Source organism: Curtobacterium caseinilyticum (assembly GCF_030363035.1).
Taxonomy (GTDB): Bacteria; Actinomycetota; Actinomycetes; order Actinomycetales; family Microbacteriaceae; genus Curtobacterium; species Curtobacterium caseinilyticum.
In genome coordinates this window covers 342200-457542 of sequence record NZ_JAUCMN010000001.1, presented here as the reverse complement: position 1 = coordinate 457542, position 115343 = coordinate 342200, and the positions used below count along the sequence as shown (strand labels likewise).

At 72.9% G+C, this 115343-nt stretch carries 102 protein-coding genes and 1 tRNA gene (2 of these 103 running past the window's edge); 60 read left to right on the top strand and 43 right to left on the bottom strand.

Features of this window, described 5'->3' with window-relative positions:
• The 5 genes from QUG93_RS02080 to aroA all read right to left on the bottom strand — a co-directional run.
• Positions 1-73, bottom strand: partial view of a helix-turn-helix transcriptional regulator gene (locus QUG93_RS02080; protein WP_289471948.1) — the 5' end (the start) only. It extends 2648 nt beyond the left edge of the window; the window shows 73 of its 2721 coding nt (coding positions 1-73); its start codon is at positions 71-73; its stop codon lies off the left edge, out of view.
• Between the two features lie 505 nt (positions 74-578).
• Positions 579-1361, bottom strand: a complete 783-nt coding sequence (locus QUG93_RS02075; protein WP_289471947.1) for an inositol monophosphatase family protein — start codon at positions 1359-1361, stop codon at positions 579-581.
• Between the two features lie 18 nt (positions 1362-1379).
• Complete coding sequence (locus tag QUG93_RS02070) at positions 1380-2519, bottom strand: ABC-2 transporter permease (RefSeq protein WP_289471946.1); 1140 nt, start codon at positions 2517-2519, stop codon at positions 1380-1382.
• A 39-nt stretch (positions 2520-2558) separates the two neighbouring features.
• On the bottom strand, positions 2559-3644 hold the full coding sequence (rsgA, locus tag QUG93_RS02065; protein ID WP_289471945.1) for a ribosome small subunit-dependent GTPase A: 1086 nt from the start codon (positions 3642-3644) through the stop codon (positions 2559-2561).
• A gap of 4 nt (positions 3645-3648) precedes the next feature.
• Positions 3649-5007 (bottom strand): 3-phosphoshikimate 1-carboxyvinyltransferase, encoded by a 1359-nt coding sequence (gene aroA, locus QUG93_RS02060; RefSeq protein WP_289471944.1) that lies wholly within the window; start codon positions 5005-5007, stop codon positions 3649-3651.
• 156 nt (positions 5008-5163) lie between these two features.
• Between aroA and QUG93_RS02055 the strand changes: the two genes are divergently transcribed.
• From QUG93_RS02055 to QUG93_RS02045, 3 genes are all read left to right on the top strand, one after another.
• Positions 5164-5940, top strand: coding sequence for a sigma-70 family RNA polymerase sigma factor (locus QUG93_RS02055; RefSeq protein WP_289471943.1), 777 nt, complete (start codon positions 5164-5166; stop codon positions 5938-5940).
• Positions 5937-6179: a zf-HC2 domain-containing protein gene (locus QUG93_RS02050; RefSeq protein ID WP_289471942.1), complete on the top strand. Its 243-nt coding sequence runs from the start codon at positions 5937-5939 to the stop codon at positions 6177-6179. Before QUG93_RS02055 ends, QUG93_RS02050 begins: the two co-directional genes overlap by 4 nt.
• A gap of 147 nt (positions 6180-6326) precedes the next feature.
• Positions 6327-6767, top strand: a complete 441-nt coding sequence (locus tag QUG93_RS02045) for a GNAT family N-acetyltransferase (protein WP_289471941.1) — start codon at positions 6327-6329, stop codon at positions 6765-6767.
• Between the two features lie 72 nt (positions 6768-6839).
• On the opposite strand, the gene QUG93_RS02040 is transcribed toward QUG93_RS02045, so the two are convergent.
• Positions 6840-10592 (bottom strand): multifunctional oxoglutarate decarboxylase/oxoglutarate dehydrogenase thiamine pyrophosphate-binding subunit/dihydrolipoyllysine-residue succinyltransferase subunit, encoded by a 3753-nt coding sequence (locus QUG93_RS02040; RefSeq protein WP_289471940.1) that lies wholly within the window; start codon positions 10590-10592, stop codon positions 6840-6842.
• A 255-nt stretch (positions 10593-10847) separates the two neighbouring features.
• Between QUG93_RS02040 and guaB1 the strand changes: the two genes are divergently transcribed.
• A complete protein-coding gene (gene guaB1, locus QUG93_RS02035; protein WP_289471939.1) occupies positions 10848-12287 on the top strand; it encodes a GMP reductase in 1440 nt (479 codons plus the stop codon).
• A 169-nt stretch (positions 12288-12456) separates the two neighbouring features.
• Here guaB1 and QUG93_RS02030 read toward each other — a convergent pair whose 3' ends face one another.
• The 4 genes from QUG93_RS02030 to QUG93_RS02015 form a co-directional block, all read right to left on the bottom strand.
• Complete coding sequence (locus tag QUG93_RS02030) at positions 12457-13551, bottom strand: hemolysin family protein (protein WP_289471938.1); 1095 nt, start codon at positions 13549-13551, stop codon at positions 12457-12459.
• A complete protein-coding gene (locus QUG93_RS02025) occupies positions 13548-14933 on the bottom strand; it encodes a hemolysin family protein (protein ID WP_289471937.1) in 1386 nt (461 codons plus the stop codon). Before QUG93_RS02025 ends, QUG93_RS02030 begins: the two co-directional genes overlap by 4 nt.
• 210 nt (positions 14934-15143) lie before the next feature.
• Complete coding sequence (locus tag QUG93_RS02020; protein WP_289471936.1) at positions 15144-16226, bottom strand: NADH:flavin oxidoreductase/NADH oxidase; 1083 nt, start codon at positions 16224-16226, stop codon at positions 15144-15146.
• Positions 16223-16861, bottom strand: a complete 639-nt coding sequence (locus tag QUG93_RS02015; protein WP_289471935.1) for an HAD-IA family hydrolase — start codon at positions 16859-16861, stop codon at positions 16223-16225. The genes QUG93_RS02020 and QUG93_RS02015 overlap by 4 nt, the downstream gene beginning before the upstream one ends.
• A gap of 24 nt (positions 16862-16885) precedes the next feature.
• Here QUG93_RS02015 and QUG93_RS02010 point away from each other — a divergent pair, with 24 nt between their 5' ends.
• The gene (locus QUG93_RS02010) at positions 16886-17746 is read left to right on the top strand and encodes an ADP-dependent NAD(P)H-hydrate dehydratase (RefSeq protein WP_289471934.1); all 861 of its coding nucleotides are present in this window, start codon (positions 16886-16888) and stop codon (positions 17744-17746) included.
• 86 nt (positions 17747-17832) lie between these two features.
• Here the strand turns inward: QUG93_RS02010 and QUG93_RS02005 are convergent, their stop codons facing one another.
• Positions 17833-18555, bottom strand: a complete 723-nt coding sequence (locus QUG93_RS02005) for a YceI family protein (protein WP_289471933.1) — start codon at positions 18553-18555, stop codon at positions 17833-17835.
• Positions 18556-18615: 60 nt separating this feature from the next.
• On the opposite strand from QUG93_RS02005, the gene QUG93_RS02000 reads away from it, so the two are divergent.
• Both QUG93_RS02000 and QUG93_RS01995 read left to right on the top strand, forming a co-directional pair.
• A complete protein-coding gene (locus tag QUG93_RS02000) occupies positions 18616-19908 on the top strand; it encodes a hypothetical protein (RefSeq protein WP_289471932.1) in 1293 nt (430 codons plus the stop codon).
• A complete protein-coding gene (locus QUG93_RS01995; protein ID WP_289471931.1) occupies positions 19905-20216 on the top strand; it encodes a thiamine-binding protein in 312 nt (103 codons plus the stop codon). The genes QUG93_RS02000 and QUG93_RS01995 overlap by 4 nt, the downstream gene beginning before the upstream one ends.
• Before the next feature lie 14 nt (positions 20217-20230).
• Here QUG93_RS01995 and QUG93_RS01990 read toward each other — a convergent pair whose 3' ends face one another.
• Together QUG93_RS01990 and QUG93_RS01985 are read right to left on the bottom strand one after the other, a co-directional pair.
• Positions 20231-20410 (bottom strand): hypothetical protein, encoded by a 180-nt coding sequence (locus QUG93_RS01990; protein ID WP_289471930.1) that lies wholly within the window; start codon positions 20408-20410, stop codon positions 20231-20233.
• 45 nt (positions 20411-20455) lie between these two features.
• Positions 20456-20629: a hypothetical protein gene (locus QUG93_RS01985; protein ID WP_289471929.1), complete on the bottom strand. Its 174-nt coding sequence runs from the start codon at positions 20627-20629 to the stop codon at positions 20456-20458.
• A 7-nt stretch (positions 20630-20636) separates the two neighbouring features.
• On the opposite strand from QUG93_RS01985, the gene QUG93_RS01980 reads away from it, so the two are divergent.
• Together QUG93_RS01980 and QUG93_RS01975 are read left to right on the top strand one after the other, a co-directional pair.
• The gene (locus QUG93_RS01980) at positions 20637-20945 is read left to right on the top strand and encodes a hypothetical protein (RefSeq protein ID WP_289471928.1); all 309 of its coding nucleotides are present in this window, start codon (positions 20637-20639) and stop codon (positions 20943-20945) included.
• A gap of 498 nt (positions 20946-21443) precedes the next feature.
• A complete protein-coding gene (locus tag QUG93_RS01975) occupies positions 21444-22709 on the top strand; it encodes an MFS transporter (RefSeq protein WP_289471927.1) in 1266 nt (421 codons plus the stop codon).
• A gap of 261 nt (positions 22710-22970) precedes the next feature.
• On the opposite strand, the gene QUG93_RS01970 is transcribed toward QUG93_RS01975, so the two are convergent.
• The 6 genes from QUG93_RS01970 to QUG93_RS01945 all read right to left on the bottom strand — a co-directional run bounded on the left by QUG93_RS01970 (position 22971) and on the right by QUG93_RS01945 (position 30586).
• Positions 22971-23642, bottom strand: coding sequence for a response regulator (locus QUG93_RS01970; RefSeq protein ID WP_069710716.1), 672 nt, complete (start codon positions 23640-23642; stop codon positions 22971-22973).
• 181 nt (positions 23643-23823) lie between these two features.
• On the bottom strand, positions 23824-25146 hold the full coding sequence (locus QUG93_RS01965) for a hypothetical protein (RefSeq protein WP_289471926.1): 1323 nt from the start codon (positions 25144-25146) through the stop codon (positions 23824-23826).
• Complete coding sequence (locus QUG93_RS01960) at positions 25143-26300, bottom strand: sensor histidine kinase (RefSeq protein WP_289471925.1); 1158 nt, start codon at positions 26298-26300, stop codon at positions 25143-25145. Before QUG93_RS01960 ends, QUG93_RS01965 begins: the two co-directional genes overlap by 4 nt.
• A 292-nt stretch (positions 26301-26592) precedes the next feature.
• Positions 26593-27792 (bottom strand): homoserine O-acetyltransferase MetX, encoded by a 1200-nt coding sequence (gene metX, locus QUG93_RS01955; RefSeq protein ID WP_289471924.1) that lies wholly within the window; start codon positions 27790-27792, stop codon positions 26593-26595.
• Positions 27793-27963: 171 nt separating this feature from the next.
• Positions 27964-29295 carry a bifunctional o-acetylhomoserine/o-acetylserine sulfhydrylase gene (locus QUG93_RS01950; RefSeq protein ID WP_289471923.1) on the bottom strand — a complete coding sequence of 444 codons (1332 nt, stop codon included), beginning with the start codon at positions 29293-29295 and terminating at the stop codon, positions 27964-27966.
• A gap of 211 nt (positions 29296-29506) precedes the next feature.
• Complete coding sequence (locus tag QUG93_RS01945; protein ID WP_289471922.1) at positions 29507-30586, bottom strand: acyltransferase family protein; 1080 nt, start codon at positions 30584-30586, stop codon at positions 29507-29509.
• A gap of 141 nt (positions 30587-30727) precedes the next feature.
• On the opposite strand from QUG93_RS01945, the gene QUG93_RS01940 reads away from it, so the two are divergent.
• The 5 genes from QUG93_RS01940 (at position 30728) to QUG93_RS01920 (ending at position 34402) form a co-directional block, all read left to right on the top strand.
• Positions 30728-31522, top strand: a complete 795-nt coding sequence (locus QUG93_RS01940) for an SDR family oxidoreductase (protein ID WP_289471921.1) — start codon at positions 30728-30730, stop codon at positions 31520-31522.
• A gap of 203 nt (positions 31523-31725) precedes the next feature.
• Positions 31726-32259 carry a phosphoribosyltransferase gene (locus tag QUG93_RS01935; RefSeq protein ID WP_289471920.1) on the top strand — a complete coding sequence of 178 codons (534 nt, stop codon included), beginning with the start codon at positions 31726-31728 and terminating at the stop codon, positions 32257-32259.
• Positions 32256-32975, top strand: coding sequence for a Type 1 glutamine amidotransferase-like domain-containing protein (locus QUG93_RS01930; RefSeq protein ID WP_289471919.1), 720 nt, complete (start codon positions 32256-32258; stop codon positions 32973-32975). Before QUG93_RS01935 ends, QUG93_RS01930 begins: the two co-directional genes overlap by 4 nt.
• 4 nt (positions 32976-32979) lie before the next feature.
• Positions 32980-33660, top strand: a complete 681-nt coding sequence (locus tag QUG93_RS01925; RefSeq protein WP_289471918.1) for a uracil-DNA glycosylase — start codon at positions 32980-32982, stop codon at positions 33658-33660.
• Between the two features lie 133 nt (positions 33661-33793).
• Entirely contained in the window at positions 33794-34402 is a 609-nt protein-coding gene (locus QUG93_RS01920) for a GNAT family N-acetyltransferase (protein WP_289471917.1), read from the top strand.
• Between the two features lie 149 nt (positions 34403-34551).
• On the opposite strand, the gene QUG93_RS01915 is transcribed toward QUG93_RS01920, so the two are convergent.
• A complete protein-coding gene (locus tag QUG93_RS01915; RefSeq protein WP_289471916.1) occupies positions 34552-35262 on the bottom strand; it encodes a FadR/GntR family transcriptional regulator in 711 nt (236 codons plus the stop codon).
• Positions 35263-35512: 250 nt separating this feature from the next.
• Here QUG93_RS01915 and QUG93_RS01910 point away from each other — a divergent pair, with 250 nt between their 5' ends.
• Positions 35513-37054, top strand: coding sequence for a GntP family permease (locus QUG93_RS01910; protein WP_289471915.1), 1542 nt, complete (start codon positions 35513-35515; stop codon positions 37052-37054).
• A complete protein-coding gene (locus tag QUG93_RS01905; RefSeq protein WP_289471914.1) occupies positions 37054-37572 on the top strand; it encodes a gluconokinase in 519 nt (172 codons plus the stop codon). Before QUG93_RS01910 ends, QUG93_RS01905 begins: the two co-directional genes overlap by 1 nt.
• Here the strand turns inward: QUG93_RS01905 and QUG93_RS01900 are convergent.
• Positions 37565-38470 carry a L,D-transpeptidase gene (locus QUG93_RS01900; protein WP_289471913.1) on the bottom strand — a complete coding sequence of 302 codons (906 nt, stop codon included), beginning with the start codon at positions 38468-38470 and terminating at the stop codon, positions 37565-37567. The genes QUG93_RS01905 and QUG93_RS01900 overlap by 8 nt on opposite strands.
• A gap of 123 nt (positions 38471-38593) precedes the next feature.
• On the opposite strand from QUG93_RS01900, the gene QUG93_RS01895 reads away from it, so the two are divergent.
• Positions 38594-39910: a cytochrome P450 gene (locus tag QUG93_RS01895; protein WP_289471912.1), complete on the top strand. Its 1317-nt coding sequence runs from the start codon at positions 38594-38596 to the stop codon at positions 39908-39910.
• Positions 39911-40046: 136 nt separating this feature from the next.
• On the opposite strand, the gene QUG93_RS01890 is transcribed toward QUG93_RS01895, so the two are convergent.
• Complete coding sequence (locus QUG93_RS01890) at positions 40047-41711, bottom strand: ABC-F family ATP-binding cassette domain-containing protein (RefSeq protein WP_289471911.1); 1665 nt, start codon at positions 41709-41711, stop codon at positions 40047-40049.
• Positions 41712-41831: 120 nt separating this feature from the next.
• Here QUG93_RS01890 and QUG93_RS01885 point away from each other — a divergent pair, with 120 nt between their 5' ends.
• The 3 genes from QUG93_RS01885 to QUG93_RS01875 are packed head-to-tail and all read left to right on the top strand — an operon-like array spanning position 41832 to position 43962.
• Complete coding sequence (locus QUG93_RS01885; RefSeq protein ID WP_289471910.1) at positions 41832-42428, top strand: NAD(P)H-dependent oxidoreductase; 597 nt, start codon at positions 41832-41834, stop codon at positions 42426-42428.
• Positions 42425-43126, top strand: a complete 702-nt coding sequence (locus tag QUG93_RS01880; protein WP_289471909.1) for an HAD family hydrolase — start codon at positions 42425-42427, stop codon at positions 43124-43126. Before QUG93_RS01885 ends, QUG93_RS01880 begins: the two co-directional genes overlap by 4 nt.
• A 20-nt stretch (positions 43127-43146) precedes the next feature.
• The gene (locus QUG93_RS01875) at positions 43147-43962 is read left to right on the top strand and encodes an ornithine carbamoyltransferase (protein WP_289471908.1); all 816 of its coding nucleotides are present in this window, start codon (positions 43147-43149) and stop codon (positions 43960-43962) included.
• 224 nt (positions 43963-44186) lie between these two features.
• Here QUG93_RS01875 and QUG93_RS01870 read toward each other — a convergent pair whose 3' ends face one another.
• The 3 genes from QUG93_RS01870 to QUG93_RS01860 are packed head-to-tail and all read right to left on the bottom strand — an operon-like array spanning position 44187 to position 47165.
• Positions 44187-44855 carry a response regulator gene (locus tag QUG93_RS01870; protein WP_289471907.1) on the bottom strand — a complete coding sequence of 223 codons (669 nt, stop codon included), beginning with the start codon at positions 44853-44855 and terminating at the stop codon, positions 44187-44189.
• Positions 44852-46207 carry a sensor histidine kinase gene (locus tag QUG93_RS01865; protein ID WP_289471906.1) on the bottom strand — a complete coding sequence of 452 codons (1356 nt, stop codon included), beginning with the start codon at positions 46205-46207 and terminating at the stop codon, positions 44852-44854. The genes QUG93_RS01870 and QUG93_RS01865 overlap by 4 nt, the downstream gene beginning before the upstream one ends.
• On the bottom strand, positions 46194-47165 hold the full coding sequence (locus tag QUG93_RS01860) for a CPBP family intramembrane glutamic endopeptidase (protein WP_289471905.1): 972 nt from the start codon (positions 47163-47165) through the stop codon (positions 46194-46196). Before QUG93_RS01860 ends, QUG93_RS01865 begins: the two co-directional genes overlap by 14 nt.
• 120 nt (positions 47166-47285) lie before the next feature.
• Between QUG93_RS01860 and QUG93_RS01855 the strand changes: the two genes are divergently transcribed.
• Positions 47286-48206, top strand: coding sequence for an NmrA family NAD(P)-binding protein (locus QUG93_RS01855; protein ID WP_289471904.1), 921 nt, complete (start codon positions 47286-47288; stop codon positions 48204-48206).
• Between the two features lie 11 nt (positions 48207-48217).
• Positions 48218-49657, top strand: a complete 1440-nt coding sequence (locus QUG93_RS01850) for an amidase (protein WP_289471903.1) — start codon at positions 48218-48220, stop codon at positions 49655-49657.
• 203 nt (positions 49658-49860) lie between these two features.
• Here the strand turns inward: QUG93_RS01850 and QUG93_RS01845 are convergent, their stop codons facing one another.
• From QUG93_RS01845 to QUG93_RS01820, 6 genes are read right to left on the bottom strand one after another with little or no spacing between them, the layout of a single operon-like run.
• Complete coding sequence (locus QUG93_RS01845; RefSeq protein ID WP_289471902.1) at positions 49861-50643, bottom strand: ABC transporter ATP-binding protein; 783 nt, start codon at positions 50641-50643, stop codon at positions 49861-49863.
• The gene (locus QUG93_RS01840) at positions 50640-51494 is read right to left on the bottom strand and encodes an ABC transporter ATP-binding protein (RefSeq protein ID WP_289471901.1); all 855 of its coding nucleotides are present in this window, start codon (positions 51492-51494) and stop codon (positions 50640-50642) included. The genes QUG93_RS01845 and QUG93_RS01840 overlap by 4 nt, the downstream gene beginning before the upstream one ends.
• Positions 51491-52414, bottom strand: coding sequence for an ABC transporter permease (locus tag QUG93_RS01835; protein WP_289471900.1), 924 nt, complete (start codon positions 52412-52414; stop codon positions 51491-51493). The genes QUG93_RS01840 and QUG93_RS01835 overlap by 4 nt, the downstream gene beginning before the upstream one ends.
• The gene (locus QUG93_RS01830; protein ID WP_289471899.1) at positions 52411-53364 is read right to left on the bottom strand and encodes an ABC transporter permease; all 954 of its coding nucleotides are present in this window, start codon (positions 53362-53364) and stop codon (positions 52411-52413) included. The genes QUG93_RS01835 and QUG93_RS01830 overlap by 4 nt, the downstream gene beginning before the upstream one ends.
• 46 nt (positions 53365-53410) lie before the next feature.
• Complete coding sequence (locus QUG93_RS01825; RefSeq protein ID WP_289471898.1) at positions 53411-54961, bottom strand: ABC transporter substrate-binding protein; 1551 nt, start codon at positions 54959-54961, stop codon at positions 53411-53413.
• Between the two features lie 60 nt (positions 54962-55021).
• The gene (locus QUG93_RS01820) at positions 55022-55987 is read right to left on the bottom strand and encodes an alpha/beta fold hydrolase (protein ID WP_289471897.1); all 966 of its coding nucleotides are present in this window, start codon (positions 55985-55987) and stop codon (positions 55022-55024) included.
• Between the two features lie 57 nt (positions 55988-56044).
• Between QUG93_RS01820 and QUG93_RS01815 the strand changes: the two genes are divergently transcribed.
• Positions 56045-56971, top strand: coding sequence for a siderophore-interacting protein (locus QUG93_RS01815; protein ID WP_289471896.1), 927 nt, complete (start codon positions 56045-56047; stop codon positions 56969-56971).
• Entirely contained in the window at positions 56968-57780 is an 813-nt protein-coding gene (locus QUG93_RS01810) for an ABC transporter ATP-binding protein (RefSeq protein WP_289472061.1), read from the top strand. Before QUG93_RS01815 ends, QUG93_RS01810 begins: the two co-directional genes overlap by 4 nt.
• 354 nt (positions 57781-58134) lie before the next feature.
• Here QUG93_RS01810 and QUG93_RS01805 read toward each other — a convergent pair whose 3' ends face one another.
• From QUG93_RS01805 to QUG93_RS01785, 5 genes are all read right to left on the bottom strand, one after another.
• Entirely contained in the window at positions 58135-58491 is a 357-nt protein-coding gene (locus QUG93_RS01805) for a Fe-S oxidoreductase (RefSeq protein WP_289471895.1), read from the bottom strand.
• 2 nt (positions 58492-58493) lie between these two features.
• Complete coding sequence (locus QUG93_RS01800) at positions 58494-59897, bottom strand: dihydrolipoyl dehydrogenase family protein (protein WP_289471894.1); 1404 nt, start codon at positions 59895-59897, stop codon at positions 58494-58496.
• A gap of 203 nt (positions 59898-60100) precedes the next feature.
• Positions 60101-60922: an arginase family protein gene (locus tag QUG93_RS01795; RefSeq protein WP_289471893.1), complete on the bottom strand. Its 822-nt coding sequence runs from the start codon at positions 60920-60922 to the stop codon at positions 60101-60103.
• A gap of 45 nt (positions 60923-60967) precedes the next feature.
• Complete coding sequence (locus QUG93_RS01790) at positions 60968-61693, bottom strand: PspA/IM30 family protein (RefSeq protein ID WP_289471892.1); 726 nt, start codon at positions 61691-61693, stop codon at positions 60968-60970.
• Between the two features lie 126 nt (positions 61694-61819).
• Positions 61820-63874 (bottom strand): TPM domain-containing protein, encoded by a 2055-nt coding sequence (locus QUG93_RS01785; RefSeq protein WP_289471891.1) that lies wholly within the window; start codon positions 63872-63874, stop codon positions 61820-61822.
• 206 nt (positions 63875-64080) lie between these two features.
• Here QUG93_RS01785 and QUG93_RS01780 point away from each other — a divergent pair, with 206 nt between their 5' ends.
• Both QUG93_RS01780 and QUG93_RS01775 read left to right on the top strand, forming a co-directional pair.
• On the top strand, positions 64081-64284 hold the full coding sequence (locus QUG93_RS01780) for a hypothetical protein (RefSeq protein ID WP_289471890.1): 204 nt from the start codon (positions 64081-64083) through the stop codon (positions 64282-64284).
• Positions 64285-64324: 40 nt separating this feature from the next.
• The gene (locus tag QUG93_RS01775; protein ID WP_289471889.1) at positions 64325-64912 is read left to right on the top strand and encodes a 4'-phosphopantetheinyl transferase superfamily protein; all 588 of its coding nucleotides are present in this window, start codon (positions 64325-64327) and stop codon (positions 64910-64912) included.
• On the opposite strand, the gene map is transcribed toward QUG93_RS01775, so the two are convergent.
• Complete coding sequence (map, locus tag QUG93_RS01770) at positions 64893-65663, bottom strand: type I methionyl aminopeptidase (RefSeq protein WP_289471888.1); 771 nt, start codon at positions 65661-65663, stop codon at positions 64893-64895. The genes QUG93_RS01775 and map overlap by 20 nt on opposite strands.
• Before the next feature lie 47 nt (positions 65664-65710).
• Here map and QUG93_RS01765 point away from each other — a divergent pair, with 47 nt between their 5' ends.
• Positions 65711-65992, top strand: a complete 282-nt coding sequence (locus QUG93_RS01765) for a helix-turn-helix domain-containing protein (RefSeq protein WP_289471887.1) — start codon at positions 65711-65713, stop codon at positions 65990-65992.
• Here QUG93_RS01765 and QUG93_RS01760 read toward each other — a convergent pair.
• From QUG93_RS01760 to QUG93_RS01745, 4 genes are all read right to left on the bottom strand, one after another.
• On the bottom strand, positions 65989-67314 hold the full coding sequence (locus tag QUG93_RS01760; RefSeq protein ID WP_289471886.1) for a M1 family metallopeptidase: 1326 nt from the start codon (positions 67312-67314) through the stop codon (positions 65989-65991). The two genes, QUG93_RS01765 and QUG93_RS01760, sit on opposite strands and share 4 nt — an antisense overlap.
• On the bottom strand, positions 67311-71258 hold the full coding sequence (locus tag QUG93_RS01755; RefSeq protein ID WP_289471885.1) for a Pls/PosA family non-ribosomal peptide synthetase: 3948 nt from the start codon (positions 71256-71258) through the stop codon (positions 67311-67313). The genes QUG93_RS01760 and QUG93_RS01755 overlap by 4 nt, the downstream gene beginning before the upstream one ends.
• Positions 71259-71499: 241 nt before the next feature.
• Positions 71500-71571: transfer RNA gene (locus tag QUG93_RS01750), tRNA-Arg, on the bottom strand.
• Positions 71572-71705: 134 nt separating this feature from the next.
• Positions 71706-72275, bottom strand: coding sequence for a hypothetical protein (locus QUG93_RS01745; RefSeq protein ID WP_289471884.1), 570 nt, complete (start codon positions 72273-72275; stop codon positions 71706-71708).
• 71 nt (positions 72276-72346) lie between these two features.
• On the opposite strand from QUG93_RS01745, the gene argS reads away from it, so the two are divergent.
• The 9 genes from argS (at position 72347) to prmC (ending at position 84298) form a co-directional block, all read left to right on the top strand.
• A complete protein-coding gene (gene argS / locus QUG93_RS01740) occupies positions 72347-74017 on the top strand; it encodes an arginine--tRNA ligase (RefSeq protein ID WP_289471883.1) in 1671 nt (556 codons plus the stop codon).
• Between the two features lie 204 nt (positions 74018-74221).
• Positions 74222-74977 carry an LmeA family phospholipid-binding protein gene (locus QUG93_RS01735; RefSeq protein WP_289471882.1) on the top strand — a complete coding sequence of 252 codons (756 nt, stop codon included), beginning with the start codon at positions 74222-74224 and terminating at the stop codon, positions 74975-74977.
• 68 nt (positions 74978-75045) lie between these two features.
• Positions 75046-76482 (top strand): diaminopimelate decarboxylase, encoded by a 1437-nt coding sequence (lysA, locus tag QUG93_RS01730; RefSeq protein ID WP_289471881.1) that lies wholly within the window; start codon positions 75046-75048, stop codon positions 76480-76482.
• 47 nt (positions 76483-76529) lie between these two features.
• Entirely contained in the window at positions 76530-77849 is a 1320-nt protein-coding gene (locus tag QUG93_RS01725) for a homoserine dehydrogenase (protein WP_289471880.1), read from the top strand.
• A 46-nt stretch (positions 77850-77895) separates the two neighbouring features.
• A complete protein-coding gene (thrC, locus tag QUG93_RS01720; protein ID WP_289471879.1) occupies positions 77896-78975 on the top strand; it encodes a threonine synthase in 1080 nt (359 codons plus the stop codon).
• Between the two features lie 44 nt (positions 78976-79019).
• Entirely contained in the window at positions 79020-79964 is a 945-nt protein-coding gene (gene thrB / locus QUG93_RS01715; protein ID WP_289472060.1) for a homoserine kinase, read from the top strand.
• 178 nt (positions 79965-80142) lie between these two features.
• Positions 80143-82317, top strand: a complete 2175-nt coding sequence (rho, locus tag QUG93_RS01710; RefSeq protein WP_289471878.1) for a transcription termination factor Rho — start codon at positions 80143-80145, stop codon at positions 82315-82317.
• Positions 82318-82320: 3 nt separating this feature from the next.
• Positions 82321-83403: a peptide chain release factor 1 gene (gene prfA, locus QUG93_RS01705; protein ID WP_289471877.1), complete on the top strand. Its 1083-nt coding sequence runs from the start codon at positions 82321-82323 to the stop codon at positions 83401-83403.
• A gap of 19 nt (positions 83404-83422) precedes the next feature.
• Positions 83423-84298 carry a peptide chain release factor N(5)-glutamine methyltransferase gene (gene prmC, locus QUG93_RS01700; protein ID WP_434533072.1) on the top strand — a complete coding sequence of 292 codons (876 nt, stop codon included), beginning with the start codon at positions 83423-83425 and terminating at the stop codon, positions 84296-84298.
• 117 nt (positions 84299-84415) lie between these two features.
• On the opposite strand, the gene QUG93_RS01695 is transcribed toward prmC, so the two are convergent.
• Positions 84416-85063 (bottom strand): HAD family hydrolase, encoded by a 648-nt coding sequence (locus QUG93_RS01695; RefSeq protein WP_289471876.1) that lies wholly within the window; start codon positions 85061-85063, stop codon positions 84416-84418.
• A gap of 36 nt (positions 85064-85099) precedes the next feature.
• On the opposite strand from QUG93_RS01695, the gene QUG93_RS01690 reads away from it, so the two are divergent.
• The 22 genes from QUG93_RS01690 (at position 85100) to QUG93_RS01585 (ending at position 113073) form a co-directional block, all read left to right on the top strand.
• Positions 85100-85774 (top strand): L-threonylcarbamoyladenylate synthase, encoded by a 675-nt coding sequence (locus QUG93_RS01690; protein ID WP_289471875.1) that lies wholly within the window; start codon positions 85100-85102, stop codon positions 85772-85774.
• Positions 85771-86997, top strand: a complete 1227-nt coding sequence (locus QUG93_RS01685) for an MraY family glycosyltransferase (RefSeq protein WP_289471874.1) — start codon at positions 85771-85773, stop codon at positions 86995-86997. The genes QUG93_RS01690 and QUG93_RS01685 overlap by 4 nt, the downstream gene beginning before the upstream one ends.
• Positions 86994-87485, top strand: a complete 492-nt coding sequence (locus QUG93_RS01680; RefSeq protein ID WP_289471873.1) for a Cg1360 family ATP-synthase-associated protein — start codon at positions 86994-86996, stop codon at positions 87483-87485. The genes QUG93_RS01685 and QUG93_RS01680 overlap by 4 nt, the downstream gene beginning before the upstream one ends.
• Positions 87486-87663: 178 nt before the next feature.
• Positions 87664-88449 (top strand): F0F1 ATP synthase subunit A, encoded by a 786-nt coding sequence (gene atpB / locus QUG93_RS01675; RefSeq protein WP_289471872.1) that lies wholly within the window; start codon positions 87664-87666, stop codon positions 88447-88449.
• 62 nt (positions 88450-88511) lie between these two features.
• On the top strand, positions 88512-88748 hold the full coding sequence (gene atpE / locus QUG93_RS01670; RefSeq protein WP_027465781.1) for an ATP synthase F0 subunit C: 237 nt from the start codon (positions 88512-88514) through the stop codon (positions 88746-88748).
• 9 nt (positions 88749-88757) lie between these two features.
• Positions 88758-89312: a F0F1 ATP synthase subunit B gene (locus QUG93_RS01665; protein WP_289471871.1), complete on the top strand. Its 555-nt coding sequence runs from the start codon at positions 88758-88760 to the stop codon at positions 89310-89312.
• A gap of 2 nt (positions 89313-89314) precedes the next feature.
• Positions 89315-90109: a F0F1 ATP synthase subunit delta gene (locus tag QUG93_RS01660; protein WP_289471870.1), complete on the top strand. Its 795-nt coding sequence runs from the start codon at positions 89315-89317 to the stop codon at positions 90107-90109.
• A gap of 110 nt (positions 90110-90219) precedes the next feature.
• Positions 90220-91848: a F0F1 ATP synthase subunit alpha gene (gene atpA / locus QUG93_RS01655; RefSeq protein ID WP_289471869.1), complete on the top strand. Its 1629-nt coding sequence runs from the start codon at positions 90220-90222 to the stop codon at positions 91846-91848.
• On the top strand, positions 91849-92751 hold the full coding sequence (locus QUG93_RS01650; RefSeq protein WP_289471868.1) for a F0F1 ATP synthase subunit gamma: 903 nt from the start codon (positions 91849-91851) through the stop codon (positions 92749-92751).
• A gap of 48 nt (positions 92752-92799) precedes the next feature.
• Positions 92800-94254 (top strand): F0F1 ATP synthase subunit beta, encoded by a 1455-nt coding sequence (gene atpD, locus QUG93_RS01645; RefSeq protein WP_289471867.1) that lies wholly within the window; start codon positions 92800-92802, stop codon positions 94252-94254.
• 1 nt (position 94255) lies between these two features.
• Positions 94256-94519 (top strand): F0F1 ATP synthase subunit epsilon, encoded by a 264-nt coding sequence (locus tag QUG93_RS01640; RefSeq protein WP_058729238.1) that lies wholly within the window; start codon positions 94256-94258, stop codon positions 94517-94519.
• Positions 94516-95286, top strand: a complete 771-nt coding sequence (locus QUG93_RS01635) for a YaaA family protein (protein ID WP_353067756.1) — start codon at positions 94516-94518, stop codon at positions 95284-95286. The genes QUG93_RS01640 and QUG93_RS01635 overlap by 4 nt, the downstream gene beginning before the upstream one ends.
• A gap of 133 nt (positions 95287-95419) precedes the next feature.
• Positions 95420-96028, top strand: a complete 609-nt coding sequence (locus tag QUG93_RS01630; RefSeq protein WP_289471866.1) for a hypothetical protein — start codon at positions 95420-95422, stop codon at positions 96026-96028.
• 506 nt (positions 96029-96534) lie between these two features.
• Positions 96535-96903 (top strand): FHA domain-containing protein, encoded by a 369-nt coding sequence (locus tag QUG93_RS01625; protein WP_289471865.1) that lies wholly within the window; start codon positions 96535-96537, stop codon positions 96901-96903.
• 51 nt (positions 96904-96954) lie between these two features.
• Positions 96955-97779, top strand: a complete 825-nt coding sequence (locus tag QUG93_RS01620) for a PP2C family protein-serine/threonine phosphatase (RefSeq protein ID WP_289471864.1) — start codon at positions 96955-96957, stop codon at positions 97777-97779.
• Positions 97780-97918: 139 nt separating this feature from the next.
• Positions 97919-99328, top strand: coding sequence for a serine/threonine-protein kinase (locus tag QUG93_RS01615; protein WP_289471863.1), 1410 nt, complete (start codon positions 97919-97921; stop codon positions 99326-99328).
• Positions 99325-105159, top strand: coding sequence for an Ig-like domain-containing protein (locus QUG93_RS01610; protein WP_289471862.1), 5835 nt, complete (start codon positions 99325-99327; stop codon positions 105157-105159). The genes QUG93_RS01615 and QUG93_RS01610 overlap by 4 nt, the downstream gene beginning before the upstream one ends.
• 75 nt (positions 105160-105234) lie before the next feature.
• Positions 105235-106206: an AAA family ATPase gene (locus QUG93_RS01605; RefSeq protein ID WP_289471861.1), complete on the top strand. Its 972-nt coding sequence runs from the start codon at positions 105235-105237 to the stop codon at positions 106204-106206.
• The gene (locus QUG93_RS01600) at positions 106203-107615 is read left to right on the top strand and encodes a DUF58 domain-containing protein (RefSeq protein ID WP_289471860.1); all 1413 of its coding nucleotides are present in this window, start codon (positions 106203-106205) and stop codon (positions 107613-107615) included. Before QUG93_RS01605 ends, QUG93_RS01600 begins: the two co-directional genes overlap by 4 nt.
• The gene (locus QUG93_RS01595; RefSeq protein ID WP_289471859.1) at positions 107612-110116 is read left to right on the top strand and encodes a transglutaminaseTgpA domain-containing protein; all 2505 of its coding nucleotides are present in this window, start codon (positions 107612-107614) and stop codon (positions 110114-110116) included. The genes QUG93_RS01600 and QUG93_RS01595 overlap by 4 nt, the downstream gene beginning before the upstream one ends.
• Positions 110113-112005 (top strand): zinc-ribbon domain-containing protein, encoded by a 1893-nt coding sequence (locus tag QUG93_RS01590; protein WP_289471858.1) that lies wholly within the window; start codon positions 110113-110115, stop codon positions 112003-112005. Before QUG93_RS01595 ends, QUG93_RS01590 begins: the two co-directional genes overlap by 4 nt.
• Positions 112006-112572: 567 nt before the next feature.
• Positions 112573-113073, top strand: a complete 501-nt coding sequence (locus QUG93_RS01585) for a hypothetical protein (RefSeq protein ID WP_289471857.1) — start codon at positions 112573-112575, stop codon at positions 113071-113073.
• 26 nt (positions 113074-113099) lie between these two features.
• On the opposite strand, the gene QUG93_RS01580 is transcribed toward QUG93_RS01585, so the two are convergent.
• Positions 113100-114092 (bottom strand): asparaginase, encoded by a 993-nt coding sequence (locus QUG93_RS01580; RefSeq protein WP_289471856.1) that lies wholly within the window; start codon positions 114090-114092, stop codon positions 113100-113102.
• Positions 114093-114190: 98 nt separating this feature from the next.
• Here QUG93_RS01580 and QUG93_RS01575 point away from each other — a divergent pair, with 98 nt between their 5' ends.
• Together QUG93_RS01575 and QUG93_RS01570 are read left to right on the top strand one after the other, a co-directional pair.
• Positions 114191-114667, top strand: coding sequence for an OsmC family protein (locus QUG93_RS01575; protein ID WP_289471855.1), 477 nt, complete (start codon positions 114191-114193; stop codon positions 114665-114667).
• Positions 114668-114673: 6 nt separating this feature from the next.
• Positions 114674-115343: the 5' portion of an FKBP-type peptidyl-prolyl cis-trans isomerase gene (locus QUG93_RS01570; RefSeq protein WP_289471854.1), read on the top strand. It continues 302 nt past the right edge of the window; the window shows 670 of its 972 coding nt (coding positions 1-670); it begins with the start codon at positions 114674-114676; its stop codon lies beyond the right edge, outside the window.

Here is a 115343-nt window from a genome sequence, read left to right as displayed (position 1 = left end):
TCGCTGACTCACGAGGGAGTGCAGCGAGGGTCGCGATCCGGTCGACCTCGAGACGGCGACCGGTGAGTCCCATGACTCACCGGCCTCCGGGTCCGGGGACGGATGCGGCGGAGGGTGTCCGGTCGAGCGCACGGCGGGTGACCGTGGCGACGGACGGGATCCGCTCGGCGGCACGGCGGGTGACCGTGGCGACGGACGGACGCGAGCTGGCGACGGAGCGCACACCAGGACTGTCGGTGAGATAGCGCGGACGACGAGTGAGGGTGCACTCGGTTCCGCCTGGGAACGATGAAGTCATCGTCTGGACCACCCCTCGGGTTAGGGTTTTTCGGACGAAATGCACGACCGACCGGACGCTGCCCGGGTCTAGGGAACCCGGGCGACCGCTGGTCTGTCGCACTCACGACGATAACCGGTCCATCGGTCGGTACCGATGGGTCGTCAGTCGTGTGTCCACCCCCGCTGTCCCCAGTCCGGGGGGTCCGCGCCCCCGTCCGGGGGGCGTGGCGGTCCGACCCCCGTCCGGGGTAGGGGACAACCGGGGTACACCCCTGGCCGAGGGGGCCGCCGGCGGTGACCTAGCGGCGGACGACCTCGACCACGGCGTCGTGCACCAGGCCGTTCGTGGCGAGTGCGCTGCCGTGCCAGGGGCCGGGGTCGCCGTCGAGCGAGGTGAAGCGTCCGCCGGCCTCCTCGACGATCGGCACCAGGGCGGCGATGTCCCACGGCTTGAGGTCCGGTTCGCCGGCGACGTCGAGGACGCCCTCCGCCACGAGCATGTACGACCACATGTCCCCGTAGGCGCGGGTGCGCCACACCCTGCGGGACAGGGCGACGAGGGCGTCGAGGCGGTCGTCCTCGTCCCACTGCTGGATGCTGTTGTAGCTGAGGCTCGCGTCGGCGAGCTCGGCGACGCCCGAGACGTGCAGGGGGCCGTCCGTGGAGTGCGCCCCGAGGCCCTCGGCCGCCCACCAGCGCTTGCCGAGCGCCGGTGCGCTCACGACGCCGAGCACCGGTCGGCCGTCCACGGCCAGCGCGATGAGCGTCGCCCAGACCGGCACGCCGCGCAGGTAGTTGGCCGTCCCGTCGATCGGGTCGACCACCCACTGCCGGTGCCCCTCGCTCAGGGCGTCCGCGCCCGTGTCCGCCGTCGTCTCCTCGCCGAGGAAGGCGTCGTCGGGCCGTTCGGCCCCGAGCCGCTCGCGCAGTGCCCGCTCGACCGCCTGGTCGGCGTCGGTCACGTGCGTGCTGTCGGCCTTCCTCGACACGTGCAGGTCGGCCGCACGGAAACGCTCGAGGCTGATCGCGTCGGCGGTGTCGGCGAGGGAGCGGGCGAAGTCGAGGTCGGCGCTGAGGTCCACGGACGCCAGGGTAGCGCCCTAGGCAGCCACGACCTCCTCCTCCTCGAGCCGGGTGACGGCCCGTTGCCGGGCGAGCCGGGTGCGCCGAGCGGCGAGACCGTGCACGAGGATCCCGACCAGCACGGCGACGGCCAGCCAGAGCACGAGGACGAGCGCGGCCCGACCGAGCGACGCGTCCGGGAAGTACACGATGTCCTGCGCTGCCTCGAGCCACGCCGCACCGCTCCAGAACGTGTTGAGCGCGGCGAAGAACCCGGGCTGGAACGACGGCTGGAAGATGCCACCCGAGCTCGTGAAGTTGAGCATGACGAACAGCATCGTGAGGATCGGCGTGGTCCAGCGTCCGAGCAGCGGGTGCAGGCCGACGCCGAGGGCGATGATCACCGCGTCGTAGAGCCAGGCGAACAGGAACACCTCCCACCGGTGCGCCGGGACCACGCCGTACAGCGGGCCCGCGACGAGGACGCCGATGCCTGCGACGACCGCGGCCGTGGCAGCACCGACGACGACCGTCCAGGGTGCCCGGAGCTTCGCAGCCGACGCGGCGACCGCGATCGCCGAGGCGTAGCCGCCGACGCTCAGGCCGACGAGCAGGAAGAACAGGCCCTGGCCGGTCGGGTCCTCGCTGCCGGTCGGGACGACGTCCTCGACGGTGAACGGCAGGTGCTGGTCGAAGGCGATCGGCAGGAACACCTCCTGCGCGGCGGTGGCGGTCGTCTCGCTCGCGGCCGTCGAGACGTACAGGGTGGCCCCGGACGTGCCGGGCGCGTACACCGCGGCGAGGTCCCGGTCGCGCACCCGGCGCTCGGCCTCGGACGACGACGCCACCACGTGTGCGACGAGCCGACCGTCGGACTCGTCCGTCACCGTCTGGGCGAACACCTGTGCGGTCGGGCCCGTGCCGACGATCCCGACGGGGAGCTCGTGCGGGGTCGGGGCGTGGAAGGCGCCGAGGTACGCCAGGGCCATGCCGACCGCCAGGAACAGGGGCACGAGGACGTGCGAGCCGAACGACCGGAGCGTCCGGCCGAGGTGCTCGGGCAGCAGTTCCGCCGTCACCGCCGCCGCGCGGGCGGCGCGCGGTGGCTGGACCGCCGCGTGCTCCCCGTGGTGGGCCTGTTCGGGTCGGACTGTGTTGTGTTCTGCAACTTCGGGCACGAGTGGCAACGGTACACCCGCGCCGTCCGGGGTCGCGGCCTAGTCGGTGCCGGGGTCGTCCCCACCCATGCCCGTGAGCAGGGCGCGGAACGAGTCGAGCCGCTCGACCCCGGTGGGACCGAGCTCGCCGTCCTGCACCCGGTCGACGATCTCCCAGTCGTGGGCCTGCGAGAGCGGGATGCCGTCAACGGGCTCCCGCACCGGGACCGCGTGCGCGGCGAACGCCCGGAACACGTTCTCGGGCTGCACGTGTCCGAGGCCGAACGAGCGGACCCCCGGGGTGTCGATGATCCACCCGCCGTCGCGCACCCGCAGCGCGATCGACGACGACGAGGTGTGGCGCCCGCGGCCGGTCACGGCGTTCACGACACCGGTCGCCCGCGTCGACCCGGTCAGGGCGTTCACGAGCGTCGACTTGCCGACACCCGAGTGCCCGACGGTCACGGTGACCTGGCCGTCGAGGACCTCGTGCAGTGCCTCGTGGGGCACGTCGTCGGACCTGCTCGTGACGATCCGCAGGTCGAGGCAGGCGAAGTGCGCCAGGAACGGCGCCGGGTCGGCGAGGTCGGTCTTCGTGACGCAGAGCACGGGGTCGAGTCCGGCGTCGAAGGCGGCGACGAGGTAGCGGTCGATGAGTCGTGGGCGCGGCTCGGGGTCGGCGGCTGCGACGACGATCAGCATCTGGTCGGCGTTCGCGACGATGACCCGCTCGACCTCGTCGGTGTCGTCCGCACTCCGTCGCAGCAGGGTCGACCGCTCGGCGACCTTCACGATCCGCGCGAGCGACCCGGGATCACCCGAGACGTCACCGACGAGCGACACGTGGTCACCGGTGACGACGGACTTCTTCCCGAGCTCCCGGGCCTTCGTCGCCGTGATGACGCGCCCCTCGCCGGCGCCGTCCGGGTCCGCGGCCGTGCCCGGGGACGCGCTGACGAGCACACCGAAGCGCCCGCGGTCGACGTTCGTCACCCAGCCCGTCGGGGCGTCGTCGTAGGTCGGCCGCACCTTCGTGCGCGGCCGGTTGCCCTTCGGGTTCGGACGGATCCGCACCTTCGACTCGTACTGCCCGTACGGCTCGTCCTCGTCGGTGTCGTCCCCGTCGACGTCATCCCACCAGCTCACGGCGTCAGGCCCCCTTCGTGCCGGTCGCCACGAGGTCCGCCCAGAGCCCGGGGAACTGCGGCAGCGTCTTCGCGGTGCATCCGATGTCGTCGACGGCGACGCCGTCGACGACGAGGCCGACCAGGGCGCCCGCGGTCGCCATCCGGTGGTCGTCGTACGCGGCCCAGCCACCGCCGTGCAGCGGAGCCGGCGTGATCCGCAGGCCGTCGTCGAGTTCCTGCACCGAGCCTCCCGACCGGTTCACGTCCGCCGCGAGCGCCGCGAGGCGGTCCGTCTCGTGGCCACGCAGGTGGCCGATCCCGGTGATCTCGCTCGGCTCGTCGGCCAGGGCCGCCAGCGCGACGAGCGCCGGGGCGAGTTCGCCGCCGCGGGACAGGTCGAGCGTCACACCCGGCAGAGAGGCTCCACCCACCACCCCGACGCCGCCGTCGAAGACGAGGTCCTCGCCGTCGCGCGTGACGGTCGCGCCCCACAGGGGGAGGAGCGTCTCGAGGTCGGCGCCGACCTGCGTCGTCGCGGTCGGCCAGGTGCGGATGCGGACGGTGCCGCCGGCGACGAGCGCGGCCGCCGCGAACGGTGCGGCGTTCGACAGGTCGGGCTCGATCGTGACGTCGCGGGCGGCGATCGGCCCGGGGTGCACGACCCACTCGCCGACGGCCGGCTGGTCGACCCGGACGCCGCGGGCGCGGAGGGCCGCGACCGTCATGTCGATGTGGGGCAGGCTCGGCAGCCGGTCGCCGACGTGGACGAGGTGCAGGCCCTCGTCGAACCGCGGCGCTGAGAGGAGCAGGCCGGAGACGAACTGCGACGACGCCGACGCGTCGATCGACAGGGCGCCGCCCCGCACCGCCCCGGTGCCCGTGAACGAGAACGGCATTGCGCCGTCACCGTCGTCGGTCACGTCGACGCCGAGGTCGACGAGCGCCTGGATGACCGCGCCCATCGGGCGCTTCCGCGCGTAGGGGTCGCCGTCGATCGTGACCGGGCCGGTGGCCAGTGCGGCGAGCGGCGGAAGGAAGCGCATCACGGTGCCGGCGAGGCCGCAGTCGACGGCGCCGCCGCCGTGCATCGGGGCCGGCGTGACCCGGAGGTCCGGGCCGTACGGGTTCGGCGCCGCGCCGGGTGCCGGGTCGACCTCGTCGATGCCCACGCCGAGCTGCCGGAGCGCCGCGACCATGAGCGCGGAGTCGCGGGAGTGCAGGGGGAGCCGGATGGTCGAGGGGCCGTCGGCGAGGGCGGCGAGCACGAGCTCCCGGTTCGTCAACGACTTCGAGCCGGGCAGGGCGACGTCGCCGCGCAGGGGCCCGCGGGCGAGGGGTGCGATCCAGGGATCGGGGCGGTGGGAATGCGTCGACTCGGCCATCGGTTCACCAGGGTACTGAACACTGCGGGAGGACCATTGGCGACAGCGACACTCGAACGGTCGCGCACGGCATCGTCGGCCGTGCGGTCCGCGGAGGCACGGACGGCGCTGCCGACCGTGCGGACGACGATCGGGCTCGGCCTAGACTCGTCCGTGATGACGACCGACGAACCGCAGGCAGCACCGCACGACCTGGTCGAGGAGACCGAGGCCCAGCTCGACGCGGTCTCCGAGGAAGCGGACGCCCTCGAGCCCGAGGCGGAGCCGGCTGACGAGAAGACGGTGTCCGAGGGTGAGCTGCGGTCGCTGTTCGAGGAGCAGGCGCTCCCGTTCATGGACCAGCTCTACGGCGCCGCGATGCGCATGACCCGCAACCCGGCGGACGCGTCCGACCTGGTGCAGGAGACCTTCGTCAAGGCGTACGCGGCGTTCCGGCAGTTCCGGCAGGGCACGAACCTCAAGGCCTGGCTGTACCGGATCCTCACGAACACGTTCATCAACACCTACCGCAAGAACCAGCGGAACCCCTACCAGGGGACGATCGACGAGCTCGAGGACTGGCAGCTGGGCGGCGCCGAGAGCGTCACGCAGTCGGTGTCCGCCCGTTCCGCCGAGGCCGACGCCATCGACCACCTGCCGTCCTCCGCCGTGAAGGACGCCCTCCAGTCGATCCCGGAGGACTTCCGGATGGCGGTCTACTTCGCCGACGTCGAGGGCTTCTCCTACCAGGAGATCGCCGACATCATGAAGACCCCCGTGGGGACGGTCATGAGCCGCCTCCACCGTGGCCGCCGGCTCCTCCGCGGGCTCCTGGCGGACCACGCACGCGAGACCGGCATCGTCCCGGACGCAGCGTCGACGGCGACGATGCGGGGACGTGGCCGGAAGACACCTGCGACCGCTGGTCGCACCGACGGGAAGGACGCACGATGAGCGGCTGCGACTGCTCGAAGGCGAAGGCCGAGCTCGAGGAGTTCCTCCACGACGAGCTCTGCCGCGAGGACGCCGCGGACATCCGCGAGCACATGGAGACCTGCGAGGACTGCACGAGCGAGCACCGCGTCGGTGTCGTGCTCATGGAGACGGTGAAGCGCGCCTGCGCCGAGACCGCCCCGGAGCAGCTCCGCTCCGAGGTCCTGGCGCGCATCCGCGTGGAGCAGGCGACCCACTAGTCGGCGGCGCGGGCGACCCACCGGTCGGCCGCGCGGGCGACCCACTCGTCGGCGGCGCGGGCGACCCACCGGTCGGCAGCGCAGGCGATCCGTGACGGGGCCGACGGCGTGTCGTCACACGGGGCACCGGCTCGGTAGGGTCGCCCCATGACCCTCACCGCCGAGTCGATCACCACCTGGTCCGACACGGACGTCGCCGACGTCACCGCCCTCGTCCGCCTGCTCGGACACGTCGTGGACGAGTCCGCCATGCGTGCACGGCTGGAACGGCTCGTGCCCGAGGCCGGGCACCGGACCTGGTTGGTCCGGGGCGAGGAGGGCCGTGCCGTGGCGGTCGCGGGCGCGCAGGTGACGTGGTCCTACGCGAGCGACGAGCCGACCGCGCAGCTCCTGCTGCTCGTCGTCGACCCGTCGGCCAGGAGGAGCGGCACCGGCTCCGCGCTCATCGACGTCTTCGAGCAGTGGGCCGTCGAGCAGGGTGCGCACCGCCTCAGCGCGGTGTCCGCTGCTGCGACCGACAGCGCCCACCGCTTCTACCAGAAGCGCGGGTACCACGAGGCCGGCGTCCGCTACACGAAGCTCAAGTAGCGCGCCGCACCCCGGAACGCACGATGCGCCCCGTCTCGACGGGGCGCATCGTGCGTGCGGGGGTGCGATCGGTCAGCCGAGCGCCTTGCGGATGACGTCGGCCGCCTCCTGTGCGGACCGCTTCGACGATCCGGTCGCCGGAGCGGCACTCGCCGGGCGCGCGGCGACCGACAGCGGGCGTCCGTCGAGGTGCGGCGACAGGTTCATGCAGACGAACGGCCAGGCGCCCTGGTTCTCCGGTTCCTCCTGGGCCCAGACGACCTCGGCCTGCGGGTAGCCCGCGAGCACCTGGAGCAGCCGGTCGAGGGGGAGCGGCGCGAGCTGCTCGAGCCGGACGAGCGCGACGTCGGTCGCACCGGACTTGTCGAGCTCGGCGCGCAGGTCGTGGTGCACCTTGCCGGAGTGGAGCACGACGCGACGCACGGCGCCCTTGTCGGTGACGCGGTCGTCGTCGAGCACCTCGTGGAAGGTCCCGCTCGTGAACGCCTCGACCGGGCTCGTCGCCTGGCGCAGACGGAGCATCGCCTTCGGGGTGAACACGACGAGCGGCTTCTGCGGACGTGCCCATGCCTGGCGACGGAGCAGGTGGAACCAGGACGCCGGCGTCGAGGGACGCGCGACGATCATGTTGTCCTCGGCGCAGAGCTGCAGGTAGCGCTCGATGCGCGCCGAGGAGTGGTCCGGTCCCTGGCCCTCGTAGCCGTGGGGGAGCAGGAGCACCAGTCCGGAACGCTGCCCCCACTTCTGCTCGGCGGACGAGATGAACTCGTCGATGACGGTCTGCGCACCGTTCGCGAAGTCGCCGAACTGCGCCTCCCAGAGCACGAGCGACTCGGGACGTTCGACCGAGTACCCGTACTCGAACGCCATCGCCGCGTACTCGCTGAGGAGCGAGTCGTAGATCATGAAGCGCGCCTGGTCCTCGGACAGGTTCGCGAGCGGCAGCCACTCCTGGCCGTTCACCCGGTCGTGGAAGACCGCCTGGCGCTGCACGAAGGTACCGCGACGGGCGTCCTGGCCGGCGAGCCGGACGGGCTTGCCCTCGACCAGCACCGAGCCGATCGCCATGAGTTCCGCCATCGCCCAGTCGATGCCCCCGGAGCGGGTCATCTCGGTGCGCTTCGTGAGCAGCTGCTGCAGCTTCGGGTGGATCGAGAAGCCGGCGGGCGGGTTGCTGTGCGCGTCGCCGATCGCCCGGACCAGGTCCTCCGAGATCGCCGTCTCGTGCACCTCGACCTCGGAGTCGTCCCGCTGCGCCGTGGGACGCTCGAGCCCGTCCACGGCACCGTCGTCGTCGCCGGTGACGACCGGCATCGTGCCGGTCTGTGCCTCGTGGGTCTCCGCGAACGCACGCTCCAGGCGGTCCTGGAAGTCGCGGTGCGCCTCGTCGTACTCCTCCTGCGTGATGTCACCGCGGCCGACCAGGGCCTCGGTGTACAGGGTGCGGACGGAGCGCTTCGCCTCGATGAGGTTGTACATGAGCGGCTGCGTCATCGACGGGTCGTCGCCCTCGTTGTGGCCGCGACGGCGGTAGCAGACGAGGTCGATCACGACGTCGCGGTGGAACTCCTCGCGGTACGCGAAGGCGAGCTCGGCCACGCGGGCCACGGCCTCGGGGTCGTCACCGTTGACGTGGAAGATCGGCGCCTGGATGGTCTTGGCGACGTCGGTCGAGTACACCGAGCTGCGCGCGGACTCGGGCAGCGTGGTGAAGCCGACCTGGTTGTTGATGACGAGGTGCACGGTCCCGCCGGTGCGGTAGCCGCGGAGCTGCGACATCTGCAGCGTCTCCACCACGACGCCCTGGCCGGCCATCGCCGCGTCGCCGTGGACGAGCACCGGCAGCACGCCGAAGGTGCCGGGCGGGGTGCGGTCCTGCTTGGCGCGCACGATGCCCTCGAGCACGCCGTCGACGGCCTCGAGGTGCGACGGGTTCGCCGCGATCGTCACCGGGATGCTCGACCCGTCCGACGCGCGGAACACGCCCTCGGTGCCGACGTGGTACTTCACGTCACCCGAGCCCTGACCGGAGACCGAGCCCGGCAGGGACGACCCCTCGAACTCGCGGAAGATCTGACCGTAGGTCTTGCCGGCGATGTTCGTCAGCACGTTGAGGCGACCCCGGTGGGCCATGCCGATCGCGACCTCGTCGAGGCCCGCGACGGACGCCTGCTGGATCAGCGTGTCGAGGAAGGCGATGGTGGACTCGCCGCCCTCGAGCGAGAAGCGCTTCTGGCCGACGTACTTCGTCTGCAGGAAGGTCTCGAACGCCTCGGCCTCGTTGAGCTTGCCGAGGACGCGGAGCTGCTCGTCCTTCGACGGCTTCGAGTACGGCACCTCGATGCGCTCCTGCACCCAGCGCCGCTGCTCCGGGTCCTGGATGTGCATGTACTCGATGCCGACCGTCCGGCAGTAGGCGTCGCGGAGGATGCCGAGCACGTCGCGCAGCGGAGCGTTCGTGGTGCCGGCCAGGCCGCCGGTGACGAACTCGCGGTCGAGGTCCCAGAACGTCAGCCCGTGGTTCTCGATCTCGAGGTCGGGGTGCGTGCGCTGGCGGTACTCGAGCGGGTCGATGTCCGCCATCAGGTGGCCGCGGACGCGGAAGCTGTTGATGAGCTCCTGCACGCGCGACGTCTTGTTGACCCGGTGGGCGAGGTCGACGTTGATGTCGTTCGCCCACTGGATCGGCTTGTAGGGGATGCGCAGCGCCGAGAAGATGCCCTCGTAGAAGCCGTGCTCGCCGATCAGGCGCTCGTGCACCTTCTTCAGGTACTCGCCCGAGCCCGCGCCCTGGATGACGCGGTGGTCGTACGTACTCGTCAGCGTGATGGTCTTGCCGACGCCGAGCTCGACGAGCGTCTTCGTCGCCGAGCCCTGGAACTGGGCCGGGTACTCGAGCGCACCGGCGCCGATGATCGACCCCTGGCCCTTCGTCAGGCGCGGCACCGAGTGCACGGTGCCGATGCCGCCCGGGTTGGTCAGCGAGATCGTCGTGCCCTGGAAGTCGGCCGGCGTGAGCTTGTTCTCGCGAGCGCGCTTGACCAGGTCCTCGTAGGCGGAGAGGAACTGGCCGAACGTCAAGGTCTCGGCGCGCTTGATGCTCGGGACGAGGAGCGAGCGGGTGCCGTCCTTCTTCGGGACGTCGATCGCGATGCCGAGGCCGACGTGGGCGGGCTCGACGACGAACGGCTTGCCGTCGCGCTCCTCGTAGGAGACGTTCTGGCTCGGGAAGTCCTTCAGCGCCTGCACCATCGCCCACCCGATCAGGTGCGTGAACGAGATCTTGCCGCCGCGGGCACGGCGCAGGTGGTTGTTGATGACGATGCGGTTGTCGATCATCAGCTTCGCCGGGATCGTCCGGACGCTCGTCGCGGTCGGCACCGTGAGCGATGCGTCCATGTTCGACGCGAGGGTCTTCGCCATGCCCCGGAGCGGGGTCGCCACGTCCTCGTGGGTCTCCTCGTGGTCGTCGGTCTGGTCGTTGGCCTCGGCCGGGATCGGCTGCGGGGTCGGCTGGCGCGACGTCGTCTTCGCCTGGATGGGCGCGCCGGGCTTCGCCTCGGCAGGAGCGTCACCGGTGGCCGGCTGCTGCGTGCTCGACTGCCCCTGCGGAGCCGGAGCCGGAGCCGGGGCCGCCGTCTGGTCCGCAGCGGCGCTCTCGCTGCCGGCGCCCTGCGTGCGGTGGTAGCTCTCGAGGACGGGCCACCACGACTTGTCGACGGAGTCCTTGTCGGCGACGAACTGCTCGTACAGCTCGTCGACGAGCCACTCGTTCGCCCCGAATTCCCCAGCGGTCTCGTCCGTACCCGTCAGATGGCTCGACACAGCCGATCGCCCACTCTCCGTCGATAGATGCTCGTGTGTGTCGTGCGGGGCAACCCTGCTCCGCACTGCCCGTCAGCCTAGCCGCTCCGCGCCGACCGTTCGGTGACCGTCGGAGGTGAGCCGTGCCTCCCGTCCGGTGCCACGCTCGTCGGGACCGGACGGCCGGCGGCTCGGCGACGCGTGTCGTGCAGCGGGTCGCTCGTGCGCGCACGAGCGCGGGCGTGCCGAGGGCCCGACCGCCGTACAGTTGCTCCCATGAGGTTCTACGAGACGCGGCCGACGCACGACCTGACCTACTCCGACGTCTTCCTCGTGCCGAGCCGGTCCGGGGTGACGAGCCGCTTCGACGTGGACCTCGCCACGAACGACGGCACCGGCGCCACGATCCCGATCGTCAGCGCCAACATGAACTCGGTGACGGGTCCGCGCCTCGCGGCGACCCTCGCCCGCCGGGGAGGCCTCGGCGTGCTGCCGCAGGACATGCACCTGCAGGACCTCGACGCCGCGATCCGCTGGGTCAAGGAGCAGCCCGTCGACTTCGACACGGCCTACGACATGGGCGCGGACACCACGGTGTCCGAGGCGCTGGAGCAGCTCCTGCCGGTCGCCGGCCGCGGGGTCGTGGTGCGCGATGCGTCGGGGGAGTACCTCGGCTGCGTGCCCGCTGGCCGACTCGGCACCGCCGGCGCGGACGCGACGCTCGGTGACCTGCTGCACGGACCGTCCACCGCGATCGACGCGGACGACGCCGGCACCCCACGGCACGTGTACGACGTGCTCTCGGCGGCCGAGGTCGACTTCGCCCCGGTCGTCCGGCACGGCCGGGTCGTCGGCACCACCAGCCAGACGAGCGCGATCCGCTCGGACATCTACACGCCCGCCGTCGACGGCGACGGTCGACTGCGCGTCGCCGCGGCCGTCGGCATCAACGGCGACGTCGCCGCGAAGGCGAAGGCCCTCGCCGCAGCCGGGGTCGACGTGCTCGTGCTCGACACCGCGCACGGCCACCAGGAGGGCATGCTCCGCGCACTCCGCACCGTGTCGGCGCTGGGCCTCGGCCTGCCGATCGTCGCGGGCAACGTCGTCACCGCGGACGCCGTCGCCCACCTGGTCGACGCCGGTGCCTCGATCATCAAGGTCGGGGTCGGCCCCGGCGCGATGTGCACCACCCGCATGATGACCGCCGTCGGTCGCCCGCAGTTCTCAGCCGTGCTCGAGACCGCCGCCGCGGCGCGCTCGCTCGGCGCGCACGTGTGGGCCGACGGCGGCGTCCGGTACCCGCGTGACGTCGCACTCGCGCTGGCCGCGGGGGCGTCCGCCGTGATGATCGGCTCGTGGTTCGCCGGGACGCTCGAGGCGCCGGGGGTGCTCCGCCGCGACGCCGCGGGCAAGGCGTACAAGGAGAGCTGGGGCATGGCGTCGGCCAAGGCCGTGCGCGAGCGCTTCGAGCGGCTCGACCCGTACGAGCGGGCCCGCAAGGCGCTCTTCGCCGAGGGGATCTCGTCGTCGACGATCTACCTCGACCCGGAGCGTCCGAGCGTCGAGGACCTGCTCGACATGATCACCACCGGCATCCGCAGCTCGGCGACCTACGCGGGGGCGTCCTCGCTCGCCGAGTTCTCGGAGCGGGCGCTCGTCGGCATCCAGTCGGCCGCCGGCTACGAGGAGGGCAAGCCGCTCCCCGTGAGCTGGTAGCGCCTGGCGGGGCGCCGGTGCCGGCGCGCGAGACTCGGCTCTGCGGACAGGTTCGCGGCTCCGCCGCCTCGAACGTGTCCGCCTGGCCGAGTCTCGGCCTGGACCGACGGACGGATGGGAGGCGCGGTGCCAGCTGGCACCGCGCCTTCCGTCCGTCACGTGGTCCGGTCTACCGCCGTCGGGTCGCGTCCTCGACGGTGCCGACGAGCTCCTCGAGGATGTCCTCGAGGAACAGCACGCCGATCGTGCGGCCGTCCGCGTCGAACGCCCGCGCCACGTGACGCCCGGCGGCCCGCATGGTCGCGAGGGCGTCCTCGAGGTCCATGTCCGTGTACAGCGAGATGAGCTGTCGGATGCGCTTCGGCGGGACCGGCGCGTCGAACTCGTCCGGGCGCAGGTCGATGACGTCCTTGACGTGGACGTAGCCCGTCGGGTCGCCGTCCTCGCCCACGAGCACGTACCGCGAGAACCCCCGCTGGGCCACGGCGCGCTCGACGTCCTCGGGTGTGGCGTCCTCGGGCAGGGTGACGAGGTCGGACATCGGCACGGCGACGTCCTTGACCTTCTTCTCCGTGAACTCGAACGCCATCGCGAGCTTGCCGTCGTCGGTGAGGGTCCCCTCGCGACGCGACTGCTCGACGATCGTCTGCACCTCTTCCACGGTGAACGCGCTGACGGCCTCGTCCTTCGGCTCGACCTTGAACAGGCGCAGCACGCCGTTCGCCGCCTCGTTGAGACCGACGATGACCCAGTGCAGCCCGTGGCCGATGTACCAGAGCGTCGGCACGAGCACGAGTGCAGCGCGGTCGGGCATCGAGAACGAGATGTTCTTCGGGACCATCTCGCCGAACACGACGTGCAGGAACGACACGAGCAGCAGCGTGAAGACGAACGCGACGGTGCCGATGACCTCGACGCTCCAGCCGGTCAGCCCGAGCGGGACCTCGAGCAGGTGGTGGATCGCCGGCTCGGACACGTTGAGGATGAGGAGCGAGCAGACCGTGATGCCGAGCTGCGTGGTCGCGAGCATGCGCGTGGCGTGCTCCATCGCCCACAGCGTCATCTGCGCTGCCTTCGACCCGGCCTCGGCGCGGGGCTCGATCTGCGAGCGGCGGGCCGAGATGACGGCGAACTCGGCGGCGACGAAGTAGGCGTTGCCGAGCAGCAGCACGACCAGCCAGAAGATGCCCCACCAGTCGGACCCGCTCGAGGCGGACTCGCCGGCGGCCAGGACGATGCCGTCGTGGACGGACGCGGCGCTCATCGGGAGCCTTCCTTCGTCGCGGGGATGATGATGCCGGTCGCCGGACGCTGCGCGGCGGCGGTGCTGCCGGTCGGCGTCGGATCGGGGTGCGACGGTGTCCAGCGGATCCGGTCGACGCGGCGGCCGTCCAGGCGCTCGACGCGGAAGACGCCGTCGTCGAGGACGACCTCGTCACCGACGACGGGCAGGCGGCCCAGGGTCGACATGATGAAGCCGCCGACGGTCTCGTAGGGGCCGTCCTCGGGGACCTTCACGCCGGCGCGGTCCTCGAGCTCGTCCGGACGGAGCAGGCCGGGGAACGTCAGCCAGCCGCGGGACCGCACGACGTCGATCCGGGCGCGGTCGTGCTCGTCGGACACCTCGCCGACGATCTCCTCGACGAGGTCCTCGAGCGTGACGACCCCGGCGGTGCCGCCGTACTCGTCGACGACGATGACCATCTGGTAGCCACGGCTGCGGACCTCGGCGAGCAGGGTGTCGCCGGGCATGGTCTCCGGGACGCGCTCGGCCTCGGTCATGAGCGCGCCGACCGGGACCTCGGGGCGCTTCTCGCGCGGGACCGCGACGGCCTGCTTGACGTGCACGATGCCGACGACGTCGTCCGCGTCCTCCTCGATGACGGGGAAGCGGCTGAAGCCCGTGCGGCGGGCGAGGGCGATGACGTCCTCCGCCGACTCCGACACGCGGATCGTCGACAGGCGCGGACGGGGGGTCATCACGTCGCTGGCGTTGAGCTCGGAGAACGCGATCGTGCGCTGGAGCAGCGTCGCGGTGTCCTGCTCGAGGGACCCCTCGGACGCCGAGCGACGCAGCAGCGAGCTCAACTCCTCGGCGCTCCGGGCACCGGACAGTTCCTCCTGGGGCTCGATGCCCATCGAGCGCAGGACGGCGTTCGCCGTGCCGTTGAGCACGGCGACCGCGGGCTTGAACACCGTCGTGAAGGCGATCTGCAGCGGTACGACGAGCCTGGCGGTCTGCAGCGGCAGCGCGAGCGCGAAGTTCTTCGGCACGAGCTCGCCGAGGATCATCGACAGCAGGGTCGCGATGACGAGCGCCACGATCGAGCCGACGGTCTCGACGACCGCTTCGGGGAGCTGCATCGCGAGGAACGGCGCCTCGAGCAGCGTCGCGATCGAAGGCTCGAGCAGGTAGCCGGTGAGCAGCGTCGTCAGCGTGATGCCGAGCTGCGCACTCGACAGGTGGGTCGAGGTGACCTTCAACGCACCGATGACGGGTGCCAGACCGGTCTCACCCCGGTCGCGACGGGCCTCGACGTCGGCGCGGTCGAGGTTCACGAGCGCGAACTCCGAGGCGACGAAGACACCGGTGCCGAGGGTCAGCAGGATGCCGCCGACCAGCATGACGATGTCGAGGGGACTCATTCTCCACCTCCCGACACACGGGAGGTGGGGCTGCTCACCGAGTGAGCGCCGGATGAGTGGGAAGGCGAAGAGGAATTCGGAGGATCGTCCACAGTGAGAGTCATCGTAGCGGTCGGCACGTGTCGGAGCCGAGAGGACGTACAGGGAGTGGGCCGCGCCTCCCGGCCGGTGGTGGCGGCCGACCGGGCGGGAGGCGCTGAGCGCGCCGGGCTAGGCCGTGACGCGGGCCCGGTGGTACTGCTGCGGCTCGTAGTCGATCGCGACACCGAGCTCGGCTGCGGCGCGCAGGGCGAAGGACGGGTCGCGGAGGAACTCGCGCCCGACCATGACGACGTCGGCCTGGCCGGTGGCGACGATCTGCTCGGCCTGGAAGGCGGTCGAGATCATGCCGACGGCGATCGTGCCGATGCCGGCCTCGCGACGGACGGTCTCGGCGAAGGGCACCTGGTAGCCCGGACCGACCGGGATCGACGCACGCGGGACGTTGCCGCCCGTCGACACGTCCGCCAGGTCGGCGCCGTGCTCGGCCGCCCAGCGAGCGACCTGCACGGTCTCCTCGGCCGTGAGCCCGCCGTCGACCCAGTCGGTCGCCGAGAACCGGACGACGACGGGGAAGCCCTCGCCGACCTCGGCACGGACGGCGTCGATCGTCTCGAGCAGGGCGCGGGCGCGGTTCTCCAGCGACCCGCCGTACGAGTCGCTGCGGTGGTTGCTCAGCGGCGAGAGGAACTGGTGGAGCAGGTACCCGTGCGCGGCGTGCAGCTCGACCAGGTCGAACCCGGCCTCGACGGCGCGACGTGCGGCGGCGGCGAAGGCGAGCGCGACGACCCGGATGTCCTCGGTCTCGAGCTCGCGCGGCGTCGCGTAGCCGTCGAAGGCCACGGCGGACGGCGCGACCGTCTGCCAGCCGCCCTCGGCCTCCGGGACCGTGCCCTGGACCTCGTTCCACGGGCGGTACGTCGACGCCTTGCGGCCGGCGTGCGCGAGCTGGATGCCGGCTGCGGCGCCCTGGGCGTGCAGGAAGTCGACGATCGGACGGAAGGCGTCGCGCTGCTCGTCGTTCCAGATGCCGACGTCCTGCGGCGTGATCCGCCCCTCGGGCACGACACCTGCGGCCTCGACGACCACCGCACCCGCGCCGCCCTTGGCGAACCCGCCGAGGTGCACGAGGTGCCACGGCGTCGGGACGCCGTCCTGCTGCTCGACCGAGTACTGGCACATCGGCGAGACCCAGAGTCGGTTGCGGACGGTCAGGTCGCGGATGGTGATCGGTTCGAACAGGGCGTGCGTCACGCGGGTGCTCCTTCGGCGGTCCGTGCCGCCAGGTCCTGCAGGAACGCCCGCAGTGCGGTCGGCGACGTGTAGTGGTGGCCGATCGCCCCGATCGCGTCCGCGCCGGCGGCGTTCTCGGCCCTGTTGTCGACGAACACCATCTGCTCGGGCGTGATTCCCAGTCGCGCGCACGTCGTGCGGTAGATGGATGCATCGGGCTTCAGGACGTGTTCCTCGGCACTCACGACGACGGTCTCGAACATCGACCCCATCGGCGACCACCGGTACGGGTCGCCGAAGTCGGAACCAGCGTTGGAGAGCAGCGCGAGGCGTGTCCCGGCGTCGTGCAGTTCCTCGACGATCGCCAGCGCCTCGGGGTCGACGTCGAACCAGCCGGTGAAGTCGACCGCCCAGAACCGGTGGATCTCCGTGACGCTCCAGCGCCGCCCGGTCCGCGCGGCGATCGCCCGCCAGTACTCGAGGACGGACAGGTCGCCCCGGTCGAGGTCGTGCCGGAGCTCCTGGTACACGGGCAACAGCTCGTCCGCCGGGATCCCGGTCATCGCGACGAGGGTGTCCCACGCGCCGTGCGGCGTCCTGCTGATCACCTCGCCGTAGTCGAGGACCACCACACGACCGGGCAGGAACAGGCTCATGCGGTCCACCGTAACGTGGCGCTCGTGAACGACTTCGTCCCCTTCGCCCCGACCGACGCCGCCGCCTGGACCACCGCTCCGCACGGCGAGTCGACCAAGTACCGCCGGGGTGTCCTCGGCGTCGCCACCGGGTCCGACCAGTACCCCGGTGCCGCGGTGATGGGCGTGGACGCGGCCGTGCACACGGGCGTCGGCATGGTGCGGTACGTCGGACCCGTGCGCGCGACCGACCACGTGCTGACGCGTCGTCCAGAGGTCGTGTCGGGTACGGGTCGCGTGCAGGCCTGGCTCGTCGGGTCGGGCATCTCCGCCGGGTCCCTGGGCGAGCTCGACCCGACGACCGCGGCCGCGTTCCACCACGCGTCCGACGACGGCGTGCCGGTCGTCGTCGACGCGGGTGCGATCCCGCTCGTCGACCTCGGGCCGCTCGCGGTGCTGACCCCGCACGCGGGGGAGCTCGCCGCGGTGCTCGACGTGTCGCGGGAGTCCGTCGAGCAGGACCCGGCCGCTGCGGCGCTGCGTGCGGCCGAGCGGACGGGCAGCGTCGTCCTGCTCAAGGGGTCGGCCACCCACGTCGCGACGCCGGACGGGTCCGTGCGGCTCGTGGCGTCGTCGGCGACGCCGTGGCTGGCGACCGCCGGGGCCGGTGACGTGCTCGGCGGGGTGCTCGGAGCCCTCGTCGCGACGCGGCAGGGGGCCGCGGAGACGTCCGGGACGTCGCTGTCGCCGTCCGACCTGGCGCACCTGGCCGCGTCGGCGGCGGTCGTGCACGGGGTCGCGGCACGGCGGGCGTCGCGTGGCGGGCCGTTCACCATGACGGCCCTGATCGAGCAGCTGCCGGGTGTCGTGCGCGACCTCGTCGTCGAGGGGGACGCGCGGGCGTAGGTGCGTGCGACGGACGGGAGGCGCGGGGCGGGTCCGCACCGTGCCTCCCGACCGTCGGCCGGTCGGATCAGGACGACGGGGTCGCGTCAGGAGGCGGGGGTGGCGTGGACGAGGAACTCGACCGCGCCCGCGTCGTCGACCTTGACGAAACCGAGGTCGGGGGCCTGCACGCCGAAGTCCGAGAACGTGATCGGGACCGAGCCGGAGACGGCGACGCCGTCGCCGTCCAGCCCGACCTGCAGCTGGGCGCGGACGGTCTTCGTCACGCCGTGCAGGGTCAGCTCGCCGGTGCCCTCGACCGTCGTGGTGCCGGAGCCGCTCGGCACGGCGTCCGCGATCGGCTCGGTCAGTGTGAAGGTGGCGCGGGGGAAGGCCGAGACGTCGAGGGCCGAGTCGCGGAAGTAGGAGTCGCGCTGCGGCGAGTCGGTGGCGACGTCGGCGACCTGGACGGTGATCGTCGCGGCGGTGATCGCGGTGCCCTGGACCGTCGCCGAGCCCGTGACGCTGTCGGTCCGGCCGGTGACCGTGACGTCCGACCCGTTCAGGACCTCGTGGACGCGGTAGCCCGCCTCGGAGTCACCGCCGACCGTCCAGTCGCCTGACAGGTCCGCGGTGTCGAGGCTCGACGGCGCTCGGCTGGCGGCGACCGACGGGGCCGCGGACGCCTTCGCGTTCTCGTTCGACGAGTAGACGTTCGTGCCGACCACCACACCGACGACGGCCAGCACGGCGACGAGCAGGACGATCGCGGCCCACACCAGGGGCTTGCGGGTGCGGGTGCGGTCGGGGTGCTGCGGTTCGGTGCTCACGCCGGAACGGTGACACGTCCTGCTCAGGAGTGCCTGTGCGTCGCCCGCTACGCTCGTCCGGTGCAGAAGCGGTACCGGTGGATCGAGGGCGTCGCGTTCGCCGTGGTGTTCGTGCTCGTGCACGCGATCGTCTGGTGGCTCACCGTGACCTCGTCGAACCTGCCGCTCGGGGACGTCACGATCACCTACCGGCGCTGGATCGAGATCGGCCGGGTCGACCACTCCTGGGTGGGCGTCGACACCGACTGGGTCTACCCGGTGTTCGCGATCGTGCCGATGGCGGCGGCCGCACTCGGCGGCACGGCCGCGATCGGGAGCGGGTGGCTCGCCCTGATGACCCTGCTGGACGCGGTCGCGTGCGCGTTCCTCTGGCGGTTCCGGGCGTTCCGCGTCCGGGTCGTGTGGTGGTGGTTGGTGTTCCTGCTCGCCCTCGGGCCGATCGCCCTCGGCCGGATCGACACCGTCGCCACCGCGCTCGCCCTGGTCGGGGTCGCGTTCGTGGTGACGCGACCCGCCGTGGCGTCCGCCCTCTTCACCGCGGCGGCGTGGACGAAGGTCTGGCCCGCTGCGCTCGTCGGCGTGCTGCTGCTGCTGCGTCGCGGCCACCGGAGCGCCGTCGTCGGCGGAGCCGCCGTGGTCACCGGGCTGATCGTCCTGGTCGACGTGCTCTACGGCGGCGCACCGCACCTGCTGTCCTTCGTGTCCGAGCAGAGCGACCGCGCCCTGCAGATCGAGGCACCGCTCGCGACGCCGTTCATGTGGGCGGCCGCGCTCGGGGTGCCCGGCGCCGCCGTCTACTACAACCGCGAGATCCTGACCTTCGAGGTGTCCGGCGCGGGGACGCACGCCGCCGCTGCGCTCTCGACGCCGCTGATGGCCGTCCTGGTCGTCGGCGGGGTGGTCCTCGCGCTGCTCGCCGTCCACCGCGGCGCCCGTCGCACCGAGGTCGCGCCGGTCCTCGCGCTGTTGTTCGTCGCCGCGCTGATCGCGGTGAACAAGGTCGGTTCGCCGCAGTACGTCGGGTGGTACGCGGTGCCCGTCGTCTGGGGGCTCGTCGCGGGCAGGGTGAGCGCCCGGCGGTTCCTGCCGGTCGCGATCGGGGTGCTGCCGATGGCGGTGCTGACCCAGGTGATCTACCCCGGGTTCTACGAGCGGCTGCTGTCGGTCGCGCCGTGGATCGTCACCGTGCTGACCGTCCGGAACACGCTCGAGCTGGCGGTGCTCGTCTGGGCCGTGGTCGTGCTGGTGCGACTGGTGCGGCGGCCCGGGCTGCCGGTGCGTGCCGACGCTGCTCCCGACGACTCGACCACCGGAGTGCGGCGCGGGCTCGCCGGGGGCAGGATGGACGCATGATCGTCGCGTTCTCCCTCGCTCCGTCCGGTGGCCCCTCCGCGAGCTCCGACGGCTCCGTGCACGACGCCGTCGCCGCGGCCGTCCGGGTGGTCCGCGAGTCGGGGTTGCCGAACCGCACCTCGTCGATGTTCACCGAGGTCGAGGGGGAGTGGGACGAGGTCATGGACGTCGTCAAGCGCGCCACCGAGGCCGTGGGTGCGTACGGCACACGGGTGTCGCTCGTACTGAAGGCCGACATCCGTCCCGGCCGCACGGGCGAGATCGACGGCAAGCTCGAGCGGCTCGAGGCAGCGCTCGACGCCGAGTGAGGGACCGGAGCGGGTCAGGGGTACATGCGGCCGTTGTTGCGGTCGCGTTCGGCTTGACGGAGGGCCTCGGCGATCTCCGGATCGCTGCCCTCGTACCGGCGTGAGCGTGCCCCGAGGTCCGTCAGGTGGTGCATCCACAGCCACAGCCCCACCGCCGCGAGCAGGACGACACCGGTCACGATCCACCACCCCATGACGGGCACGCTACCGCAGCACGTCGGCCGTCCGCGCGGCAGCCGTCAGCGGCGGCGCTGGCGACCGCGTCCGCCGGACACGAGCAGGGCGACGAGCACGGCGGCGACCACGACGACCGCGACGACGAGGATGACGACCGACGACGGGTCCACGGCGTTCTCGTCCGTGCACTCGGGGGACGGTCGAGCGCAGGAGGCGACGACGAGCGTGGCGTACACGCGCCAAGTGGACCATGCCCTCGAGGGCGGACGACACGCCGCGGGCCTCCCGGCGATGTCGGTGGCCGGGTGTCTCATGGTCGGCATCGACACGACGACGGCCCGGAGACGGACCACTGACGACGAGGAGCGCGTGATGATGCACGACGGCTGGTGCCCCGACTGCGACCTGCGGACGGTCGTCATCGACCTCGACGAGCAGAGCGGCAACGCCTGGGCGGACTGCACCGAGTGCGGCGCCGGGTGGGTCCACCGCGACGAGCTGCCGGAGCCGGCGTCTGCGCAGGCTGCGCCGTCGGAGCGTCAGGCGGCCTGATCCGCCGCGCCCGAGGCTCCCGCCGGACGATGCTGAACGCCGGCCGTCGAACGACCCGTCCGGCGGACGGCCGTCTCCGGCGAACGACCTGCCCTGCGGACGGTCTTGTCCGGCGGATGGCCGTGTCCGGCGAACGGGCCTGACCATCGAACGACCGTGTTCTGTAGCCGACCGTGTCCGCCGCTCGTTCCTGTCCGTCTGACGTCGCGGTCGAATCGATTCGGCACGGCGCCTTCCGTCCGCCCGTTGGAGCGGTCTACACTGCTCGGACCGGGCTGCTGCGGTGTGCCCGGACCGTTCGTTGCCGAACACGGACCGTCATCGTCCCTGCCGGTCACCGTGCCGCCGCTGCTCGCTCGTGCTCCTGCTCGTGCTCGTGAGCTGCGGCGTGGTCGCGTGGTGACCACGTAGCGGTACGGTCCTGCCGGCCTCCCGGGCCGACGTCCGGAACCCAGCCCGCTCCTCCAGTCGAGGACACCCAGCACGAGAACAGGTCGCATGACGCTCACCACGCCGACGCAGCGCGCGCTCGCCCTCATCGCACTCGCCCTCGGTGGCTTCGCCATCGGGTCGACCGAGTTCGTCGCGATGGGCCTGCTGCCGAACATCGCCGAGGCCCTGCTGCCCGCGCAGTACGCGGCCGATCCTGCCGCGGGCGTGGCGCACGCCGGGTGGCTCGTCAGCGCGTACGCACTCGGCGTCGTGGTGGGCGCGCCGACGATCGCGGCGATCTCGGCGACCTTCCCGCGCAAGGGCCTGATCCTCGTGCTGCTCGTCGGCTTCGTCGTCGCCACCGTCGCCAGTGCGGTCCTGCCGAGCTTCGGCCTCGTCCTCGTCGCCCGGTTCGTCGCCGGGCTGCCGCACGGTGCGTACTTCGGCATCGCGTCGATCGTCGCGGGCGAGATCATGGGACCGGGCAAGCGCGGCAAGGGCATCGCGATGGTGATGCTCGGCCTGTCGATCGCGAACGTCGTCGGCGTCCCGGCGATCACATGGGTCGGGCAGAACGCCGGGTGGCGCATCGCGTACGGCGTCGTCTCGGTCCTCTTCGCGCTGACGTTCCTCGCCGTGGCGGCCTTCGTGCCGCGCAGCCCCGCGGACGCGCACGCGACGATCGGCCGTGAGCTCCGCGCGTTCCGCTCGCCGCAGGTCTGGATCGTGATGGGCCTCGGCGCCGTCGGCTTCGGCGGGTTCTTCGCGGTGTACTCGTACATCTCGCCGCTCGTGCAGAACGTGACGGGGCTGCCCGAGTCCGCGGTGCCGCTCGTGCTCGTGGTCGTCGGCCTCGGCATGGTCGTCGGCGGGGTCCTCGGCGGCCACCTGGCCGACCACAGCGTCAAGCGCACGATCTACATCGGCATGCTCGCGCTCATCGGCGCACTGCTCGTGACCGTCTTCACCGCGCAGTGGGTGTGGGGCGTCTTCCTCGGGGCGTTCCTGCTCGGCGCGACGTCCTCGGCGATCCCGCCGGCGGTGCAGTCGCGGCTCATGGACGTCGCCGGTGACGCCCGGACCATCGCGGCGGCGCTGAACCACTCGGCGTTCAACATCGGCAACTCACTCGGTGCGGCCCTCGGCGGTGCGGTCATCGCTGCGGGCTTCGGCTTCCTCGCGCCGGCGTGGCTCGGCATCGTGCTCGCGCTGCTCGGCCTGCTCGTCACGATGGTGAGCTACGGCGTCGAGCGGCGGACGGACCGACGCGCGGCGCTGCGGTCCTCGTCGCCGTCGACCGGCCCGGTCACGGCGCCGGTGCCCACGGTCTGACCCGACGGTCCCCGCGTGCATCCGCCCGTGAGGGGGCACGTGCTCCCCGTCGATGGAGCAGCAACCGTCGCGTGGACGGACCCGACCCGACGTCTTCTGCTCCATCGACGGCGTCACGGGTCGCGGGGTGCTCCGGTGACGGCGCGACGACGGGCGTGACGGGTCCACGCGTCGTCACGCGAGGTCGCGTCGTGGCCACGTGGCGGACGGGAGGCCCGTGGCGACACCGCCACGGGCCTCCCGTCCGTCGTGTGGTCCGAACTACAACCCGACCGGGCTGCCGTCCTGCACGATGATGCCGTCGGTGATGGCGCGCTTCCGCAGCGCGACCTTCGTGCCCACGTCGAAGCCGGCGACGCGGTACTTCTCGCGGATCCGCTTGAGGTAGCTCTTCGCGGTCTCCTCGGAGATGCCGAGCTGGTACGCGACGCTCTTCACGGGCTCACCACCGCCGTAGAGTGCCATGACCCGGCGCTCCTGCGCGCTGAGCTTCGGCACGCCGCCGACGTCGCCGCTGTTGATGGCGAGGTCGAGCTCGGCGGAGACGTACTGCTCCCCGCGCTGTGCGGCACGGATCGCCTCGACGATCATGTCCGCGTCCTCGCTCTTCACGAGGTAGCCGAGGGCGCCGGAGGCCAGGGCCTCGCGGACGACGTTCGGCTCCGAGTACGTGCTCATCACCACGGTCTTGACACCCGCGGTCTTGAGCGTCGAGATCTTCAGCGAGACCGGGATCGAGTCCTTCAGGTCGAGGTCGAGCAGCACGACGTCGACCGGGAACGCGGGGCTCGTGAGGAGCTCCGGCCAGGTCGTCACGGCCGCGACGAGCGTGATGTCGTCCGCGGCGCTGCGGATCCACTCCGTCAGCGCGCCGAGCAGCATCCGGTGGTCGTCGACGAGCGCGAGTCGGATCGGTTCCTCTGGAGTCGCCATCAGGCGTCCTTTCTCGAAGGAGGTGCGTGGCCGATCCTAGGTGGAGGGGCCGTTCTGGTCGGGCAGGCGGTGCGGGTGTCCGGCAGTTCGGGCCCGGCCGGGCGGTGGTGCTGGTCGTGCTGGTCGTGCTGGTGCTGGTCGAGCGGCCCGTGGTGGTCGCTCGCTGCGTCAGGCGGCGGCGCTACATCGTCGGGTGCCGGTCGACGACGCAGTGCGAGACGACACGGAGCACGCCGTCGCGCATCGAGTCGGTGTACGGACCGATGCGCGCCAGTGCGCTCCACGCCGTGGGTCCGAGGCGACGGCGGGGGACCCCGCGCGACTCGAAGACGATCGGGACGTCCATCCGCTCGTCGGACACGGGGTGCCCGTCGGAGCCGATCGGACCGAGGGTGACCGAGACGACCGGGGTGCCCGGCTGCGTCGTGCGGCCGTCCCCGACCATCTGCCAGAGCGCCTGGAGCAGCCCGTCGCGCTGGGCGGGCGTCAGGTGCCCGGCCAGTGACTGCGGGTCGGCGACGCTCACCGAACGCCCGAGGTGGTCGGACTCGGTGATGGCGTGGTAGAGCCAGGTCTCACGGCGCCCCTCGATGAGGTGCAGGCGGAGTTCCGTGGCGAGCGAGGCGGCCACCGAGGCGGAGGCGTCCGACAGCGGCAGCGGGTCGGAGCCGTTGGCGACGGCGTCGAGGAGCTTCTCGGCGGCGAGGTCGAGGCGGGCGAGTTCGTCGGACGCGAGCATCCCGACGGCGAACTGCGGTGCCTGGACGTTGCTCTGCACGAGGACGCGGTCGAGCTCCCGCTGCACGAGCTGGCGGAACCGGTGCACGACGAACAGCGCGATCGACGGCGGTACCACGACGAGCGCGAGCAGGGAGACGATGGCCGGCAGCGTCTCCGGGCCGATCGGCGTCGACAGCCCCGCCATCACGACGAAGGCGAGTCCGAGGACGGCGATGGCGGCCGCCACCTCACGCGCCGGGCGGAGCGTGGCGACGGGCAGGAGCGCGAAGCCCGCGGCGACCGAGGCGCTGGCGGTGTGCGCGATGTCGTGCGCGGGGAAGACGCCGACGAAGTCGAGGACGACCACGCACGCCAGGACCACGCAGATGAGCGTGAAGGCCGTCCCGGTGAGCCGTTCGCCGTAGGTCATCAGGCTGAGCCCGACCCCGACGGCCGCGACCAGGTACAGGGCCCACGCCGCCGCGGGGAGCCACGGGTCGGCGTACTCGGGCGCGCGGACGAGGAAGAAGACGATGCCGGCGACGGCCTCGATGGCGGCGAGGACAGCGGCGCCCAGGCCGAGGTACCCGGCTCCGAGCGATGCTCCTGGCTTCGCGGCCTGGCGCAGCGAGCGCGCACCCGTCGAGGTCGAGGGAAGGCCCCGCGCCTGCCGTCGTTCGCTGCCGCGGTAGCGCTCACGGGCCTCGCGTCGGGTCCGAGGTGCCTGCTGGACGGTCTCGCCCGGGAGTCCGCGGCTGATGGTGTCCTCGGGGACGCGGGTCATCGGGGAGCCTCCAGGACGACGGTGGTGCCTGAGCCCGGGGCGGAGAACAGCTTGGCGTCGCCGCCGACCTCGCGCAGTCGGCTCACGACGGACTCCTTGAAGCCGAGACGCTCGGCGCTCACCGCCTCGAGGTCGAACCCGACCCCGGAGTCGGTGACCATCGCGCGGACGGTCTCCTGGTCGTGCACGATCGTGACGTGGGCCTCGCCGACCCCTGCGTGACGGCGGACGTTCTCGAGGCACTCGCCGAGCGCGAGGAGGAACGCGTCGAGCACGTTCGACGGCAGGAGCACCTGTCCGGTGCCGTGCCAGCTCACCTCGAGCCCCATGCGGCCGAAGCGCTGCTTGACCGACTCGAGGGTCTGGCCGAGGGGCGACTCCTCTTCGCGGGTGAGCGAGTAGTCACCGGACTGCTGCGGCTGCGGGGTCGCACCGAGGCGCAGGTGGCGGAGGAGCCGGGCGTCCTCGGCGGCCTGCTCGCGCATGGCCTGCTCGGAGACGCCGACGCCGGAGTGTGCGAGCAGCGTCAGCGTCGCGAGGACGGTGTCGTGCAGCAGGCGGGCACCCTGGCGGCGCTGCGCCTCGGTCTCGCTGGCCTGGCGTTCGGCGCGGTGCGCGGTGCCGATGCTCTGGATCCGGCGGGCGACGCGCGGGATGCTCCGGGCGATCCACCCCGACACGACGGCGACGAGGACCCAGCCGAGCAGGACCCCCGCGGCCGCGCCGGACAGCGGGTTGCCCGACGCCCAGACGACGACCCCGACCGCGGCGACACCGGCGACGATCGTCATCGCGAGGCCGACCGGCGCACCGCGTTGCGCCATCAGGGGCGCGGACAACGACCCGGCGGCGAGCGGGACCACGGCGCTCGCGACGACGTCGCGGACGTCGGGGTCGGCGCCGAACAGCAGCAGCGCCAGGGCACCGAGACCCGCGGCGAGCGCGAGGGCGGTCCACCAGACCGAGCCGTTCGTGCCGAACACCAGCAGGGCGGCGACGAGCACCGCGATGCAGGCGAGGCCGCCGAGCAGCGGGATCAGGGGCACGGCGAGCGAGCTGACGATGCCGACGACGGAGACCAGGGCGCACGTGACGCCGACGACACGGGTGGTCGACCGCAGCAAGCGGTCGCGTTCCTGTGCGATGAAGTCCATCGATGTCCTGGTCGGTGAGGTCAGTTCGTGTGCTGCGGGTGATCGGTGGGAAACCGAGCCCCGGTCAGGGCCCCGACGCCATCATTCCACGCAGGCCACCCGTTGGGGGGTGTTCGGCGCGCGGGGGTCTCCGGATGGCCCGAGAAATCCTCCGGGCGCGGCGGCGCGGCGGCGCGGCGGCGCGCCGCCCCGTGCCGGGCGCAGCTGCGCGGTCGCGCGGTCGCGCGGCTGCTCGACGTCGCGTCCGCCGGACGGATCGGCGATCCCGTGGGTGGACGACGGACGACGCCGTTCAGTCCAGCAACCGCCGCAGGTGCGCCCCCACGGCCTCGTGCTCGATGAGGAACCCGTCGTGCCCGAACTCGCTGTCCAGCACCGCCGCCCGGTCCCCGTCGAGCGTGTCCGGGATCCCGGCGGCGATCCGGTGCTGGTCCTCGAGCGGGAACAACCGGTCGCTCGTCACCCCGAGCACCAGCGTCCGTGCGGACACCGTCCCGAGCGCTGCGTCCACCCCGCCCCGGCCGGCCCCGACGTCGTGCGAGTCCATCGCGTGGGTGAGCGCCACGTACGACGAGGCGTCGAACCGCCGCGTGAACTTGTTCCCGTGGAAGTCCAGGTAGCTCTCCACCGAGAACCGGCCGTCGTCGCCGAGCGGGGAGACGTCGCTCTGCCACGACCGCGCGAACCGCCCGTTCAGCTCGTCGGGCGCACGGTAGGTCATGAGCGCCATCCGCCGCGCCAGTGACAGCCCGCGGTGCGGCCCCTCGCCGGCGTCGGCCTCGTAGTAGTCGCCGCCGTTGTACGCAGGGTCCGTCTGGATCGCCGCGCGCTGCAGGGAGTTCGCGGCGATCTGGTCCGCCGTGGTCTGCGCGGTCGTCGCGAGCACGGCGAGCCGCTGCACGCGCGCCGGGTACGACACGGCGAACTCGAGCGCGTGCATGCCGCCCATCGACCCGCCGACCACGGCAGCGAAGGCGTCGATGCCGAGCAGGTCGGCCAGCTGCGCCTGCACGGCGACCTGGTCGCGCACGGTGACGAAGGGGAAGCGCGAGCCCCACTCGACGCCGTCCGGGGCCACCGACGAGGGGCCGGTCGTGCCCTGACAGCCGCCGAGCATGTTCGGTGCGACGACGAACCACCGGTCGGTGTCGACGGCTCGCCCGGGCCCGACGACGTCGCCCCACCACCCGGCGGTCCGGTGTCCGGGCCCTGGTTCCCCGGTCACGTGCGAGTCGCCCGTCATCGCGTGGAGGACGAGGACCGCGTTGCTCCGCGTCGCGTCCAGCTCGCCCCACGTCTCGTACGCCACGCGCACCGAGGGGATCCGCCCGCCGCGCACCCACTGCTCGCCGAGCGACGCGAAGTGCCGCGCACCCGGGTGGTCACCAGGCCGCCAGGCGCCGGTGACCGGCGGCTTGCCGAGCGTGCCGAGCTCGGTGCCGGGCACGAGGGTGGACGGGACCGAGTCCTCGGGGGTCGTCTGCCAGTCCATCGCGTCCAGTCTGCCGGGAGGCGCGCCCCGCCTCCGCCGTGTTACGTCACGTCGGGCGCGTGGTCGGCGTCGGCACCCGAGCCCCGACGCCCGCAGAACGCAACGTCGGCGGCACCTCGCAGCGTGATGTCGCTGCGAGGAACCGCCGACGTTGCGTCTTGCGGGAGGGGCCTAGGCGCGCAGGCCCTCCTGGGAGACCGCCCGCGCGGCCGCGAGCCCGGCCTCGAGGTCCGCGCGCAGGTCCTCGACGTTCTCGATGCCGACCGACAGCCGCACGAGCCCCGGCGTGACCCCGGTCGTGAGCTGCTGCTCGGGCGTCAGCTGCGAGTGCGTCGTCGATGCCGGGTGGATGACGAGGGAGCGCACGTCCCCGATGTTCGCCAGGTGCGAGAAGAGCCGCAGCTCGTCGACGAACGCCCGACCGGCCGGTACGCCGCCCTTCAGCTCGAAGGACAGCACCGCCCCGACGCCACGGGGTGCGTACTTCGTCGCCGCCGCGTACCAGGGCGAGGTCGGCAGCCCCGCGTAGGACACCGAGGCGACGTCCGGGTGCCGGTCGAGCCACTCGGCGATCTCCTGGGCGTTCGACACGTGCCGCTCGATGCGCAGCGACAGCGTCTCGATGCCCTGCAGCAGGGCGAACGCGGTGTCCGCCGAGTTCGACGCGCCGAGGTCGCGGAGCAGCTGCACGCGGGCCTTGACCACGTAGGCGAGCTCGTTGCCGACCGCCTGCGCGAACACCGCGCCGTGGTACGAGGGGTCGGGGGAGTTGAACTCCGGGAAGCGGTCCGCGTGCTCGGACCAGGGGAACCGGCCGCCGTCGACGATGACGCCGCCGATGACGGTGCCGTGTCCGCCGAGGAACTTCGTCGCCGAGTGCACCACGACGTCGGCCCCGTGCTCGAACGGACGGATCAGGTAGGGCGTCGCGATCGTGTTGTCGACGATGAGCGGCAGCCCGGACTCGTGCGCGACGCTGCTCACGCCCGCGATGTCGAGCACGTTGATGCGCGGGTTGCCGATGGTCTCCGCGAAGAACAGCTTCGTGTTCGGGCGGACGGCGCGGCGCCACTCCTCGAGGTCGTCCTGGTCCTCGACGAAGGTCGTCTCGATGCCGAGCTTCGCGAGCGTGTACTTGAACAGGTTGTAGGTGCCGCCGTAGATCGACGACGAGGACACGATGTGGTCACCCGCACCGGCGATGTTGAGCACGGCGTACGTCTCCGCCGCCTGGCCGGAGGACACCAGGAGCGCGCCCGTGCCGCCCTCGAGCGCGGCGATCCGCTGCTCGACGACGTCGTTCGTCGGGTTCATGATCCGGGAGTAGATGTTGCCCGGCCTCGCCAGCGCGAACAGGTCGCGGGCGTGGTCCGAGTCCTCGAACACGTACGACGTCGTCTTGTAGATCGGTGTGGCCCGCGCACCCGTCGTCGGGTCGGGCTGCGCGCCGGCGTGGACCTGCGTGGTCTCGAACCGCCAGGCGGCGGCGTCGTTCGTGCTCATCGGTGCTCCTGTCGGGTTCGGTCCGTCGTCGGGTCGCGTGCGCCGACCGGGAGGCCCGGGGCGGCGCTGCGACGCCCGTCACGCTACGCAGGTGCCCGGCCGGGCACCAGCGCACCCGCCTCGCGGCGTAACGCGCGTGCCGAAGGCGAGCCGTGCCTCCAGGCCGGACGTGTCCTGGAGGTCCGACGGCGGTGACGGCCCGCGCGGGGTGTCACTTGAACAGCCAGTCCACCTTCGGCTCGAGCAGCCACCGCATGCCGCGCCGGACGAACGGCTGCGCGAGGAACAGGCTCACCGCGCAGGCGAGCAGCACCATGAGCAGCACGTAGGGCCAGGCGGAGTGCTCACCGGCCAGGACCCCGGACTCGCGGATCGGGTACAGGACGAACGTGTGCAGCAGGTAGACGTACATCGTCGCCGCGCCGAAACGCGTCAGCCAGACGGTCCGCCGCGGCACGAGCAGGAGGAACGCCGTCGTGAGCAGTGCCGCGAACAGCATCAGCCCGAAGCGCACGCCACCGGCCCACCACGCGTCCTCGCCGAGCCCGGAGTAGGAGTCGTCGTAGAAGAACCAGTGGTGCAGGTCGAACTGCTCGAACTGCGGGGTGAACAGCGCGCACGCCGCCGCCCAGACGGCGAACAGGAGCGCCGCCGCGATCCTGGTCCGGACGACGATCCGCCGGGGCGCCCGGTACCAGCGGTCGAAGACGCCCCACTGCTTCACCTGCCAGCCGAGCAGGAAGAACGGCAGGAGGCTGATCGCCCGGCTGAGCGACAGCGTCGAGTCGACGTTGTCGAAGTACCCGACGCCGATGCTCAGCACCACCGCCCAGACGAGCGGCCACCGCAGCTGCGCCATGTAGGGCAGGATCAGCCGGAAGATCCCGAGCGCGAGCAGGAACCACAGCGTCCACGTCGGCTTCGTCGGGTTGAACTCCTTGCCGCCCTCGACGATCGCCTGCACCACCGTCCAGATCGTCTGCATGACGATGTACGGCACCACGATGTCGGTGAAGGTGCGCCGCATGCGGGCCGCGGTCGGGGTCGCGGCCGACGAGAAGTACCCGCTGATCACGCCGAAGGCGGGCATGTGGAACGCGTAGATGAACGTGTACAGGGCGAGGGCGTGCTCGCTGCCGGCCGTCTGGCGCTGGATCGCGTGCCCGACGACGACGAGCGTGACCGCCACGAAGCGCGCGGTGTCCCACATCGGGATCCGGCGCGGCGCACGGCCCGGCTCGAGCGGCGCCCCGGGGGTCGAGGGCGCTGGGGGAGCGGCGTCCGTGGTCATGGCCGGTCACGTTACCGGATCGTGACCTGACCGGATCGGTACGCTCGGCTTCGGCTTCGGCTCCGGCTTCGGCTTCGGCTTCGGCTCAGGCATCCCGTCCCGTCTCGTCCCGTCCCGTCCCGTCCGCACCAGGAGGCACCCATGGCACCACGTCCCAACACCACCGAGCGGCTCGCCGTCGTCACGGGCGCGAGCTCGGGCATCGGCGCGGCCACCGTCCGGCTGTTCCGCGCACACGGGTGGCAGGTCCTCGCCGTCGCCCGTCGGCAGGAGAAGCTCGAGGCGCTCGCCGCGGAGACCGGCGCCTCGTTCCTGGTGGCCGACGTGACCGACGCCGACGCGGTGGCGGCGCTCGCCGCCCGCGTCGGGGACCTGGGCGGGGCGGACGTGCTCGTGAACAACGCCGGTGGCGCCCTCGGGTCGGCGAGCGTCGAGGAGTCCGACGTCGACGACTGGCGGGCGATGTTCGAGGTGAACGTGATCGGCACGAAGCGGGTCACCGCCGCGCTGCTCCCGCAGCTCCGCCGTCGTGCGGCCGCCGCCGGAGTCGCGGACGTCGTCACGGTGACGAGCACGGCGGGGCACGTGGCCTACGAGAACGGCGGCGGGTACAACGCCGCGAAGTTCGCCGAGCACGCCCTGGTCGCCGCGCTCCGGCTCGAGCTGAACGGTGAGCCGCTCCGGGTGGTCGAGATCGCGCCCGGGCTGGTGAAGACCGACGAGTTCGCACTCACGCGCTTCCGCGGCGACCGCGAGAAGGCCGAGGCCGTGTACGCGGACGTGCCGGAGCCGCTCGTGGCCGAGGACGTCGCCGCGGCGATCGTGCACGCCGTCGAGCTGCCGTCGCACGTGAACCTCGACCTGGTGACCGTGCGGCCGGTCGCCCAGTCCGCGCAGCACAAGCTCGCCCGCGGTCCCCTCACCCCGCGGAGCTGAGCCGGGCTGCCCGGCCCAGCCTGCTCCCGCGCTCCGCCCTCCGGGTGCAGCCCTCCACCCGGGCGCGCGCCCCGCGTGCCCGCGGACCCGTCCCGGCGCGCGCCCGTGGACCCGTCCCGATGCGCGCCCGTGGAGCCGTCCCGGCGCGCGCGGCGGTGGGTGACGGGTCGCGGCGGCGGCCCGCCTGCCGGTACCGTGGGCGGATGCCGATCAGCAGCGAACCCGGGTCAGCCGCGCAGGCTCCCTCGACCGTGACCGTGACGAGCGGACCCGAGGTGCTCGGTTGGTTGGAGTTCGGCGACGCGGCGCGGCTGCTCGCCAAGGACGTCCTGTCCTCCGGCTTCGAGCCCGAGGTCGTCGTGGCCGTCGCCCGCGGCGGGCTGATCATCGCCGGTGCCGTCGCGTACGCGCTCGGCACGAAGGAGTGCGGGTCGATCAACGTCGAGTTCTACACCGACGTCGAGCAGCGCCTGGACGAGCCCGTGATCCTGTCGCCGGCGCTCGACGCCCCGAGCCTCGCGGGCAAGCGCGTCCTCGTGGTCGACGACGTCTCCGACTCCGGACGCACGCTGCGGCTGGTCGTCGACATCCTCCGCAACGCCGGCGCCGACGTGCGCAGCGCCTGCCTCTACTCGAAGCCGGGTACCGTGCTCGAGCCCGACCACGTGTGGCGCCGCGTCGACGGGTGGATCACCTTCCCGTGGAGCGCCCTCGCCCCGGTGACGGCTGAGTCGTGAGCATCCACCTGGTCGGCGGCGGGCCCCTCGTCGCCGCGGACGTCGCCGCGCCGTTCCTCGCCGAGGCCACCGCCCGGTCCGCCGCGGTCGGTCGGAGCGTGCCCCGCATCGCGCTGCTCTCCGTCGCCGGTCCGACGGGTGCCTCGCCGTCCTCGACCGCCGACGTCGCCGAGGTGCTCGGTGGCGCCCGGCAGGCTGAGGTCCTGGTGACCGAGGTCGCCCCGGGCGAGGTCTTCGCCACGTCCGTCCTCAGCGACGTCGACGCGCTCGTCGTCGGCGGCGGGCGCACCCCGGCCTACCTCGACGCCGTCCAGCCGCTGGTCGACCAGATCCGCCTGCTCGTCTCGGACGGTCTGCCGTACCTGGGGTACTCGGCCGGCGCGATGGTGGCCGCCGACCGCGCCCTCGTCGGCGGGTGGCGCATCGGCGGCGTCGAGGTCTGCCCGCAGGAGGCGTCCGAGGGACTCGACGAGGTCGAGCTCCGCGAGGGCCTCGGGCTCGTCGACCTGACCATCGACGTCCACGCGGTCCAGGCGGGCACGCTCGCGCGGTTGATCGCCGCCGCCGAGGCTGAGTTCGTCACCGCCGGCCTGGCGATCGACGAGGACACCGCGCTGGTCGTCGGCGAGGGTGCCCTCGAGGTCCGTGGCACCGGCAGCGTGTGGCGTGTGGTCGCCGGCGACGAGACCGTCTCCGTCGCCACCATGGGCGCCTAGGCGCGTGCAGCCCCGTCCGCTCGGTGCCCTCGTCGACCCCGGCTGGGCCGAGGCGCTCGCCCCCGTCGAGGACGACGTCCACCGCATGGGCGACTGGCTCCGCGACGAGGTCGCCGCCGGTCGGCACTACCTGCCCGCCGGCGACGTCGTGCTCCGCGCGTTCACGCAGCCGTTCGCGGACGTCAAGGTGCTCGTGGTGGGGCAGGACCCCTACCCGACGCCCGGCCACCCGATCGGCCTCTCCTTCGCGGTCGACCCGCACGTCCGACCCGTGCCCCGCAGCCTGGCGAACATCTACCGCGAGCTGCACGACGACCTCGGTGTGACGCCGCCGCAGCACGGCGACCTGCGCGCCTGGTCGTCGCAGGGCGTGCTCCTGCTCAACCGGGTCCTGACGGTCGAGGCCGGGGCGGCCGGGAGCCACCGCGGCAAGGGCTGGGAGGCCGTCACCGACCAGGCCGTCCGGGCCCTCGTCGCGCGGGGGACGCCGCTCGTCGCGGTGCTCTGGGGGGCGCAGGCCGCGTCCGTCCGCCCGCTCCTCGGCGACACCCCCGTCGTCGCCTCGGCGCACCCGTCGCCGTTGAGCGCGTCGCGCGGGTTCTTCGGCAGCCGACCGTTCTCGCAGGTCGACGCGCTGCTCCGCGAGCAGGGCGCCGAGCCGGTCGACTGGTCCCTGCCGGCCTGACCTGCCGGCCGAGCAGCGAGCCTCGCACTGGACGACGGATCGCGGCTCTCCGGGCGCGAGGACCGTCGCGGGGCGCGAGACTCGTGGCACCGCGAGCCGCCCGCGCGACCGACCCGCCCCGTAGGCTCGGACCGTGCTCGAGGAGGAATACCAGCGGCGGCGGGTCCTGCCCCGCCACCTGCGCGCGCCCGTGCCCGCCGAGGCCGCGTTCACGTACACGATCCGCGCCGCGGAGCCGCGGGACCTGCCCGACGTGCGCGAGATCCACACGCACTACGTCCGGAACTCGTCGGTGACCTTCGACCCGTCGGCGTTCACGTTCGCCCGGTGGAAGCAGCGCTACGACGAGGTGCGTCGGCGTGGGCTGCCGTTCCTCGTCGCCGAGAACCCGTCCGGGCAGATCCTCGGGTACGCGCTCGTCGACCCGTGGAACCCCCGTGACCGGTCGAACCACGTGGTCGAGGACTCGATCTACCTCGGTGCGGCGTCGGGCGGGAAGGGCCTCGGGCGCGCGCTCATGAAGGCCCTGCTCGACGAGTGCCGCACCGCCGGCGTCCGCGAGGTCATCGCGGTCATCGCCGACCGCCAGGCCGAGGCGTCGATCCGGCTGCACGAGCGGCTCGGCTTCGAGGAGGTCGGACGCATGGGGAAGGTCGGCTTCAAGTACGACCGCTGGCTCGGCACGGTCACCATGCGGCTCCGCCTGCGCGGTCCGCGCCGTTTCGCCCGCGGTCGGCGCTGACGCCCCCGTCTCGCCGCTCGCGACCCACGGCCGGACGGGAGGCGCGTGGCGGGGTCGTGCCGCGCCTCCCGGCCGCCACGCTCCGCCCGGACGGGAGGCGCGTGGCGGGGTCGTGCCGCGCCTCCCGGCCGCCACGCTCCGCCCGGACGTCAGGTCGCGGGCGCCTCGGCGATGAACTCGTCGCGGGTCACGCGCAGCAGGGCGGTCGCCGCCTCGCCGGCGGCCGCGACGTCCCCGCCTGCGACGGCCAGCGCGACCGCCTCGTGCCGCAGCGCCGCGTCCCGGGTCCAGCGGGTGATCGTGTCGCGGGACTCCGACGTGCGGGTGCGCAGGAGGGCCTCGACGGTGCCGGCGAAGTGCGTGAACACCGCGTTGCCCGAGCCGGTCAGGAGCGCGCGGTGGAAGCGGACGTCGGCCTCCAGGTAGGCGCGGCTGTCCTCGCGGGCGCAGGCGTCGAGCATGGCACGGGCCGCGTCGAGCACCGCAGCGCCGGCTCCCGCCTCCCCGGCCCGACCGGCGACCAGCGCGGCGGCCACCGGCTCCACCCCGAGCCGGAGCTCCAGGAGTTCCCGCTGCTGCACGAAGTACGCCGGCGACGCCCCGCGCCACCGGATGACCGTCGGAGCCAGGAGTTCCCACGACGACGTCGGCAGCACCTGCGTGCCGACGCGCTGCCGCGGCTCGACGAGCCCGAGCGACTGCAGGACACGCAGCGCCTCGCGGACGACCGAGCGCGACACGCCGAACTCGGTCGCGACGAGCTCCGGCCGCACGACCGCGCCGACGGGCACGGCCCCGTCGACGATGCGCTGCCCGAGCGTCTCGAGCACGTGGGCGTGCAGGCCGCGGGCGGTGGTCATCGTTCCTCCGGTCTGACGGTGGTGGTGGTGGTGGTGGTGGAGTCGGGCTGGACGGGTGACGCGCCGTCGTGACGCGCTCTCCATCGAAGCGGCAGACTGCGCCGCATGGTGCGTGCCGCGCGGCGGTTCGCGGTACAGTCTGATTTATCAGATTATTCGGCGGGGCCGTGCAGGGCGGCTGCGCCGAGCGTCACGACACGCACACGAAGGCGACGGAGCCGCGAGGCCGCGGCTCCAGGAAGGGGCACAGATGCCTCACGCACCCACCGGAGGGACCGCGCCCGTCGACGCGTTCCACGGCCTGACCGTCCTCGCCGCAGAGGGCGGTGGCACCGAGACCGTCGACCCGTCGGGCTCGATCACGCAGCTGGTCGTCGCCGCACTGATCGGCATCGCGGTGATCATCGTGCTCATCACCTGGCTCAAGGTGCACCCGTTCGTCGCGCTGACGATCGGCGCGCTCGGGGTGGGGATCGGCGCCGGTCTGGCGCCCGAGAAGACCGTCACGAGCTTCGGCAGCGGGTTCGGTGCGACGATGACGAGCGTCGGGATCCTGGTCGGTCTCGGCGCGATGTTCGGTCGCATGCTCGTCGACTCCGGGGCGGCGGACCGCGTCGTGGACACCCTGGTCCGGCGGTCGTCGAAGGCGGCGCTGCCGTGGACGATGGCGCTCATCGGCGCGCTGATCGGCCTGCCGATGTTCTTCGAGGTCGGCCTCGTGCTCCTCATCCCCATCATCGTGCTCGTCGCCAAGCGCAGCCAGGTCCCGCTCATGAAGATCGCGATCCCGGCGCTGGTCGGCCTGTCCACCATGCACGCCTTCGTGCCGCCGCACCCCGGCCCGCTGGTCGCGGTGTCGACCGTCGGTGCGAACCTCGGCACGACGCTCGCCTTCGGCATCGTCCTGGCGATCCCGGTCGTCGTGCTGGCCGGTCCGGTGTTCGCCCGGTTCGCCGCGCGCTGGGTCGACGTCCCCGTGCCCGACATGTTCGACTCGCGAGGCTCCGGGCAGTCCGACCCTGCACACGCCGGTCGTCAGGCGCGCCGCGGTCCCGCCACGCAGGACACGGCGTCGCTGCCGAACGGCAAGAGCGACTTCACCCGCGTCATCAGCGAACCGCGCAGCCCGTCCTTCGCGGTGGCGCTCGTCGGCATCCTGCTGCCGGTCGTCCTCATGCTCGCCCAGGCCGTGCGTGAGGCAACCGCGCCGGACGCCGCCGGCGGCTGGGTCTCGCTCCTCGACTTCCTCGGGACGCCGATGATCGCGATCGGCATCGCCACCGTCTTCGCGATGGTCTTCTTCGCGATCGGCGGGGGGATGGACCGCAGCGCGGTCGCGAAGTCCCTCGAGGACGCGCTGCCGCCGATCGCCGGCGTGCTGCTCATCGTCGGTGCGGGCGGCGGCTTCAAGCAGGTCCTCATCGACACGGGCATCGGCGGCGTGATCGCCGACGCGGTGCAGGAGTCCGGCATCTCGGTGCTGCTCGTCGCCTGGGTGGTGTCCGCCCTGGTGCGCGTCGCCACCGGGTCCGCGACCGTCGCGACGGTGACCGCGGCCGGCATCATGGCACCGATCGCCGCCGACCTGTCGACGCCCGAGACCTCGCTCCTCGTGCTCGCGATCGGCGCCGGGTCGGTGTTCCTGTCGCACGTCAACGACGCGGGCTTCTGGCTCGTGAAGGGGTACCTCGGCACCACCGTCGGGCAGACCTTCAAGACGTGGACGGTGCTCGAGTGCCTCATCTCGGTCATCGGCCTGGTCGGGGTGCTCATCGCCGGGGTGTTCCTCTGATGGCGGCCACGGACGCCCGCGTCCTCGTCGTGATGGGGGTCTCCGGCTCCGGCAAGTCGACGCTCGCCGCGACGGTCGCCGAGCGGCTCGGGTGGGCGTTCGCCGAGGGCGACGAGATGCACCCGGCGGCGAACGTCGAGAAGATGCAGGCGGGGACACCGCTCACCGACGAGGACCGCTGGCCGTGGCTCGGGACCATCGCGGGGTGGATCCGGTCGCACCTGGAGGGCGGGGTCCCCGGTGTCGTCACCTGCTCGGCGCTGAAGCGCTCCTACCGAGACGTGCTGCGGGCCCCCGGCGTGGTGTTCGTGCACGTCGCCGGCGACACCGCGCTCATCGAGCAGCGCATGTCCGCCCGGTCGGGGCACTTCATGCCGACGTCGCTCCTCGCCTCGCAGCTGGCGACGCTCGAGCCGCCGCAGCCGGACGAGGCGCACCTCACCGTCTCCGCGGACCGGACGCCGCAGGACGAAGCGGCCGACGTCGTCGCCCGCCTGGGCCTGCACCCGGTCAGCTGAACCAGATCGCGGTCCCCACCGGCAGCTCGGCGAGGGTCTTCGTCATCGCGGCGGAGATCCGGACGCACCCGTGCGAGCTGCCGGTCGGGTCCGGGTAGTAGTGCAGCGCGGTCAGGGCCGCGTTGCCGCCGTACTGGGGGATCCGCGACGAGTGCGCGCCGGTCAGGATGATCGGGTTGCCCTGCGTGTAGGTGACGCGCGTGTCGACGTAGGCGGCCTCGACGTAGGTCGCGGTCGCGGTGGGCGTGGGGTCGTCGGGCGTGCCGAGGCGGCCCGGCTCCGAGGCGGCCACGGTGCCGTCCTTCCGCACGACGGACACCGTCGACGCGGCGACGTCGACGCGGATCATCCGGTCCGTCGGGGCGATCGAGAAGTCGGCGGCACGGGCCCAGGCGAACGTGGCGCTCGGCGCCGTGGGGTCCCCGCCGTCGCCGGGCGTGCGGTTGCGGGCGGGGGTCGAGACGAGCACCATCCCGCCGTCCTCGCCCTCGGACCGGCCCCACACGGCCGTCGCCGCCGGGGTGTCGATCGTGGAGACGGTCGAGGCGAGGGTGGCCACGGGTCGGGCGTCCGGTGACGCCTCGGCGTAGAGGGCGACGAGCGGTTGCTCCGGGGTCGCGATCTCCCAGCGGTCCTCCGGTCGGACGTGGCTGCCGTCGAGGAGCTGCGGCACGACGGCGTCGTGGAAGGCGAGCGGGAGCGCGGCGAGCTCGGCCTCGGACGGCGCCGCGGGGATCCCGGGGAGCGTCGGCGTGGGACTCGGCGTCGGGGTCGGCGTGCTCCGCGCAGCCGTGGTCGCGACGGGTGCAGGTGGCTGCACCGCTGCTCCGATGCCGACGGCGGCGAGTGCGGCGGCTGCCACCGCGCCGATCGTGATGCCCCAGGTCCTGCGTCGCATGTCCCCTCCCACCACCAGTGCACCACATCGCGCCTGCGACGGCACGTGGCGTGCGTGTCGTGGAGCTGGTGGACCGGTTCCCGCCTGACCCGGCGGACACCGAGCGGTCGGCACGATGGGCGCATGGCGATCGACGACTCCCTCGGACTCCTGACCCGCGGCTACGGCTTCGGCGCCCACCTCTGGCGACGCACTCGACCCGGTGCCCGCGCGGTGCCGTTCCGACTGCTCGGGAAGCCCGCCCTGCTCGTCCGTGGTCAGGAGGGCGTCGACCTCTTCTACGACGGCGACCGGACCGCCCGGCACGGCGCGATGCCGGCACTCGTGCAGCGCACCCTGTTCGGCGTCGGCTCGGTGCACTCGCTCGACGGCGACGAGCACCGGCACCGCAAGGCGACCTTCGTCGACGTCGCGTACGAGGACGAGCAGGTCCGCCGGCTCACGCCCTTCCTGTCCGAGGAGTGGTCCCGCGAGCTCGACGCCTGGCTCGACGGCGGACACCGGAGCGCGTACGACGCCGCCGTCGGGGCGATCGGCCGGGCCGTGATGCGGTGGGCGGGGCTGCCCGGCACCGCCGCGGCGAAGACCCGGTGGGCGGCGAAGCTCGCGCAGGTCGTCGACGGTTTCGGCGTGCCGTACTCGCCCGAGTACCTGCTCGCCGTGCTGAACCGGCACTGGTCCGACCGGCACGCCGCCCGGCTCGTCGAGGCCGTCCGCGGTGGTCGGCTCCACCCTGCCGAGGGGACCGCCTTGCACGAGTGGGCGTGGCACCGGGACCAGGAGGGTGCCCTGCTGCCGCCGAGGACCGCCGGCATCGAGCTGCAGAACTCGATCCGACCGGCGGTCGCGGTCGCCCGGTTCGTGGCGTTCGCGGCGAAGGAACTGCACGACCGACCGGAGTGGCGTGCCCGGATCGCCGAGGAGACCATCGGTCGGGCGTCCCTGGTCGACGGTCCCGTCGCCGTCGCGTTCGCACAGGAGATCCGCCGCACCGCGCCGTTCGTGCCGGTGCTGCCGGCATGGGCGACGGAGGACGTCGAGCTCGACGGCGAGCACGTGCGCGCGGGCGGTCGGGTGGTGCTCGACGTCCTCGGCACGGACACCGACGACCGCTCGTGGTCGGAGGCCGACCGGTTCGACCCGGCCCGTTGGCTCGGCGTCGCCGACTGGGACGACGTCGAGGCCGTCCGGACCTTCGTCCCGCACGGCGGCGCGGACGTCGCGACGGGGCACCGGTGCCCGGGGGAGAAGGTCGCCGTCGCAGCGCTGGCCGCCGCGGTCGCGGTGCTGAGCGACCCGCGGCTCGACGTGCTCGACGAGGGGCTCGCCGTCGATCGTCGGCGGATGCCGACGAAGCCGGCGTCGGGGGGTCGGGTGACGCGCCGCGGCGCCGGCGCCGGACGGTCGGGTGGGTGCCCCTTCCACCGGTCGGCGCACTGACCGCACGCGGGGCAGGAGACGGGGTCAGGACGGACGGGAGGCGCGTGGCGGGCCCGCCACCGTCCTCCAGGCTCGGTCGGCGCGCCCCGCGCAACGCTCCGCGTCGCCACTGAGCGGGGCGCGCCCGTCCCTCCCGTCACACCTCCGTGACGCGGCCCGCCTCGACCCGCCACCGGCGGTCCAGCCGGACGGTGTCGAGCATGCGGCGGTCGTGGGTGACGAGCAGCAGGGTGCCGTCGTAGGCCTCGAGGGCCTGTTCGAGCTGTTCGATCGCGGCGAGGTCGAGGTGGTTCGTCGGCTCGTCGAGGACGAGCACGTTCACGCCTCGCGCCTGCAGCAGGGCGAGACCTGCACGCGTGCGCTCGCCCGGGGACAGCGCCGACGAGGGACGGCCGACGTGGTCCGCCTTCAAGCCGAACTTCGCCAGGAGCGTGCGGACGTCGGCGGTGGTCATCTCCGGCACCAGCTCCTCGAACGCCGCGGCGAGGGGCTGCTCGCCGGTGAAGGCGGCGCGCGCCTGGTCGACCTCGCCGACCGCCACGCTGGACCCGAGTGACGCCGAGCCGCTCGTGGGCTGCGTCCGGCCGAGCAGTGCGCGGAGCAGGGTCGACTTGCCGGCGCCGTTCGGGCCGGTGATGCCGATGCGGTCACCGCCGGAGACCTGCAGCGACACCGGGCCGAGCGTGAAGTCGCCCTGCTCGTAGACCGCGTCGGACAGGGTCGCGACGACCGCCGACGACCGCGGGGCGCTGCCGATCGTGAAGGCGAGCTGCCACTCCTTGCGGGGCTCCTCGACCTCGTCGAGCCGGGCGATCCGCGACTCCATCTGCCGCACCTTCTGCGCCTGCTTCTCGCTCGACTCGCTGGCGGCCTTTCGGCGGATCTTGTCGTTGTCCGGGTTCTTCTTCATGGCGTTCCGCACGCCCTGGCTCGACCACTCGCGCTGGGTCCGCGCGCGCGAGACGAGGTCGGCCTTCGTCGCGGCGTACTCGTCGTACGCGTCGCGCTTGTGCTGGCGGGCGATCTCGCGCTCCTCGAGGAACGCCTCGTACCCGCCGCCGAAGAGCCGGTGCGACGACTGCGCGAGGTCGAGCTCGAGCACCGCGGTCACCGAGCGGGCGAGGAACTCGCGGTCGTGGCTGACCAGGACGGCTCCGCCGCGCAGGCCGCGGACGAACTGCTCGAGACGGTCGAGGCCGTCCAGGTCGAGGTCGTTCGTCGGCTCGTCGAGGAGCACCACGTCGAAACGCGAGAGCAGCAGGGCGGCGAGCCCCACGCGCGCCGCCTGCCCGCCGGAGAGCGCCGTCATCAGGCTGTCCGGGCCGACGCCCGCGCCGTCCGCTGTCACGTCGAGCCCCAGTTCGCCGAGCACCACGGGCAGGCGCTCCTCGAGGTCGGCGGCACCCGACGCCAGCCAGCGTTCGAGCGCGACGGAGTACCGTTCGGCGGCGGCGTCCCCGGCGTCCGGGGCGCCGAGGGCCTCGGCGGCCCGGTCCATGTCGGCCGTGGCGTCGGCACAGCCCGTGCGGCGCGCGACGTACGCGGCGACGGTCTCGCCCGCGATCCGCTCGTGCTCCTGCGGGAGCCAGCCGACGAAGGCGTCCGGCGGGTTCGTCGTCACGGTGCCGGCGAGGGGCTCGTCGACCCCGGCGAGCAGCCGGAGCAGGGTCGACTTCCCCGCGCCGTTGACGCCGACCAGGCCGATCACGTCACCGGGGGCGACGGTGAGGTCGAGGCCCTCGAAGAGCGTGCGGGCGGCGTACCCGCCGGCGAGGTCCTTGGCGACGAGCGTGGCGGTCATCCGGCAATCGTCCCACGCCCTGGTCGGGGCTCGGGGCCGGACGGGAGGCACGGTGCCGGCCCGCACCGTGCCTCCCGTCCGGCGGGGCTTCCGTGCACCCGCTGCTGGCAGGATCGAGCCGTGTCGACGCTCATCGTGACCGCCCACCCGGACCCCGACTCGCTGACGCTCGCCGTCGCCCACCGCCTCGAGGCGGCGCTCGACGCCGCCGGCGCGGGCCCGGTGACGGTCGCGGACCTCGCCGCCGAGGGCTTCGACCCCCGCTTCACCGCGGCCGACCGGCACACCTACCGGACCGGCACCGACCCGGCGCCCGACGTCGCCGCCGAGCAGGACCGGCTCGACCGGGCCGACCACGTCGTGCTCGTGTTCCCGGTCTGGTGGTGGTCGGTGCCCGCGCTGCTCAAGGGGTGGCTCGACCGGGTCTTCGTGAACGGGTGGGCGTTCGGCGTGGGGGAGGACGGGTGCATCGACCGGCGACTCGGGCGCCTCACGGTGCACCTCCTGCCGATCGCCGGCGACGATGCCGGGGTGTACGAGCGGCACGGGTACGAGCAGGCACTCCGGACGCAGCTCGAGCACGGCGTGGTGGACTTCTGCGGCGCGGTGCGCGGGACGACGGCCTTCGTGCACGAGTCCGAGCACGAGGACCCCGCCGTGCGCGAGCGGGCCGTGGTGACGGCGGTCGAGCGGGTCGTCGCCGCGGTGCCGGGATGACCAACGGCGTCCGTGCCGTGGTCTTCGACCTGGACGGCACCCTGATCGACCACGCAGGCGCGAGCGCTCATGCCGTGGAGGACTTCCTCCGCCAGGTCGGCGTCGCTGCGACCCCCGCCCTGCTCGACACCTGGGCCGAGGCAGAGGAGCGGCACTTGGAACGGTGGCGCCGCGGGGAGGTCGACTTCGCCGAGCAGCGTCGGGCCCGGCTCGTCGAGGTCCTGCCTGTCGCAGGGATCCGGCCACCGCGCGATCTGCGTGAGCTCGACCTGCTGTTCGGTCGCTACCTCGCCGCCTACCGCGCTGCCTGGCGTCCGTTCGTGGGGAGCGCGGCGCTCCTGCGGGAGATCCGGGACTCCGGCAGGGCGATCGGTGTCCTGACGAACGGGACCGAGGAGCAGCAGCGCGACAAGCTCGTCACCACGGGGCTCGCGGACCTCGTCGACGTCGTGTGCACGTCCGAGCGGATCGGGGCGACCAAGCCGGACCGACGTGCGTTCGAGCGGGTCGCCGACGAGCTCGGTGTCCCGACTGGAGTGTGCCTGTTCGTCGGCGATGACCCGCACCGTGACGTCGACGGGGCACGAGCTGCGGGGATGCGCGCGGTCCTGGTCGATCCGGCACGCGACGGCGACGGCGGCGTCCGGTCCCTCGTGCTCTCTGCCCTGCACGGGGAGTCGGGCAGCGATCCGCGGTGACCGCCCCCTAGCGTGACGACGTGCGCCACCTCCTGCGACTCGACGACTGGACCACCGACGACACCGACGCCGTCTTCGGACTCGCCCGCGAGTACGAGCAGGGGACCGGCCCGGTGCTGGACGGTGCCGCGGCGATGTTCTTCCCCGCGGCCAGCCTGCGCACGAGGGCGTCCTTCGAGCGGGGCGCGGCGCTCGCCGGTCTCCAGCCGATCGTGTTCCCACCGGAGTCCCTCGACAAGGACGAGGCGCACGAGGACGTCGCCCGGTACCTCGCGGAGTTCGTCGACGTGCTCGTCGTCAGACATCCGGAGCTGTCCGTGCTCGAGGCGCTCGCGGCCGTGGACGCGGCGCCGGTCGTGAACGCGATGACGAGCGAGAACCACCCGTGCGAGGTGCTGGCGGATGTCTGGGCACTGACACGTGGGCACGACGTCGGGTCGCTCCGGGTGCGGTTCGTCGGCGCGGACGGCAACATCGCGCGTGCGTGGGCCGAGGCATCACGGCTGTTCGGCTTCGACCTGCTCCAGTGCTGCCCCGAGGGGCTGGCGGCGCCCGGCGTGCGGTGGAGGGACGACCTGGCCGGGGCGGTGGCCGACGCGGACGTCGTCGTGACCGACGGCCCCGGTCGGCACGCCGCTGCGCTCGAGCCCTACCGGGTCACCGTCGACGTCCTGGCACTCGCTCCCGCCGGGGTCCGCTTCGCCCCGTGTCCGCCGTTCGTCCGCGGGCGTGAGGTGACCGCCGATGCCCTCGCGAGCTCGGCCTTCGTGGGGCACGGCGCGAAACGGGCGCTGCTGCCGGTGCAGCAGGCGGTCCTCGCACACTGCCTCGCCTGACGTTGCGCGCCCGTTCCTTCCCACAGCAGATGCGATGCCAAGTGGAACCGGGCGTACCTGGTGGAACAGGAAGACCAGGTACGCCTGGAAGGGCCAGGTACGCCTGGAAGGGCCAGGTACGCGCGGAAGGGCCGGGTACGCCTGGAAGGGCCAGGTACGCGCGGAAGGGCCAGGTACGCCTGGAAGGGCCAGGTACGCGCGGAAGGGCCGGGTACGTCGGGCGGCTACCCCTCGGGGACCGCCACGACGCGGTTCTGGTACGCCCAGACCACGGCCTGCAGGCGCGATCGGACCCCGAGCTTCGGGAGCATCCGCGCCAGGTGCGACTTCACCGTGGACACCTCGACCACGAGCTCCGCCGCGATCTCCTCGTTCGACATCCCCTGCGCCAGGAGCAGCAGCACGTCCCGTTCCCGAGCGGTCAGCAGCTCCGAGGCCCGGCCGCCCGTCACCGGCTGCAGGCTCCGCCGCGACACGAACTCGCGCAGCACCCGCCGCGTGAGGGTCTGGTCGATCGTGCCGTTGCCCGCGGCGACCTGCCGCACGGCGTCGACGATCACGTCCGGCTCGGCGTCCTTGAGCAGGAACCCGGACGCGCCCGCCTCGAGCGCCCCGAACACCAGGTCGTCGAGGTCGAACGTCGTCAGCATCAACACCGGCACGGCGGGGTCGGCACCGGGGGCGCAGAGCTCCCGCGCGACCTCGATGCCGTTCCTCACCGGCATCCGGATGTCGAGCACCGCCACGTCCGGCCGGGTGCGCCGCGCGAGCCTGAGGGCCTCGCCGCCGTCGGCCGCGACGCCGACGACCTCGACGTCGGGCTCCGCCGCGAGCAGCGCCGACACCCCGGCCCGCACGAGCGGTTGGTCGTCCGCCACCAGGACCCGGATCACGGGGTGACCTCCGTCGACTCGCGCGTCAGCTCCAGCGTCACCGACCAGCCTCCCGTCGCCGTCGGACCGGTCTGGAGGCGCGCCCCCACCAGGTCCGCCCGCTCACGCATGCCGCGCAGCCCGTTCCCGCCTGCTGCCGTGCTCCCCGGGACCGGTGCGGTGGGCGCCTCGTTCTCGATGCGGAGCGTCAACTGCTCGGCCCCGCGGTCGTCCACGGTCACCGTCACGACGGCTCCGGGTGCGTGCAACGCGGCGTTCGCCAGCGCCTCCTGTGCGGTCCGGTAGGCGGCGAGCTGCGCCAGGGGACCGACGCCCTCGGCGAGCGGTCGGTCGCCGGGCAGGACCTCGAGTCGCACGTCCGACCGGTACCGGGCCCGCTCCACCAGGTCGACCACCCCGGCGATCGTCTCCACGGCCCGCTCGGCGGGCGCGTCGTCCCGGAGCAGGCCGACCAGCCGACGGAGGTCCTCGAGGACGGCCGTGCTCTGCTCCCGCACCTGACGGACGCCCTCGTGCGCGGCGGCCGGGTCGGTGTCGATCTGCCGGTCGATCACCGCCGACATCAGGGCGATGCCGGACAGGTGGTGCGCGGCGATGTCGTGCAGCTCACGGGCCATCGCCGACCGTTCGCGCGATACCGCGGCATCGACGCGGGCGTCCTGCTCGCGGACCGTGGCCGAGGCCTCGGCGGTCCGGGCGGCGACCTCCGCCTCGCGTGCCGCACGCACGTCGAGACGGGCGCGGACGACGAGGGCCACGACGAGGGGGAGGCCCACGGCGCCGATGGCCTGCGTGACACCCTGCGGCGCGGCGTCGAGCAGCGCGGCCGACACGGGCCGGCCGGACAGCGCCCCGGTGAGGAGGATCCAGTTCGCCGCGGTGCCCGTCGCCACGAGTCCCGCCGCGACGACCAGAGCCGGCCAGAGCCGTCCGATCGGTACCCGCACGGCTGCGAGGACGACGGCGACCACGACCGGGAGCGCCGTCAGGCCGAACAGGTCGCTGCTGTCGCGGGTGGCGGTCACCACGATGACCGGCACCGCGGCGACCGCCACGAGGACGATCCGGGGCGCCCGCCGCGCCGGGAGCAGGACCGCTGACTGCACGAGCAGCCCGAGCGCGAGGAGCAGCCAGGCCGCACCGCCGACCGTCGGGGCGTCGAGGTGCGGACCGACCGTGTCCGGGTCGATCTCGTCGAGGTACGGCAGCCCGAGCAACAGACCGAGCGAGACGACCGCGGTGGCGACCGCGACCAGGACGTCGGTGCGGCGCGTGCGGCGGTCGCCGTCGATCTCCCGCACGGAGCGGGGGTCGGCGGCGACGCGAGCCGCACTCGCTTCAGCGGGTGCCATCGTTCGATCCTACGAGGCGGGCGGAGGCCGAGGTCGGGAGGCGATCCGCGCCTCCCGGCCGACGGTCGTAGCCGAGCCGACCCCGGGTGGCGACCAGCAGGACGGCGGCGGCCACCGTCGACACGATCGCGAGCCCGTGCATCATGGTGCCCGCGGTCATGCCCGGGTACATGTCGGCCCACAGGGTCGAGATGGTGTTGTTCACGCCGACGTGCAGCAGGAGTGCGACCGGCAGGCTCTCACCGGTCCGGTTGAAGACCCAGGTCATCACGACGTTGAAGGTGATCGTGAACAGGGCGAAGACGACCGGTTCCGACCAGTGCGCGTCCGGCCACCCGCCCCAGTCGGACAGGTACAGCGGCATGTGCCACAGCGCCCACAGCGGGCCGAGCACCGCCGCCGCGCCGAGCGGGCCGAAGCGGTCCTGCAGCCGGGGGAGGGCGAAGTCACGCCAGCCGGGCTCCTCCGACAGGCCGGTGGTGAACAGCTGCACCACGAGCCCCGGCACGAGGGCGAGCAGGGCGAGGGCGGTCGGCGCCTGGACGTTCCCGCCCGAGAACGGCAGACCCGTCAGGACGATGAGCGCCGGGACGCCGACCAGGGCCAGCGCGTACCAGTACCAGGACACCCGCCAGCGCCAGAGGCGCCCGACCCAGCGGCGCAGGCCCGGCCGACCGTCGGCCAGCGCCGTCACGACGAAGGCGCCGCCGAGCGGGCCGAGGAGCGCCCCGGGCAGGACGCCGGTGAACTGCGCAGAGCCGAGGAACTCCGGGAAGTGCAGGTCCCAGACGCCCAGGCCGTGCGGACTGAGGATGTAGGGCACCCAGGCGAGCCAGCTGAGGCCGAGTGCCAGGGTGGCGAAGGAGGCGAGCGGGTGGCGGGAGACGAGGCCTCGGACCCCCGTCCGCTCGGGTGCGACGGTGCCGGCGCCGGGCCGGACTTCGGTGGTGTTCGTCATGACGTCGACGCTAGGAACGTCTGCGACCCGGGACGACCGGCGGAGGGACGCACCACCGGGAGTTCCACCGAAGGATGCAAGCCGGACCCGACCCCGCCCGTCGTGCGTAGCGTCGACGTCATGACCACCACCGTCCTCGTCGCCGGCGCCACCGGAGACCTCGGCGCGCGCATCGTCCGCGCGCTCCTCGACCCCGCCCACGATGCGCACGACGTCCACGTCGTCGCCCTGACGCGCTCCGGCTCCTCGCCAGCCGCCGACCGGCTCGCAGCGGTGTCCGACCGGGTGTCCGTCGTCAGCGCCGCCTACGACGACCACGACGCACTCGTGACGGCGCTCGCCGGGGTCGACGTCGTCGTCTCCGTGCTGAGCGGCACCCGCTCCGTGATCGTCGACGCACAGACCGCCCTGCTCCGGGCGGCGGTCGACGCCGGTGTCCCACGTTTCGTGCCCTCGGACTACTCCGCCGACTACCGGTCGATCACGCCCGGCACCAACCGCAACTTCGAGCTCCGCCGCGAGTTCGCGGCGACCGTCGACGCGGCACCGGTCCGCGCGACCTCGGTGCTGAACGGCGCCTTCACCGACATGCTCACGGGCCAGGCGCCGATGATCCTCTTCGACCGCCGGACGGTCCTGTACTGGTCGTCCCCGGACCAGGTGCTCGACTTCACCACGAAGGACGACACCGCACGCGTGACCGCACTCGTCGCACTCGACCCGGACGCCCCGCGGGTCGTCGAGGTGGCAGGGGACCGGGTGACAGCCAGGAGCGTCGCGGAGACCCTCTCGCAGCTGACCGGCACCCGGTTCCGCACGCAGTGGGCCGGGACCGCGGGCACGCTCTCCGCGATGGCCAGGGTGGGCCGGCGCCTGTCCAAGGCCGACGACGACGAACCGTTCCCGGCGTGGCAGGGGATGCAGTACTTCGTGAGCATGTTCAGCGGCGAGGCCGAGCTGCACCACGTGGCGAACGACCGGTACGGGCCGCACGACTGGACGACGGTGCGGGACGTGCTCGCCGCGCACGTGCAGGCCTAGGCTCGGGGACCGTGTTCGAACTCCACCACCTCTCGGCGCAGGAACTCTGGGACTGGATCCGTCGAGGGGACGCGACTGCGCTCGAGGTGACCGAGCACTACCTCGCACGCATCGAACGGCACGACCCTCGACTGGGCGCGTTCGTCACGGTCACCGCCGACGCCGCGCGGGCACGGGCGGAACACCTCGGATCGCTCGTGCCGACCTCGCGACCGCTGTGGGGCCTGCCGACCGCCGACAAGGACCTGTACGACCGAGCCGGGGTCCCGACCCGGCACGGCTCCGCCGCACTGCCCGCGACGCCCGCGACCGTCGACCACCCGCTGGTGGCGGCGCTCGCCGCATCGGGCACGGTGAGCCTCGGCAAGACGACCTCGCCGGAGTTCGGCATGTCATCCTCGTCGGAGACCCGGATCGGTACGACGCGGAACCCGTACGACACCACGCGGGCCCCCGGCGGGTCGTCGAGCGGCACCGCCGTGGCCGTCGCCGCGGGACTGGTCCCCGCGGCCGTCGGGACGGACGGCGGGGGATCGGTCCGCATCCCGGCCGCCGCGACCGGACTCGTCGGGCTCAAGCCGAGCCGGGGTCGCGTGCCGTCGATGCCCGGACGGTCGGGCCTCGGCGGACTGAGCGTCGCCGGGCCGATCACCCGGAACGTCGCCGACGCCGGGATGCTCCTCGACGCCCTCGTGGCACCGACCGGGCTGCCCGAGCCGTCGCCGTACGCGCTCGTCACGCCGGACGTCGGCGAGGGCCCCTTCACGGCCGCCGCCGTCCGGGGCGAGGGACGCTTCGTCGTCGGGCTGCTCGACGGTTCACCGTGGGACGACGCGGTGGACGTCGTGGTCGACCCCGCCGCGCGGGCCGCAGTCGAGACCGCCGTGCGGGTCCTCGGGGAGGTCGGGCACGGCGTCGAGGACGTCGCGATGCCCCGGCTTGCCTACGCCGACGCGTTCCGGGTGGCGTGGGAGTCGGGCGCAGCGGGACTGCCGCGCGTGCCCGGCATCGACCTGACGCAGCTCACCCCGCTCGTGGCGTGGCTGGTGGAGCGGGCAGGGCAGCTGACGGCGACGCGGGTCCTCGACGCGATGGCGACGCTGGACGCCTTCTCCGCCGGGCTGATCGGGGCGTTCGACCGCTTCGACGCCGTGCTCACGCCGACCCTCGCGCTCACCCCGCGGCCGCTGGGGTGGTACGGCGACGATCCCGAGGAGGACTTCCGGCGACAGTGCGCCTACTCGCCCTGGACGTCGATGGCGAACGTGTCGGGGCTGCCCGCGATCACGCTGCCGGTCGGCGTCACCGACGAGGGGCACCCGGACGGCGCCGGCCTGCCGATGGGCGTGCAGCTCATCGGGCGCCCGGGCGGGGAGCGCGTGCTGCTCGCGCTCGGGGCGCAGCTCGAGCGCCGGCTGCGGTGGGAGCGCCGGCACCCGCCGCAGTGGTGACGGCTGGCCAGCGCGGGGTGCTGACGCGGTAGCGACATCGCACGCGTCGATCGACGGGTGTGATGTCGCACGATGCACGCGCACCCGATGCACGCGGATCGAGCGACGTTGCACGTGTCGATCGACACGCGCAACGTCGCGAACCATGCGCCCACGCGGACGGCCCACGCGGCCGCGCGCCCGCCGCGCCAGCCCGCCCGCCCCTACGGCAGCGTCGGCGCCGCCGCCACCAGCGCCCGCGTGACCGGGTGCTGAGGGTCGTCGAGCAGCGACACCGGCCCCTGCTCGACGATCCGCCCCTCGGACAGCACCGCCACGGAGTCGCACAGCCGCTGCACCACGCCGATGTCGTGCGACACGAGCACGAGCGTCAGCCCGAGGTCGTCGGCGAGCGAGCGGAACAGGTCGATCACGCGGGCGCGGACGACGACGTCGAGGGCGCTCATCGGCTCGTCCCCGAACAGGATCCGCGGCGAGTGCACCACCGCACGGGCGATCGCGATGCGCTGCCGCTGCCCGCCCGAGAACTCGTGCGGGTACCGGTCGGCGGCGTCGGCGGGCAGGTCGACGCGCTCCAGGACCGAGGCCACGAGCGAGCGGTGCGACCCGGGCAACCGGAGCGCTCGGAGCGGTTCGGCGACGACCTGGCCGACGCGCATCCGCGGATCGAGCGACGCGTAGGGGTCCTGGAACACCACCCCGGTCTCGCGGCGGAACCAGCGCATGGCGCCCGCGGACGCCGACGCGAGCACCGGACGACCGCCGGCCGACACGGTGCCCGCGGTGGGTGCCTCCAGGCCGGCGAGCAGCCGGACCAGCGTCGACTTGCCCGACCCGGACTCGCCGACGATGCCCAGCCGCGAACCGGCGGCGACCGTCAGGTCGACGCCGTCGACGGCGGTGCGGACCGGCCCCGGCTCGAACGGGCCGCGGCGGGGCAGGCGGTAGGTGCGGTGGAGGCCGCTGGCGCGCAGCGCGTCGGTCACGGGGAACCTCCGGTCAGGCGGGCGGTGGCACGGGCGGCGTCGACGAGTGCCGCCGTCGTCGGGTGCTGCGGCGCGTCGAGGAGCGTCCGGACCGAGCCCTGCTCGACGACACGGCCGTGGTCGAGCACGACCGCCGTGTCGGCGATGCGCGCGAGCACTGCGAGGTCGTGCGTCACGAAGAGCATCCCCGTGCCGCGGTCGGTCGACAGCCGCTCGAACAGTTCCAGGATGCGGGCCTCGGTGGTCACGTCGAGCGCGGTCGTCGGCTCGTCGGCGACGAGGTACGCGGGGGAGCCGGCCATGGCCATCGCGATGCAGATGCGCTGCCGCTGGCCACCGGACAGCTGGTGCGGGTACTGGCGGAGCAGTGACGCCGGGTCGGGCAGACCGACGGCGTCCGCCAGCGCGACGGCTGCCGTGGCCGCAGCGCGACGGTCGAGCCCGCGGTGGAGCCGCAGCGGCTCGGCGACCTGCGCCCCGACCCGCCGGAGCGGATCGAGGGCGGTCGCAGGCTCCTGGAACACCATGCCGATGTCGGACCCGCGGTGGCGTGCGCGGTCCCGGTCGCGCAGGCCGACGAGTTCCGTGCCGTCGAGGCGGATGCTGCCGGTGACCTCGGCACCCGTCGGCTCGAGCCCCATGAGCGCGAGCGAGGTCATCGACTTGCCGGAACCGGAGGCACCGATGACGCCGACGCGTCGGCCGGGAGGCACGGTGAACGTCACGTGGTCGAGCACCGTCCGCCCCGCGATGCGCACGGTCAGGTCGCGCACCTCGAGGCCGTCGCGTCGCGTCGGCGGGGCGGACGCGTCGTCGCGTCGTGCGTTCGGGGCGGTCGCGTCGTCGCTCATGCGGTCACCCCGGGGGTGGTGGTCGTGGTCGACGGCGGTGAGCCGGCGCCGTCCGCCGCGGGGTCACCCGGCGCGGCCCGGCCGCCGCTCGCGCGGTCGCCCGTGGTCAGGCGCGGGTCCGTCGCGTCCCGCACCGCGTCGCCGAGCAGGGAGAGCGCGGCGACGACGAGTGCGATGGCGGCACCGGGCCACGTCGCGCTCCACGGGTGGACCCCGATGTACGTCTGCAGGTCCGCGAGCAGGTTGCCCCACGACGCGGTGTCGGAACCGGCGCCGTAGCCGAGGTACGACAGGCCGGCCTCGGCCAGGACGGCCGTCGCCATCGCCAGCGAGAGCTGCACCGTGAACAGCGGCGCCGCGTTCGGCACCAGGTGCCGCACGAGCACGCCGAGCGGACCGACGCCGGACGCCCGTGCCGCCACCACGTAGTCGCTGCGGGCGATGCGGCGGATCTCCCCGCGCGCGACCCGGGCGATCGTCACACCGAACGACAGGCCGACGCTCACCACCACGACGCCGAGCGACCCGCCGAACACCGCCGTCAGGAGCATCGCGGTGAGCAGGGTCGGGAAGGCGACGAGGATGTCGAGGAGGACGGCCGTGCCCTCGCGGACCCAGCGCGCGGTCAGCGACCCGACGGCGGTCAGGACGATCCCGACCACGCTGGCGACGACCCCGGAACCGACCGCGACGAGCACGGTCGTCCGGGTGCCGGCGAGCAGGTAGCTGGCGATGTCGCGCCCGGAGGCGTCGGTGCCGAACCAGTGTGCGGCGCTCGGCGCTGCCCACTGCCGGAACGGGTCGGTGCGGAAGGGGTCCTGGGGCGTCCACACGAGCGAGACCGCGGCCAGCACCACGAGGACCGTGAGCACGACCACGGCGAAGCACCCGGTCGGTCGGGCGAGCAGGCGGCGGATCACTCGCCCACCTCGCGCTGGCGTGGGTCGAGCGAGCGGTGCACGACGTCGACCGCGAACCCGACGAGCAGCACCAGGCCGGTCAGCACGAGCAGCTCGGACTGCACCTTCGTGACGTCACGGCGTCCGACGTCGGTGACGAGCATGCGGCCGACCCCTGGCAGCGAGAACAGCTGTTCGACGACGACCGCGCCGACCAGGAGTCCGGCGATCTGCACGCCGAGGACCGCCAGCACGGTCAGGGCCACCGAGGGCAGCCCGTGCCGCAGGAGCGCCCGCGTGCGGGTGAGCCCGATCGCGGCGGCGGTGCGCACGTGGTCGGCGTCGAGCACGGACAGCGTGGCCGAACGGGTGAAGCGGAGGATGACGGCGCCCTCGACCGCGCCGATCGTCAGGGCCGGCAGCACGAGTGACGAGAACGCCCGACCGGGTTCGTCCCAGCCGTCGAGCGGGAAGCCCTGCGTCGGCAGCCAGTGCAGGGTGACGGCGAAGAGCGCGATGAGGAGCATGCCCGCCCAGACCACCGGGACGGCGGCGACTGCCTGCGCCACGAACCCGATCGCCGCGCCGCCGGCACGCCGTCGGAGGACCGCGGCGAGGACCCCGAGCGGCACCCCGAGCACGAGCGCGGCGACGAGCGACATCCCGGCGAGCGGCAGGGTCACGGCGAGCTTCTGGGCGATCTCCGGGCCGACGGCGCCGTTCGTCACGAGCGAGCGACCGAGGTCGCCGTGGAGCACCCCGCCGATCCAGTCGAGGTACTGGACGACGACGGGTCGGTCGAGCCCGAGCTGCTGCCGGAGATGCTCGACCTGCGCGGGGGTCGACTGCGTGCCGGCGACGACCTGCGCGACGTCGCCGGGGAGCACCCGCAGCGTGGCGAACACGATGATGCTCGCCACGAGCAGGCCGACGACGAGCAGGAGCACTCGCCCGACGAGGAACCGGGTCACGTCCCCGATGCTACGGGGGTCCGGCCGTCGTCACGTGGCGACGGGCTCACCCGACGGCCAGCTTCGACAGGTCGAGCCGCGAGTTGCCGCCGTCGACCGGGAACCCGGTGACGCCCTCGCGGACGGCCGTGATCTCGGTCGCGGTGTACAGCCACTCGCCGGCGGCGTCCTCGCTGACGATCCGCGCGGCCTTCCGCAGCGCCTGCTCCTTCTCGGTCTGCGAGGTCGTCGCGATCGACTCGGCGTAGAGCCGCTGCACCTCGGGGTTGTCGTAGCCGAAGTAGTAGTCCGGGTTCGCCCAAATGCCGAAGTCCCGCGCCTCGACGTGGTCGACCATCGAGAGCTGGAAGTCCTTGTCCTGGAAGACCTGCGACAGCCAGGTGGCGAAGTCGACGCGCTGCACCTTCAGCGTGATGCCGACGTCGGCGAGCTGCGACTTCAGCACGTCACCGATGGCCGCCGGGTAGACGTTCGCGTAGGTCAGCGTGAGGTCGAGGTCCGACTCGCCGGCCTCGGCGAGCAGCTTCTTCGCGTTGTCGGGGTCGTACGCGTCGATGGACGTCAGGTCCTCGTAGCCCGGGTCGAGCTCCGGGATCGGCCCGCCCTGCTCGACGCCGGTTCCGCCGATGGCCTTGATGAGCGCCTTCGGGTCGATCGCCTGCCGGATCGCGCGCCGCACGCGCTCGTCCGTGAACGGCGCCTCCGCGTCGTTGAACGCCAACGTGTACTTGTCCGTCGTCTTGCCGCGGTGGAGCGTGACGTCCTGGTTGCCCTGCAGCTGGGTCTGCAGTGTGCCGTCGACGGGGTTGAGCACGTCGAGGTCGCCGTTCGCCATCGCGTTGACCGCCGTCGACGGGTCGGTGATGTAGCGGAAGACGATCTTCCCGACCTTCGGCGCGGTGCCCCAGTAGTCGTCGTTGCGGGTGAAGGTGAGCGAGTCGCCCTGCTTCCACGACGAGACCTCGAAGGGGCCGGTGCCGTTCGCGCTGTCGGACAGGTCGTTGGTCGCAGCCTGCTCGAGCACGAGGCCCGCGCGACCGGTCAGGTTCCAGAGCAGGTCCGAGTCGGGCTCCGCCAGCCGCAGCTCGACGACGCCGTCCGAGGGCGAGGTGATCGAGGTGACCCCGGCGAGCTTGGCGGAGTCGACGTACGAGTCGTCGCCCTTGACCTGCTGCAGCGACCAGACGACGTCGGCGGCGGTGACCGGCTTGCCGTCCTGGAACGTCGTGCCCTTCCGCAGGGTGAACGTGTACGTCCTCCCGTCCGACGACACCTCGTGCGCCGATGCGAGGACGTCGCGGATCTCCCCGTCGGCGGTCCGGCCGACCAGGCCCTGGTACACGTTGTCGATGAGCACCTGGTCGAGCGCGGCACCGGACTGCTTGCGGATGTCGAGGCTCGTCGGCTCGAGCACGAGACCGACGCGCACGGTGGCGTCGGCGCCGCCGCGGTCGTCGGAGGAGCCGGAGCAGGCGGAGAGCGTCAGCGCGGACACGACGGCGACCGCGGTGGCGGCCAGGGCGAGGCGGACCGAGCGGGTTCCCCGACGGGTACCGGGACGGGTGCGGGTCCCGGTACGGGGGAGGAGCGGACTCATGGGTGTGGGTTCCTTCCGGGCGCGTGCCGTCGACGGTCGTCGCGTCGCGCTCGCACGAGGTTACCGGCGCTCGGAGGTGTCGGGCGACGGTTCTTCGACGGGGTGCAACAACGTACGGGGCTGCAACAGTCCGTGCCGCTCTCCCCATGCCCGGATCGCCGACGCCAGTTCGAGGGGTGCCTGGTTCTGCACGGCGTGGCGGGCGGTCACGGTCACGACCTCGGCGTCCGGCAGCCGCTCGGTGAACCCGGCGTGCAGCTTCGGCGACACGTAGCCGCGGTCGCCCCGGATGAGCAGCAGCGGCACGGTGAGCCCCTCGAGGTCCGGCCACGCGTCGGCGAAGCGCCCCACCGAGGTGGTGCGGCCGGCCGGCAGGTGCGGGAAGTGGTGCCGCCGCACGAGTCGGCCGTCCGCACCGAGCCGGGTGGTGTGCCGGGCCTCCCGCCGCAGGACCGCTCGGTCGTCGCCGACGCGGGCCTCGACGGCGCGGTCGACGACCTCCTCGAGGGACGCGAACGGCTCCTCGTCCTCGAGCGCCCGGGCGATGCGGTCGACTGCCCGCTGCGCGAAGTCCGGCGACATGTCGACGAGCACGAGCCCGGTCACCCGCTCGGGGACCGTCGCCGCGACCCGGGCCGCCAGGATGGCACCGAGCGAGTGTCCGACCAGGACGCCGGGCGGGACGGCGAGGGCATCGAGCGCGGCGATCACCTGCGGCGCCGTCACGGTCGCGCCGTAGTCCGCGTCGTCACGCCACGACGACCGACCGTGCCCGGGCAGGTCGAGGGCGACCGCCGGTTCCCCGACCGCGATCGCGGTCTGGTCGAAGCTGTGCGCGTCGATGCCGAGCCCGTGCAGGTAGGTGACCCGTGCCTCCCGTCCGTCCGCCGTGTCCCAGCGGATCGCGGCCGTCTCGCGTCCGTCGTCGGTGCGGACCACCTGTCGGGAGGCGCGGAGCGGCTCCGTCACGCCGCTCGCCGCCGCCAGGGCGGCCAGGTCCGAGAATTCGTCGTCGGGTTCGTGCACGGTCCGATCCTCGCACCGGGATCGGTACCCCGATCCCCTGGAAGCCTTAGGTAAGGCATGCCATACTCGTTCTTCGTGGCAGCCCGGTACCGTGTCTTCTCCGTCCGCGTGGCGGCCGTGACCGCGCTGACGCCCTCGTTCGTCCGGGTGACACTCGCCGGGGACGCGCTCGCGGACTTCTCGGCCGTGGGGCTCGACCAACGCATCAAGGTCGTCCTCCCGATCCCCGGGCACGGCTTCACCGACCTGCCCGACGGCGACGACTGGTACGGCGCCTGGCGGGCGCTGCCCGACGCCGAGCGGAACCCGCTGCGGACGTACACGGTGCGGTCCTTCCGACCGGACGCGCACGAGCTCGACATCGACTTCGTCGCCCACGGCGACACCGGACCCGCCTCGCGCTGGGTGTCCTCGTGCCGCGTCGGCGACGAGTTGCGGATCGTCGGGCCGGCCGTACCGTCGTCGCCCGCCGAGCTCCCGAGCGGCGCCGCCGAGTTCGCGCCGGGGACGGCGACGCGGATCCTGCTCGCCGGCGACGAGACCGCAGCGCCCGCCATCTGCGCGATCCTCGAGGCCCTCGACGTCGCCACCGTCGGGCACGTCTTCATCGAGGTGCCGACCGACGCCGACCGGCTGCCCGTGACCGCGCCCGCCGGGGTCGAGGTGCGGTGGATCGCCCGGAACGGCGCCTCGCACGGCGTCCGGATGACCGACCAGGTGCACGCGTGGGCGTCCGACGTCGCGGTCGCTGCGTCGGCGCGCGCCGGCGACCCGGCCCGCGTCGAGCTCGCCGAGGTCGACGTCGACGAGCAGGTGCTCTGGGACGTGCCGGCACCCGTCGACGAACGGCCCGTGTACGCCTGGATCGCGGGTGAGGCAGGCTGCGTCAAGGAACTCCGCCGCCACCTCGTGCGCGGCGTTGGGCTCGACCGGCGGCAGGTCGCGTTCATGGGCTACTGGCGGCACGGCAAGGCGGAGCACTGAGCACCGTCGCGCCCGCGGCCCCGCCGACGACCGCGCTCGGGGCCCGTGGCCTGACCCTCGCGTACGACGACCGCGTCGTGGTGTCCGCGCTCGACGTCGACGTGCCGGACGGCGAGCTCACCGTCATCGTCGGTCCGAACGCGTGCGGGAAGTCCACGCTGTTGAAGGCCTTCGCACGGACCCTGACGCCGAGCGCCGGCACGGTGTTCCTCGACGGCGCGCCGATCACCTCGTACCGCCCGAAGGCCGTCGCCCGGCGGGTCGGCATGCTGCCGCAGACCCCGATCGCGCCCGAGGGCATCACCGTCCGCGACCTCGTGTCCCGCGGGCGGTTCCCGCACCAGGACCTGCTGCACCCGTCGTCCGGCTCGGACCGGATCGCCGTGCAGGCCGCCCTGGAGCAGACCGACACCGTGTCCCTCGCCGACCGCAGTGTGGGGGAGCTCTCCGGCGGGCAGCGGCAGCGGGTGTGGATCGCCATGGTGCTCGCGCAGGAGACCGACATCGTGCTGCTCGACGAGCCGACCACGTTCCTCGACATCGCGCACCAGTACGACGTGCTCGAGCTGGCCTCGGCGCTGCACGCGTCCGGGCGGACGGTCGTCGCCGTGCTGCACGACCTCAACCAGGCGGCCCGCTACGCGACGCACCTCGTGGCGATGCGGGACGGAGCCATCGTCGCGCAGGGCACGCCCGCGTCGGTCTTGACGTCCCAGCTGGTCGAGGACGTCTTCGGCCTGCCGTGCGTGGTCGTCCCCGACCCCGAGACGGGCACGCCCCTCGTGGTGCCCCGGCGCCGTACGGCCTGACGCGCCGGCGCGGCGTCGTCGTCCCCGCCCGCCCCCCGCTGAGGTTCCGCGATTCCGGCCTCTCGCGCCCGTGCCGCCCCGCCAGTGGGACCTCGACGCTGCGCGCGCGGCGAGTCGTGGGACCAGCGCGGCCTGCGGTCGGGCGCGTCGCGCCGGTCGGACCGGACGACGGACGGGAGGCGCGGGGCCAGCCCGTCCTGCGCCTCCGGTCCGTCGACGGGCGGGTCGCACTCGCACCGAGCGGACGGGACGGGCCGCGCACGTCCGCCGAGTGGGCAGGTCTCGTCGGCGCAGCTGACCGAGCGTGACGGCTGCGGCCCGTCCGCAGCGCGCGGCGGCCCCGGCGTCCGTCGGTCAGCGGTAGCCGCCGTCCTCCAGGCCGGCCTCGACCTCGAAGCGGTTGCGGAGCGGGTCCCGCCCCGCGATCGCGTACAGCAGCGGCATGAGCATGCCGTAGCGACGCCACTGCGCGACGTGCACGCGCTCGTGCCGGAGCACCGCTGGCGCGTCGTTGTCACGGGTCAGGTAGACCGAGCCGACGCACGTGCCACCGCGCCGGAACACCCACCGCGGCAGGCCGGTGCAGACGACCAGGCCCTGCTCGACCCGGACTCGTCCGGTCGACAACGGCAGGCCGACCGCGAGCCCCACCGCGGTGGCGAAGAGCCACCCCGCACGGGACACGGGGGAGTCGAGGAGCGGGTTCCGCACCCCTACTCCGGGCGGCCGTAGGTCTCGAGCAGGCGGAGCCAGATCTCGTTCATGGTCGGGTAGGCCGGGACCGCGTGCCAGAGCCGGTCGATCGGCACCTCGCCGACGACCGCGATCGTGGCGGCGTGCAGCATCTCGGCGACGTCCTGTCCGACGAAGGTCACCCCGACGACGACCCCGCGGTCCTCGTCGACGACCATCTTCGCTCGACCGGTGTACCCGTCCGCCTGCAGGGCCGATCCGGCCACGGCGCCGAGGTCGTACTCGACCGCGCGGACGTTCACGCCCTGCTTGCGGGCCGCGTCCTCGGTGAGGCCGATGCTCGCGACCTCGGGGTCGGTGAACGTCACCTGCGGCACGGCGGCGTGGTCGGCGGTGGCGACGTGCGCGCCCCACGGCTCGGCGTGCACCGGACGGCCCTGTGCCCGGGCGGCGATCGCCTCGCCGGCGGCACGTGCCTGGTACTTGCCCTGGTGGGTGAGGAGCGCGCGGTGGTTGACGTCGCCGACCGCGTACAGCCAGTCGGTGCCCTGCACGAGCATGGTGTCGTCGACCTCGAGCCAGTCACCGGCGGTGAGACCGACGGACTCGAGGCCGAGGTCTGCCGTGTGCGGCTTCCGACCCGTCGCGGCGAGCACCTCGCTCGTCACGACGGTGGTGCCGTCGTCGAGTGTCGTGGTGACCAGGCCGTGCTCGTCGCGGTCGACGCGTGTCGGGCTGACGCCGGTGCGGACGTCGATGCCGAGCTCGCGCATCGCATCGGCGACGAGCTCACCGGCGAACGGCTCCATGCCGCCGAGCAGGCCGTGACGCGCCACGAGCGTCACCGTGGAGCCGAGCGAGGCCCACGCGGTCGCGAGCTCCGACCCGGCGACACCACCGCCGATCACGAGCAGGCTCTCCGGGACCTCCTGCGCGCTGGTTCCCTCACGGGTGCCCCACGGGCCCGCTGCGGCCAGGCCGGGCACGTCGGGCAGCTGGTGCAGGGAGCCGGTGACGACCGCGACGGCGGCCTTCGCGGTGTGGGTCTCGCCGGCGACCTCGATGGTCTTCTCGCCGGTGATCCTGGCGTGGCCGCGGATCAGCGCGATGTCAGCGGACTCGAGCCAGGCGACCTGGCTGTCGTCCTGGTAGTCCGAGGTGAACGAGTTCCGGCGGGCGAGCACCTTCGCTGCGTCGACGCGCCCGGTGACCGCCTGGGTCGCACCGTCCACCCGCTTCGCCGCGGCCACCGCGTGCCCGCTGCGCAGCAGGGCCTTCGAGGGCATGCACGCCCAGTAGGAGCACTCACCGCCGACCAGTTCGGCCTCGACCACGGCGACCGACAGGCCGCGCTTGTGGGCGTAGTCCGCCACGTTCTCGCCGACAGCGCCGGCTCCGATCACGATGAGGTCGTAGTCCGTCATGCCTCAGAACGTACGCGAGACGGCGGCACACCGGCCGAGTGCGGTGCGCCCCGAGGACGGCGCAGTCGGGACGGACGGGAGGCGCTGGTCACCGCCGTCACGGACGGCGGCGCAGGCGCGGGCCGGTCCGCCGCCGGAGGCGCGGGGCGCCGCTGTCTCCGACGGTGCGCCGACGACGGGGCGACGCTGCGTCGCGGCGGTCCTCAGACCGCGCGGGACGCCGTCGTCAGGGCGCCGACGGCGCGGAGGATCACGCCGAGGTCGTCGACGGCCCGCTCCGGGTCCACCGGTGCGAAGCCGGTCAGGGCGGCACCGACCAGACGCCGTCCCCGGGTGGCTGCCTGGATGCGCTCGACGAGCCCGGAGGCGTCGAGCCCGAACGGAACCGGCTCGAGCAGCCCGTCCACCTCGGCCGGGTCGAGGACGTCCAGGTCGACGTGCACGAACACCGAGTCGGCACCGGTCGCGTCGACGGCCGCTGCGAGTGCGTCGGGCGTGGCTGCGTCGACGTCGAGGTGCGTGATGCCGAGGCGGTCGAGCGCGGCCGACTCGGCGTCGTCGATCCCGCGGACACCGGCGAGCACGACGGTCGACGGGTCGAGCACGGGCAGGTCCGGGAACAGTTCGTCCGGCCGGTCGACGAGCAGGCGGAGCACCGCGGTCTCCGCGGCGACGGGCTGGGCGCGGTTGAGCGACCGGTAGCCGCTGGACCCCGCGATGCGGACGAACGCCGTGCCCGGTCGGACGAGCACGGTGGCCCCGAGCACGCTCGATGCGTCGCCGCCGACGACGAGCACCGGCTCGCTCGCCACACCCGTCTCCTCGGCGACGCGCTCGGCGACCGCCCGCACCGAGGTGTACCGCGCCACCGCGGTCTCGAGCCGATCGCCGGCACCGGCGGGCACCTCGACGACGGTGGTCACGGCGCGGGGCAGGTCGGCCGCGATGGCCAGGGCTCCGTCGCCGAGGCGCATCGCGCGCGACGACGCCGAACCCTGCCACTGACCGACGACGAGGAACTGCATCGTCTCAGTCTGTCAGCACGGTCCGGCGTCGTCCGGGGAACCGCGTCAGATCGACGAGGATCCGCCGTTCTTCAGCGCCGCGAGACGCGCTTCGACCTCGGCGTCCCGCCCGACGTCCTCCAGGCTCTCGAACTGCGCGTCGAGGCTCGACGACTGCAGCTCCTGCTGGCCGAGCACCTTCGCTTCCTCGCGTCGGACCTTCTCCTCGAAGCGGTTGAGGTCGCTCGTCGGGTCGGTGATGTCGATGTTGCCGATGGCGTCGTTGACCTTCGACTGCGCCTCGGCGGTCTTCTGCCGGGCGACGAGCGAGTCGCGCTTGGCCTTGAGCTGCTCGAGCTTCTGCTCCATCCCGGCGAGGCCGGACTTGAGCTTCTCGACCTGCTCGTTCTGCGTGGCGAGCGGGCCCTCGTTGTCCTTGACCTCCTGCTCGGCGGCGATCTGCTTGCCGATGGCGATCTTGGCGAGGTTGTCGAACTTGTCGGCGTCGGCGGTCTTGCCCTCGGCGCGGTACTTGTCGGCGGCGGCCGACGCGTTCGCGGCCTTCTGGCCCCACTCGGTCGCGGCCCGCTTGTCCTCCTCGTGGTCCTGCTCGAGCAGGCGGAGGTTGCCGATGGTCTGGGCGATCGCGGTCTTGGCGTCCGCGATGTTGTTCGTGTAGTCACGGACGAGTTGGTCCAGCATCTTCTGCGGGTCCTCGGCGTCGTCGATGAGCTGGTTCACGTTCGCCCGGATGAGCGAGGAGATCCGTCCGAGGATCGTCTGCTTTGCCATTGCTTTCCCTTTCGTGGAAGGTCTGTGTCTGCTGGTCTGCTGGTCTGCTGGTCTGCTGGTCTGCTGGTCTGCTGGTGTTGTCTGGCGTCGGTCGGGTCCGGTCGGATCGGAACGGGGCCAGCCGGATCAGAAGCGACCGCCGCCGGAGAAGCCGCCCCCGCCGCCGTCTCCGCCACCGAAGCCGCCGCCGCCGCCGAAGCCGCCTCCGCCTCCGAAGCCGCCGCCGCCGAAGCCCCCGCCACCGAACGAGCCGCCGCCGTAGCTGCCGCCACGACCACCGAGGAGGCCGCCGAGCACGAGGCCGGTGACCAGGCCGCCGAGCTGCGCGCCGTTCCCGCCGCCACCGCCCTGACCGGGCCACCCGCCCATGTCGTCGTTCGCCGCGTCCATCGCGGCGGCGGCGTACTGCTCGGCGGACCGCGCCGCCCGGAGCGCACGGGCCGGGTCGGTCGTGGCGAGGTCGACGGCGTCCTCGAGCGCACGCTGCGCCTCGGAGAGCCGCGTCCGTGCGGTGGGACCGACGGCACCGCGGCGCATCGAGATGAAGTCGCGCGCCTGGCTGATGCGCGCTCGGGCGTCCCGCAGCGCGTCGTCGAGCGCCCGCTGTGCCCGCTGCTGCTGCTCCTGCGCCCCACGTGCGGCGGCCAGCGCGGCGTCGATGTCGGCGTTCGCCTTCGTGAGCCGGTCGACCGCGGCGATCGGGTCGCGCGGGTCCGCACCCTGTCGCAGCACGGCGTCGGCCCGCGTGACCGCCGAGGCCAGCGCCGGGTCGCCAGACCGCATCGCGCGGGCTGCGGCGACGTCGCCCTCGATGTCGACGCGCATCGCCTCGGCCCGGGCGGACGCCTCGGCGAAGGCCCGCTCGGCACCGGTCGCGCTCGCGGTCAGCTGCTGCACCTGGGCCAGGGCGTGCTGGGCGTCCCGCACCGCGATGACCGCCTCGCCCTTGTCGCCGGCGGCGATGGCGGCCGTGGCGGCCTGGGACCGCTCGGTCGCGTAGCCGAGGACCCGCTCGGCCTGGTCGACGTTGTCGGACACGGTCGCGAGGGTCCGTCCCCCGTACGAGCCGCGGACCCGTTCGAGGACACGTCGGGCGGCGTCGAGCTCCATCGGCGCGGCGGCGACCGCGGTCGCGAGGGCGGTGGCGGCGTCCTCGACGCCGTCCTCCAGGGACCGGAGCCGGTCGAACGCCTCGGTCTGCTCGTCGATCGACGCGTGCGCCTGCTCGCAGATCGCGATGATCTGGTTCGCCCACTGCGCGCGCTGCTGGGGGGAGTCGGGGACCTCGTCGTCCAGCTGCTGCCGGAACGAGAACGCCTGACGCACGGATCGCTGTGCCGCGGCGACGGCCTCGGCGAAGGGCTTCGCGGCGTCCTCACCGAACTGGGCGGTGGCGAAGCCGACCTCCTGCTCGGCGGTCCGGAGCTCGTCGTCGATCGTGACGAGTGCGGCGCCGGCCTTGCGTTCCAGGCCCGCCAGGGACTCGCGCTGGGCGCGGTCCGCCTCGGCCGTCCGCCGCTTGTTCCGGGTGCGGACGACGAGCACGACCACGACCAGGCCGACGACGACCACGAGGAGCAGGATCCACAGCCAGGTCAGGTCCGCCGGTGCCTGGGACTGCACGAGTCCGTCCGCGAAGGCCACGGCGGCACCCGACCAGTCGCCGTCGCGGAGCTGCGGTACGGCGTCCTGCTGGTAGGCGGTCTCGACGTCGCCCTTCGTCAGCGCCGTCTCGTTGGTCTGCTGGATGTCGGCGATCCGGTCGTCGACCGCGACGGACAGCACGATGCTGTCGGCGTCGATCTGGTTGCGCTCCATGAGCGCGTCGCCCCAGGCGGTGTGGTCGGTCGGGTTCGTGAAGGTCGGCACGTACACGACGTAGAGCTGCGTCTGCGTCTGGTCGTAGAGGTCCTGGACGGCCCGCTCGACCTGAGTGCGTTGGCTGCTGCTGAGCGCGTCGGCCTCGTCGACGACGTACGCGCCACCCAGGTCGACGGGGTCGGTCGCGTGCGCTGCGGCGGCCGGTGCCAGCACCGCGCCGGCGGCGAGGAGCAGGACGCCGATGCGGGCGGTCGTCCGGGCCAGGAGCCCACGGTTCCGGTGCGCCGTCCGTCGGGATCGTCGGAGCGGTCGACCGACCGCTCGTCCGTCCGTGCCCGATCCGTCGTGGACCGCTCGCATCCGTCCTCCATCCGTCGACGGGAGCCCCGCCGGAGCCCCCGCACCGGCCCCCGCACGGGTGCCGTGGCCCCGATGCTATCCAGGCCACGCAGACAGCGGATGGATGCTCGGAGAACCCCCGGCGAGAGGCCGCTTGTGGAGGACTTGTACCCCGGACCGGGGTATGGTGGGGGTCATCGTTCGACGACGAGCGGAAGGGGAAAGCGATGGAGCGTACGACGAGCACCGAGGTCGTCCCACTGGAGGACGGCTTCCACCGCGTATCGACGCCGGCGAGCGGCGTCATCGGGTTCGTCCGCGAGCAGGACGGCCGCTACGAGGTCCTCCGCGGCCGGGTCCGTCAGGCCACGCGGTCCGAGGGTGCCTACAGCACCATGAACGTCGCGCTGATCGCGCTGACGCACGCCTGAGACGATCGTCGACGGACCGCGCCGCAGCCAGGCCCGCGACGTGGCCCGTCCGTCCAGCACCGTCCAGGTGACGATCGTGCCCACCGGCGCCGACCGGGAGGCCCTGCTCACCGCCGTCGCGTCAGCTGCGGCCACCGACACCACGGGGGTGCGCGTGGGTCGCAGCTGTCCGCACTGCGGATCGCGGGCGCACGGCCGCCCGTGGGCCACTGCCGACGGCCGACCCGTACCGGTGAGCGCCGCGCGGACCGGCGGCAGCACCGCCGTCGCCGCGGTCTCCGGACCGGTCGACGGGGACACCTCGATCGGCATCGACCTCGAGCAGGTCGCCCGCGTGGCCGCCGCCCCGCTCGACGCCTCCGGGCCGGACGAGCGACGACGGCTGCGCGACGACCGTGACCGCGCCGCCGCGTGGGCCGTCAAGGAGGCCGTCCTCAAGCGGGACGGTCGAGGCCTGCGGGTCGACCCGGTCGCCGTCGAGGTCGACCTCGCCCGCGGGGTCGCCCGGTTCGGCGGGGTGGAACAGCCCGTCACCGTCCTGTGGCCCGCGCCGGGGACCGTGCTCGCGGTGGCCGCCGGGGGACTCCCGGTGCTCGTCGACGACCGGGTCAGCCCGCCGGTCGTGTGAGGACCTCGGCGCCGTCCTCCGTGATCGCGATCGTGTGCTCCGTGTGCGCCGTCCGCCCGCCCGTGGCGCTCCGGAGCGTCCAGCCGTCGGCATCGGTGACGAGCTCGTCGGTGTCGGCCATCACCCACGGTTCGACGGCGAGCAGCAGGCCCGGCCGCAGCGTGTAGCCGCGCCCCGGCTTCCCGGTGTTGGCCACGTGCGGGTCCTGGTGCATCGTCGAGCCGATGCCGTGGCCGCCGAACTCGGTGTTGACCGCGTACCCGGCCGCGGTGAGCACGCTGCCGATCGCGTGCGAGAGGTCCCCGGTCCTGGCACCCGGCCGCGCCGCCGCGATGCCGGCCGCGAGGGCGCGTTCCGTGGTCGCGATCATGGCGGTGTCAGCCGGGTCCGCCGAGCCGACGACGAAGCTGATCGCGGCGTCGGCGGCGATCCCGTCGAGCGACACCGCGAGGTCGAGCGTGAGCAGGTCCCCGTCGGTGAGCACGCGGTCGTGTGGGAGGCCGTGCAGGACCGCGTCGTTCACGGCGGTGCAGACGTGGTGTCCGAACGGCCCCCGCCCGAAGGACGGTGCGTAGTCCACGTAGCAGGACACCGCCCCCGCGTCCTCGATCATCGTCCGGGTCCACCGGTCGATCTCGAGCAGGTTCGTGCCGACCGCCGTCCGGGCGCGGAGGGCCTGCAGGATCGTGCCGACGAGCGCGCCGGTCCGGCGTGCGCGGTCGACCTCGGCGGGGGAGAGGATCTCGATCATGCCGATGATCGTACCGGTATTGTCCGGCCGGTACTAGCATCGGCAGCATGGTCCGACTCCCGCTCAGCCCGGACGAGCTCGAACGCGGTCGTCGCCTCGGCGCGCTGCTCCGTTCCGCCCGTGGCGACCGCTCGATGCTCGACGTCGCCCTGAGCGCCGGGATCTCGCCGGAGACGCTGCGCAAGATCGAGACCGGCCGGATCGCGACACCGTCCTTCGCCACCATCGCCGCGGTCTCCGGGGTCGTCGGTCTCTCCCTCGACGCGCTCTGGGCCGAGGTGCACCCCGTCACCGCAGCCGCCGCCGGCAAGGGCGCGACCGGGGTCTAGGCCGTCCCGGGGACCGGCAGCTCGGGGACACCGGGCTCGTCGATCCACGGTCCGGTGACCCGACGGACGGCGAGGACGGGGACGTCGGCCGCCGCTGCCACGGCCGCGTACACGCCGCTGGGGTGGACCGTGCCGTGTCGGTGCGCCGACGTGATCGTCCGGAGCGCCGTGGTGAAGGCGTCGTCGCCGAACGTCCGCCGCACGGCGTGCAGGGCCAGGGCGCCGCGCTTGTAGACGCGGTCGTCGAACATGTCCGCGGCACCGGGATCTGCCACGACCAGGTCCTGCGGGCTGGCGAGCAGCTGCCGGCGGTGGTGTTCCGCGAGCGTGTCCGCCGAGTCGCCGCCGCGGTGCTCCGACCACAGCCACTCGGCGTAGCAGGCGAAGCCCTCGTGCAGCCAGATGTCCCGCCACCGCGCGACCGTGACCGAGTTGCCGAACCACTGGTGCGCGAGCTCGTGCGCGATGAGCCGGTCGGTCCCGTGCTCGCCGTCCACGTGGTTCCGACCGAAGACGGCCAGGCCGTGTGCCTCGAGCGGGATCTCCAGCTCGTCGTCCGTCACCACGACGCCGTAGGACGAGAACGGGTAGGGCCCGAAGCGCTCCGAGTAGAGCGCGATCATGTCCGGCACGCGGCCGAAGTCCGTCCGCACCGGGGCGGCGAGGTCGGCGGGGTGGTGCACGGCGACGGCGGGGGTGCCGCGCACCGTGGTCGTGCGGTACCGGCCGATCTGCACGGTCGCCAGGTAGGTCGCCATCGGCTCCGTCACGGCGTAGGTCCACGTCGTGCCAGCACGTGCACGATCACGGCCGAGCAGGTCGCCGTTCGCGACGACGTCGTAGCCGGACTCCGCCGTGACCTCGAGCCGGTACGTCGCCTTGTCGTCGGGGCGGTCGTTGCACGGGAACCACGACGGGGCACCGGTCGGCTGGGAGGCGACGATGACGCCGTCGGTCAGCTCCTCCCAGCCGATCTGTCCCCACGGGCTCCGCAGGGGGTGGGGGGAGCCGTGGTAGCGCACGTGCACAGAGAACTCCACGCCGGCGGCGACCGGCTCGGCGGGTGTCACGGTGGTCTTGTGCGTCGACGAGGACACCTTCGCCGCGCGGGTGCCGTCGACGTCGACGCGGTCGACGCGCAGCCCGTGCAGGTCCAGCACGATCCGGTCCAGGCGCTCGACGGCCCGGCCGGTCACGGTCGCGGTGGCGTCGAGGCGGTTCGTCGCGACGCGGTAAACGAGGCGAAGGTCGTAGTGCAGGGCGCTCCACCGCCGGTCGCCGCTGTGCGGGGTGTACGGGTCGGCGTCGGGGTTCGGCTTCACGGTGCCGTCGAGTCTGCCACGACGGCGTCCCGGTCCGTCCCGGCGGTGCGCTCCGCGACCGGCACCGACGGGCCGGTCGTCCACGGTGCGATCGGGTTGCCCGCCCACTGCGTGCCGCCCGGGACCTGCTCGCCGCGCATCACGAGCGACGCCGGACCGACGGTGGCGCCCGCGCCGATCCCCGCGGCGGGCAGGGCGACGCTGTGGGGACCGAGCGTCGCCCCGGCGTCGAGCAGCACGGTGTCGAGCTGCATCACCCGGTCGTGGAACAGGTGGGTCTGCACGACGGTGCCGCGGGCGACCGACGCGCCGTCGCCGATCGACACGAGGTCGGCCTCCGGCAGCCAGTACGTCTCGATCCAGGTCCCGCGGCCGATCCGCGCGCCGAGGCTGCGCAGCCAGGCAGCGAGGGCCGGGGTGCCGGTGGCCTGTTCGGCGAACCACGGGCGCGCCACCGTCTCGACGAAGGTGTCCTGCACCTCGTTCCGCCACACGAAGGACGACCACAGCGGGTGCTCCCGCGCCTCGATCCGTCCGACGAAGACCCACTTGGCGAGCGTCGACACGGCGGCCGCGACGGCTCCGGCGACGAGGAGCACGGGCCCGGCGAGCAGCACGGTCCAGCCGATCCCGACGGCCGACCAGAGGGCGAGCAGCGCACCGCCGACGCCGAGGGCGATCGCCGCGGACACCATCGGCGCGACCAGCCGGAGCAGTTCCCAGCAGCCCCGCGCGACCTTGAGCCGGCGGAGCGGGCGGAACGTGCGCTCCTCGTCGAACTCGGTCGTCGCGCGGCGGAGTCGGACCGGGGGCGACCCGAGCCAGGAGGAGCCACGCTTCGCCTTCTTCGGCACGGCGGAGAGCACGGCGACGAGCGCCTCGCGGGGGACCGACCGCCCGGGGCCGGTCATCCCGGAGTTGCCGAGGAACGCCCGCCGCCCGATCTTCGACCGCCCGATCCGGATCCAGCCGCCCCCGAGCTCGTACGTCGCCACCATCGTGTCGTCGGCGAGGAACGCACCCGAGGCGATCTGCGTGAGCGACGGGATGAGGAGCACGGTCGAGACCTCGGTGTCCCGCCCGACCCGCGCGCCGAGCACCCGCAGCCACAGCGGGGTCACGAGCGAGGCGTACAGCGGGAAGAGCAGGGTGCGGGCGGCGTCGAGCACGCGTTCGGTGCACCACGCCTGCCACCCGGGTCGGGACCGGACCGGGTGCCGTCCCTCGTACAGGCCGAGTGCGAGCAGCCGGACGGCCGCGACCACGAGGACCGCGTAGACGAGGCCCGCGACGAGCGTCGCGAGCGGCACGGCGGCGAGACCGCGCAGCACGGCCGCGCCGAGCGTGCCGGCGGGCCCGACGAGCGCGACGGCCACGGCCGTCCCGGCGGCGACGCCCGCGACGGGCAGCCCGGCCACGAGCACCGATGCGGCCCCGTACGCGACGAGCCAACGGCGTCGGGCCGGGGGACGTGCCTCCCGGCCGTGCCGTGCCGACCCGGTGCGTTCCGCGGGCGAGCCCGCCCAGCGTTCCCCGTCGGGGACCCTGCCGGTGACGGCGGAGCCGGCCTCGACCTCCGCGCCCTCGCCGACGTGCGCGCCGGGCAGGAGCGTCGAGCGGCTGTGCACGACGGCGTCGGCGTCCACGCGGACGTGGCCGAGCCGGAAGAGGTCGCCGTCGACCCAGTGCCCGACGAGGTCGACCTCGGGCTCGATCGACGCCCGCTTGCCGATCGTGAGCATGCCGGTGACCGGCGGCAGGGTGTGCAGGTCGACGTCGCGGCCGATGCGGGCACCGAGCGCCCGCGCGTAGTAGCTGATCCACGGTGCGCCGGCGGTCGAGGGGCCGTCGACGGCCTCGGCGATCCGCTCGGCGAGCCAGACGCGCACATGCACCGAGCCGCCGCGCGGGTGGTCGCCGGGGCGGACACCCGCGAGCAGCACCCGGGCGAGGACGACGGTGACCGCCATCTTGCCGATCGGCGTCACGAACAGGACCAGGGCGACCACCAGCGCCCACCACGGGAGCACCGGGACGACGGGCAGGGTCGTGGCGTGCAGCACCGCGGCGACCAGGGCGGTCCAGGTCAGGACGCGCAGGCCGCGCAGCAGCTGGATGGGCAGGCCGAGCAGCGTGAGCAGCAGCCCGGTCGTCGGGGGCACCGGGCGCACCGGGCGTCGTGCCGCCGCGCTCGGGCCGGCGTCGTCGAGGGCCGCGGCCAGGGCGCCGATGCGCGGGTGGTCGTACACGTCGGCGACGGTCGTCGTGGGGAAGCGCTCGCGGATCGCCGACACGAGCTGCGCTGCGGTGAGCGAGCCGCCGCCGTGCGCGAAGAAGTCGTCGTCGACGCTCGTCACGGGGACGCCGAGGATCGCCGACCATCGTTCGGCGATCCAGGCCACGGTGTCCGGCAGCAGGGCGGCGTCGGTCGCACCCGGCAGCGGCCAGGGGAGTGCGGCGCGGTCGACCTTGCCCGACGTCCTGGTCGGCAGCGCGTCGACGACGGCCAGGAGCGGGACGAGCGCGGCGGGCAGCTCCTCGCGCAGTCGGGCGTTCGCCGCCGCGGTGTCGATCGTGGTGCCCGCGACCGGGGCGACGTACCCGACGAGCACCTGGTTGCCGGCCGGTGTCCGCTGCACGACGGCGGCACCGCCCGCCACGCCGTCGAGGCCCTGCAGCGCCGCGTCGACCTCGCCGAGCTCGATGCGGCGGCCGCCGAGCTTCACCTGGTCGTCCGCGCGGCCCTGGAAGACCAGGCCCTCGGGCTCGTACCGGACGAGGTCCCCGCTCCGGTAGGCCCGGTCCCAGCCGAGCTCGGGGAACGGCGCGTACTTCTCGGCGTCCTTCGCGGGGTCGAGGTACCGGCCGAGCCCGACCCCACCGATGACGAGCTCGCCGACACCACCCGGGGCGACGCGCTGTCCCCGGTCGTCGACGACCGCCAGGTCCCAGCCGTCCAGCGGCAGCCCGATGCGCACCGGCTGGGAGCCGTCGAGCAGCGCACCGCACGCGACGACCGTGGCCTCGGTCGGGCCGTACGTGTTCCACAGCTCCCGGTCACGGGACGCGATGCGGGCGGCGAGCTCGGGCGGGCATGCCTCGCCGCCGAAGATCACGAGTCGGACCTGCTCGAGGGCGTCGTCCGGCCAGAGCGCCGCGAGGGTCGGGACCGTCGAGACGACCGTGATCGTGTGCGCGATGAGCCACGGGCCGAGGTCCACGCCGGTCCGGACGAGCGACCTCGGCGCGGGGACCAGGCAGGCGCCGTGCCCCCAGGCGAGCCACATCTCCTCGCACGAGGCGTCGAACGCCACGCTGAGACCCGCGAGGACGCGGTCGCCCGGACCGATCGGGGCGTCCTGCAGGAACATCCGGGCCTCGGCGTCGACGAACGCCGCGGCGGAGCGGTGCGTCACCGCGACACCCTTCGGCACACCCGTCGACCCCGACGTGAAGATGACCCAGGCGTCGTCCTCGGTGGTCGGTGCCTCGGCGCGGGCTCCGGGGTCGACGACCGGTGACGGCTCGGCGTCCGGCGCACCGCTCTGCCGCAGGACCCCGCCGGCACCGATCACACCGACCACCCCGGCCTCGCCGAAGACCAGGGCGGCGCGCTCCTCGGGGTCGTCGGCGTCGACCGGGACGTACGCGGCGCCGGCCGCCAGCACGGCGAGGATCGACAGGTACAGGTCGCGGCCTCCGGACGGGATGCGCACGCCGACCCGGTCGCCGCGCCGCACGCCGCGCGTGGCGAGGTCGTCGGCGCGTGTGCGGACGAGCCGGAGCAGCGATGCGTAGTCGATCGTCCCCTCGGGGTCCTCGAGTGCGAGCGCGTCCGGGTGGGCCGCCGCGGTCGCCTCGAGGACGTCGAGCAGGGTGCGCGGCGCGGGCGCATGCTGCCCGCGGGCGAGTCCCGCCTGGGTGTCGGTGGTGCCGGTGCTCATCGGCGCGGATCATAGTGACGCCGGGTGTCGCGCTGGCAAACCCGCACGTGCAGACCGAGCGCAGGTGACTCGCATGTCGGGTGCGAGCGGGGGACGGTCGCCGCAGGCGACATCGCGCGACGCAGATCGAGCGCAGGTGACTCGCATGTCGGGCGTGACGTTGGGGGACGGTCGCCGCAGGCAACATCGCGCGCGGCCGATCGAGCGCAGCAGAACGTCCGCTTGCGCGGGAGTTTCCGAGTGCCCCCAGGAGGATTCGAACCTCCGCCCCTGCCTCCGGAGGGCAGTGCTCTATCCCCTGAGCTATGGGGGCCCGTGGGTGGAACCAACCGTAGCAGGTCCCGCGACCCGGTCCCGACAACGCGTGTCGCGGCGACGTCGTGCGGACCACCGGACGGGAGGCGCGGGGCGGGTCGGCGCCGCGCCTCCCGTCCGGCGGTCGGCGGCTCAGCCCGCGGGGCTGGCCGTCGCGGTCGGCTGCAGCGCCGCGCGCACAGCGTCCACGACGGGCTGCGCCCCTCCGGGCTCGGTGTAGAGCGTCGACTCGGTGGTGATCCAGTACGGGTCCGGGAAGGCGTCCGCGCGACCGACTCCGCCGTCGAGGGCGTAGTACCCCTCCACCCGGTAGGTCGGGACCGAGCCACCGCGTTCGTACAGCGCGTCCTTCAGCGTCGTGAGCGACTTCTCAGGCAGGTGCGCGACGGCGAGCGTGACCGTCGTCGACGGGTCGTCGGTGGCGACGAACCGGCAGGCGCGGCCGCGCTGGCGCTCGATGGTCGCCGCGGGGGTGCCCTTCGCCGGGCGCCAGTCGGTGTCCTGCCGGAGGGTCGTCCCGTAGACGGCCAGCGCACTCGCCGGCAGCAGCTCGTCGCAGGTCTGTCGCACGGCCGTGCCGATCGGCGTCGCGCTCGCGCTCGGTGCCGCGTCCTCCGACCCGGCGCACCCGGCCAGCACGGCGGACGCGGAGACGGTGAGGGCGGCGACGGTGATCGCCCTGGCACGGCTGCGGGTGGTCATCCGGACATGATGCTGCACGACGTCCGGCCCCGGCCCCGAGTCCGCTGGGCGTCCCGGTAGACTCGACCCTCGTGACTCCTGCCGAACTCTCCGCCGCGTACCTGTCGATCCTGACCGGGATCGTCGAGCGACGAGGCGCGTCCGACACCGTGACGATCGGGGAGTCCCACGTGGCCCTCGAGCGGCCGAAGAACCGCGCGCACGGCGACTGGGCGTCGAACGCCGCGATGCAGCTCGCGAAGCGCCTCGGCACGAACCCGCGCGAGCTCGCGACCGAGATCGCCGGGGAGCTGACCGAGCTCGACGGTGTGGCGTCGGTCGACGTGGCCGGCCCGGGCTTCATCAACATCACGCTCGAGGCCGCGGCCGCCGGTGCGATCGCCCGCACCATCGTCGACTCCGGCTCGGCGTTCGGGCGTGGCGACCTGTACGACGGCGTCCGCATCGACCTCGAGTTCGTCTCGGCGAACCCGACCGGCCCGATCCACATGGGCGGCGTGCGCTGGGCCGCCGTCGGTGACAGCCTCGCCCGCGTGTTCGAGGCACAGGGCGGCCTCGTCACCCGCGAGTACTACTTCAACGACCACGGCGCGCAGATCGACCGCTTCGCCCGGTCCCTCGTCGCCTCCGCGCTCGGCGAGCCGACCCCCGAGGACGGCTACGGCGGCGCGTACATCGCCGAGATCGCCGCGCGCGTGATCGCGACGCTGCCGGCCGGCACCGACGTGACGGACCTGCCGCGCGACGAGGCGCAGGAGCTGTTCCGCCGCGAGGGCGTCGACTTCATGTTCGCGGACATCAAGTCGTCGTTGCACGACTTCGGCGTCGACTTCGACGTCTACTTCCACGAGAACTCCCTGCACGAGTCGAAGGCCGTCGAGCGGGCCATCGAGCGGCTGCAGTCGCTCGGCAAGATGTACGAGGCCGAGGGCGCGCTCTGGCTCCGCACGACCGACTTCGGCGACGACCGCGACCGCGTGGTGATCAAGTCCGACGGGCAGCCGGCCTACATCGCGGGCGACCTGGCGTACTACCTCGACAAGCGCGAGCGCGGGTTCGAGCGGAACCTCATCATGCTCGGCGCGGACCACCACGGCTACGTCGGCCGGATGATGGCGATGTGCGCGGCCTTCGGCGACGAGCCGGGCACGAACCTCGAGATCCTGATCGGGCAGATGGTCAACCTGCTCAAGGACGGCGAGCCGATGCGCATGTCGAAGCGTGCCGGCACGATCGTCACGATGGAGGACCTCGTCGACGCCGTCGGTGTGGACGCCGGCCGGTACGCGCTCGTCCGGTTCGCCAGCGACACCGCGATCGACATCGACCTCGACCTGCTCACGAAGCGGACCAACGACAACCCGGTCTTCTACGTGCAGTACGCCCACGCCCGCACGCAGTCCGTGGCCCGCAACGCCGCTGCCTCGGGCGTGGACCGCTCGGCGTTCGACGCGTCGCTGCTCACCCACGAGACCGAGGGGGCGCTGCTCGGGGCGCTGGCGGAGTACCCGCGGGTGGTGCGCCAGGCGGCCGAGCTCCGCGAGCCGCACCGCATCGCGCGCTACATCGAGCAGCTCGCCGGCCTCTACCACCGCTGGTACGACGCCTGCCGCGTGACGCCGCTCGGGGACGAGGCCGTGACCGACCTGCACCGCACGCGCCTGTGGCTGAACGACGCCACCGGCCAGGTCGTCCGCAACGGCCTCGGCCTGCTCGGGGTGAGCGCGCCCGAGCGCATGTAGCGCAGGGTCGCAGCGGGGCGGAGCGGGGCGCGCGACGCGCGCACCCGGCTCGCGGGAACCAGGTTCCGGACACGACACCGCGTTCTTCCACGGTGCTGTGTCCGGAACCTGGTTCCGCCGTCGCGCCCGCCCGCCCGCCGCGCCCGCCGGGCCGCACCCGCGCCTCCAGGCCGGCTGCCGGAGGAGCCTGGCAGGGTGGGACGCATGTCCGCAGCCACCGAACCCACCCGGAAGCGCCGTCGCTGGCCCGTCGTCCTCGTCGTGGTGGTGCTCGTGCTCGCCGCCCTGGTCGTCGTCGCCGAGCTCGTCCTGCGCAGCGTGGTGGACCGGATCATCGCGGACCAGGTCGAGCAGTCGCTGCCCGAGGGCGCGACCGGCGAGGTCACCGCGCACGCCGACGGCATCGTCGTCCCGCAGCTCCTCGCCGGCACGCTCGACCGGGTCGACATCTCCTCGGAGCGGCTGACGGTCGACGGGGTCCCGCTCGCCGCCGACGTCACCGTGCACGACGTCCCGGTCGACGGCAAGGGCGACGTGCACGACGTGGACGGGCACGTGACCCTGGCAGCGTCGAGCCTGAAGGACCTCGCGAAGTACAGCCCGCTGTTCGACCGGATGCGGCTCGTCGACGGCGGCGTGGAGCTGTCCGGCTCGACCGCGGTGCTCGGCTACGACATCACCTACGCGGCGACGGGACGGGTCGTCGCCCAGGCCGACGGGCGGGGGGTCACGATCACCCCGCGGAGCGTCCGCATCACGAACTCGGCGCTCGGGCTCGGCGTCGACTCGATCCCCGGGGTCACGAACGTCCCGGTCGAGGTCTGCACCGCCCGCTTCCTCCCCGAGCAGCTCCGCGTCAGGTCGCTCGACATCAGCGCGCAGCACGCCACCGTGCGCGTCACCGCCGACACGCTGCCGCTCACGGAGCAGGGACTCCGCACGGTCGGTACCTGCGACTGAAGGGGAGCGCGGCCGGCGGGCGTAACACCGGACGGGAGGCACGCCCCGGCTCGCTAGGATCGGGTCCCGTGAGCGCGAACCCCCTTGCCCCGCCGCGGTTGCGGTTCCCGGACGACGCCTCCGCGCTGACCGCGCGGATCTGGCCGGCGTCGGCGACGCGCACCGACGACGGCGAGCTCGCGATCGGCGGGATCTCCGCCTCCGCCCTCGTCGAGCAGTTCGGCTCGCCCCTCTACGTGGTCGACGAGCGCGACGTGCAGGCCCGCGCGGCCCGCGTCCGCACCGCCTTCACCGAGGCGTTCGGGCGCATCGGGACCCGGGCCCACGTCTACTACGCCGCGAAGGCCTTCTTCACGACGCAGGTCGCCGCCTGGATGACCGAGGCCGGGCTCCGGCTCGACGTCTGCACGGCCGGCGAGCTCGCGGTCGCACTGGCCGGCGGCGCGGACCCGGCGATGCTCGGCTTCCACGGCAACGACAAGTCGGACGCCGAGATCGCCCGTGCGGTCGAGGTCGGGCTCGGCACGATCGTGCTCGACAGCCACGAGGAGATCGGGCGTGTCGCCCGGGCGGCTGCCGACGCGGGCACCGTCCAGCGCGTCCGCATCCGGATCAACAGCGGCGTGCACGCCTCGACGCACGAGTACCTCGCCACGGCACGCGAGGACCAGAAGTTCGGCATCCCCCTGACCGAGGCCGTCGACGCCGCCGCGGCCGTCCGCGCCGAGCCGTCGCTCGCGTTCGTCGGGCTGCACTCGCACATCGGGTCGCAGATCTTCGACGAGTCCGGGTTCCGCGAGGCCGCGCGGCGGCTCATGGACGTGCACGCCGAGCTCGTCGCGTCCGGGCCGGTGCCGGAGCTCAACCTCGGCGGTGGCTGGGGGATCGACTACACCGAGGCCGACTCGGCGTTCGCGCCCGAGGACGTGGCCGAGGCCCTCGCGTCCATCGTGGCCGAGGCCTGCGCCGAGCGTGGCATCCCGGTGCCCGAGGTCGCGGTCGAGCCGGGGCGGTACATCGTCGGCCCCGCCGGCGTGACGCTCTACCGGGTCGGCACCATCAAGCCGGTGACGCTCTCCGACGTCGACGCGGGCCAGGACCACACCGGCGTCCCCGGCGCCACGGCCACCCGGACGTACGTCTCGGTCGACGGGGGCATGAGCGACAACGCACGCCCGGCGCTGTACGGCGCCGACTACACAGCCCGGCTGGCGCGGACCTCGGACGCGCCCGCGGTCCTGACCCGGGTCGTCGGGAAGCACTGCGAGTCAGGCGACGTCGTGGTGCACGACGAGTACCTGCCCGGTGACGTGCACCGTGGCGACCTGCTCGCCGTCGCCGCGACCGGTGCCTACTGCTGGTCGCTGTCGAGCAACTACAACCACGTCGGACGCCCGCCGGTCGTCGCGGTCGCGGACGGCACAGCCCGTATCCTCGTCCGTGGCGAGTCGATCGACGACCTGCTCGCCCGCGACACGGGGGTCGTCGCCGGCTCCGGCCGCTGACCCCGACCGACCAGGGCTGACACCCGTCCCACAGGAATGCGCACCACATGATCGAATACCGCAACGTCCGCGTCGCGCTGCTCGGAGCCGGCTCCGTCGGTTCCCAGGTGGCGCGCCTGCTCCTCGAGCACGGTGACGAGCTGGCCTCGCGCGCCGGTGCCGGCCTCGAGCTGGTCGGCATCGCGGTGCGGGACGTGGACGCGCCGCGCGACGTCGACCTGCCGAAGGACCTCTTCACGACGGACGCGCAGTCGCTCATCCTCGGCGCGGACATCGTGGTCGAGCTCATCGGCGGGATCGAGCCCGCCCGGACCCTCGTGCTCCAGGCCCTGCAGTCCGGTGCCGACGTCGTCACCGGCAACAAGGCGCTCCTCGCCACGCACGGCCCGGAGCTGTTCGCGGCTGCCGAGCAGGTCGGCGCGCAGCTGTACTACGAGGCCGCCGTCGCCGGAGCGATCCCGATCATCCGCCCGCTGCACGACTCGCTCGCGGGTGACCGCATCGAGCGCATCATGGGCATCGTCAACGGCACGACGAACTTCATCCTCGACCTGATGGACCGCGAGGGCTCGACGTTCGAGGCCGCCCTCGCCACCGCGACCGAGCTCGGGTACGCCGAGGCCGACCCGACGGCCGACGTCGAGGGCTACGACGCCGCGCAGAAGGCCGCGATCCTGGCCTCGCTCGCGTTCCACACCTCGGTGCCGCTCGCCGCCGTCCACCGCGAGGGCATCACCGCCGTCACCATCGAGCAGGTGCGTGCCGCGCGCAAGGCCGGGTACGTCGTGAAGATCCTGGCGACCGCCGAGCGCCTGACCGACGCGGACGGCGTCGAGGGGGTCAGCGCGCGCGTCTACCCGGCGCTCGTACCGGAGTCGCACCCGCTCGCGAGCGTGCACGGTGCGAAGAACGCCGTGTTCGTCGAGGCCGAGGCCGCCGGCGACCTCATGTTCTACGGCGCCGGTGCCGGAGGTGTCGAGACCGCGTCCGCCGTGCTCGGCGACCTGGTCTCCGCCGCCCGACGGCACGTCATCGGCGGTCCGGGCGTCGCCGAGTCGACCCGGTCGGCGCTGCCGGTCTTCCCGATCGGCACCGTGCGGACCCGCTACCAGATCACGCTCCACGTGGCGGACGCCCCCGGCGTGCTCTCCACGGTCGCAGGCGTCCTGGCGAAGCACGGCGTGAGCGTCGAGACCGTCGAGCAGTCCGCGGCCACCGACCCGGGCGACGGCACGGCCGGCACCGCCACCCTCGTCATCGGCACGCACCTCGCCCGCGAGTCCGACCTGGCCGCCACGGTCGTCGCGCTCCGAAACGAGGACGTCGTCGTCGAGACCACCAGCGTCCTGCGGGTCGTCGGGGCGTGAGCCCCGGTCCGCGGAACCCGAGCAACACACGAACAAGGAGAGCCTGATGGCCCACCAGTGGCAGGGAGTCCTGCGCGAGTACGCCGACCGTCTCGACGTCACCGAGGCGACGCCCGTCGTCACCCTCGGCGAGGGCGGCACCCCGCTCATCCCGGCGCGCCGACTCTCCGAGCGGACCGGTGCCGAGGTCTACGTCAAGTACGAGGGCATGAACCCGACCGGGTCGTTCAAGGACCGCGGCATGACGATGGCGATCTCGAAGGCCGTCGAGCACGGGGCGAAGGCCGTCATCTGCGCCTCGACCGGCAACACGAGCGCCTCGGCTGCCGCGTACGCCACGCACGCGGGCATCACCGCAGCGGTGCTCGTCCCCGAGGGCAAGATCGCGATGGGCAAGCTCAGCCAGGCCGTCGCGCACGACGCACAGCTGCTGCAGGTCCAGGGCAACTTCGACGACTGCCTCGACATCGCACGCGACCTCGCCGCCAACTACCCGGTGCACCTGGTCAACTCGGTGAACAACGACCGCATCGAGGGGCAGAAGACCGCCGCGTTCGAGGTCGTCGACGTCCTCGGCGACGCGCCGGACTTCCACTTCCTGCCGGTCGGCAACGCGGGCAACTACACCGCGTACTCGCGCGGCTACCGCGAGGACGTCGCCGCCGGCCGCTCGACGCGGATGCCGCGCATGTTCGGCTTCCAGGCCGCCGGCTCCGCTCCGATCGTCTCCGGTGAGGTCGTCCGTCACCCGGACACCATCGCCTCGGCGATCCGCATCGGCAACCCGGCCTCGTGGCAGTACGCGCTCGAGGCCCGCGACGAGACCGACGGCTACTTCGGTGCGATCACCGACGAGGGCATCCTCGCCGCGCACCGCATCCTGTCCGCCGAGGTCGGCGTCTTCGTCGAGCCCGCGTCGGCGATCGGTGTCGCCGGTCTGCTCGAGCGGGCCGACGCCGGTGTCGTGCCGCAGGGCGCGAAGGTCGTCATCACGGTGACCGGTCACGGCCTCAAGGACCCGCAGTGGGCCCTGCGCACGGAGGACGGCGGCGAGGTCGCCCCGACGAGCGTGCCCGTCGACACGAAGTCGGTGGCGGAGGTCCTCGGACTGGTCGGCCCCGCGTGAGCCTCGACCGCTCGTCCGGACCGGGGGAGGGCACGACCGCCCGCATCGCTGTACCGGCCGGACGGGCGGTCCGCGTGCGCGTCCCGGCGACCTCTGCGAACCTCGGTCCCGGCTTCGACTCGCTCGGCCTGGCCCTGGCGGTGTACGACGAGGTGGTCGTGCGCGTCCGCCCCGAGCCCGGCGCCACCGTGACGGTCGAGGGCGTCGGCGCCGGCGAGGTCGCCACCGACGACACCAACCTGGTGGTGCAGGCGGTCCGCCGAGGGCTCGCGCACGCCGGTGTGGAGCAACCAGGGCTCGAGCTGCACGCGGTCAACGCGATCGCGCACGGCCGCGGCATGGGGTCGTCCGCAGCCGCGATCGTCGCCGGCCTGATGGCTGCACGGGGCCTGCTCGCGGGGGTCGTCGACCTCGACGCCTCGACCCTGCTCACCCTGGCCACCGAGATGGAGGGTCACCCCGACAACGTCGCTCCGGCGCTCTTCGGCGGCCTCACCATCGCCTGGATGACGGCCGAGGGACCCGCGGTCAAGCGCCTGCTCGTGCACCGCGGTGTCTCGCCCGTGGTGTTCGTGCCGACCTCGACGCTGTCGACGAAGCTCGCCCGGTCCCTGCAGCCCGCCAGCGTCCCGCACGAGGACGCCGCGTTCAACGTGTCCCGCTCGGCGCTGCTCGTCGCCGCGCTCATCCAGAGCCCGGAGTTGCTGCTCGCCGCGACCGAGGACCGGTTGCACCAGTCGTACCGGGCCAGCGCGATGCCCGAGACGGACGCGCTGATCGGGTTGCTCCGGCAGCACGGCCTCGCCGCCGTGGTGTCCGGCGCCGGACCGAGCATCCTCGTCCTCGGCAGCGACCCGGCACAGCGGCTCACCGCGGCCGACCTCGTGGAGCGACACGCCCAGTCGGACTGGCGGGCGCTCATGCTGGCCGTGGACCTCGGTGGTGCTACAGTGGTGCCGCACTCGGCGCTCGAAGCCGATCCCGCGTAGGCGCACGGACTGATCCGGACCGGATCCATCAGCGCTGGCGCAGGGTCCGGTGCGCGGGGGCACTCTCTTTCAGATCACCGAATCCCGGTCCGTCGTCTGAACGACGGTCGCAGCGCATTCCCAGCGCCGGGACGGTGGAAACTCTCCGCGTTCTGCGGTTCGAAAGGAAACACCCACCTTGACGAACGTCAACGACTCCACCGCGGTGGAGATCCCCAGCGACCTGCGCGCGCTCCGCCTGCCGGAACTCCAGCGCATCGCTTCCTCGCTCGGCATCACCGGGCTCTCCAAGCTCCGCAAGGGCGACCTCATCGCGTCGATCGAGGACAAGCGCCCGGCCGCCGACGACGCTGCGGTCACCGACTCCGCCGACGCCGGCGCCGCCGCAGTCGCCGAGGAGCCCGTCGTCACCGAGCAGCCGACGCTGGCCGCTCCGACGACGTCCCCGGCTGCCGAGGAGCCGACGACCACGTCGGCACCGTCCGCCGACGCCCCCGCCGAGCCCGAGCAGCCCGCGCGTGGTCGTCGGTCGCGCCGTGCCTCGTCGAGCGGCACCGTGACCGCCGAGCCGACCTCGGCCGCCGAGCACACCAACCACGGGCACACCGGCACCGAGGACCTCCTCGCGGGCCTCGACCAGGTCCGCGCCGAGAAGGACGCCGAGGAGGCCGCGCAGTCCGGCCGTCGTCGCGGCCGCCGCGGTGGCCAGGACGCCCAGCAGCAGGGTCAGCAGGACGACGCGCAGCAGGACGCCGGCCAGGAGGCACGCACCGCGTCCGCCGACCAGCCCACGTCCGCACCCGAGCAGGACGACCAGTCCGACCAGCAGGGCGAGGGCGGCTCGCGTCGCGGTCGTCGCAGCCGTGGCCGCGGCCGCGGTCGCGGGCAGAACGCGGACGCCGGCGAGCAGCAGAACGGTGCGCAGCAGAACGGCGAGCAGCAGAACGGCCAGCAGCAGGGCCAGCAGAACGGCCAGCAGCAGAAGCAGGGCGGCAAGCAGGACGAGCAGAAGTCCGGTGACGCCAAGCAGGACGACCGCCAGCAGCCGAAGCAGAACGGCCAGCAGAAGCAGAACGGCCAGCAGCAGAACGTCGACGAGGCCGAGAGCGGCCGCGGTCGCCGTCAGCGCGACCGCAAGCGCGGCCGTGGCGGCCAGAACGACGACTTCGAGCCGGAGATCACCGAGGACGACGTCCTGATCCCGATCGCGGGCATCCTCGACGTGCTCGACAACTACGCGTTCGTCCGTACGACCGGCTACCTGCCCGGCCCGAGCGACGTCTACGTGTCCCTCGGTCAGGTGAAGAAGTACCACCTGCGCAAGGGCGACGCGGTCGTCGGTGCGATCAAGCAGCCGCGGGACAACGAGCAGCAGAGCCGTCAGAAGTACAACGCGCTCGTCAAGGTCGACACCGTCAACGGGCAGACCGCCGACGAGGCCGCCGCGCGCGTCGACTTCCAGGACCTCACGCCGCTGTACCCGAACGAGCGCCTGCGCCTCGAGACCGAGCCGCAGAAGATCTCGACGCGGATCATCGACCTCGTCGCGCCGATCGGCAAGGGCCAGCGCGGTCTCATCGTCTCGCCGCCCAAGGCCGGCAAGACCGTCGTGCTGCAGGCCATCGCGAACGCGATCGCGAAGAACAACCCCGAGGCGCACCTCATGGTCGTCCTGGTGGACGAGCGGCCCGAAGAGGTCACCGACATGCAGCGCTCGGTGAAGGGCGAGGTCATCGCCTCGACCTTCGACCGGCCCGCCGAGGACCACACGACGGTCGCCGAGCTCGCCATCGAGCGTGCGAAGCGCCTCGTCGAGCTCGGCCACGACGTCGTCGTGCTGCTCGACTCGATCACCCGCCTCGGCCGCGCCTACAACCTGGCGACGCCGGCCTCCGGCCGCGTGCTCTCGGGTGGCGTGGACTCGGCGGCGCTGTACCCGCCGAAGCGCTTCTTCGGCGCCGCGCGCAACATCGAGGACGGCGGCTCGCTGACCATCCTCGCGACCGCGCTCGTCGAGACCGGCTCGAAGATGGACGAGGTGATCTTCGAGGAGTTCAAGGGCACCGGCAACATGGAGCTCCGCCTCAACCGTCACCTCGCCGACAAGCGGATCTTCCCGGCCGTCGACATCAACGCGTCCGGCACCCGTCGCGAGGAGCAGCTGCTCTCCGCCGACGAGGTCGCGATCACCTGGCGCCTGCGCCGGGCACTCGCGGGGCTCGACCCGCAGCAGGCGCTCGACGTGGTCCTCCGGAACCTCAAGGAGACCCAGTCGAACGTCGAGTTCCTGGTCCAGATCCAGAAGTCGGTGCCGGCGACCAACGGTCACCACGGCAGCGGCCACCAGGAGTAACGCGTGTTCGAGTCGGTGGCTGGGCTGCTGGCGGAACACGAGGACCTGACGCAACAGCTGTCGGACCCCGCGCTCCACGCCGATGCGGCCCGCGCGAAGAAGGTGAACCGGCGCTACGCCGAGCTCAACCAGATCAAGTCGGCGTACGAGGCCTGGCAGGCGGCGGGGGACGACCTCGCCGCCGCCCAGGAGCTCGCCCGCGAGGACGAGGCGTTCGCGGACGAGGTCCCGGCGCTCCAGGAGCAGCTGTCGGAGCGCCAGGAGCGCCTCCGGCGGCTGCTCATCCCACGGGACCCGGACGACGGCCGTGACGTCATCATGGAGATCAAGGGCGGCGAGGGCGGCGAGGAGTCGGCGCTCTTCGCGGCCGACCTCCTGCGCATGTACTCGCACTACGCCGAGACGAAGGGGTGGAAGGTCGAGCTCCTCGAGCGCACCGAGTCCGACCTCGGCGGCTACAAGGACGTCCAGGTCGCGATCAAGTCGAACGCGACCGACCCGTCCCAGGGCGTCTGGGCGCACCTGAAGTACGAGGGCGGCGTGCACCGCGTCCAGCGTGTGCCGGCGACCGAGTCGCAGGGGCGCATCCACACCTCGACCACCGGCGTGCTGGTGTTCCCCGAGGTGGACGAGCCGGAGGAGGTCCAGATCAACCAGAACGACCTCAAGATCGACGTCTACCGGTCGTCGGGCCCCGGCGGCCAGTCCGTCAACACGACGGACTCCGCGGTCCGCATCACCCACCTGCCCACGGGCATCACGGTGGCGATGCAGAACGAGAAGTCGCAGCTGCAGAACCGCGAGGCCGGCATGCGCGTGCTGCGTGCCCGCATCCTGGCCCGCCAGCAGGAGGAACTCGACGCCATCGCCTCGGACGCGCGCAAGTCGCAGATCCGCGGCATGGACCGTTCAGAGCGCATCCGCACGTACAACTTCCCGGAGAACCGGATCGCGGACCACCGCACCGGCTACAAGGCGTACGACCTGGACCGCGTGATGAACGGTGCGCTCGAGCCCGTCATCCAGTCCGCCATCTCGGCGGACGAAGAGGCACGCCTGGCCGCCATCGGCGACCAGGACGCCTAGACCCGCACGGGAGGCACGGATCACCACCGACACCCGGCCCACGACCGCAGCGGATCGCCTCCTGGACGAAGCGACCGTTGCGCTCGTCGCGCACGGGGTCCCGACCCCGCGCGTGGACGCCGAACTCCTGCTCGCCTGGGCGACGGACACGTCGCGCGGTGCCGTGCAGGCCCGCGCACTGACCGGCGGGGCGATCGCGGGGGAGCACGTCGAGCGCTTCCGTCACGCGGTCGCCCGTCGGACCACCCGCGAGCCGCTGCAGCACATCACGGGCGAGGCGCACTTCCGCGCGCTGACCCTGTCGGTCGGGCCTGGCGTCTTCGTGCCCCGACCCGAGACCGAGGGCGTCGTGCAGTTCGGCATCGACGCGCTCCGGGCCACGGCCGTGCCGGAACCGGTGGCGGTCGACCTGGGCTCGGGCAGCGGGGCGATCGCGATCGCGATGGACACCGAGGTGCCGAACGCGGTCGTGTACGCCGTCGAGCGGTCGCCCGAGGCGTTGCCCTGGACCCGGCGCAACGTGGTCGCCCACGGTGGCACGGTCCGGCTCGTCGAGGGCGACCTCGCAGACGCGCTGCCCGAGCTGGACGGCACGGTCTCCGTGGTCGTGTCGAACCCGCCGTACGTTCCCGACGACATGGTGCCCGTCGATCCCGAGGTCCGCGACCACGACCCGGCGCTCGCGCTGTACGGGGGAGCGGACGGCCTCGACGCCGTCCGGGCCCTCACCGAGACGGCCTGGCGGCTCCTCGTGCCGGGCGGGCTCCTCGTCATCGAGCACGCCGAGCAGCAGGGCGCCGGCGTGCGCGACGTGCTCGCGCGGCGGGGGTTCCGGTCCCCGGAGACCCACGTCGACCTGACGGGTCGCGACCGCACGACCACCGCGACCCGGTAGTCGGGCGCTCCCCGCGCCTCCCGGCCGGCCTGCCCGCGGAACGCAACGTCGACGGATCCGCGCAGCGGTACCTCGCTGCGAGGAAACGCTCGCGTTGCGTGTTGCGGAAGCGGTGGGTCAGACGGTGGCGACCCGCGCCTGCGCGGCGACGAACGCCCGCACCGCCTCGCGCAGGTCGGTGTGCTCCTCGACCAGGACCGCGTGGATGCCGAGCGCACGGGCGGCCTCGACGTTCACCGGCATGTCGTCGGCGAAGAACGCGCGCTCGGCGGGGACACCGTGGTGGGCGAGGGCGCGCTCGAACACCTCGGGCTCGGGCTTCCGTGCGCCGAAGTTGCTCGTCGTGTCGAGGTGCTCGCCGAAGAGCGGGGGCAGGGACGGCGCCCAGCGCCCGATCCACCGACCGGCCAGCGGGCCGTTGTTCGTGAGCAGGCCGACCCGGCCGTGCTCGGCAGCGATCCGCACGGCCTCGATCCGCTCGGGCAGCTCGGTCATCGCCGCGCCACGGATGCGGGCCCAGTCGGTCTCGGGCACCGCGCAGCCCATCGCCTCGGCGAACGCGGCCAGGTACGCGTCACCGTCGGTGAAGTGCCCGGCCTCCGCGCGGGCCTCGTCGCCGCAGTCCCACCAGCGGCGTCGGAGCTCCTCGAAGGTGTGCCCCGTGTACTCGGCGAGGGCTGCCATGCGGACCCGCCAGTCGTACCGGACGAGCACCTCGTCCATGTCGAAGAGGAACAGGAGTCGGGGCGCGGGCGTCTCGTTCACGATGCGACCATTGTGGCGCACTATCATCGTCGAGTCATGGCCTCCCGATACGACTGCACCGACCCCGACGGGCTCCTGACCGGGATGCGGCTCGCACGTGCCGCGCTCGGACGGGGTGAACTCGTCGTCGTCCCCACCGACACCGTCTACGGCGTCGCGGCGGACGCCTTCAGTGCGAGCGCCGTCCAGCGCCTGCTCGACGCGAAGGGCCGGACCCGCCAGTCGCCGCCGCCCGTGCTCATCCCGGGCCCGCCGACGCTCGAGGCGCTCGCGACCGACATCCCGCAGCAGGTCCGGGACCTCGTCGACGAGTTCTGGCCCGGCGGCCTGACCGTGATCCTCCGTGCGCAGCCGTCGCTCGACTGGGACCTGGGGGAGACCCGGGGCACCGTCGCCCTGCGCATGCCCGACTCGCGGATCGCCCTCGAACTCCTGCAGGAGGTCGGACCGCTCGCGGTCTCCTCCGCGAACTCGACCGGTGACCCCGCCGCGATGGACGTCGACCAGGCCGAGTCCATGCTCGGCGACAGCGTCTCGGTCTACCTCGACGGCGGTCCGCTCGCCCAGCACGACGGCTTCGCTGCCTCCACAGGCTCCACGATCGTCGACGCGACCGGGCTGTCGACGGGTGGCAAGCTGACGATCGTCCGACACGGGGTGATCGCCGACGAGGACGTCGTCCGGGTCGTCGGAGCCGACCTCGTCACGTGAAGTACTACCTGCTCGCGGGGGCCATCGCGGCCGTCGTGAGCTTCGTGTGCAGCTGGGCCGTCTGGAAGCTCGGCCTGCGGTACGGCTGGTACCCCAAGGTGCGCGAGCGCGACGTGCACCGGACGCCGACCCCGCGGCTCGGCGGCATCGCGATGTACCTCGGCGTGATCGTGTCCCTGCTCGCGGCGTGGTTCCTCTTCCCGTCGATCGCGGGCACCGACTACTTCCGGCTGGTGTTCTCCGAGCCGGGGCGGGTGATCGCGGTGCTCGCGGGCGCGACGATCATCGTCGTCCTCGGCGTCGCGGACGACATCTGGGACCTCGACTGGATGACGAAGCTCGCCGGGCAGATCATCGCAGCGGGCATCCTCGCGTGGCAGGGCGTGGCGATCGTCTCGCTCCCGATCGGCAACACGCTGGGCGTGGGGTCCTCGTACATGAGCCTGATCTTCACCGTGCTGGCGGTGGTGCTCGTGATGAACGCGGTGAACTTCATCGACGGACTCGACGGACTCGTCGCTGGCGTCGCCACCATCGCCGGCGGCGTGTTCTTCCTCTACACGTTCTTCATCAACCGGGTCGTCGTGCAGACCGAGTTCTTCTTCAACCTGCCGTCGTTGCTGACCGCGGTCCTCGTCGGGGCGTGCTGCGGCTTCCTGGTCCTCAACTGGCACCCGGCGAAGCTCTTCATGGGCGATGCGGGCGCACTCCTGGTGGGCTTCCTGATGGCCACGAGCGCCGTCTCGGTGACGGGCAACATCGACCCGGCGGTGATCCAGACCCGCGAGGCGCTGCTGCCGGCGTTCATCCCGATCCTGCTGCCGTTCGCGATCCTGATCGTGCCGATCCTGGACTTCGGCCTGGCGGTGACCCGTCGTCTGAGCGCCGGGAAGTCGCCCTTCTCGGCCGACCGGAAGCACCTGCACCACCGGCTCCTCGACATGGGCCACTCGCACTTCCACGCCGTGCTGATCTTCTACGCGTGGACGGCCACGGTGGCCTTCGGCTGCCTGCTGTTCCTGTTCGTGGAGTGGTACTGGGTCGTCACGTTCGTCGCGGTGGGCTTCACCGTCTGCGCGATCGCGACGTTCGCCCCGCTCGGCCGGAAGCGCGCGGAGTTCGCCGCGCAGGCCGCCACCCGTTCGAACACGGTGGTCGACGCGAGCCTCGACCCGCTCGACCGTGCCGCCAACGACCGCTCGATCCCTGGAGACCCCTCGTGACCGCACCGAACGCCCTCGACCACGTCCGGCCGGTGTTCCGCCGGATCCTCCTCTGGGCGGCCGTCCTCGCCGTCGCGCTGGCCGTCGTCGGGGGAGTCGTCGGGCTCCTCGTCGCCGGTGGCCCGGGGCTCGCCGGCGGTCTGCTCGGCGCCGTCCTCAGCGTGGTGTTCCTCGGGCTCACCGCGGTGTCCGTGCTCGTCGCCCTGCGGGTGTCGAAGGGGCAGATGATCTCCGGCGCCTTCTTCGGCATCGTGATGGGCACCTGGATCCTGAAGTTCGTGCTCTTCCTGGTCGTCCTCATCGCCCTGCGCGACCGTGCCTGGGTCGACTTCCCCGTGCTCGCCGTCGTGATCATCGTCGGGGTCGTCGGTTCCCTCGTGATCGACGTCGTGGCGGTCGCGAAGGCCCGCATCCCGATCGGGGTCAGCCTGCCCGGCGACGGCTCCGGTGGCTCCGCCGCGGCTGGGAACGACACCCTCCGCCCCTGAGAGCCCGAGAAGCCTCTCGCACCTGATAGGCTTCTCGAAGTCCGCGTCCGGAGCATCGCTCGGAGCGGACGAGCCTCCACAAAGTCCACCATCGCGTGCCGTGTTGCGCGCGCCGACACAGGAGACAGCGCTGCTATCCCACGCTCTTCCCCTGTCCCTCACCGCCGCGGGTAACGCCGTGGCGGCGGGGAGCAGCAAGGCCGCCGAATTCCATGGTCCGTCGATCAACGAGTTCTTCCCGGACCCGATCCTCTTCGCCGGGACCCCGATCGAGATGGACCGCATCGTCCTCATCCGCTTGTTCGCGGTGGCCGTGCTGCTCGTCTTCGCGTTCGTCGGGACGCGCGCTCTGAAGCTGGTCCCGAACCGCGGCCAGGCCTTCATCGAGTACGCGTTCGACGTCGTCCGTCGCAACACCTTCGACAACCTGGGTGAGAAGGACGGCAAGCGCTTCCTGCCGCTCCTCGCGACCATCTTCTTCGGTGTCCTGTTCATGAACCTGACGGGTCTCATCCCGTTCATGAACATCGCCGGCACGAGCCGCATCGCGATGCCGATGATCCTCGCGATCGTCGCGTACGTCGCGTTCATCTACGCGGGTCTGCGCAAGCACCCGGGCACGTTCCTCCGGAACGCGCTCTTCCCGCCCGGTGTGCCGTGGTACCTCTACATCATCGTGACGCCGATCGAGCTCGTCTCGACCTTCGTGCTCCGTCCGGTGACGCTGACGCTGCGACTGCTCATGAACATGGTCGTCGGTCACCTCCTGCTGGTGCTCTTCTTCTCGGCCACCTGGTTCTTCTTCTTCGACGCCGACAGCCTGTTCAAGCTGTTCGGCATCGGGACCCTGGCGTTCGGCATCGCGTTCAGCTTCTTCGAGATCCTCGTCGCTCTGCTCCAGGCGTACGTCTTCATGCTCCTGACCGCGGTGTACATCCAGCTCGCGCTGGCTGACGAGCACTGACCGACCCCTTCTGACCCCCATACGGCACGACATCCGTCGGGCCGCACTCGAAAGGAAAACACGTGGACGCAACGACCGTTCTCGCGGAGATCAACGGCAACATCGCGACGGTTGGCTACGGCCTCGCTGCGATCGGCCCGGCCATCGGCGTCGGCATCGTCGTCGGCAAGACGATCGAGTCCGTCGCTCGCCAGCCCGAGCTCCAGGGCCGCCTGACGACCCTCATGTACATCGGTATCGCCTTCACGGAGGCCCTGGCCTTCATCGGTATCGCGACGTACTTCATCTTCACCAACTAAGGCTTCTCGATGCAGACTGCACTCATCATCGCGGCGGAGGAGACCCACAATCCGCTGATCCCACCGGTGTACGACATCGTGTGGTCCGCGGTGGCCTTCGTCATCATCTTCCTCGTGATGTGGCGCGTCGTGACGCCGCGCATCACGAAGATGCTCGATGAGCGCACCGAGGCCATCGAGGGTGGCATCAAGAAGGCGGAGGCCGCTCAGGAGCAGGCCGCCGCTGCACTCGACGAGTACAACAAGCAGCTCGCGGACGCGCGTGCCGAAGCCTCGCGCATCCGTGAGCAGGCCCGTGCCGACGCGACCGCGATCGGCAACGAGGTCCGCGAGCAGGCGCAGGCCGATGCAGCACGCATCACCGCCAACGCGCAGGCGCAGATCGAGGCCGAGCGTCAGAGCGCGCTCCAGTCGCTGCGGAGCGAGGTGGGCACCCTCGCCCTCGACCTCGCCTCCGGCGTGATCGGGGAGTCGCTCAAGGACGACGCGAAGTCGGCTGCGGTCGTGGACCGCTTCCTCGCCGACCTCGAGGCCTCGCAGGGCCAGTCGGCTGGGGAGCGCTGAGCATGCGCAGCGCCACCAGGGAAGCACTCTCCTCGACGCGTGCGGTGCTCGCCGACCTCGGCGGGTCCGTCGACCTCGGGACGGGTGTCGAGATCCTCGCCGCAGGGCGTGCGATCGCCGGGGCGTCGCAGCTGCTCGGTCTGCTGGCCGACCCGACCGCGGACGTCGTCGGCAAGAAGGTCCTCGTCGACCGCGTCTTCGCCGGTCAGTCCGAGGCGACGCGCGCGGTGCTGACCGCGGTGGCCGGCTCGCGCTGGTCCTCGCAGTCGGACCTGCTCGCCGGCATCGAGGACGCGGGCATCCGCGCCGTCGCCGGTACCGCGTCGTCGGAGACGTCGATCGAGGCCGAGCTGTTCTCCTTCGAGACCGCCGTCCGCTCGGACGCGGCGCTCGAGCTGGCGCTGGGCACCAAGCTCGGTAGCCCGGCGGAGAAGGGCGCGCTCGTCGAGCGGCTCATCGGGTCGAAGGTCTCGCCGCAGACCACCGCGATCCTCGAGCACCTCGTGCAGCAGCCGCGTGGCCGCCGCATCGGTGAGATCGTCCGCGACGCGTCACGCATCGTGGCCGACCAGGCCGGCAAGGTGGTCGCGACGGTCATCACCGCCGCTCCGCTCTCGGACGGCCAGGCGGCTCGTGTCGCCCGCGGCATCGCCGAGCGGTACGGCAAGGACGTCAGCGTCAACCAGGTCGTCGACCCCGCGGTCGTCGGCGGGGTGCGCGTGCAGGTCGGTGGCGACGTCATCGACGGCACGGTGTCCACCCGCCTGTCGGAGCTCCGGCTCCAGCTCGCCGGCTGAGCGTACCGTCGAAGCCGACCCCTCCAAGTCCACAACGGGAACTGTCCCCTCACCGGGCAGCATCACCCTCTCGGAGCCGAAGGGCCCCGGAAACCAACAAGGAAAATCCCATGGCAGACATCACCATCAGCCCCGATGAGATCCGTGATGCCCTGAAGGACTTCGTCTCGAACTACGAGCCGACGAAGGCCTCCACGGCCGAGGTCGGGCACGTCACCGACGCCGGCGACGGCATCGCGCACGTCGAGGGCCTCCCCGGCGTCATGGCGAACGAGCTCATCCGCTTCGAGGACGGGACCCTGGGTCTCGCGCAGAACCTCGACGAGGACGAGATCGGCGCCATCGTGCTCGGCGAGTTCGCCGGCATCGAAGAGGGCCAGGAAGTCACGCGGACCGGCGAGGTCCTCTCGGCCCCGGTCGGCGACGGCTTCCTCGGCCGCGTGGTCGACCCGCTCGGCAACCCGATCGACGGTCTCGGCGAGATCCAGGCCGAGGGTCGTCGTGCCCTCGAGCTCCAGGCCCCGGGCGTCATGTCCCGCAAGTCGGTCCACGAGCCGCTCCAGACGGGCATCAAGGCCATCGACGCGATGATCCCCGTCGGCCGCGGTCAGCGTCAGCTGATCATCGGCGACCGCCAGACCGGCAAGACGGCCATCGCGATCGACACGATCATCAACCAGAAGGCCAACTGGGAGTCGGGCGACGCCGAGAAGCAGGTCCGCTGCATCTACGTCGCGATCGGTCAGAAGGGCTCCACGATCGCCTCCGTCAAGGGTGCGCTCGAGGACGCCGGTGCGATGGAGTACACCACCATCGTCGCCGCGCCGGCCTCCGACCCGGCCGGCTTCAAGTACCTCGCCCCCTACACCGGCTCGGCCATCGGCCAGCACTGGATGTACGGCGGCAAGCACGTCCTGATCATCTTCGACGACCTGTCGAAGCAGGCCGAGGCCTACCGTGCGGTGTCGCTCCTCCTGCGTCGTCCGCCGGGCCGCGAGGCGTACCCGGGTGACGTCTTCTACCTGCACTCCCGTCTGCTGGAGCGTTGCGCGAAGCTGTCCGACGACCTCGGCGCCGGTTCGATGACGGGTCTGCCGATCATCGAGACCAAGGCGAACGACGTGTCGGCGTACATCCCGACCAACGTGATCTCGATCACCGACGGCCAGATCTTCCTGCAGTCGGACCTCTTCAACGCGAACCAGCGTCCGGCGGTCGACGTGGGCATCTCGGTGTCCCGCGTCGGCGGCGACGCACAGGTCAAGTCGATCAAGAAGGTCTCCGGCACGCTCAAGCTCGAGCTGGCGCAGTACCGCTCCCTCGAAGCGTTCGCGATGTTCGCGTCCGACCTCGACCAGGCGTCGCGTCGACAGCTCGACCGCGGTGCGCGTCTGACCGAGCTCCTCAAGCAGCCGCAGTACTCGCCGTACCCGGTCGAGGAGCAGGTCGTCTCGATCTGGGCCGGCACGAACGGCAAGCTCGACGAGGTGCCCGTCTCCGACGTGCTCCGCTTCGAGGCCGAGCTGCTCGAGCACCTGCGTCGCAACTCGGACGTGCTGACCACGCTGCGCGAGACCAATCAGCTCAGCGACGAGACCGTCGCCGCGATGGACCGCGAGATCGACGCCTTCACGAAGGGCTTCCAGACGAGCGACGGCAAGACGCTCGGCTCGGAGTCGTTCGACGCGGCGGACGCCGAGGACGTCGACCAGGAGCAGATCGTCAAGGGTCGTCGCTAGATGGCGGCACAGGTCCGGGTCTACCGACAGCGCATCAAGTCGGCGAAGACCACGAAGAAGGTCACCCGCGCGATGGAGCTGATCTCGGCGTCGCGGATCCAGAAGGCACAGGCGCGCATGGCCGCGTCCGGTCCGTACTCGCGGGCCGTGACGCGGGCCGTGTCGGCCGTGGCGACGTTCTCGAACGTCGACCACGTGCTGACCACCGAACCCGAGTCGTCGACCCGTGCCGCCGTGGTGCTCTTCACGTCGGACCGCGGTCTGAACGGTGCGTTCAGCTCGAACGTCCTCAAGCAGGGCGAGGAGCTCGCCTCCCTGCTCCGCAGCGAGGGCAAGGACGTGGTGTTCTACCTCGTCGGTCGCAAGGCCGTCGGGTACTTCACCTTCCGTGAGCTCGACTCCGAGCGGCAGTGGGTCGGCGGGACCGACCAGCCCGAGTTCTCGACGGCGAAGGAGATCGGCGACGCGGTCGTGTCGAAGTTCCTCCAGGACACGGCCGAGGGCGGCGTGGACGAGATCCACATCGTGTTCAACCGCTTCCTCAGCCTCGCGACGCAGGAGCCCCAGGTCGTGCGCCTGCTCCCGCTCGAGGTCGTCGAGGGTGTGGAGGAGCCGTCGGACGGCGAGCCCCTTCCGCTCTACGAGTTCGAGCCCGACGCCGACGCCGTCCTCGACGCGCTGCTCCCGGTGTACATCGAGAGCCGCATCTTCAACGCCATGCTGCAGTCGGCCGCTTCCGAGCACGCCGCCCGTCAGAAGGCGATGAAGTCCGCGAGCGACAACGCCGACTCGCTCATCAACGAGTTCACCCGGCTCGCGAACAACGCGCGTCAGGCCGAGATCACCCAGCAGATCTCCGAGATCGTCGGCGGCGCCGACGCCCTCTCGTCGAAGAAGAAGTAGTCCGCGAACGCTCGCGGACAGACACCACCCCTCAGGAAGGCACACGCCATGACCGACACCGCCACCACCGCGGTCGAGACGTCGTCGGCGCCCGGTGTCGGACGGATCGCCCGTGTCACGGGTCCCGTCGTCGACATCGAGTTCCCGCACGACGCCATCCCCGACATCTACAGCCTCCTCTTCACGACGATCACCATCGGTGACCAGTCGCAGGAGATCGGCCTCGAGGTCGCGCAGCACCTGGGCGACGACCTCGTCCGCGCCATCTCGCTGAAGCCGACCGACGGTCTCGTCCGTGGCCAGGAGGTCCGTGACTCGGGCGCTCCGATCTCGGTGCCCGTCGGTGACGTCACCAAGGGCAAGGTCTTCGACGTGCTCGGCAACGTGCTGAACACCGACGAGAAGCTCGAGATCACCGAGCGTTGGCCGATCCACCGCAAGGCCCCGGCCTTCGACCAGCTCGAGTCGAAGACCACCATGTTCGAGACCGGCATCAAGTCGATCGACCTCCTCACGCCGTACGTGCAGGGTGGCAAGATCGGCCTCTTCGGTGGTGCGGGCGTCGGCAAGACGGTCCTCATCCAGGAGATGATCCAGCGCGTCGCGCAGGACCACGGTGGTGTCTCGGTGTTCGCCGGTGTCGGTGAGCGCACCCGTGAGGGCAACGACCTCATCGGTGAGATGGAAGAGGCGGGCGTCTTCGACAAGACCGCCCTCGTGTTCGGCCAGATGGACGAGCCGCCGGGAACGCGCCTGCGCGTGGCCCTGTCGGCGCTGACGATGGCGGAGTACTTCCGCGACGTCCAGAAGCAGGACGTGCTCCTCTTCATCGACAACATCTTCCGCTTCACGCAGGCCGGTTCCGAGGTCTCCACGCTGCTCGGTCGCATGCCGTCCGCGGTGGGCTACCAGCCGAACCTCGCCGACGAGATGGGTGTGCTCCAGGAGCGCATCACCTCGACGCGTGGCCACTCGATCACCTCGCTGCAGGCGATCTACGTGCCGGCTGACGACTACACCGACCCGGCCCCGGCGACCACGTTCGCGCACCTCGACGCCACGACCGAGCTCTCCCGTGAGATCGCGTCGCAGGGTCTGTACCCGGCCATCGACCCGCTGACCTCCACGTCGCGGATCATGGACCCCCGGTACCTGGGTGCTGACCACTACGAGACCGCGACCCGCGTCAAGCAGATCCTGCAGAAGAACAAGGAGCTGCAGGAGATCATCGCGATCCTCGGTGTCGACGAGCTCTCCGAAGAGGACAAGATCACGGTGGAGCGCGCACGTCGCATCCAGCAGTTCCTCTCGCAGAACACCTACATGGCCAAGAAGTTCACGGGCGTCGAGGGTTCGACGGTCCCGCTGAAGGACACGATCGAGTCCTTCCGCGCGATCGCCGACGGCGAGTTCGACCACGTGGCCACGCAGGCCTTCTTCAACGTCGGTGGCATCAACGACGTCGAAGAGAAGTGGGCGCAGATCCAGAAGGAGAACCGCTGACATGGCGGCACTCACCGTGAGCGTCGTCTCGGCGGACCGTGAGGTCTGGACGGGCGACGCCACCATGGTCGTGGCACGCACGACGGAGGGCCAGATCGGTATCCTCGCAGGGCACGAGCCGCTGCTCGCCACCCTCGCGCAGGGTCAAGTCCGCATCACCCGAGCCGATGGCTCGACGGTGACGGCGGATGCCGAGGACGGCTTCCTGTCGGTCGAGCACGACACGGTCACGATCGTGGCGCGGCAGGCCGCGCTGGCGTCCTGACCGGACTGACCGTCCTCCTCCCGCCGTCCGAGACGAAGCGGGAGGGCGGGGATCCGACACGAACCCTCGACCTGGGTGCGCTGTCGTTCCCGGAACTGGCCGACGAGCGGGCCGCGGTGATCACCGCGGCCCGCTCCGTCAGTTCCGAGGAGTCCACCGCTCGGACGGCACTGAAGCTCGGCCCGAGGTCGATCGCGGAGCGCTTCCGGAACCTGGCGCTCGACGGGGCACCGACGCTGCCGGCGATCGAGCGGTACACCGGGGTCCTCTACGACCCGCTCGAGGCGGCGTCGGCGGACCAGGCCACCACCCGGTGGTGGGCGGACCACGTCGTGGTGCAGTCCGCGATGTTCGGTCCGGTCGGTGCCGGGGACCGGATCCCGGCGTACCGCCTGTCGCACGACTCACGACTCGGCGCACTGCGTCTCGCGAAGCACTGGCCTGATGCAGCCGCCAGGGCGCTCGCGACGCGGTCGAGCGGCCTCGTCCTCGACCTGCGGTCGGAGGGGTACCGGGCGCTCGGTCCGGTGTCGGACGCGGTCGTGCTCCGCGTGGTGAGCATCGGTGCCGGCGGTCGCCGCACGGCGCTGAACCACTGGAACAAGACCGCGAAGGGTCGTCTGGTGTCGCTGCTCGGGCGTTCAGCGCCGGACGTCGCGGACATGGACGACCTGGTGGCCTGGGCCGAGGAACACGGCGTCGCGGTCGAGCGGACGGCGGACGGCTGGGACCTGGTCGCCGAGAGCCTCGAGCCGGTCCGAGCCTGACCGCTGCGGGCAGCCACAGCGCGCTCGGTGACGTCACCCTTCCCCTCCTGCACAGCGCGGCTTGCTCGGACCGGCGTCCACAGACAACTCGTCGGCCCGGCCTGGAGGCCCGTCCTGCGTCACGATCTCGTGCATGACCTCGACGAGACACGGACACCCCTCCACCCTGATCCGCTACCCGCGCGAGATCGCGGCAGCCGTCACGCTCCGCGCCGCGTGCGCCGCGCTGGTCGCGGCACCGCGCGGTGACGGAGCGGCACCGGACGAGCTCGATCGCCGTCGGGCGATCGTCGTCGCCACGGCGTGCGGCGCACTGGCCACCCGCTTCGCGATGATCCGCTTCCTCGCGGCCCGGGGCGCACCGGACCCACGCCGAGTGGCCCCGTTCGACCCCTTCCACGACCCGACGCCCCCGGCACTGGGCGGATCTGGTCCAGCCCCCGACCGCGCCCGGGTACGCCTCGCCGGCGACCGGTGCGCGTCTGCGTGGCGCGTCTGGCGCGCCGACGGTGCCCCTCCCGGAGACGTCGCGATCGGCGCTGCCGGAGCGCTCGCCCTCGGGTCGTGGTGCGCCTGGGCCGTCGGGTCGTCCGCTCGCGCCGAGGTCCGGGCCCGGCACGCGATCGACACCCGTCCGGACGACCCGTTCGCCTGGCTCGTGCTCCGTTCGGTCCGCGCCGGATGCGCACCTGCGTGGTGGGGGAGTCCCGCGGGGCGGACCGGATCGTCTACGGTGGGGTGACCATGGTGGGAGAGCCGGTGCGCGAGGACGACGTCGACGACACGGTGGTCCGTGCGCGCCCGGTGGCCGCGAGCCACCGCAGCGATGGCGACCGTCCCGGCGTCAGCGTTGACGACCGTCTCGGCGTCGACGACCGTCCTGGCGATGACGACCGGGTCGCGTCTGCCGTCGCCGACACCGTCGTCCGTCCACAGCTCCCCGGTCCCGACGGATCGCAGGGGCCCGTGGGTCCGGTGGACCTCGTGGGGGACACCGTGGTGCGACCCGGTCGCCATCGCGCGCCGGACGGTCCGCCGACCCCGTCGCCAGGCGAGTCGCCGGTCGACGGGGCCGTGCCCCGTGACCGGAGCCGCCGCGCCGTCGTCGGCGACGTCCGAGGCAGCGCCGCCGGCGCCCACGCGGTGCCGACGCCCCCACCCGGACCGCCGGGTGCGACTGCCGGGGCCGCGCCGGGCCTCCCGGCCGAGCCGCCGCACCGGGTCTCCACTCGTGTCCCGTCCGTCCGCGTGGCCGGACGGGTCGTCCGGCTCGACCACCCGGTGGTCGTGGGCCGCAGGCCAGCACTGCCCCGTGTCGTGCGCGGCCCGGAGCCGGAACTGCTGACGGTGCCGTCGCCGGGCGGCCAGGTCTCGTCCTCGCACCTGCTCGTGCACGCCGAGGGTGAGGCCGCAGTGGTGGACGACCTGCGGTCGACCAACGGCACCGTCGTCCGGCCGCCTGGAGCCGCACCCTTCCGCATGGCAGCGGGTGCGTCGATCGTCGTCCTGACCGGTACGCTCGTCGAGATCGGTGACGACAACGTCATCGAGGTCCTGTCGCCGCACCTGCGGGCCGGACCGGACGACGGCCTTCCTCCGTTCCCGTCGGTCCCGTGACGGACCGACCGACCGGCACGCCCCCGACCCCCAGAGAGCGATCCTGAAACCGTGACCGAACTCGGCCGAGCTGCCACCGAGCACGCCATCGACGTCCCCGGGTCCGCCGCAGGCGCCCCCCTGACGCTCTCGTGGGGTGCCGCCACCGACGTCGGACGTCGTCGCGACCACAACGAGGACAGCTACCTGGTGGGCGCGCCGTTCTTCGTCGTCGCCGACGGCATGGGCGGCCACCTCGCGGGCGACCGCGCCAGCGACGCGGTCGTCCGACGTCTCGACCAGGTCACCGACGGTCCGTTCACGAGCCGGCAGCACATCCAGCGCGCGCTCCTGCTCGCGACGGCGGACATCGAGCGTGCCGCGGGCGGCAACGCCCTGGGTGCCGGCACCACCGTGACCGGGTTGGCGCTCGTCGCCGCACAGGGGCAGCCGGCTGCGCTCGTCTTCAACGTCGGCGACTCCCGGACCTACCGGATCGAGGACGGGTCGCTCCGTCGGGTGACCGTCGACCACTCGGTGGTGCAGGAGATGGTGGACGCCGGCCTGCTCCGTGCCGAGGACGCAGAGCAGCACCCGGACAGCAACGTGATCACCCGAGCGGTCGGCTTCGGCGAGCCGCCCGAGCCGGACTGGTGGACGCTCCCGCTGCGCGCCGGCGACCGGTACATCGTCTGCTCCGACGGACTCACGAAGGAGCTCGGCGACGTCGGCATCGCCCGCATCGCCGCTCGCGTGCCCTCGGCACAGGCCCTCGCCGAGCGTCTGGTCGGTGACGCCGTGGTGGCGGGTGGGCGAGACAACGTCACCGTCGTCGTCGTCCAGGTCGATGCCGCACCGCTCGACGCGGACGTCGAGGACACCCTGCCGCGCCACTGAGTGCGCCCCCCGAAGTGGGGGATGGATCCTGTCCACAGCTGCCAGGCCGGGCTCCGGGTCCCCGGGTCCGCTTCGTACAATGACCTGGCCCCGTGACGGAAGGGCCGGCCAGCCGAGGCCGGGGAAGGGAAGGACGCAGATGGCTCGACGCCTGCCGTCCGACCCGCCCGTGATCCCCGGCTTCAGTCCCGTGCACGTGCTGGGTTCCGGCGGGTTCGCCGACGTGTTCCTGTACGAGCAGGACATGCCCCGCCGCCAGGTGGCGGTGAAGGTCCTGCTGGACGAGGTCGTCGACGACCGCGTGCGGCAGATGTTCCAGGCCGAGGCGAACCTGATGGCGCGGCTCAGCACGCACCCGTCGATCCTCACCGTGTTCCAGGCGAGCATCGCGGCCGACGGCCGCCCGTACCTCGTTATGGAGCTGTGCTCGTCCTCGCTGAGCGAGCGGTACCGGCGCGAGCCCGTGCCCGTGTCCGAAGTGCTGTCGATCGGGGTCCGGATCGGTTCCGCGCTCGAGACGGCCCACCGCGAGGGCGTCCTGCACCGTGACGTGAAGCCGTCGAACATCCTCAGGACCGCCTACGGCAACCCCGTCCTGTCCGACTTCGGCATCGCGGCCACGATCGGCAGTGCCGACCCCGACGAACCCGTGGGCATGTCGATCCCGTGGTCCGCGCCGGAGGTGCTCGGCGACGAGTCGCGCGGCACCATCCAGTCCGAGGTGTACTCGCTCGCGGCCACGGTCTGGTCGCTGCTCGCCGGTCGCAGTCCGTTCGAGGTCCGCGGCGGGAAGAACACGGCTGCCGACCTGATGGACCGCATCGACAAGGGCGGCGTGAAGCCGACCGGACGGACCGACGTCCCGCCGTCCCTCGAGCGCCTGCTCGCGACGGCGATGTCGCGCCGGGCGTCCTCACGCCCGGCGACCGTCATGGAGCTCGTACGCGGCTTCCAGCAGGTCGAGGCGGAACTCGGCCTCCCGCAGACCCCCGCGGACGTCGCGGTCGAGTCGTGGGCGGTGGCCACGCCGTCCTCGGAGGGCGACCGCACCGTGGTCCGTGCGCTGCAGGCTCCGTCCCGCGTCGGTGGCCGGCGGCGGACCCGACGCGCCGTGCAGGGCGGCACCTCGGTGGGCGTGCAGAGCGTCGGGACGGTGCACCGCACGGGCTCGGCCACGCGTGTGCGCCGCAGGGACCGGTCCACGCTGGTGTGGGTGGGTGCCGCCGGAGCGGTCGTCGTGGCGGCCCTCGCGGTGGTCAGCGTGCTCCTCGTCACCCGGACGGGGACGGGCTCGATCCCGTCGGTCTCCGACGTCGAGGCCCGCGCCGGCGCTGACTCGGTGTCGTTCAGCTGGTCCGATCCCGGTCTCCGTGCCGGCGACACCTACGTCATCACCTCGGACGGCGCGACGAGCCAGCAGACCGGCACCACGTTCGTGGTCTCCGGCGAGGCCGGCGCCGAGCAGTGCGTCACCGTCGCGGTCAACCGTGACGGCAAGACCGGCGCCGCGAGCGCGGAGCAGTGCGGCACGATCGGCGGCGCCGGGTGATCCGGGCCTTCCTGGCGAAGCACCGGTCGGCCGCCGTGTCGGTGGGCGCATCGGTGCTCGTGGGTGCCGTCGTCGCCACCGCGGCGGTCGTGTCGACCGGGTACCACACACAGCGGGTCGACCTCGGTGACGGAACCGTGTGGGTGCCCTCGGCTGAGTACGGGGCACTCGGTCGAGCGAACACCGGGGTGCTCGAGCTGAACACCGCGGTGGAGGCACCGAGCGACGACCTGTCGGTCCTGCAGCGCGGCGCCGACGTGTACAGCGTCGACGGGACGAAGGGCACGGTCGCGAAGGTCGACGTCGCGAACGCGACGGTCGGTGACGCGGTCACGCTGCCGGCGGGATCCCCACGCGTGTTCTTCGCCGGCGACACGGCGGTCATCGGCAACGGCGACACGGGGGAGCTGTGGGCGACCCCGGCAGGTGACCTCGCCGACTTCGACGCCTCGACCAAGGCCGACCTGACCCTCGGGGCGGACGCCGTCTTCGATGCGTCGGACCGCCACGTGGCCGTCTACTCACCGCGCACCGGGCGGGCCGCGCTCGTGGACGTCGGCACGGGACTCACCGTCGAGCGCCGGTGGGACGTCCGGTTCGACCGGTCGCACGACTTCCAGGTCGCGTCCTTCGGGGACCACGTCGCCGTGCTCGACCGGACCTCGGGCGAGCTCGCCGTCGACGGACGGAAGACCGACCTCGGCGACCGCGTCGGTGCGGCCCCCGCGCTCCAGCGCTCGTCGGACTCGACGTCCGCGGTCGTCGTCGCAGGCACGGCCGGACTCGTCCGCGTCTCGGCATCCGGACAGGTCGACCGGACGCTGCTCCGCGTGTCCGGACGCGCGGCCCGACCGACGGTCGTGGGCGCGTGCACGTACGCGGCCTGGTCCGGTGGCCAGGCGATGGACTCCTGCCGGGGCAGCGGTCTGCAGCGTCTCGCGCAGACCGCGGACGCAGCAGACCTGCAGATCGTGCACAACGGCGCGACGGTCGTCGCGAACGACCCGCGCAGTGGCCGTTCCTGGGCGATCGACCGCAGCGGACAGCTCATCGACAACTGGTCGGACCTCGTCGACCGACAGGACGAGCAGCAGCAGGAACGGGTCTCGGACGACGACCCGCAGGTCGACAAGGACCAGAAACCGCCGGTCGCCGTCGACGACGACCTGGGCGCGCGGCCCGGTCGGACGACGAGCCTGCCGGTCCTGCTCAACGACCACGACCCCAACGGCGATCCGCTCGTGGTCAGCGACGTCGGCAGCATCGACGCCGGCACCGGGAGCGTCGCGGTGGTCGGCGACGGCCAGCGCCTGCAGGTCACCCTCGCTGCGGATGCGAAGGGCACGGTGTCGTTCCCGTACACGATCACGGACGGCAACGGGGGGTCCGACACCGCGACCGTGCGGGTGACGGTCCGACCCGACTCCGAGAACGAGGCGCCGCGACAGGTCCGCAGCACCTCGGCCGACGTCGTGCAGAACGGGCACGTCGTCACCGACGTGCTCTCCGACTGGGTCGATCCCGACGGGGACCCGGTCTACCTCGAGTCGGCGTCGGCGGACGGCGACCAGGTCTCGACCACCCCTGACGGGCTGCTCGACTTCCGCAACGCGAGCGGGCGCACGGGCGAGCGCTCGGTCCAGCTCGTGGTGAGCGACGGACGCGACCGCGGGCGTGGGGCGATGACGGTGCGGGTCGCGAAGCAGGGGAGCGTGCCCCTGCACGCGGACGCCTTCGCCGCGCAGGGCTACGCCGGCAAGCCCTTCACCGTGGACCCGCTCGACCACGTCCGTGGGGGCAACGGTCCGCTCACGCTGACGAGCGTCTCGTCGTCGGACGGCCTGACGGTGACGCCGTCCTACGACGCCGGCACCTTCCGGGTGCAGGGCGCCGGCGCCGGGGACCACCAGCTCGAGTACACCGTGACCGACGGCACCAAGACGGCCAGCGGCGTCGTGCGCATCACCGTGCTCGCGCCACCCGACGCCTCGACCCCGCCGATCACCACCCCGAAGACCGTCTTCGTGAACACCCTGTCCACGAAGGACACCGACGTCACGGCGACCGACACCGACCCGGCGGGCGGGGTGCTGATGGTGACCGCGCTGGACGGACCGGCGGCGGACAGCGGTGTACGGGCCAGCATCCTCGACCAGCACGTCGTACGCGTGACGCTCACCGCACCCCTCGACGGCCCGGTGTCGTTCCGGTACACCGAGTCGAACGGCCTCGCGACCGCGACCGGCACGATCACGGTGGTCGAGATCCCGAAGCCGGACCGCATCCAGCCGCCCGTGGCGCAGGCGGACTCGGCGACGGTGCGCGTCGGTGACGTGGCCGACATCGACGTCCTGGCGAACGACACACAGCCCGAGGGCGAGCCCCTCACGCTCGAACCCGAGCTCGTGCAGAACGTGCCCGGCGACGGCGGGCTGCTCTTCGTGTCCGGCGACCGGCTCCGCTACCTCGCACCGGAGACACCGGGCAACCACACGGCCGTCTACCGCGTCGCCGGCCCGGACGGGCAGTACGCCGACGCGACCGTGTCGATCTCGGTCCGCGAGCGTGACGCGGCGACGAACACCCCGCCCGTCCCGCAGACGGTCACGGCCCGGGTGGTCGCCGGGCAGTCCGTGCGGGTCACCGTGCCGCTCGACGGCATCGACCCGGACGGCGACTCGGTCCAGCTCGTCGGCATCGCGGACAACCCGGTGAGGGGATCGGTCAGCGACGTCACCTCGGACGCGCTGACCTACGACGCCGGGGACTACTCCGCGGGGACCGACGAGTTCACGTACACGGTGGTCGACGCCCTGGGTGCGCGGGCGACGGGGACCGTCCGGATCGGGATCAGCCCCCGGGCCGAGCAGGCCGCGAACCCGGTGGCGCAGGCCGACCACGTCACGATCCGGCCGGGTGGTTCGGTGACCGTCCGGGTCCTGCAGAACGACTCCGACCCGGAGGGCGGCCAGCTCTCCGTCACGGCGGCCGAAGCGACCGCCGACGGCGTGACCGCGGAGGTCCTGCGACGCAGCCAGGTCCGCGTGACCCCGCCGCGATCGGCGACCGAGGGCGACTTCGCCGTCCTCTACACCGTGACGAACCCGAGCGGCGGCTCGAGCACCGCATTCCTCACGGTCACCGTGGACCAGGACGCGCCACCGCTCCGTCCCGAGGTCGAGGACACGACGCTCGACCTGCAGGACATCCTGCGACGACAGAACGTGACCGTCGACGTGCTCCGCAACGTCTTCTTCGCCGAGGGTTCGACGTCGCGGCTCGCCGTCGGTGTGGTCGACGGGTACGGCGACACCGCGCGCGTGACCCCGGACCGCCGCATCACCGTGCAGCTCACCGACGCGTCACAGGTGATCCCGTTCTCCGTGGCGCGGACGGACCATCCCGACGTCGTGTCCTACGGGTTCATCCACGTCCCCGGGTTCGACGACGCCCTGCCGCAGGTCGACCGCAGCGCAGGGGTCGTGACCGTGAAGAGCGAGGCGACGGTCCGGATCCCACTCGACCGCTACGTCGTCACGGCGAACGGCCGCACCGCACAGCTCACGGACCGCGGCACCGTGAAGGCGACGCACGCGAACGGGCAGGAGCTGGTCGTCGACCGGTCCACGCTGCAGTTCACGTCGTCGAAGTTGTACTACGGCAACGCGTCGATCTCGTTCGAGGTCACCGACGGGTCCGCCGCGAACGGCGGCAAGGGCCGGGTGGCGACGCTCGTCCTCCCGATCAAGGTGACGCCGCGATCGAACCAACCACCCGCGTTCACCGGCTCCACGATCGACATGCAGCCCGGCGACACACGGACCATCGACCTCACGAAGCTGACCGACTACCCCTACCCGGACGACGTCCGCGAGCTCCGGTACTCGGTCGTCAGCCAGCCCGGGCAGGGGACGACCGCGACCGTCCAGGGCCAGCAGCTGCGGATCGCCGTCGCCGAGACGGCGCCGAAGGACACGACGGCGTCGATCGGGATCGGTGTCGGTGACGACACGAACGCCGGCCGGGCCGGCGTCGTGCAGATCGGCATCGTCGGGTCGACACTGCCGCTCGTGCAGCCCGGAGCGGACCGCGCCGTGGTCGAGCGTGGGAGGACGTCGACCATCGACGTCCTCGCCAACGACCAGGCCACCAACCCCTTCCCCGACGAGCCGCTGCGGGTCGTGGCGATCCGCGGCCTCGCCGGCGCCCTGCCCGCTGGCGTCAGCGTGACGCCGAGCGCCGACCGCTCCCGCCTGCAGGTCGCCGTGTCCCGGAGCGCGAAGCCCGTCGACGCCCATCTGCAGTACCAGGTCGCCGACGCCACGCGCGATCCGAGCCGGTCCGTCTGGGCGGACGTGACCGTCTCGGTGCAGGACGTGCCCGACGCCCCGGGTGCGCCGAGCCGGACCGGTACCTTCCGTGGCGGTCAGGCCACCCTGTCGTGGGCGGCACCCCAGGCGAACAACTCGCCCATCACCGGCTACCGCATCGAGGGCACGAACGGCATCGCGGAGGACTGCGGGACCTCGACGGTGTGCACGATCACCGGACTCGACCCGGCGGCGTCCTACCGGTTCTCGGTCGTCGCGACGAACGCCGTCGGCGACTCCGCGCCGTCGGCGACGTCCGCTGCCATCAGTGCCGACTTCGTGCCCGCCGCGCCGAAGGGCCTGCGCGTCACGCCGAGCAGCACGACCCCGGACCAGCTCGACGTCACGTGGGACGCCGTCAGCACGCCGAACGGTGGGTCCGCCGTGTCGAACCACGTCGTCACGATCGAGGGTCCGGGCCTCTCGAGCACCAGGAACACCGGAACGGCGACCAGCGTGTCGTTCCCCGGCGCGCAGAGCGGCGCGGAGTACACCGTCCGTGTCTCCGCCCGCAACGCCGCCGACCGCGACGGGAGCCCGGTCCAGTGGAACACGGCATCCGCGACCGGGGCGGCGGTCGGCGCGCCGGCCACCCCGCAGCTGAGCGCGACCGGTGCCGCGGACGGCGACGCGACCGCGGTCTCGCTCCGCGCCTCCGAGTCGGACTGGGCGGGCGGCAGCGCGAACTGGCGGATCGCGAAGTACTCGAGCGCCACCCCGATCCCCTCGGGGTGCTCGACGACCGGCGCCGAGTACGTGTGGAACGGCGCGACGGCGAACGACCGGATCACGAGCCAGTACCGGTACGTCGCGCTCGCGGACAACGGTCTGTTCTGCACGGCGTCCCAGCCGGCGGCGGTCCAGGGCTTCCGCACGCCGGACGCACCGACCGGCAGCGTCGACGCGGTGCAGGATTCCGGGAGCTCGCCGACGTGGGGACTCCGAGCCACCGCTGTGGGAACGTCGCCCTACCTGTACTACTCGGTGAACGGGGGAACGCCGGTGCGGTTCTCGGGCTCGGCGGCGCTGGGCGCCGGGTCGGGGTACGGCCTCGAGACGACCGTCGTCTTCACCTCCTGTGCAACCGAGGGCCAGTACTGCGCGTCCAGCGAGCCGGTGCGGGCCATCGCCTTCACGACCCGTGCGAGCGTGGCGAGCGCGGTCGTGGGTCAGGCACCGGTGGTGAACGCACCGGACAACAACGGCCGCATCGGCCCCGACGGGTACCAGGTCTCGTACTGCCGGACCGGGTTGGTCCTGGTCTGCTCGGACACGAATCCGGACACCAACGCGCCCTGGTCGACCTCGGACCCCGTCCCCGACGGCTACGACTCCATCCGTGTCAAGGCGACCGTGAACGGGAAGCAGGACCCGGTCGGCGCCGTCCGCGACGTCACCGGCCAAGCCGCGCCCGCCGACCCGCCGCCCGCCGGAAACCCGGGCGACCCTGCCGCGGGCTAGAGTTCCGACCCGCCGACCCGACGATCCGCCGACCCGCCGAGCACCACGAGCCCTTCGAGAACGAGGACCCACCGCATGAGCATGACCCCCGAGCAGGCCACCTGGTTCGCCGACGTCGCCGGCCGCGTCGTGACCAACGTCGAGCAGGTGCTCCTCGGGAAGACGTTCGTGATCCGGCTCGCCGTCACCGCCATGCTCAGCGAGGGCCACCTGCTGCTCGAGGACGTCCCCGGCACGGGCAAGACGAGCCTCGCCCGTGCGCTGGCGCAGAGCGTGCAGGGGACCACGAACCGCATCCAGTTCACGCCGGACCTGCTGCCCGGCGACATCACTGGCATCAGCGTCTACGACCAGCGCACGCAGGAGTTCGACTTCCACCGCGGCCCGGTGTTCGCGAACATCGTCCTCGCCGACGAGATCAACCGCGCCAGCCCGAAGACGCAGTCCGCGCTGCTCGAGGCGATGGAGGAGGCCGCCGTCACGGTCGACGGCGTGAACCACCGGCTCGCGGCGCCCTTCATGGTCATCGCGACGCAGAACCCCGTCGAACAGGCGGGCACGTACCGTCTGCCGGAGGCGCAACTGGACCGCTTCCTGATGCGAGCGTCGATCGGGTACCCCGACCACGCCGCGACCGTGCGCATCCTCGAGACCGCGTCGGCGCCGTCAGCGTCGGTGCCGCTCCCGAGCGTCGTGCCGGCCGCGACCGTCACCGAGATGGCGGCGCTCGCCCGGACCGTCCACGTCGACCCGACCATCGCCGACTACGTGGCGCGTCTCGTCGACGCGACCCGCGGAGCGAGCGAGGTCCGACTCGGGGTCAGCGTTCGCGGCGCGATGGGCCTCGTCCGGGCAGCGCGTGTCTACGCGGCGGTGCAGGGACGCCACTACGTGACGCCGGACGACGTGAAGGCCCTCGCCGTCCCGGTGCTCGCGCACCGCCTGGTGCTCGACGCCGAGGCCGAGTTCGACGGCGTCAGCGCCACGAGCGTCGTGGCGCAGCTCCTCGTGGAGACCCCGCCACCCGCCGACCGAGCGGTGTCGTGACCGACCGCCGTCCCGTCGCGACGAGGTCGCGCCGCTCGGCGACGCGGTCGCGGCGCGGCCCGGCCGTCACCGAGCGCACCACCACGGTCGCCGGGCTCACCAACGTGCGCACCCGCCTGGTCGGTGACCGTGAGGGGGTGGCCGCGGATGCGGTCGTCGGCCTCGCGAAGGCCTGGGCAGCGGCCTGGAGGCTCCTCCGACGCGGGTGGGCAGAGGTCTCGTCCGTGATCACCGGCCTGGGTTGGACGGTCGCCGCCGTCACGCTCGTCGCCTTCGTGGTCGGGTACCGGTTCGGGTTGCGCGAGGTGGTGGTGGTCGGCTTCGCCGGCGCAGTGCTCGTGGTCGTCGCCGCGGTCGCGCTCGTGGGCCGGTCGCGACTCGTCGTGCGGATGCGCCTGCCCCAGCACCGGGTCGCCGTCGGCGACGCCGCCGGGGTGGTCGTCACGGCGGAGAACCCGGCGCGCCTGCCGTCGGTCCCCACGACGGTCGAGGTCCCCGTCGGTGCCGGTCTGGTCGACGTCGCGATCCCCGCCGTCGCGCCGCAGGGGACGTTCGACCAGGAGGTGCCCGTCCCGACGGTCCGGCGCGGCGTGCTCGACGTCGGTCCGGTCACGAGCGTCCGGGCCGACCCGGTCGGCCTCGTCCGGCGCGAGGTCGTCTGGACCGCCCGCGAGCAGGTCATCGTGCACCCGCGGACGATCGCGATCCCGTCGAGCAGCACCGGGCTGGTCCGCGACCTCGAGGGTCAGGCGACGACGGACCTGTCGCCCGCGGACATCGCCTTCCACGCGATCCGCGAGTACATGCCCGGTGACGACCCGCGCACCATCCACTGGCGGTCCACCGCGAAGTCCGGCTCCCTCATGGTGCGGCAGTTCGAGGACACCCGGCGGTCGCACCTCGTCGTCGCACTCGCGACCGGTCGGGGCGAGTTCACCGACGACGACGAGTTCGAGCTGGCCGTGAGCGCTGCGGCGTCCCTGGGCACCCGGGCGGTCCGCGACGGCCGGGAGGTCTCGGTCGTCGTCTCCGAGCGGACCCCCGAGTTCGCCGCGCGTGCGGTCTACGCCGTGCACCGGTTGCCCACGGTCACCCCGACCCGGCTCCTCGACGAGTTCGCGACCGTGGGGCTCTCGGACTCGTGCCTCCCCGTCGCCGAGGTCGCCCGGATCGTCGGGACGGACACCGCGGGTATCTCCGTCGCGTTCCTCGTGGTCGGGTCCTCGGTCGGGTTGCCGGCCCTGCGCCTCGCCGCGACACGCTTCCCCGTCGGGGTCGAGGTCGTCGCGGTCCGGTGCGAGCCCGAGGCGCCGCCGCGCTTCCTCCGCGTCGCCGGACTGACCGTGGTCACCATCGGCTACCTCGACGACCTGCGTCAGGCCCTGCACCGATCGGCGGCTGCGGCGTGAGCGCGCCGGTGAGCGCCGCGCGGCGGACGACCCGGCGAGCGGATCGTCGCTCGGACCGCCGCCGCGCCCCGTTGCGCCTGGCGGGCGGCACGCTCACGGTGTGGCTCCTCGTCACGGTGGCGAGCACCGTCTGGTGGCCGGTGCACCGCGACGGGTCGATGGTCGTCGCCGGGGTGACCGCCGTGGTAGCCGGGTCCGTGGTCGCCCTCGCCGGGACCCTCGCGCGACTGCCCGCCGTCGCGGTGGGGGTGCTCACGGTCGCGGTCTTCGCGCTGACGGGCGTGCCGGCCGCGGTGCCGGACGAAGCCGCGGGGGTCCTGCCGACCGGCCCGGGACTCGTCGACCTGTTCGCCGGGGTCGCCCTCGACTGGAAGCGGTTGGTGACCATCAGCCTGCCGGTCGGCTCCTACGAGTCCCTGCTCGTCCCCTACTTCGTGACGACCCTCGTCGCCACCGTGACCGCCGTGAGCGTCGCGACCCGTGCCTCCCGGCCGGAGACCGCCAGCATCCCGGCGCTCGTGCTCTTCGCGGCGGGCGTCCTGGTCGGGCCGAGCGAGCTGGACGTCCCGGTGGCGACCGCGGTCGTGCTCGGCGGCGTCGCGCTCGTGTGGGCGCTGACGGTGCGGCACACGCGGCGAGCGGTGGCGGTCGCGACGACCGTCGGCGCACGGGTGCCGGCGTGGCGCTCGGTCGTCCGACCGGCGCTCGTCGGCACCGGCACGATCGTGGCGGCCGCGGTCGTCGCGACCGGCCTCGGGCTCGTCGCGCCGCCGACGGCCGGTCGGACGGTGGCGCGCACCGACGTCGTCAAGCCCTTCGACCCGCGTGACGAGGTCAGCCCGTTGAGCGGGTTCCGGTCGTACGAGGAAGCCTCCGTGGCGGACGCCGCGCAACTGCGTGTCACGGGCCTGCCGCGGGGCGGCTTCGTGCGGATCGCCACGCTCGACACGTACGACGGCGTCGTCTACCGGGTGGGCGGCGACGACGGGTCGTCCGCGTCCGGGACCTTCGAGCGCGTGCCGACCACCGTGGACGTCCGCGGTGTCCGCGGCGACGACGTCCGTGTCGACGTCGACGTCGACGGCTACCGCGGGGTGTGGCTGCCGACGGTCGGTGCCCTGGAGTCGGTGACGTTCCGCGGCAGGGACGCGGATCGTGACCGCGCAGCGTTCTTCTACGACCGCACCACGGCGACCGGTGCCGTCGTCGGTGGGGTCCGCGCGGGCACGCGGTACGACCTCACCGCGGTGCTGCCCGACCAGCCGGACGACGAGCAGCTCGCCTCCGCTCGGCCGGGGACCGCGTCGGTGCCCGACCCGACCGGGGTGCCGGACGCGGTGCGGGAACGCGTGGACGCGACGACCGGGGACGCCGCGACCGACGGGGCGAAGCTCGTCGCCGTCGTCGAGTCGCTCAAGCGCACGGGCTACGTCAGCCACGGCGTGGGTGACGACCGCGCGAGCCGTTCCGGACACGGCGCCGACCGGATCCAGGAACTGCTGACGGCGCCGCTCATGATCGGCGACCAGGAGCAGTACGCCGTCGCCGCCGCACTGATGGCCCGCCAGATCGGCTTCCCCTCGCGGGTGGTGATGGGGTTCACCGCCGGAGGCGACTCCGGTGGCACGACCGGATCCGGCACCGGCGCGGGCGGGACGACGACCCTCCGCGGGTCCGACGTGACGGCGCGTGTCGAGGTGGACACGGCCCAGTGGGGGTGGGTGATGCTCAACCCGAACCCCGTCGTCCGGGAGATCCCGGACGAGCAGGACCAGACGCCGCAGCCGGTCACCCGACCGGAGACCGTGGTGCCGCCGCCGCCCGTCGAGCAGCAGGACCAGGACCAGCAGGCGCCGCCGCAGAGCGATCGGGACACCCCGCCCGTGCAGCCGCTGTGGTTGCAGATCCTGCTCGCGGCGTTGCCGTGGGTGCTCGGGACACTCGGACTCGCCGTGCTGGTGCTCCTGCCCTTCGCCGTCGTGGTGCTGCTGAAGCGGGCGCGACGGCGGCGGCGACGACGGGCGCCGACGCCGCGGGCACGCGTCACCGGGGCATGGGACGAGTACCGCGACGCCCTGGTCGACCGTGGGCACGAGGTCGGCCGGGCCGCCACACGTCGTGAGGCGGTGGTGGGTGCCCCCGGCGAGGGCGGGACGGGGCTCGCAGCACTGGCCGACCGGAGCGTGTTCGGACCGGACGACGTCGACCCGGGTACCGCGGACCGGATGTGGGCGGCGACGGGCGCGGCGATCGCGAGCCTGCGTGCCGGGCGGACCCGGCGGGAGCGGTGGCGTGCAGCCGTCTCGCTCCGGTCCCTGCGGAACGGAGACCTCCGGGCATCGCGGAGCCGTCCGAGGACGTCCGGACCGGCGCGGGACACGACGACGGGCGTCGCGGTGGTCGACCGTGACGACCAGGGTCGTCGCGGAGGGCGTGACTACGATGGTCCGCAGGCCGGCGAGCGTCGTGGACGGCCGAGTGAGGACAGAGGCGAACCGTGATCAGATGCGAACACTGCGGATCGACACTGCCCGACGGGGCGATCTTCTGCGGTGAGTGCGGTCGGTCGGTGAACGTCTCGGCGAACCGTCGACCGGCACCTCCTGCGCCCCTCGACGACACCCCGCCGCCGCCGCTCCAGCAGCCGGACCAGCACGGTCGGCACCCCGACCCTGCAGCCGAGGCGTGGCTCCCCGAAGCGACGCTCGATCCGGCGACCCGCGCGTGGTTGACCGGCGCGGACCGCCAGCGTGACACGGGTCCGGTCGTCCCGGTCGACCGTCCCTCGGCGCCGACGCCGGCGCCGTTGCAGGCGCCGGAGCACGTCAACGGTGCCGTCCCGGGCGTGCGGGACTGGGCCGACGTCGGGCGTCCGGACGTCGACCGCGTCCGGGAGCCCGACCCCGCTGCACCGCTCCAGGCCGAGCCGTCGCTCGACCCCGATGCGCAACCCGTGACGCCCGGCGCTCCCGTGATCGACGGCGAGGTCGAGGACCCGGAGCACACGCGCGTGGCGCCGCCCCGCGACGACCCGCGACCGGTCGACGACGCCTCGGCCGCGGCATCCGCCCGGACCGGTGCCTGGGCACCGCCGACCCAGCAGCCGCCCGCAGCTCCGTCCCGTCCGTCGTGGTGGGTCGGACGCGGGACCGCTCCCGCCGAGCCGCCGGTGGTCGACCAGGACGAGGGCGGGGCACCGGGACCGGAGCAGCAGGCCCGGCCCGGAGACACCGCGGTCGTCGAGCCCCTCGTCGACCGGCGCCCGGCGCCCACCCCGCTCGTCGCCCCGGGGAGTGGACCGGCGACGTGCCCGGTGTGCGGTCACACCCTGGAGCCCGACGACATCTTCTGCGCGGAGTGCGGCGCCGTCCGTCCGGCCGTGACCGCGGCGTTCACCGGCCCGGTCGTCCCGCTGCCGATGGCCCGCCCGGACTGGGCCGCAGACGACCAGCTACCCACCCTCGACCAGCAGGGCCCGGATCAGGAGGACGGCGACCAGCAGGGGCCGGATCAGCAGGACGGCGACCAGCAGGACGGCGGCGAGCAGCCCGACGCGCAACGGGCGGACGATCGCCCCGTCGGCGATGCGGGCGACGGTTCGCCCAGCGACACCGACGACGCGAGCGGCGACTCGGCTGCCGCGACCGACGACGCCCCCGTCGGTCCGGCCGCTTCGGCGGGTTCGGCCGCTCCGGCCGTCGCAGAACCGGTCGGGCAGGCGCGCCACGCCGCTCCGGACGGTCTGACGGACAGCCCGCCCGTCCAGGTCCCCGAGGACACCCCGCGCACGCCGATCCGTCCTCGTGGTGCGCACGCCGACGCGGACGACGCTGTGGACCGTGCGTCGAGTGTGCCGTCAGCCCCGATGTCGCCCACGGTGCCGTCGACGGCACCGCTCCCGGACCTCGGTGCGCTGCCGCCGACCGTCGCACCGCTGCCGCCGCTGCCGGGCACGACCGCCCCGGTCCTGCCCCCGGCGGGCGGCGGCCAGCCGCCGTCGAGCGGCGAGACGGACGACGACGAGGACGTCGAGGAGACCCGCATCGTCACGAAGACCACGTCGGACGCTCCCTTCGTGCTGCACTTCAGCACGGGGGAGCGGTCCGCCGTGCACGGCACCGGGCTCCTCGGACGCCTGCCCCGCCCACAGCCCGGCGAGCGGTTCGACGACCTGCTCACCGTGCACGACCCGGGCAAGTCGGTGTCGAAGACGCACCTCGAACTGGGCCGCGACGGTGACGACCTGTGGGTGTCGGACCGGTTCTCGGGCAACGGCACGGTGGTCCGGCACATCGACGGCAGCATCCGCCGCTGCGAGCCCGGGCGCCGCTACCGGGTCGAACGCGGAGCGCGCGTGGACATCGGGGAGCAGTTCTTCCTCGTGCAGTGACCGGCGGTCGGCCGCGCTCCTGCACAGGCGATGCCGACTGCCGACTCCTCCACAGCCTGCCCGGCGTGCCGGTCCCGCAGAGTGCGGGGCTGCTTCGCTCGGACCGTGACCCCCTTGGCCGCGCGCTCCTGCCTCGTCGGCACCGCGGTCGTGCTCGCGATCGTCGGGGTTTTCGGCGCGCTGCAAGGCGTGGACCGTCTCGTCCTGCTGCTGGCAGCCGCGGTCTGCGCGTTCCTCGACGTCGCTCTCGCCCGCTCACTCGCCGAGCTGCGCGCCGACGGCGTCCCGGTCGTCCTCGTGGACCCCGTGCGGTCGCACCAGCCCCGAGGACCAGCCCGGTCGGAAGGGGACCCAGCCCGGTCGGAGGGGGACCCGGCCCGGTCGGAGGGGGATCCGGCCCGGTCGGAGGGGGATCCGGCCCGGTCGGAGGGGGATCCGGCCCGGTCGGAGGGGGACCCGGCCCTGTCGGAGGGGGATCCGGCCCCGTCGGAGGGGGACCCGGCCGTGCGGGACGGACTGCGGGCCCTCCCGGGCCTCCTGCTCGGGAGACGTGCCGACGGACGTCCGGTGCACGTCGGCCGCGATCCGGAACGCACCTGCCACGTGGTCGTCGTGGGCGTGGGCGCGGTGGCCGAGGCGCTGTTCACGGCCCTCCGCGCACAGCTCGACCCACTCGGGGACGAGCACGGACCCGGCCGGTCGGTCCAACCCGACCTGCCCGACCTCCCCGACCTGCCCGACCTGCCCATCCTGCGTGACCCGCACGCGCCGCACCCGCCGCACGCCCCGCACGACGAGCCCGGTGTCGAGCTCCGTGCCGCGACCGGCCCACAGCTCGTGTCCACGGCCGAGGCGGACGTCCCCGGGCTACCACCCGCCACCGCCGTCGCCGTCCGGCTCGGGGCGACCGGCGCTCCGCGCACGACGGTCGTGCTCGTCCCCGGGCTCCACCTGCTGCCGCGACGCTGGGACCACCTCGTCGAGGTCACCCGCCACGGCTGCCGGGTCCAGCACCACCTCGCGGGACCGCCGGTCCACATCGACCCGGTGCTGCCCCTGCTGCGGTGACGAGGACGACACCGCAGACCGAACACTCAGCGCAGGCCGGAACCCGCGCGCACCGCGCCGACCGGCACCCCACCACCGAGCACCCGCTCGCCGGTCGCCGCCATCACGTCCGCGACGCCTGCCGCGTCGACCAGTCCGTTCCGCTCGAGCAGCGTCAGTGCCGCGAGCGTCCCTGCCCGCTGCGAGCCGTCGAGCGTCTTCACCGCGACCGCTGCGCCGCCGGGCAGGCCCATCACCATGACGCCCTCGGCGCCGAACTTGGCGAGCACCTGCAGCCGCTCGATCGTGACGGTGTTGGCGCGGCCGACCCCGTCGATGGCCCACGGGTGGTCGAGGACGGCGTCCACCAGCGCTGCCGAGTCGGCGTCGGACCGGGCGACGACGCCGGCGAACCCGCGCGCGAGTCCGCGCAGCGTGAGCGGGAAGACCGGCGCGCCGCACCCGTCGGTGCCGACGACGTCGACGACCTCGCCCGTGTACTCCTCGACGGTGTCCCGGACGCGCTGCTGCAGCGGGTGCGTGACGTCGAGGTAGGTCGCCTCGTCCCAGCCGTTCACGCGGCAGGCTGCGAGCATGCCGGCGTGCTTCCCCGAGCAGTTCATGGCCAGGCGACGGGGGCCGGTCATGGTCCGCGCGGTGGCACGGTCGAACGGCAGGTCGGGCGGGCACCCCAGGTCCGACTCGTCGTGGTCGAAGGACTCGAGCATGTGCAGCGCGAGTGCCTGGTGGGCCGCGGTGCCGGCGTGGCTCGCCGTGGTGAGCACGAGCTCCTCGTCGCTGAACGACGCGCCTGCGCGTCGGATCGCGAGCGCCTGGAAGGGCTTCATCGTCGATCGCGGGTAGATGCTCGCGGATGCGTCGCCGACCGAGTCGAGCACGGTCCCGTCCGCGGCGACGACGACGCCCGCGCCCACGTGGCGGCTCTCGTCGAAGCCGTTCCGGTCGAGCACCGCGAGCTCGACCGAGCCCTCCGCGGTGAGAGGATGGCGGTCTGTTCGGACGTCGGGGCTCACCGTCATGCCGTCATCGTAGCGAGCCCGGCGCACACCACCAGGCGCGGAGGACGCACCGTGACCGACCAGCCCCGCGGACACCACCAGGCACGAAGGAGCGCACCGTGACCGACCACACCTACGAGGTGTCCGTCCGCTGGACCGGCGACCGCGGCACCGGGACGAGCGGGTACCGCGACTACGGTCGCGACCACGACGTGACCGCCGACGGCAAGCACCCGATCGCCGGCTCGGCCGACCCGGCGTTCCGGGGCGACCGTGACCGCTGGAACCCGGAGGAGCTCCTCCTCGGCGCGCTGGCGCAGTGCCACATGATGAGCTACCTGTACGTCGCCGTGCAGCGCGGGTTCACGGTCGTCGAGTACACGGACACGGCCACCGCCTCGCTCGACGTGCACCGCGACGGCACCGGGGAGGTCACGGCGGTGACCCTCCGCCCGGTCGTGACCGTGCTCGAGGCGGACCGGGTCGAGGACGCCGACGCCGCCCACGCCGAGGCGAACCGGCTCTGCTTCATCGCGCGTTCGGTGGCGTTCCCCGTCCACCACACGCCCGTCACCAAGGTGCGTGCGGCAGGATAGGTCCCCGTGAAGCGTCTCCGCCTGCTCCCGATCGCCATCGTCCCCGCCGTCGTGCTGGGACTCGCCGCCTGCTCCGGGAACGGCTCGGGTGACGCCTCGGCCTCGCCCAGTGCCTCCGCGAGTGCGTCCGCCACGCCCATCTCGTCGTGCCCCGAGCCCGGGTCTGCGTCGAAGGCGGTGTCGGTGAGCGGTGCCGTCGGCGGCAAGGAAGCGCCGAAGGTCACCTTCGACAAGGGCATCAGCGCGAAGACGCCGCAGGCCACGACGGTCGTGCAGGGCAAGGGCAAGTCGCTGCGGGACGGCGAGTTCGCCCAGGTCTCCTACGCGGTCTACAAGGCCTCGGACGCGTCGGAGCTCGGCGCCGTCGGCTTCGACCAGGGCAACCCGCAGGTGCTCTCGGTCGGCGGGACGGGCTTCGGCGCCCTCCTCGCCTGCACGAAGGTCGGCGACCGCGTGGCCGTCGTCGGCGAGTCGTCGGCGCTCGGGTTCAACACCGGCGGCGAGATCGTCGTCGTCGCCGACGTGATCGCCCAGACGCCCACCAAGGCCACCGGGACGCCGCAGCAGCAGGACCCGTCCCTGCCGACGGTGGAGGACGGGGCGAAGGGCGAGCCGGAGATCACGATCCCGTCGGGCGCGAAGGCACCGTCGAAGACCGAGGTCGAGGTCCTCAAGC

Coding starts and splice junctions, on each gene's coding strand:
- aroA (WP_289471944.1), bottom strand. CDS start 5,007: ATGGCCGAGTCGACGCATTCCCACCGCCCCGATCCCTGGATCGCACCC.
- QUG93_RS02055 (WP_289471943.1), top strand. CDS start 5,164: ATGACGACCGACGAACCGCAGGCAGCACCGCACGACCTGGTCGAGGAG.
- QUG93_RS02050 (WP_289471942.1), top strand. CDS start 5,937: ATGAGCGGCTGCGACTGCTCGAAGGCGAAGGCCGAGCTCGAGGAGTTC.
- QUG93_RS02045 (WP_289471941.1), top strand. CDS start 6,327: ATGACCCTCACCGCCGAGTCGATCACCACCTGGTCCGACACGGACGTC.
- guaB1 (WP_289471939.1), top strand. CDS start 10,848: ATGAGGTTCTACGAGACGCGGCCGACGCACGACCTGACCTACTCCGAC.
- QUG93_RS02030 (WP_289471938.1), bottom strand. CDS start 13,551: ATGAGCGCCGCGTCCGTCCACGACGGCATCGTCCTGGCCGCCGGCGAG.
- QUG93_RS02025 (WP_289471937.1), bottom strand. CDS start 14,933: ATGAGTCCCCTCGACATCGTCATGCTGGTCGGCGGCATCCTGCTGACC.
- QUG93_RS02015 (WP_289471935.1), bottom strand. CDS start 16,861: ATGAGCCTGTTCCTGCCCGGTCGTGTGGTGGTCCTCGACTACGGCGAG.
- QUG93_RS01995 (WP_289471931.1), top strand. CDS start 19,905: ATGATCGTCGCGTTCTCCCTCGCTCCGTCCGGTGGCCCCTCCGCGAGC.
- QUG93_RS01990 (WP_289471930.1), bottom strand. CDS start 20,410: ATGGGGTGGTGGATCGTGACCGGTGTCGTCCTGCTCGCGGCGGTGGGG.
- QUG93_RS01975 (WP_289471927.1), top strand. CDS start 21,444: ATGACGCTCACCACGCCGACGCAGCGCGCGCTCGCCCTCATCGCACTC.
- QUG93_RS01970 (WP_069710716.1), bottom strand. CDS start 23,642: ATGGCGACTCCAGAGGAACCGATCCGACTCGCGCTCGTCGACGACCAC.
- QUG93_RS01965 (WP_289471926.1), bottom strand. CDS start 25,146: ATGACCCGCGTCCCCGAGGACACCATCAGCCGCGGACTCCCGGGCGAG.
- QUG93_RS01960 (WP_289471925.1), bottom strand. CDS start 26,300: ATGGACTTCATCGCACAGGAACGCGACCGCTTGCTGCGGTCGACCACC.
- metX (WP_289471924.1), bottom strand. CDS start 27,792: ATGGACTGGCAGACGACCCCCGAGGACTCGGTCCCGTCCACCCTCGTG.
- QUG93_RS01950 (WP_289471923.1), bottom strand. CDS start 29,295: ATGAGCACGAACGACGCCGCCGCCTGGCGGTTCGAGACCACGCAGGTC.
- QUG93_RS01945 (WP_289471922.1), bottom strand. CDS start 30,586: ATGACCACGGACGCCGCTCCCCCAGCGCCCTCGACCCCCGGGGCGCCG.
- QUG93_RS01940 (WP_289471921.1), top strand. CDS start 30,728: ATGGCACCACGTCCCAACACCACCGAGCGGCTCGCCGTCGTCACGGGC.
- QUG93_RS01935 (WP_289471920.1), top strand. CDS start 31,726: ATGCCGATCAGCAGCGAACCCGGGTCAGCCGCGCAGGCTCCCTCGACC.
- QUG93_RS01915 (WP_289471916.1), bottom strand. CDS start 35,262: ATGACCACCGCCCGCGGCCTGCACGCCCACGTGCTCGAGACGCTCGGG.
- QUG93_RS01910 (WP_289471915.1), top strand. CDS start 35,513: ATGCCTCACGCACCCACCGGAGGGACCGCGCCCGTCGACGCGTTCCAC.
- QUG93_RS01905 (WP_289471914.1), top strand. CDS start 37,054: ATGGCGGCCACGGACGCCCGCGTCCTCGTCGTGATGGGGGTCTCCGGC.
- QUG93_RS01900 (WP_289471913.1), bottom strand. CDS start 38,470: ATGCGACGCAGGACCTGGGGCATCACGATCGGCGCGGTGGCAGCCGCC.
- QUG93_RS01895 (WP_289471912.1), top strand. CDS start 38,594: ATGGCGATCGACGACTCCCTCGGACTCCTGACCCGCGGCTACGGCTTC.
- QUG93_RS01890 (WP_289471911.1), bottom strand. CDS start 41,711: ATGACCGCCACGCTCGTCGCCAAGGACCTCGCCGGCGGGTACGCCGCC.
- QUG93_RS01880 (WP_289471909.1), top strand. CDS start 42,425: ATGACCAACGGCGTCCGTGCCGTGGTCTTCGACCTGGACGGCACCCTG.
- QUG93_RS01865 (WP_289471906.1), bottom strand. CDS start 46,207: ATGGCACCCGCTGAAGCGAGTGCGGCTCGCGTCGCCGCCGACCCCCGC.
- QUG93_RS01860 (WP_289471905.1), bottom strand. CDS start 47,165: ATGACGAACACCACCGAAGTCCGGCCCGGCGCCGGCACCGTCGCACCC.
- QUG93_RS01855 (WP_289471904.1), top strand. CDS start 47,286: ATGACCACCACCGTCCTCGTCGCCGGCGCCACCGGAGACCTCGGCGCG.
- QUG93_RS01840 (WP_289471901.1), bottom strand. CDS start 51,494: ATGAGCGACGACGCGACCGCCCCGAACGCACGACGCGACGACGCGTCC.
- QUG93_RS01825 (WP_289471898.1), bottom strand. CDS start 54,961: ATGAGTCCGCTCCTCCCCCGTACCGGGACCCGCACCCGTCCCGGTACC.
- QUG93_RS01815 (WP_289471896.1), top strand. CDS start 56,045: ATGCCATACTCGTTCTTCGTGGCAGCCCGGTACCGTGTCTTCTCCGTC.
- QUG93_RS01800 (WP_289471894.1), bottom strand. CDS start 59,897: ATGACGGACTACGACCTCATCGTGATCGGAGCCGGCGCTGTCGGCGAG.
- QUG93_RS01795 (WP_289471893.1), bottom strand. CDS start 60,922: ATGCAGTTCCTCGTCGTCGGTCAGTGGCAGGGTTCGGCGTCGTCGCGC.
- QUG93_RS01790 (WP_289471892.1), bottom strand. CDS start 61,693: ATGGCAAAGCAGACGATCCTCGGACGGATCTCCTCGCTCATCCGGGCG.
- QUG93_RS01785 (WP_289471891.1), bottom strand. CDS start 63,874: ATGCGAGCGGTCCACGACGGATCGGGCACGGACGGACGAGCGGTCGGT.
- QUG93_RS01780 (WP_289471890.1), top strand. CDS start 64,081: ATGGAGCGTACGACGAGCACCGAGGTCGTCCCACTGGAGGACGGCTTC.
- map (WP_289471888.1), bottom strand. CDS start 65,663: ATGATCGAGATCCTCTCCCCCGCCGAGGTCGACCGCGCACGCCGGACC.
- QUG93_RS01765 (WP_289471887.1), top strand. CDS start 65,711: ATGGTCCGACTCCCGCTCAGCCCGGACGAGCTCGAACGCGGTCGTCGC.
- QUG93_RS01755 (WP_289471885.1), bottom strand. CDS start 71,258: ATGAGCACCGGCACCACCGACACCCAGGCGGGACTCGCCCGCGGGCAG.
- QUG93_RS01745 (WP_289471884.1), bottom strand. CDS start 72,275: ATGACCACCCGCAGCCGTGCCAGGGCGATCACCGTCGCCGCCCTCACC.
- QUG93_RS01735 (WP_289471882.1), top strand. CDS start 74,222: ATGTCCGCAGCCACCGAACCCACCCGGAAGCGCCGTCGCTGGCCCGTC.
- QUG93_RS01725 (WP_289471880.1), top strand. CDS start 76,530: ATGATCGAATACCGCAACGTCCGCGTCGCGCTGCTCGGAGCCGGCTCC.
- thrC (WP_289471879.1), top strand. CDS start 77,896: ATGGCCCACCAGTGGCAGGGAGTCCTGCGCGAGTACGCCGACCGTCTC.
- QUG93_RS01690 (WP_289471875.1), top strand. CDS start 85,100: ATGGCCTCCCGATACGACTGCACCGACCCCGACGGGCTCCTGACCGGG.
- QUG93_RS01665 (WP_289471871.1), top strand. CDS start 88,758: ATGCAGACTGCACTCATCATCGCGGCGGAGGAGACCCACAATCCGCTG.
- QUG93_RS01660 (WP_289471870.1), top strand. CDS start 89,315: ATGCGCAGCGCCACCAGGGAAGCACTCTCCTCGACGCGTGCGGTGCTC.
- atpA (WP_289471869.1), top strand. CDS start 90,220: ATGGCAGACATCACCATCAGCCCCGATGAGATCCGTGATGCCCTGAAG.
- QUG93_RS01650 (WP_289471868.1), top strand. CDS start 91,849: ATGGCGGCACAGGTCCGGGTCTACCGACAGCGCATCAAGTCGGCGAAG.
- atpD (WP_289471867.1), top strand. CDS start 92,800: ATGACCGACACCGCCACCACCGCGGTCGAGACGTCGTCGGCGCCCGGT.
- QUG93_RS01640 (WP_058729238.1), top strand. CDS start 94,256: ATGGCGGCACTCACCGTGAGCGTCGTCTCGGCGGACCGTGAGGTCTGG.
- QUG93_RS01630 (WP_289471866.1), top strand. CDS start 95,420: ATGACCTCGACGAGACACGGACACCCCTCCACCCTGATCCGCTACCCG.
- QUG93_RS01615 (WP_289471863.1), top strand. CDS start 97,919: ATGGCTCGACGCCTGCCGTCCGACCCGCCCGTGATCCCCGGCTTCAGT.
- QUG93_RS01605 (WP_289471861.1), top strand. CDS start 105,235: ATGAGCATGACCCCCGAGCAGGCCACCTGGTTCGCCGACGTCGCCGGC.
- QUG93_RS01580 (WP_289471856.1), bottom strand. CDS start 114,092: ATGACGGTGAGCCCCGACGTCCGAACAGACCGCCATCCTCTCACCGCG.